We start from the raw sequence: 105,235 nt of genomic DNA, 5'->3' as shown, positions 1-105,235 counted from the left end.
GGCATTTCCACAACGACAACTCGTTGGCGGTTCTGCGCGACATTCCGGGGCTGATACTCGCTGTTCCGTCGAACGGGGCCGATGCCGCGAAAATGCTACGCGAATGTGTGCGACTCGCCCGCGAGGAACAGCGCCTGGTGGTGTTCGTCGAACCCATCGCCCTTTACCCGATGCGCGACCTTCTGGATGAGAAGGACGGCGGCTGGATGTGTGTCTATCCCGCCCCGGACGAACGCATTTCGCTGGGTGAAATAGGCCAACACGGCAGCGGCAAAGACCTTGCGATCGTGACCTATGGCAACGGCTATTATCTGTCCCGTCAGGCCGAGGTGGCACTGGCGGCGCGGGGCATCAAGGCACGGGTGATTGACATCCGCTGGCTGGCGCCGCTGCCCGAGGCCGCGATACTTGCCGCGACCGACGGCTGCGATCATGTGCTGATTGTCGATGAGTGCCGCCGCACCGGTAGCCAGTCAGAAGCACTGATGGCACTGATGACCGAGGCCGGGCAAAGCCCGATTGCGCGGGTGACTGCCGAAGATTGCTTTATTGCGACGGGGCCCGCCTATGCCGCAACGCTGCCTTCGGCCAAAAGCATCGAGGAGGCGGCCCTGCGGCTGATGCAGAAATGAGAGCAGTTGTTATTTGCCCCGGTCGCGGCACCTATACCAAGACCGAATTGGGCGTTCTGGGGCGTCATTTTACCGATGCGGCCCTGTTGGCGCGGTTTGACGCGGCGCGTGCGGCGGCAGGGCAGGAAACGCTATCGGCGCTGGATGGCACCAGCACCTATTCGGTGGCCAAACATACGCGAGGCGACAATGCGTCAGCACTGATCTATGCCGCGACGCTGGCCGACTTTCGGGCGCTGGACGGCGTCGAAGTGGTGGCGGTGACCGGCAATTCGATGGGCTGGTATTCAGCACTGGCCTGTGGCGGCGCACTTTCCCCCGAGGGCGGGTTCGAGGTGGTCAACACCATGGGCACCCTGATGCAAGAGGCGTTGATCGGCGGCCAGTTGATCTATCCGTTCATGGATGATGACTGGCTGCCCGACCCGGCACGCAAAGCCGCGCTATTGGCGCAGGTTGCCGAAATCGGCGGCCGCGCGGGGCATGTTCTGGGCCTGTCGATTGATCTGGGCGGCATGCTGGTACTGGCCGGAAATGACGCCGGGCTTGCGGCGTTTGAAGCCGCCGTGCCGCCGCTTCAGGGGCGCTTTCCAATGCGTCTGGCTAACCATGCGGCATTTCACACGGCCCTTCAGGAACCGGTGGCGCAGGCCGGACGGGCGCGGCTTTCGGCCGATCTGTTCCGCCAGCCCGCAATCCCGATGGTGGACGGGCGCGGTGCGATCTGGTGGCCGGGCGCTACCGATACCGCGCAACTGTGGGACTACACGCTTGGCCATCAGGTCATAGCACCGTATGATTTCACCCGCGCCATAACCACCGCTGCGCGGGAATTTGCGCCTGACGTGTTTATTGTCACCGGCCCCGGCACCACGCTGGGCGGGGCTGTGGCGCAATCCCTTATTCTGGCAGATTGGGCCGGAATAGGGTCTAAATCCGCCTTCCAGGCGCGCCAATCGTCTAACCCGGTTCTGGTTTCCATGGGGATGCCGGACCAGCGCGCCACCGTTACGCAACAAGGAGCCTAAGGCCATGACAAACGACGAAATCTTCAAGGCCCTCGGCCTGACCGGCGAAATCAGCGGCGGCTCGCTTGCCGTGCATTCGCCCATTGACGGCGCCGAGATCGCCCGGGTTAAGGAAACCACCACCGCCGATATGCCCGCCGTGATTGCCCGCTCGCAAGCCGCATTCAAGGAATGGCGGCAGGTGCCGGCCCCCCGCCGTGGCGAACTGATCCGCCTTTTGGGCGAGGAATTGCGCGCCGCCAAGGATGCGCTGGGTGCGCTGGTCACGCTTGAGGCCGGCAAGATCACCTCGGAAGGCCTGGGCGAAGTGCAAGAGATGATCGACATCTGCGACTTTGCCGTTGGCCTGTCGCGGCAACTTTACGGGCTGACCATCGCGTCTGAACGCCCCGGCCACCGGATGATGGAAACCTGGCAACCGATGGGCCCGGTGGGCGTTATCTCGGCGTTCAACTTCCCGGTTGCGGTCTGGTCATGGAACACGGCGTTGGCGTTGGTTTGTGGCAACCCGGTCATCTGGAAGCCGTCCGAGAAAACCCCGCTAACGGCGATGGGTTCGATGAAGATCATGGAGCGGGCGCTGGCCCGCTTTGGCGACGCCCCCGAGGGGTTGTGTCAGCTGATCATCGGCGGCCCGGATGTTGGCGAGGCGCTGGTTGCCTCTGAAGATGTGCCGATCATCTCGGCCACCGGGTCGACCCGAATGGGGCGGATCGTGGGGCCAAAGGTCGCGCAACGCTTTGGCCGCTCGATTCTGGAACTGGGCGGCAACAACGCGATGATCGTGGCGCCCTCGGCCGATATCGACATGGCCGTGCGCGCGATTGTCTTTTCTGCGGTTGGCACGGCGGGGCAGCGCTGCACGTCGCTTCGGCGCCTGATCGTGCATAACTCGATCCGCGAGGATCTGGTTTCGCGGCTGACCAAGGCTTACGGTAGCCTGCCCATCGGTGATCCGCGCAAGGAAACCACGCTGATCGGCCCGTTGGTTGACCACGGGGCGCGCGACCGGATGCTGGCGATGCTGGAACAGGCCAAGGCCGAAGGTGGCAGGGTCTATGGTGGCAAACCGGTTGCCAGCGGCGTGCCGCAGGGCGGTGCCTATGTAGAACCCGCCGTGGTCGATATGCCGGGCCAGACGGCATCGGTCTGCGAGGAAACCTTTGCGCCAATCCTTTACGTTATTGGCTATGAGACGCTGGATGAGGCGATTGCGCTTCAAAACGATGTCCCGCAGGGCCTGTCGTCGTGCATCTTCACGCTGAATTTGCGCGAGGCTGAAACCTTCCTGTCCGCCGTCGGGTCCGATTGCGGCATTGCTAACGTCAACATCGGCCCGTCAGGCGCCGAGATTGGCGGCGCGTTTGGCGGCGAAAAGGAAACCGGCGGTGGCCGCGAAAGCGGGTCGGACGCGTGGAAAGGCTATATGCGGCGCCAGACCAACACGATCAACTATTCGGCCCAGTTGCCGTTGGCGCAAGGCGTCAAGTTCGACATCTGATAAGGGTCAGGCGCGGGCAGCCCTTCTTGCCCGCGCCGCCAATTCGGCATTCACCGCGGCCCCCAGCAGCACCGAATAAGCCGAAAGATAGAGCCACATCAGCAGCACGATCACCGCCCCGATCGACCCGTAAATCCGGTTATAGCTGCCAAAATTCGCCAGATAATAGGAAAACCCAACCGAGGCCATGGCCCAGGCCAAAGCGGCCAATACCGCACCATAGGTCAACCAGGGATCACGATGCCCCTTGGTATTCGGCCCGTAGCGGTAAAGAATACCCAGCGCCGTCAGCACCAAAAGAAACATTGCCCCCCAGGGTAACCCAGATAGCAACCAGCCGTTCAACAGATCGAACGGCACAAAAGCCAGCACCAAAGGCACCGCTACAACCGTCGCCAGCGCCAAAAGCATCACCCCGACCAATGCCAGCGTCATCACATACCCCGCAATGATGGACCCGAAGGCGCCGCGTTGCTGGATGCCGTGAATAACGTTCAATCCCTGCACCAGCGCCCCCACCCCAGCCCGCGCCGAATAGAGCGCGATGGCCACCGAGACCGCCGTGGCCCAGCCAAGGCTGGCACGCGGGCCCGACAACAGCGCCATGATCTGATTGTTCAAAATAGCGTAGGCATCAGGGGGAATGAACTCGGCGGCGACTGTCAGATAGCTTTCGATCACCGCCGGGTCAGCGACCAGGCTCCAAATTGCTATGGTAGCGGTCAGGCCGGGAAAGACCGCAAACATTGCGTAAAATGCGACACCCGCGGCAATCAGACCAAGGTTGCTGTCGGCCACACGATTGGCCAGCGCACTTGCGAACCGCCAAAAACCAAATGCCATACGCTACATCCATCCCTCTTTTCCCCCAACATCGCTGATGTGGCGCGCGGGTGCAACTTGCACGCAGCCCCCCCTTGTGGTGTGATTAACCAAGCGTTACCGGAGGATGCCATGCGCTACGTTCCCGCCGAAGACCGCTATCAGCGGATGATCTATCGCCGTTGCGGCAAGTCAGGTTTGCAACTACCCGCCGTTGCACTGGGGCTATGGCATAACTTCGGCCATGATACACCGCATGCCACCAAACGCGCGATCTGTCGGGCCGCGTTTGACCACGGAATCACCCACTTTGACCTTGCCAATAACTACGGCCCACCCCCTGGCGCGGCGGAAACCGCCTTTGGAGAGATCCTCAGCACCGATTTTTCCAGCTACCGGGATGAGCTGATCATCTCCTCCAAGGCGGGCTATGATATGTGGCCCGGACCTTATGGCGAATGGGGCAGCCGGAAATATCTGATAGCATCGTGCGACCAATCGCTAAAGCGGATGGGGCTGGATTATGTCGATATTTTCTATTCGCACCGCTTTGACCCCGATACGCCACTAGAGGAAACAATGGGCGCGCTGGATCATATCGTGCGGTCGGGCCGCGCGCTTTATGTGGGAATTTCCAGCTATAACTCTGACCGGACCCGGCAGGCGGCGACGATCTTGAAAGACCTTGGCACGCCTTGCGTCATTCATCAGCCCAGCTACAACATGCTCAACCGCTGGGTGGAACATGATGGGTTGCGCGAAACACTGGCGGACCTTGGCATCGGTTCTATCGCGTTCACGCCGCTGGCGCAGGGGATGCTGACACGCAAGTATCTGGGCGGCATCCCCGACGGATCGCGCGCGGTGCAGGGTAAATCGCTTGATCCAAACGCGCTGACCCCTGCGGTAATTGACAATATCCGCGCCCTGAACGCCATTGCGGAGCGGCGCGGCCAAACGCTGGCACAGATGGCCATCGCCTGGGTGCTGCGCGAGGGGGGCATAACCACCGCGCTGATTGGGGCGTCAAAGCCCGAACAGGTCACCGATTGCTGCGGTGCCATCAACAACTTGTCGTTCACCACCGAAGAGTTGGCGGAAATTGACAGCCACGCACAGGACGAGGCGATCAACCTTTGGGCAAGATCCTCTGAGACGGCGGGGTGAGGACTGTCACTGGGCTGCGTCGGGGCGCTCAGGAATAAACCGGGCCTTGTCTTACCCATCCCATGATATTGGGATGAAGGGAAAATAATTCGCAACGACAGTGTTGCTGATGCCACTGATAAGGATATTCTGGCGATACGCATTCCCGACCAGAAACCAGAGGAGCGAGTGTCTAATGTACTTGGGGTTGGATCTTGGCACATCGGGGCTGAAAGGGGTGCTGATTGACGATGCGCAACGGGTTGTAGCCGAGGCATCAGCCCCCCTTTCGATCAGCCGCCCCGCGGAAGGCTGGGCCGAACAGTCGCCTGCGGACTGGATTGCCGCAGCCGAGGCCGTGCTGGGCCATCTTTCTGTGCATGGGCTGGCGTCGGTGCGCGGCATTGGGTTATCGGGTCAGATGCATGGGGCCGTGTTGTTGTCGGCCTCTGATGACGTTCTACGGCCCTGTATTTTATGGAACGACACGCGCGCCCATATCGAGGCTGCGGCGCTGGACGCGAAGCCCAAGTTTCGTGCGTTGACGGGAAATATCGTATTTCCCGGCTTTACCGCGCCAAAGTTGAAATGGGTAGCAAAGCATGAGCCACAGATTTTTGAAAATGTGGCCAAAGTATTGTTGCCTAAAGATTATCTTCGCCTCTGGTTGATCGGTGATCATGTAAGCGAAATGTCGGACGCCGCCGGGACAAGCTGGTTGGAATGTGGCGAAAGGGATTGGTCCGATTCACTGCTTGCCGCGACCGGGCTTAGCCGCGCGCAGATGCCGCGTCTGGTGGAGGGATCGGCCGTGTCGGGCGTCCTACGGCCCCTGTTGGCCGAACGATTCGGCATGGGGGCCGGCGTTGTTGTGGCCGGGGGGGCTGGTGATAATGCTGCCTCGGGGATCGGTGTTGGCGTGGTCAAATCGGGGCAGGCCTTTGTCTCACTAGGGACTTCGGGCGTGTTGTTTGCGGCACATGAAGGCTATAACCCCAATGCAGACAGTGCCGTACACACATTTTGCCACGCATTGCCGGGAACCTGGCATCAGATGGGTGTCATTCTTGCAGCGACGGACGCGCTGAACTGGTTTTCGCGGTTGGCAGCCGTTGACCCCGAGGTATTGACGGGTGCGCTAGGTAACCTGCAAGCCCCCGGAAAGACGCGGTTTCTGCCTTATCTGGGCGGTGAGAGAACACCCCTGAACGATGCTGCCATCCGGGGCGCCTTCATCGGGTTGGAACACGCAACTGACCGGCAGGGCGCGACCCGTGCCGTTCTTGAAGGGGTCACCTTTGCGTTGCGTGACTGTCGCGATGCACTGGCAAGCACTGGAACGCGATTTGACTCGCTGTTGGCCGTAGGTGGCGGATCCCGGTCGGATTATTGGCTGCAAGCGATTGCCACCGCGCTGAACATACCCGTGTCTTTGCCTGTCTCTGGTGACTTTGGCGGGGCATTTGGTGCCGCACGTCTGGGAATGATGGCTGACACTGGCGCAGGTGCGGAAATCGCGGCGCCACCAGCAATATCACGCGTGATAGAGCCGGTTCTGGCGTTGAAATCTGCATTCAATGACGGCCATGCCCGCTATCGCGCAGCCGCAAAAGCAATCCAGGGGCTGACATAAGCCGGCATCCATCACGCCTGCCCGCGTTATCACTAACGTTTCCATAGGGCATTCTCGCCCAGCTTGGCGACAAAGGCGTCGTGGGCGGCGGCCTCGGCCTCGGTTATGCGGGGAAGAAGGGGGGTCGGGCGGGGGCGCGGCCGCCAGGCGTTGACCAGATCGGCAGCGGTTTGCGGGGCAGCAACGCCAAGGCCAAAGTCGGGCTGACGCCCGCCGATCAGTTCCAGATAAACCTCGGCCAGAATCTCGCTGTCAAGCAATGCGCCGTGCTTTTCACGGCCCGAATTATCCACCCCAAAGCGGCGGCAAAGCGCGTCCAGCGTGGCCGGAGAGCCCGGAAATTTGCGCCGCGCAATGGCTAGCGTATCCAACGCGCGCTCCATCGGCAAAAGCGGCAGGCGCGCCCAGCCCAGTTCAGCGTTCAGAAATTTCATGTCGAACGCTGCGTTGTGAATGACCAGTTTGGCCTCAGGACCAATGAAATCAAGAAACGCCTGGGCGACAGCGGCGAACCGGGGTTTGTCACGCAAAAAATCATCCCCAAGGCCGTGAACCTCGAACGCGGCGACGGGCATCACCCGTTCGGGGTTGATGTATTGATGGTAGGTGCGGCCGGTGGGGACGTGATTGAATAGTTCGACCGCGCCAATTTCGACGATGCGGTCGCCTTCGGCAGGTTCAAATCCGGTCGTTTCGGTATCGAGGACGATCTCACGCATGGCGGGCCTTTAGGGTTTCGATCAGGTTTTGCACGGCAGCACGGGTACCGTCCAGCGTTTCGGTGGAAATGACATAGGTGGCGCGGGCGCGTTTTTCAGCGTCAGGCATCTGGCGCGACAGGATCAGCGCCAGTTGATCCGCAGTCACCCCGGGGCGGGCAAGGACGCGGTCGCGCTGAACCTGCGGCGGCGCGGTGACGACAAGGGTGGCATCCAACGCGGACTCGGCGCCGGTTTCAAACAAAAGCGGGATATCGAGCAGGATCAAGGGGGCGTCAGCGTGGGCGGCGACAAAGGCATCACGAGAGGCAGTAGTTAGCGGATGAACGATAGATTCGAGGCGGGATAGAGCCTGTTTGTCTGCTGCGATCAGTGCTTTCAGCACACCCCGATCCACCGCACCTGCGCTAACCGCCTGGGGGAAAACCGCAGCGATAGGGGCAACGGCAGCACCCCCCGGCGCGTAAAGCGCATGAACTGTAGCATCGGCATCCCAGACCGGCACGCCAAGATCCGTAAACATTGCGGCGGTGGTGGTTTTGCCCATACCGATGGACCCCGTGAGGCCAAGCAGAAACGGGCGGCTCATAGCCCCAGAACCACGCGGCGCAGGTCATCGGTGACTTCGGGGCGGTGGCCGAACCAACGTTCAAACCCCGGAACGGCCTGATGCAAAAGCATCCCCAGCCCATCGACAACGGTGCAGCCAATAGCCTCGGCCGCAAGCAGAAGGGGGGTCATCAGCGGGGTATAGACAAGGTCGGTCACGGTCGCCTCGGGCGAAAGCGCATCCAGGGGCACACGCAGTTCAGGCTTGCCGACCATGCCAAGGGATGAGCTGTTGACCACGGTCATCGCACCTTCAAGCATGTTTCCCGCCTGCGCCCAGTCATAAACCACGATCCGCGCCCCAAATTCTGTGCGCAGGATATCAGCACGGGCGCGGGTGCGGTTTGAAATACGGATTTCAGGCACCCCCACCTCTAACAGGGAGGCGACAACGGCGCGGGCAGCGCCGCCTGCGCCGATTACCGCAGCGGGGCCGGATTTGGGCGCCCAATCCGGGGCGTATTGCTGCATATTGGCGATGAACCCGTAACCGTCGGTATTATCTGCATAAATCTTGCCATCAGGGCGGAAGATCAGCGTATTGGCGGCACCTATCAGCGCGGCCCGGTCAGACACCACATCGGCCAAGGCCAGGACCGCCTCTTTATGCGGGATGGTGATATTACACCCGACAAATCCGGCGCGGGGTAGCGCGTGCAGCACTTGGGCCAGATCAGCGGCGGCAACCTCCATAGGGATATAATGACCACGAAGCCCATAGGTGCGAAGCCAGTAACTGTGCAAACTGGGCGAACGGGAATGCGCAATGGGCGCACCGATCACGCCTGCCAAGGGGATGGCAGCCGGGGGCGATGGAAGCGGCGGGGTAGTCATGTGGTCAGGTCTCCTCGGGCGCGCAGCCAGTTCAGGAACTCTATCAAGGGAAGGCCAAGGACGGCAAAATAATCGCCCTCGATCGCGGAAAAGAGGCGGGGGCCTTCTTCCTCAAGCTTGTAGCAACCGACAGCGTGGCGGATGCTGTCCCAGTTGCGGGCGATATAATCCGCGATGAAAGCGGGGCTGAGCGGATGCATCGTGAGGCGAACCTCGGACACATGACGCCACAGTGGCTGACCGTTTTGGCACACGACGAGGGCCGACAAAAGCCGGTGGGTGCGGCCGGAAAGCTGCGAAAGCTGCATATATGCGTCTTCGGGGGTGGCGGGTTTGGAAAGGATTTCCCCTTCCAGATCAAGAATTTGGTCTGCGCCCAAGGTCAGGCCTTCCGGGAATTCATGTGAAAGTTTCAACGCCTTACTTTCAGCCAGAGCATCAGCGATTTGGCGCGGCGTTACCCCTTTGTTGGTCAATGCGGCGCGGATAGCCTGCTCATCAATCCGGGCAGGCAATGCCTGAACCTCAAGACCCGCAGCGCGCAAAAGCTGAGCGCGAATTTCCGACGATGACGCTAGAAGGATGTGCATAGGGCTGTGGATAATGGGCCGTGGCTGATGAGGAGGAGCATGGGGCAAAATGAGGGCTTAGCACGGGGGGGTCAATACCAAGTCATCTTGCCCAGTGTCAGGATGGCTTGTCCACCTGTGGAAACGATGGTTCTGGGTGGGTGGGTAAATTTTCCATTCAGCAAGTTCCAAGACATACCCACAGGATGGGATATCTTTTATGACCTCATAAATATCTGTTCTAACGACATAAAATTGGATGTTCTTATCTTTTCAACGATATCATCCAATGTCGGGTGGCTGTGGTTGGATATGTTGATAAGACGTCAATCCACAACATCCACAGGGCCTACATCATCATCATCTTTTCTTTTAATCTTATTCTTATAAGTAAGAGGTAGAGCAGGAGCGGAAAAGAAATGAGTGATTTTCTGGCTGATTGGTACCTTTGGAGCAAAGCGCTGCACATCATGGCGGTGATTACCTGGATGGCTGGTATATTCTATCTGCCACGACTGTACGTATACCATGTTGAACAGGCAGGACAGGGAACCCCCGCCGATGCGATGCTGCAGGTGATGGAACGCAAACTGTTACGAGGGATCATGAACCCTTCACTGATCGCTACCTGGGTTTTTGGTTTGGCGCTGGTCTTTACCCCTGGAATCGTGGATTGGTCGATGGCATGGCCTTGGGCGAAAGCCGCGTCCGTGTTGGCAATGACGTGGTTTCACATGTGGCTAAGTGCGCGGCGAAAGGAATTCGTTGCAGGGGCCAATACGCGGCGGGGACGAACTTACCGGATGATGAACGAAGTGCCGACAGTTTTCATGGTTGTGATCGTGTTGAGCGTGATCCTGAAATACTGATGGGTGGGTTATTTTCAACCGATGAAAACATGAGGTTTGTTGACTTTTAGCATGGGCTGGCATACGGCGATAGCAGCCCGGCCATTCGGCCGTGAGGGTTTTCCCTGATATGAAGCTGCCGCGCCCCCGATGGCGCCCAAGAGAATGGTATAGCCGTGACCAAAGAGCGTTTGAACCTGTCTGATCTGAAAGCCAAAAGCCCGGCGGATCTGTTGGCTATGGCAGAGGAATGGGAAATTGAGAACGCCTCGACAATGCGCAAGGGGGAGATGATGTTCTCCATCCTGAAGGAGCATGCCGAAGACGATTTGGAGATCGGTGGGGATGGAGTCCTGGAGGTATTGCAGGACGGATTCGGATTTTTGCGCAGCCCCGAGGCCAATTATCTGCCGGGTCCGGATGATATTTATGTATCCCCAGACATGATTCGCCAGTATTCGCTGCGGACGGGCGACACCGTCGAAGGGGTGATGCGGGCACCGGGCGAGAATGAGCGATATTTCGCGTTGGCCACGGTTGAGCACATAAATTTCCAGGATCCTACGCGTGCGCGGCACAAAGTAGCGTTTGAAAACCTGACACCGCTTTACCCGACAGAGCGCCTGAAGATGGAAGTGGAAGACCCGACAATCCGAGACCGCTCGGCACGGATTATCGATCTGGTTTCACCGATCGGCAAGGGGCAAAGAAGCCTTATCGTTGCGCCGCCGCGAACTGGTAAGACCGTGCTTTTGCAGAATATTGCCAATTCGATCGAAAAAAACCATCCGGAAGTTTATCTGATCGTGTTACTGATAGATGAGCGGCCGGAAGAGGTGACGGACATGCAGCGCTCGGTTAAGGGCGAGGTCATTTCCTCGACCTTCGATGAGCCGGCAACGCGGCACGTGGCAGTCGCGGAAATGGTGATCGAAAAGGCCAAGCGGTTGGTGGAACACAAGCGCGACGTGGTGATATTGCTTGATAGTATCACACGACTGGGACGCGCTTTCAATACGGTGGTACCGTCAAGCGGCAAGGTGCTGACTGGCGGCGTGGATGCCAATGCTTTGCAGCGGCCAAAGCGGTTTTTTGGTGCGGCACGCAACATTGAAGAGGGTGGCAGCCTGACGATTATTGCCACGGCACTGATTGACACCGGTAGCCGGATGGATGAAGTAATCTTTGAAGAATTCAAAGGCACTGGCAACAGCGAGATCGTTCTGGACCGTAAAGTGGCCGACAAGCGAGTGTTTCCGGCCATGGATATTCTGAAATCCGGAACGCGGAAGGAAGAGCTGTTGGTTGAGCAGAAAGACCTGCAAAAGACCTATCTGCTACGTCGTATCTTGAACCCAATGGGGACGACGGATGCGATAGAATTCCTGATTTCAAAACTGAAACAGACCAAGACTAACAGCGAGTTCTTCGAGTCGATGAACGGATAACCGTTCAAAAACAGGGGGTTACGCAGTTGGATACAATTTTTGCGCTGGCCTCGGCCCGCGGAAAAGCGGGTGTGTCCGTGGTGCGACTATCGGGCGGATTGGCTTGGGCTACGGTTCGTGATCTGGCCGGAAAATTGCCTGAACCACGAGTGGCGGGGCTACGGCACCTGTATCACGGAAATGAACTCTTGGATGAGGCCTTGGTGATTTGCTTTCCAGAGGGTGCGAGCTTTACCGGGGAAGAAGTTGCAGAGTTACATTTGCACGGCGCCATCGCGACCATTTCCGCCGTGTTGCATGTGTTGGCGATGAAGCCAGGTCTGCGCCTTGCAGAGCCGGGCGAGTTTACACGACGGGCATTGGAAAATGGGCGGCTGGATCTGGCGCAGGTCGAAGGGCTTTCTGATCTTATCGAAGCGGAGACGGAGGCGCAAAGAAAGCAAGCACTACGGGTTCTGAGCGGTGCCGTGGGGCATATGGCGGACCGCTGGCGAGATAGTCTGGTGCGTGCGGCTGCATTGCTAGAAGCGACGATTGATTTTTCAGATGAGGATGTACCTGTTGATGTAGCACCGGAGGTCCTGGAACTGATCGCCGCGGTAAAAGGGGATGTCGCGGTAGAGTTGACAAAAGTTTCGGTTGCGGAACGAATTCGTGATGGATTCGAGGTCGCAATCGTGGGGCGGCCGAATGCCGGTAAGTCCACGCTTCTTAATGCGTTAGCCGGTAGAGAAGCCGCAATCACCTCGGAATTTGCAGGAACAACGCGCGATGTGATCGAAGTGCGAATGGATTTGGGCGGACTACCGGTAACAGTGCTGGATACGGCCGGATTGCGCGAAACCGACGATGTGGTAGAAGCGATTGGCATCGAGCGAGCGGTGGCCCGGGCGCGCGCAGCGGATTTGCGGGTGTTTTTGCTGGATGAGGGGGAAGTTTCGTTATTAAAGCCAGAGCGCGATGATCTTCTCGTCCGGGGGAAAGCTGATCTGAGCTCGGCTGAAGGACTGGCGGTATCCGGTAAGACGGGGGCAGGGATCGATACGCTGATTGAAAAGATTAGCGGAATTCTGGAAGGTCGGGCAGCGGGCGCTGGCGTTATAACCCGCGAGCGACATCGAACTGCGTTAACCGTTGCAATGGAAGCTATGGAATCAGCGCAAGATGAGGTAATACACGGGGCGGATCGAACCGAGCTAGCCGCGGAAGAGTTGCGCCGCGCTGTGCGAGCATTGGCGATGCTTGTCGGTAGAGTAGATGTAGAAGATTTATTAGACGAAATTTTCGCCAGTTTTTGCATCGGGAAATAGGGAGTGTTTCACGTGAAACATTTTGACGTCATTGTTGTGGGGGGCGGGCACGCTGGAACCGAGGCAGCCCACGCTGCGGCACGGATGGGCGTTCGCACGGCACTGGTGACGCTAAAGACAGGCGCAATTGGCGTTATGTCATGCAATCCAGCGATTGGCGGGTTGGGGAAAGGCCACCTAGTTCGCGAGATTGATGCGTTGGACGGTGTTATGGGCCGCGCCGCTGATCTTTCTGGAATACAGTTTCGACTGCTTAATCGGCGTAAGGGGCCAGCCGTGCACGGGCCGCGCACACAGGCCGACCGCAGAATTTACCGCGACGCAATGCAAAAGTTGACATTGGCGCAACCTAACCTAACGGTGATAGAAGGCGAGGTTGTCGACTTTCTGGGGGTAGCTAGCGAGATACGGGGAGTAATTCTGGCAGACGGCAGCGAAATCGCCGGGAAAGCGGTTGTGCTGACGTCCGGAACTTTTTTGCGTGGTGTCATTCATATTGGCCATTCCCAACATCCGGGTGGGCGCTTGGGGGATGCGCCGTCAGTCGCGCTAGCAAGACGCATGGAAGAGTTTGGCTTACCGGTGGGCAGACTGAAAACCGGCACCCCGCCGCGTCTGGATGGGCGTACGATTAATTGGGATATTCTTGAAACACAGCCGGGTGATGATACGCCCGTGATGCTGTCATTTCTGAACAAAAGCCCCAGTATCCGGCAAGTCGTCTGTGGCATTACACACACGAATGAGAACACTCATGATATCATACGCACGAACCTTGACCGCTCTGCGATGTATAGTGGAAAAATTGAAGGGGTAGGGCCGCGCTATTGCCCCTCGATAGAAGATAAGATCGTAAGGTTCGCGGATAAGGGATCGCATCAGATTTTTTTGGAGCCTGAGGGCTTAGACGACGACACGGTTTACCCGAACGGCATTTCGACCTCACTCCCTTTAGAGGTGCAGGAGGCCTATGTTCGCTCTATTGCTGGACTTGATAACGTTGTCATTCTTCAACCCGGCTATGCGATCGAATATGACTATGTCGACCCACGCGCATTACGACCGACATTAGCCCTGAAAGATGTTCCCGCACTCTTTCTTGCTGGACAAATAAACGGCACCACTGGCTATGAGGAAGCGGCAGCGCAAGGAATGGTTGCTGGATTGAACGCGGCACTTAGTATTCTTCAGCGGGATCCTGTGGTGTTTGACAGAACCAATAGCTACTTGGGTGTAATGATTGATGATCTGATTACACGCGGGGTGTCCGAGCCGTATAGAATGTTCACATCTAGGGCCGAGTTTAGATTGTCCTTACGTGCAGATAATGCGGATCAGCGCCTGACAAATCTGGGTGTGTCGGTGGGTTGTGTGGGTCCACGGCGGCGCCATGTGTTTACCGAGAAGATGGAGGCACTTGCGGCTGGTCGCGAAGCGATGGATCGCGCGATTCTTACGCCGAAGGAAGCCGCGGCACATGGTATCAGGGTAAATCAGGACGGCTCGCGGCGCAGCGCCTATCGTCTATTGTCGTTTCCGAATATTAATTTTGCAGCGTTGGCAGAAGCCCTGCCAGAGTTGGCGGAAATTCCCGAAGAGATCGCAGAGCAGCTCTCCAAAGAAGCACTCTATTCAAGTTATGTCGAACGCCAGCATTCGGATGCGGCTGCCATTCGGAGGGATGAGGCCTGGGTGATACCGGACGGCTTTGATTTCGCGCAGTTGGTTGGATTATCCAATGAGATCAAGGATAAGCTGATGCACGCACGACCGCAGACCCTGGGGCAGGCCGGGCGCATGGAAGGGGTGACGCCAGCGGCGCTCATGCTTATTTTAGCACGTTTGAAGCAAGAGAAACGGGCGCGGATCGCATGACCGGAGCCGAGGAGTTCGCCCGCCAGATCAATGTTTCACGTGAAACATTGGAAGGCCTAGGCCACTATGAAAACCTGCTGAAGCGGTGGAACCCGTCCGTCAATCTTGTCTCCTCAAGTTCCCTGCGCGAGGTGTGGAGCCGGCATTTCCTTGATTCTGCGCAACTTTTCTCGATAGCAGACATCGCTCAGGGGCATTGGGTCGACCTGGGCAGTGGCGCGGGATTTCCAGGCCTCATAATCGCCATCCTTACGAGGGATACCGGACCTCGGGTTACTCTGATCGAAAGTGACCAACGTAAGTGTGCTTTTCTGGCAACCGTCGTGCGCGAATTGGGGCTAGACGTCCAAATTCTGCCGAATCGGATAGAGAAGGTATCACCACAGCATGCCGATGTTCTTAGTGCTCGTGCGTTGGCCCCACTCTCCAAGCTGCTGGCCCATGCAGAACGCCACCTGTCCCCTACAGGAACCGCAGTTTTTCCGAAAGGGGAGAGATGGCAATCTGAGGTTTCTGATGCACGAAAGCACTGGACGTTTGACGCGGAAACCTGTCCAAGTCGTACCGAACCGGCAGCGGTTGTGCTGAAAATCAAGGGAGTCAGACGTGTCTGATCTTACGCGCCCGCCGGGGCCCAGAATCATCGCAATAGCAAACCAGAAGGGTGGCGTGGGTAAAACCACCACCGCCATAAACCTCGCGGCTGCGCTTGCGGAGGGTGGATGTCGTATTCTGCTTGTCGATCTTGATCCTCAGGGAAATGCGTCAACGGGATTGGGTGTTGAGCCTACGGATCGCCGGCTGACCACATATGATCTATTGATTGATGATGCGCCCCTTGCAGAGGTTATCGTCGCGACAACTGTGCCTGGTCTTTGGCTTTGCCCTGCAACGACTGATTTATCTTCGGCGGATATGGAGTTGGTCTCGAACGAAAAACGCAGTTTTCTTTTGCATGACGCACTTCGTCAGTTGGCGATTGACGAATTCGCGTTTGATATCGTGCTGATCGATTGCCCGCCTTCTCTTAGCTTGCTGACGGTGAATGCGATGGTCGCGGCGCATTCGGTATTGGTCCCGCTTCAGGCAGAGTTTTTTGCGCTCGAAGGGTTGTCGCAATTGATGCTGACAATCCGCGAGGTACGCCAAGGCGCTAATCCGAACCTTCGAATCGAGGGGGTGGTTATCACGATGTATGATGTGCGTAACAACTTATCACAACAGGTAGAGGCGGATGTTCGCGCCACCCTGGGAGAGATCGTGTTTCGGACAATGATCCCGCGGAACGTAAGAGTGTCAGAGGCACCGTCTTATGCGCTACCGGTGCTGAATTATGATAGCGCGTCGCGCGGGGCCGTGGCGTACCGTGCCCTGGCAAAAGAGCTTATGGCGCGTCATACCGCCAACAATCGGGAAAGGACCACCGCATGACCGAGAAAAAAATCGAGCGCCGTGGGCTAGGGCGCGGACTATCTGCGTTGATGGCCGACGTAAACCTCGTTTCGCCCTCGGCTGATGCACCGCTACGTCGGGTTGAACAGCGAATCCCTGTCGAGCAATTGGAACCAAACCCCGATCAGCCACGCCGCGATTTTGAACCAGACGCGCTTGAGGAACTGGCCGCGTCAATCCGCGAAAAAGGCGTTATTCAGCCGCTTATTGTGCGTAAGCACCCAAAAAAAAATGATTTTTTTGAAATCGTCGCAGGGGAACGGCGTTGGCGCGCGGCGCAGATTGCCCAACTTCATGATCTTCCCGTCGTCGTTCGAGACCTGGACGATATCGAGGTGCTGGAAGTCGCGATTATTGAAAACATTCAGCGGGCCGACCTGAATTCCATCGAGGAGGCCATGGGTTACCGCCAGCTGATGGAGCGATTCGGCCATACTCAGGAACGACTTGCCGAAGCGCTGTCAAAAAGCCGCAGTCATATTGCCAACTTGATGCGGCTGTTGCAGTTGCCCGATGAAGTCCAGATCTGGGTTCGTGAAGGACAGCTAAGCGCAGGCCACGCCCGCGCGCTGATTACCAATGAAAACCCGGTGAAATTAGCCCGTGAGGTTATCGCTAAAGGTCTATCGGTGCGCGAGACGGAACGATTGGCAAAGGCGGCGGGCGAACCCGCTGCCAAACGGGCCGGCGGTGGCGCCGGAAAGGCCGAGAAGGACGCCGATACGCGCGCCTTGGAACTCGACCTATCGGCTAACCTTGGTATGCGTGTCGTTATTGACCACAAGGGCTTGGATGGGGGTCATCTAACGATCACCTACAGATCGCTGGATCAACTGGATGAACTGTGCCAAGTCCTTAGTACGTCGCGCTGATCAGCTGTTGGGTCGTGTCCAAATGAAGACGGCGACACCCAGCAGTGTCGCGCCCTGAATCGCAAGAATCAGAGGCCGCAGCCCAAGCAATACTGAAATTCCAAATGTCCCCGCCATGGACACTGTTGCCAACCACTTCGCGGGCTTGGAAATGGCGCCGCGTTCGGACCAATTTGCGATTGGAGGACCAAACCGCGGATGGGTCAGCAGCCAGTGATGCAGCCTCTCGGATGAACGGCCAAAGCAAAAGGCGGCTAACAGCAGGAAGGGCACTGTTGGCATGATCGGCAGAAAAACTCCGATAAAGCCCAGGGCCAAGGACGCGACGCCCCCAACCAGCCAAAGCGCCCGCCTCATGGCATCAGTTCGCGGATTACTGCGTTCAAAACAGCGCGGCCGTTGCGGGTCGCACGCAGTCGTTGGCCGTCAATCTCAATCATCCCAATATCCTGCAGTTGTGTCAGCGTTCCGCGCCTGAATGGAATGCCTGACAGGTGGGTGTAACGGTCCATATCTAGTCCAGCTCGCAAACGCAGCCCCATCATCAGGTATTCAATGCTCTGGTCGGGTAGGCTGACCGCTTTGCGCAGCGACTCGCCGTTGCCGGCTTTTTCGACCTGTGTCAGCCAGCCAAGCGGCGATTTTGGGGTATCGGTCGCCAGTCTTTGGCCCTTCAACGTCAGGCGCCCGTGGGCGCCGGGGCCGATGCCTGCGTAATCGCCTGCGCGCCAATAGATCAGGTTGTGGCGGCTTTCAGCGCCGGGGTGTGCGTGGTTTGAAACCTCATAGGCAGGAAGGCCCGCCGCTTCGCAAATATCCTGCGTCATCAGATACATATCGGCTGCCAGATCGTCCTCGGGCAGGCCGCGTAGGCCGCCCGCGGCGTGGCGCGCGCCAAAGGCGGTGCCGTCCTCGATTGTTAGCTGGTAAAGGGAGAAATGGTCGATCGCCATGGCAAGCGCCTCGGTCAGTTCAGCCTTCCAATCGGCAAGGGTCTGATCTTGCCGTGCGTAGATCAGGTCAAAATTCACGCGCGCAAACACTGACCGGGCCGTTTCAAAGGCCGCACGGGCCTCGGCCACGCTATGCAGGCGGCCCAGACGCCGCAGGTCGGCGTCATTCAGCGCCTGAACGCCCATCGAAATCCGGTTGACGCCGGCATCGGCATAGCCGCGAAAGCGGCCCGCCTCGACCGAACTGGGGTTGGCCTCAAGCGTGATTTCGACGTCATTGGCCTGGGGCCATGTGGTGCGGATACGGTCGATAATGGCGTCGACCAGGGCCGGGTCCATCAGCGACGGCGTGCCGCCACCAAAGAACACCGTGTTGAGGATGCGGCCCTTGGTCTGCGCGCCAAGGCGGTCAATCTCGGTCAGGTAGGCTTTGCGCCAACGATCTTGGTCGATTTCGGTGGCAACGTGGCTGTTGAAATCACAGTAGGGACACTTCGATGTGCAGAACGGCCAGTGCAGATACACCCCGAAACCGCCATTTTGCCAGTCTTCCATCGGATCAGCCTTTAAGGGCGGTGACTTCAATCTCCACCTTCATTTCGGGGCGGATAAGGCCCGCAATAACCATCGTGGCCGCGGGGCGAATGTCGCCCAACGCCTCGCCCAAGGCGGGGATCAGCGCATCAACCAATGCAGCGTCGGTGACAGTGTATTGCACGCGCACCACATCTTCCATCGTAAAGCCGCCCTGCTTCAAAGCCCATGCAATGGTGGCAAAGCAGTTGCGCGCCTGATCCGCGATATTATCTGGCATGACCATCGTGGCATAATCATACCCGGTGACGCCGGACACAAAGCACCACGGCCCTTTCACGACGGCGCGGGAATAGCCCATGGCCGCCTCAAACGGGGAGCCGGTGGATATGCGTTGCATGTCAGGCCTCAAAACAGGTGACGAGTTTGCGAAAGGCGTCGGCGCGGTGGCTTATGGTGTTTTTCAGCGCGGGGTCCATTTCGGCAAAGGTGATGTCGTGGCCGTCAGGTTGGAACATCGGGTCATATCCGTGGCCCTGCTGGCCGCGCATCGGCCAGACGACCTGACCCTCTGCCTTGCCTTCAAACACCTCATCATGGCCATCGGGCCACGCTAGAACGAGGGTTGAGCGAAAGCGGGCGGTCCGGGGGAAGGCGGCGGAAACCGTCTCTAACTCGGCCCAAGTGCGGGTCATTGCCTGAACAAAGTCGCGCCCGTTCGGGGTTTCGGCCCAATCGGCGGTGTAAACGCCGGGCGCGCCATTCAGCCCGTCAACCTCTATCCCGCTATCGTCAGACAGGGCCGGAAGGCCGGTGGCCTTTGCGGCCGCGTGTGCCTTGATGCGCGCGTTGCCGACAAAGGTGGTTTCGGTTTCCGCCGGTTCGGGCAGGTTCATCGCGGCAGCGCCGACGCAGGTGATGCCGAAGGGCGCCAGCAATGCGCCGATTTCCTCAAGTTTGCCCGCGTTATGGGTCGCCACCAAAAGCGTTTTGCCCGAAAACTTTCTCATGCGATGGCGACCTTTTGCGCGGCGACAAGATCTTGAATCCCGGCCTCGGCCAGATCCAGCAATTGCCCCATTTCATCGCGCGAGAAGGTCGAGCCTTCGGCCGACATCTGCACCTCGATCAGGCGGCCGCGACCGGTCAGGATAAAGTTACCGTCGGTGCCGGCCTCTGAATCTTCGGCGTAGTCCAGATCCAGCAACGGCTGGCCCGCGTAGATGCCGCAGGAAACCGCAGCGACATGATCAACCAGCGGGTCCGAGGTGATCATTCCGGCCCTTAGCAGCCGGTTCACCGCGATCCGCAGCGCAACCCAGCCGCCGGTGATGGACGCGCAGCGGGTGCCGCCGTCGGCCTGTATCACATCGCAATCGACCACGATCTGGCGTTCGCCCAGGGCGCTACGGTCAACCCCCGCCCGCAGGGCGCGGCCGATAAGGCGTTGAATTTCCTGCGTACGGCCGGATTGCTTGCCGGCTGCCGCCTCGCGCCGGTTCCTGGTGTTGGTCGCACGGGGCAGCATGCCATATTCCGCCGTTACCCAGCCCAGACCACTGCCTTTCAGGAACGAGGGCGCCTTGTCCTCGATTGTGGCGGTGCACAGTACATGGGTGTCGCCCATCCGGATCAGGCATGATCCTTCGGCGTGTTTGGTTATGCCGGTTTCAATTGAAATCGGGCGCATTTCGCTTAGAGTCCGGCCTGAGGGGCGCATAAAATGTCCTTTCCTGAGTTTGGTTCAATTACAGGCCGCGCGCCTACCGATGCAACCCCGATTGACGCCCCGGCCCAAGCACCGTTAACTCGGGCAGGTATGGGAATTTGTGAATGACTGACGGTATCAAAGTCTTATCCGAACTGAACGACCGCTCGCGCGAAGTATTTCGGCGGGTGGTTGAGAGTTATCTGGATAGTGGTGATCCGGTTGGATCGCGCACCCTGACGCGCAGCATGAACGAAAAGGTTTCCGCCGCCACGATCCGCAACGTGATGCAGGATCTGGAGTATATGGGCCTGCTGGATAGCCCGCATGTTTCAGCCGGGCGAATCCCCACCCAGTTGGGGCTGCGGATGTTTGTTGATGGGCTGATGGAGGTAAGCGAGCTTGCCGCCGCTGACCGCGAACGGATTGATGCGACAATGGGCGGCAATGTGCCCGGTGTCGGCAATTTGCTGGACAGGGTGGGGGCAGCGCTGTCGGGCATTACCCAAGGGGCCAGCCTTGTGCTGACCCCCAAGCACGAAGCGCCGGTGCGCCACATTGAATTTGTCAGCCTTGCACCTGACCGCGCCCTGGTGGTGCTGGTTTTTGCGGATGGGCAGGTGGAAAACCGCGTATTCACCCCGCCCTTGGGTCAAACACCGTCTTCCATGCGTGAGGCGGGGAATTTTCTGAACGCGCTGGCCGAGGGGCGCACCCTGTCCGAGCTACAGGCGCATATCGCGCGCGAAATTGTCGTCCGTCGGCAAGAGCTGGATGTCTTGGCGCGAAATCTGGTCGAGAGCGGGCTGGCCTTGTGGGAAAATGAGGGAGAAAGCTATGAGCGCCTGATAGTGCGGGGCCAGTCGAACCTGATTGGCGGCGCCGAGCTGGATCTGGACCGGGTGCGGAGCCTCTTTGATGACCTCGAACGTAAGCGCGATATTGCCGAATTTCTGGATCTGACCGAGGCGGGCGAGGGTGTGCGCATTTTTATCGGCTCAGAGAACAAGCTTTTTTCACTTTCGGGTTCCTCTCTGGTGGTCTCTCCCTATATGAACGCTGATCGAAAGATCATCGGTGCGGTCGGGGTCATCGGGCCCACGCGGCTTAACTATGGCCGGATCGTGCCGATTGTGGATTATACGGCGCAGCTGGTCGGACGAATGCTGTCAGGCCGGGGCAAGGGGTAGACGATGAGCGAGATGAAGAAAGACGAGATTGCCGAAGATCAGGCGCAGATCAACGAAACCTTCGATGATGGTTTTGATGAGGTCGAGGCGCTGCGGGCCGAACGCGATGAACTTCGCGACCGCTTCATGCGGGCGCTGGCGGATTCGGAGAATATCCGCAAACGCGGCGAGCGTGACCGGCGCGAGGCCGAACAGTATGGCGGCAGCAAACTGGCCCGCGATCTGCTGCCGGTCTATGACGCGCTTCGCCGGGCGCTGGAAGCCGCGGGCGAGGAACAGCGCGCCGCAGCCGAAGGGCTGATCGAAGGGGTAGAGCTGACCCTGCGCGAACTGCTGCATGTGTTCACCAAGCACGGGGTAGAGCCAGTCGCGCCGCAGGTGGGCGATGCCTTTGACCCGCAGCATCACGAAGCGATGTTTGAGGCACCGGTGCCGGGCACGCGGGCAGGTGACATCATTCAGGTGATGAATGAGGGCTTTTTGTTGCATGATCGGCTGTTGCGGCCGGCGAAGGTGGGCGTTTCGTCCACACCAAAAAGCTGACGGCGCACCGGGGGCTACACGCCCCCGGATCCTGCTGCGGTTTTTGCCAGCGTGAAGGTCAGTGTGGGCCTGTCAGGGCCTTTAGCTCATAGAGCGCGGCAAGGGCCTCTTTCGGCGTCATTTCATCAGGATGCAGCGCGTTCAGGCAGTCTTCAATCTTTGATGATGCCTTGGGGGTGGGTGGCGGCGCTGCGGGGGCAGTGCGGAACAGGGGCAAATCGTCGATCATTGCCTGTTTGCGTGCCGACCCTTCGCGTTCGCCGGTCTCCAGCGCCTCAAGAACCGCGCGGGCGCGTTCGATGACCGAGGGCGGCAGCCCGGCAAGGCGCGCAACCTGAACGCCATAGCTGCGGTCTGCCGCGCCCTTTTTGACCTCATGCAGGAAAATCACCTCACCTTCCCATTCCTTGACGGTGACGGTTGCGTTTTCAACGCCGTCAAGCTTGGCGGAAAGGGCGGTCATCTCGTGGTAATGGGTCGCGAATAGCGCGCGGCAGCGATTAGCGGCATGCAGATGCTCCATCACGGCCCAGGCGATCGAGAGGCCATCATAGGTGGCGGTGCCGCGGCCGATCTCATCGAGGATGACCAAGGCACGGTCGTCGGCCTGATTTAGAATCGCGGCGGTTTCGACCATTTCCACCATAAAGGTGGAGCGCCCGCGGGCAAGGTCATCGGCGGCACCGACACGGCTGAAAAGCTGGCTGACAAGGCCGATATGGGCGCTGCGAGCGGGCACAAAGCTGCCCGCCTGCGCCAGAAGGGCGATCAGCGCGTTTTGCCGCAGGAAGGTGGATTTGCCGGCCATGTTCGGGCCGGTCAGCAGCCAGATTGCCGGGGTTTCGCCGCTGGTCAGGGCGCAATCGTTGGCGATGAAGGGCTCGCCGGTGCGTCTCAATGCGGCTTCCACAACGGGGTGGCGGCCGGCCTCGATCTGGAAGGCACGGCTGTTATCGACACGCGGCTCTACCCAGTCTTCGCCTGCCGCAAGATCGGCAAGGGCGGCGGCAAGGTCAATTTCAGCGAGCGCGCGGGCGGCATGGCCGATAGGGCCGGAATGGGCCAGTATCGCCTCTTTCAGGCTGGAATAGAGCCGCTTTTCAATTTCAAGCGCATGGTTCCCGGCGTTAAGGATACGGGTTTCCAACTCGGATAGGGGCAGGGTGGTAAAGCGCACCTGATTGGCGGTTGTCTGACGGTGGATGAAGGTTTCCGATAGAGGCGGGGCGAGCATCTTTTCGGCGTGGGTTGCGGTTGTTTCGATGAAATAGCCGAGCACGTTGTTATGCTTGATCTTCAGGCTGGGGATCCCGGTTTGGGCAATATAGTCGGCCTGCATTCCGGCGATGACACTGCGGCCCTCGTCCCGCAGGCGGCGGGTTTCATCCAGTTCGGCGTCGTAACCGGCCGCAATAAACCCACCGTCGCGCGCCAAAAGCGGCGGTTCGGCAATCAGGGCGGCGTCCAGAAGGGCAACCAAGGCGTCATGGCCGATAAGGGCGGTGGCAGCCGCGACCAGAACGGTAGGGGCGTCGCGTGCTGTCAGCCGCGCGGCGATGTGGCCCGCCTGTTCCAGCCCGTTGCGGATTGCGGCCATGTCACGCGGGCCGCCCCGGTCCAGGGCCAGCCGCGACAGGGCACGGTCCATATCGGGGCAGCGGCGCAGATCGGCGCGCAGATCTTCGGACAGGCGGGTTTCATCCAGCAAAAAGCGGATGGCTGCGTGGCGCGCGTGAATCTGGGTCAGATCGCGCGACGGGGCCGACAGGCGACGCTCCAGCAGCCGCGCACCGGGCGCGGTGACGGTGCGGTCAATCGCTGCCAGCAGCGAACCCTCACGCCCCCCCGAAAGCGCCTGCGTCAGTTCCAGGTTGCGCCGGGTTGCGGCGTCAATCTGCACGGCGGTGCCAGCGTCTTCGCGTTGCGGGGGGCGCAGCAGGGGCAGTTTGCCGCGCTGTGTCAGGTCAAGGTAATCCGCGATGGCGCCCATGGCCGAAAGTTCGGACCGGGAAAAGGTGCCGAACGCGTCCAACGCATCAACGTTGAACAACGCCTTCAGCCGTTTTTCCGCGCCTTGGCTGTCAAAGGCGGACCGTGCCAACGGTGTCAGGGCCGCGCGCGATTCAGACACTATTTCGGCCAGTTCAGCCTCTTTCGTGTCGCTGACCACGACTTCGCGCGGGGCCAGGCGGGCCAGCTCGGGGCCGAGGCGGGCCAGCGGGCAGGGCATCACGCGAAACTCGCCGGTTGAAATATCAACCCAGGCCAGCGCGGCATCGTCACGAACCTCGGCCCAAGCGGCAAGGAAATTGTGGCGACGCGCCTCAAGCAGCGATTCCTCGGTCAGGGTGCCGGGGGTAACAAGGCGAACCACATCGCGCGCGACGACGGATTTGGAGCCGCGCTTTTTTGCGTCGGCGGGGTCTTCCATCTGTTCAGCGATGGCCACACGAAAGCCTTTGCGGATCAGGGTCAGCAAATACCCTTCGGCGGAATGGACCGGAACGCCGCACATGGCGATGTCTTGCCCCAAGTGCCGCCCCCGTTTGGTCAGCGCAATATCGAGCGCCGCCGAGGCGGCGACGGCATCGTCAAAGAACATCTCGTAGAAATCGCCCATCCGGTAGAACAGCAAAGCGCCGGGATTAACGGCCTTGATGCCCAGATATTGCGCCATCATCGGTGTGACAGTGTCGTCAGCCAAACCCAATCCCCCATTTTGCCCGACCCTACAAAACCGTACCGCGCGGGAAAAGCGCCAAATCAACAGGGCTGGTCTGTCGTGGTCAGGGCAAAAGGAATTGCCCGGCTGTTCCAAGGGGTTGCAAAGCCAATCTGGGCCGTTTCAACGGCATCGGCTGCACGGGCATTTCGAACACGGTGGCGATTGCGGCGTGCAAATTGAGGTGGCGGCGTTAGTCTGGTGCGGGCGGGGCTTTGCGCTCGTATTTCTCTGAAATATCAGACCCGAGAAGGAAAGGCAGTTGGCGTGACGATCTATAACCTGGGGTCTATCAACATTGATCACTTCTATCGGGTGCCGCATCTGGTGCAGCCGGGCGAGACGTTGACAGCGAAAACCTATTCGATGGGGCTGGGCGGCAAAGGGGCTAACCAATCGGTGGCAGCGGCCCGCGCGGGGGCTGTGGTGCGCCATATTGGCGGCGCCGGGCCAGAGGGCTGGGCTGTTGCGCGGTTGGAGGCCTTGGGCGTCGATTGCCGATTTGTCGAGCAGGTATCGGCGCCGACCGGCCATGCCATCATCTCGGTAGATGATGCCGGCGAAAACACGATCATCCTTTACGCCGGCGCGAACCGTGAATTTGCCCTGTCAGGGGTTACGCTGGCGCTGGCAGGGGCTGGGGCGGGTGATACATTGCTGATCCAGAATGAGACCGCGCATCAGGTGGCCGCCGCCCGAATGGCGCGGGAACGTGGAATGAAGGTGATCTATTCGGCGGCACCGTTTGACGTGGTGGCGGTGCAGGACGTTTTGCCCTATGCCAGTCTGCTCGCGCTGAACGCGGTTGAGGCAGAGCAGCTTTCAGCAGCGTTAGGCACTGTTTTGGCCAACCTGCCGGTGCCCGAAGTTTTGGTAACGAGAGGCGCGCAGGGGGCAGAGTGGTGCGATTTACGCAGTGGTCGCAGCGTGGTTCACCCCGCGTTTCCGGTTGAAGTGATTGATACGACCGGGGCCGGCGATACGGTCGCGGGGTATTTCGCCGCCGCGCTGGATGAGGGCCTGACGGTGCAAGCCGCGTTGCGGTTGGCCACGGCGGCGGCTGCGCTAAAGGTAACGCGGGCCGGCACCGCAGACGCAATACCGACGCGTGCCGAGGTTGAAGCTTTCTTGAAAGGAATGGGCTGATGGGATGGATTTTTGAACCGGCGCAGACGATCGCTGTGCCGGTCGAGGGTGAAGTAGCACAGTTTCCGGTGCGTAGGGTGTTTTGCGTGGGGCGAAACTATGTTGAACACGCCCGCGAGATGGGCAATGAAGTGGACCGCGAAGCGCCGTTCTATTTTACCAAATCCGCCCAAGCGGTCGTGGCAACCGGTGCGACGGTGCCCTATCCACCCGGCACGTCGGACTATCACCATGAAATGGAGCTGGTGATCGCAATCGGCGCCCCGGCGTTCAAGGTTTCGGCTGGGCAGGCGCTGCGGTGCGTTTACGGCTATGCGGCCGGGCTGGATATGACGCGGCGCGATTTGCAGACGGCCTCCAAGAGCAAGCGGCGGCCGTGGGACACGGGTAAGGACTTTGAAAATTCTGCCGTAATCGCCCCAATCCGCCGGGCGGAAGAAGTCGGAGCCATTGGTCCGCAGCGAATTGCGCTTAGCGTGAATGGCCAAATGCGGCAAGATTCCGTGCTTTCTGATATGGTCTGGTCTGTGCCTGAAATCATCAGCCACCTGTCGACGCTGTATCACCTTATGCCGGGCGACCTGATTTATACTGGCACGCCTGCCGGTGTGGGGCCGGTGGGGCCGGGCGATGTGATTGAGGGTACTATTGACGGGCTGGCGCCGATACGGCTGATGGTGGGCGCGCCCGATTAGCGAGAGACACGTTCTGTCAGGCGGGTGGTTGGCTGGCTGATCTTTTCAGCGCGGCGGCAATCAGGGCGGGGACCGAGGGGTGTTCGCCAATGGCGTCCAGCAGGGGGCCGGCGAATCCGGCCTTGGCAAGCGCATCGGGGATATCGCCCTCAACGTGGCCCGCGCGCAGGGCGAAGAACGGCAGGCACAACGCCGGTGTCTGAAGTCGGGCAACATCGGCCAGAAAGGGGGGCTCCTCGATCAGGCCGACGCGGATATCGGCAAAAGGGGTCAGGTCGCGCAGGGTCTTGGCCATCGCATAGCTGCTGTCTTTAGATTTGCGCGCAACTTTGGAGCCATGCGCGGCAAGGATCAGCGTAGTAGAATTGGGGTCTATTCCACCATCTTTTGCCGCTTTTATGGTGGTCTGCGCAATTAGTGCGGGTAGATGGGGGTCCGTTCCGAATGGCCGTATTTGTGTGCTAAGGCCACCCCCCGCCAGTGCCACGCGACGGGGAAGCTCGCGCCCGGTGAACCAGCCTTCCGCCATGAAAAACGGATAGATCAGCGGCGCGGTCATGCCCTGAAGCGCTGCTTCAAGCGCACCGGGCTTGGCCAGCGTGGCGCCGCGGATCAGCCAATCCGGCAAGAGGGCGCCCACGGCTTTGGCAAGGGCAGCTACGGCATCATTCTGCGGATTGGGGTTGCTGGGTGCGCCGTGGGCGACGATCAGGGCTTGGGGCATTTCGCGCTCCTTTCACGGCCAAGCTAGGGGCTTTGGCGGTCAAGGCAATGCCTGAAATCGGGTGGCGTTGATGGTGTGGTCCGCGCTTGTTGGCCCCCGCGTTAACAAATGTTTAGTATAACACATTGAAACCACATCGAATTGTAGGAACTGTTTGCTTGTGGGGAATCATCCACCGCGCTAGAACGGTTGCACAGGCTAGGACGGCCAAGACCGAATAGTTTCACGTGTGGTGCGTAGGGGAGCACGTGGGGTGGTGAAGGGTCTTGGTAGGGGTGCCAGGACCCTTCATGTTTTGGGGGGCGTGCGCTATGGTTCCACCCCGCCTAGTTCGCAGATCATCCGCCATTCTTCCTCGGTCACGGGCTGCACGGACAGACGCATGGATTTGACCAAGGCCATTTCCTTCAGGCGCGGATCGTTCTTGACCTCGGCCAGAGTAACGGAGCGGGCCAACGGACGAACGGCACGAATATGCACGCAATCCCAACGCGGGTCATCGGTGGTGCTATCGGGGCGCGACTCGGCGCAGACCTCGACAATGCCTACAATTTCCTTGCCGATGTTGGAGTGGTAGAAAAACCCCTGATCGCCGATCTTCATCGCGCGCATGTTGTTGCGGGCAAGGTAGTTGCGCACGCCGTCCCATTCTTCGCCCGCATCACCCTTGGCGACCTGATGATCCCAACCCCAGACATCGGGTTCCGATTTGAAAAGCCACTTTGCCATTAGCCGATTACCTTTTTCCATTCGCTCACGCGGACGCTTTCAAACAGACCGGCGGCTTTGTAGGGGTCATTTGCGGCCCATGCCTCGGCCTCGGCAAGGCTGTCGGCCTCAACCACAACCAGCGATCCAGTCATCTGACCGTTTTCAATGAAAGGACCAGCAAGGCGCACGATACCAGTTTGGTCGATATAGGCCAGATGGGCGGCGCGGGTATCAAGCCGGGTTTGAAGCGCACCGGGTTTATCTTGGCAGATGATGGCGAAAAGCATTGTCACTCCTGTTTCAGGGGGCGAGAGAGAAGCGCCACGATTGCCTCGGCCACGGTGATCTTCTGGTCAACCAAAGCTGAAACCATCGTGGCAATCGGCATATCTATTGCGCGCGATTTGGCCAGAATAGACACTGCTTTGGCGGTTGCGGCACCTTCGACGGTGGTGCTGGCGTCAAAGCTTTCGTTCGCGCCAAGCGCATGGCCATAGCGGAAATTCCGCGACTGGGCAGAGGTGCAGGTCAGCACCAGATCGCCAAGGCCCGACAGCCCTGCAAGCGTTTCGGGCCGCGCCCCGAAAGCGGTGGCAAGGCGGTTCATTTCCGCAAAACCGCGCGTCATCAGTGCAGCGCGCGCCGAGTCACCTAGCCCCGCGCCAATCACCACCCCCGCCGCAATCGCCACCACGTTTTTCAATGCGCCACCCAGTTCGGCGCCAATCGTGTCGGTCGTACGGTAAAGCCGCAGGGTGGGTGTTGACATCTGCGTCTGCAACGCCTCGTTGTCGTCAGTGCAGGCAAGGGTCAGGGCGGTGGGCAGGCCCCGCGCGATATCAGCGGCAAAACTGGGGCCGGTCAGGATTGCAGCATTTGCCGCCGGGCAGGCGGCGCGGATCAGGGCGGTCGGCCCCTGCCCGGTGGCAAGGTCGATCCCCTTCGAGCAGGCAACAAGGGATTTCCCGTCCAACAGGGCAGCGTGCTGCGCCAGAAACCCGGCCATCTGCTGCATCGGAATGGCCAGCAAGACCACCTCGGCTACGCAGGCGGTAGCGATTTTTGCGGTCACGGTAATGTTTTCCGGCAGGGTTACGCCGGGCAAGCGGCGGGTATTCCTGCGGCTGGCGGTAAGGTCTGCGGCTTGGGCCGGATCGCGCGCCCATAGCGTGACGGGGCCGTTCTTTGCCAGCGCGACCGCAAGTGCGGTGCCAAACGCGCCAGCGCCAAGAACCGAAATGCTCATGCCTTCGCCCCCTTTTTACCAGCACCCAGCATTGCCGGGGCGTGTTGATCCAGTGGCCAGCGCGGCCGGGCTGAAAGGTCCATCCCGTCACGCGCGCCTGATTGAAACCGTTCGATCCCGGCCCAGGCGATCATCGCGGCGTTATCCGTGCAAAGCGCCAGCGGCGGCGCAAGAAAACGAACCTCGTTTTGCGCGGCGACGGTTTCTAACCGCGCGCGAATAAGCGAATTTGCGGCGACCCCACCGGCTACGGCAAAAACCGGGCTGGCGGGCGTCAGCGCCATATACTCGGCCAGCGCGCGGCGTGATTTTTCGGCCAGAACGTCTGCAACTGCCGCCTGAAAGCCTGCACATAGATCGGCGCGGGTCTGGCGCGGCAGACCGCCATGGATAGCCAAAACCCCATCGCGGGCGCGCAGCAATGCCGTTTTGAGACCCGAGAAAGACATGTCGCAACCGGGCCGGTCCAGCAGCGGGCGCGGAAGGGGAAAGTGTTTCGGGTTGCCCTGCTGCGCCTCGGCCTCGACCGCAGGCCCGCCGGGTTGCGGCAGGCCCAGTAGCTTGGCCGTTTTGTCAAATGCCTCGCCGGGGGCATCGTCGATAGTGCCGCCAAGACGGGTGAAATGGTCGACGCCATGCACAATCAGAAACTGACAATGGCCACCGGAAACCAGCAGCATCAGATAGGGAAAGGCCACTGCGTCGGTTAGCCGCGGGGTCAGCGCGTGACCCGCAAGGTGATTTACCCCAACCAGGGGCAGGCCAGATCCAGCCGCCAACCCTTTGGCGCACATCACCCCCGAAAGCACGCCGCCAATCAGCCCCGGACCCGCTGTTACGGCAATGCCGTCCAGCGCGGTCAGTGGCGTATCGGCCCGCAAAAGCGCTTCCTCGATGCATAGATCCAGCTTTTCGGCATGGGCGCGGGCGGCTAGCTCGGGCACTACGCCGCCATAGGCCGCATGCAGTTCTGTCTGACCCGCGACGACCGAGGAAAGGATCTGCGCGCGCCCGCCCTGCAAGCGAACGATAGCGGCGGCGGTATCGTCGCAGCTTGATTCAATTCCAAGAAAGGTCAGTATCTGTGTCATGGTCTGCCGGTTGCGCGAGGTCCATATCGCAGGTAACACCGGGGGGATGATCGCACAATCCCGAGGGTGCCAATGCCCGACCAGCGACCGACCCTGCTGCTGACTCGCCCCAAGCCGGAATCTGACCGGTTCGCGGAGGAATTTTGCAAGCGATTCGGCGTGGGCTGGCCGGTGGTCATCTCCCCTTTGATGAAAATTATAGCACTTCACGCCGAAATTCCGGCAGAAGCTGCTGATGCCTCGCTGGTGTTTACCTCAGCCAATGCCGTGGCGCCGTTTGTGGCGCTTTCACCGGCAGCGGGACGTCGGGCCTATTGCGTGGGCGACAGAACGGCACAGGTGGCAGCGGATATGGGGTTTGATGCCATCGCCGGGCCGGGTGATGCCGAGAGGCTAATTCCGCTGATCACTGCCCAAGCCACCGGCAAACTGATCCACGCCCGAGGACGCCATACCATTACCAATTTGGCCGAGCGCTTGAATTTGGCCGGCATAGAGACATACGAGGCATTGGTTTACGATCAACTGGAACAACGTCTGACTGGCGCTGCCCATAAGGCACTCATGGGTCCCCGTGCGGTCATTGTGCCAATTTTTTCACCGCGAACCGCGCGGATCTTTGTAGGACAATTTGACGGGGCCGCGCAGGTATTGCACTTTGCTGCGATCAGCGCAGCGGCGGCTCAGCCGTTGAACACGCTTTGCCCCGCCCGGTTGGAACTCGCGCCGACGCCGGATGCACCGGGAATTTGGCTCGCGCTGGCGCGGTTGCCAGGGGTTGGCGTGGCGGGTTGAGCCGGGCGCGCCATGTGACTAGATTATATGAGGCAGCGCAATTTCGCGCGGTATTTTTGGAGGGATTGACGTGGCTAAGCCGAAAACACCAAAAGCGGAGCTGGCCGAGCAACCCGATATCATCGTGACGCCTGAAACCAAAGCCCCCGATGAAACCATTACCGCCGATGACGTGAACACCTCTGATAAGGCGGATATTCCTGATGACACCATTGGTACCGATGAGGCCAACACCCCCGCTGATCCGCCAGTAACGTCAGAACCCGATCAGCCGGTGCAAAAAGCTGCTCCGCCCTCGCCTGCCCCTGAACCCGCGACACCACCCAAAATCACGGCCCCCGCCGCTCCACCTAGGCGCAGCGGATTTTTCTCGATGCTTTTGGGCGGCATTGCCGCCGCAGCGATTGGCGCTGGTGGCGTAATCTATGTACTGCCAAAGCTGCCGCAGGGATGGGTGCCGTTGCCGAAGGCAGCACAGGTGGATGAGGCCGCGTTGCGCGCCGCAATTTCCGAGAATACGGCGCAGGCTACCGCCTTGGCCAAAGACGTTTCCGCGTTGAAAGCCGCACCCGCGCCGCAGCAACCTGACCTTTCTGCGATCGAGGCGGCTTTGGCCGATGCCGCACAGCGCGCCGACACCTTGGCGCAGTCTGTTGCCGCCTTGGACGAACGGGTAAGCGTTTTGGAGAAACGCCCCGTTGCCGGTGGGGCGGCCTCGGATAGCGCGCTTGAGGCGTTCGGGCGCGAAATGGATGATATGCGCGCGCTTATCGCACAAAGCCAGGATAGCTCAGCCGCCGCCCAGGCACAGATTGCCGCCGCCGCCAAAGAGGCCGCCGCACGCATTACCGCAGCCGAATCAGAGGCGGCCGCAATGCGCGCCGAGGCCGAGGCATCCGCCAGCCGCACGATGGCGCAGGCCGCGCTGGCCCGGCTTGCCGCGGCGCTTGATAGCGGCGGGTCCGCGGAATCTGCGCTGACAGATCTGCGGGCAGCCAATGTCACTATCCCCGACGTGCTGACGGGCGATGTTCCCAGCCTGCCTGCGCTTCGCATCGCCTTCCCCGAGGCGGCGCGCACGGCGCTGATCGTATCTCGCAAGGTGACGGCGGGTGACGGAACGATGGATAAACTAGGCGCATTCTTAATGGCACAAACCGGTGCGCGTTCTTTGGAACCGCAAGTAGGTGACAGCCCCGACGCCGTCTTGTCGCGCGCCGAAGCGGCACTCGCCTCGGGCGATGTGGCCCAGGCCGTGGCCGAGATTTCGGCCCTGCCGCCCGAAGGGGGCGCCGCGATGGCCGATTGGCGCGCGATGGCCGAAAAACGCCTTTCCGCAACCACCGCTTTGGCCGATCTGGCCAAAAGCCTGAACTGAGGAGGCTCGTATGGTCTGGTCGTTCGTCAAGATCGCTCTGTTTTTGGTGGTTGTCGCGGGGTTGACGCTGGGTGCCGCGCATCTGGCTGAAAGCGGTGAGGGTATCCGAATTGCCGTTGCCGGAATGGAATTCACCCTGGGGCCGTTGCAGGCCGTCATTGCCGCGCTGGTTTTGTTTGCGGCGGTGTGGCTGGTGATCCGGGTGGTGGGGCTGCTGGTTGCGGTGCTGCGCTTTATCAACGGTGATGAAACCGCGATCAGCCGCTATTTTGACCGCAATCGCGAACGCAAGGGCTATGAGGCGCTGGCGGATGGCATGATGGCCGTTGCCTCGGGCGAGGGGCGGATTGCCTTGTCCAAGGCGGCGAGGGCAGAAAAGTTTCTGGGTCGGCCGGAACTGACAAACCTGTTGTCGGCACAGGCCGCCGAGGTGGCGGGCGATACGAACAAGGCGGCGAAAATCTATAAACGCCTTTTGGCCGATGACCGGACCCGGTTTGTCGGTGTTCAGGGCCTGATGAAGCAAAAATTGGCCGAGGGTGATACCGTCACGGCGATGAAGCTGGCGGAAAAGGCCTTTGCGCTGAAACCCAGACATGAAGGGGTTCAGGACGTTTTGCTGAAACTTCAGGCCGAAAGCGGCGACTGGAAGGGCGCGCGCGGCGTTTTGGGCAAAAAGCTGCGTCAAGGCCTGTTGCCGCGTGATGTGCATAAACGCCGCGATGCCGTTCTGGCCCTGCAAGAGGCCAAGGGCGTGCTGGATGAGGGCGCCTCGATCGAGGCGCGTGAGGCGGCGATTGCGGCCAACAAGGCCTCACCCGACCTGATCCCGGCGGCGGTGATGGCGGCGCACAGCTATATTGAAAAGGGCAGCGCAAAACACGCCGCACGGGTGTTGCACAAGGCGTGGGAGGCCCAACCCCATCCGGATCTGGCCGCCGCCTATGCCGCAATAGTCCCCGATGAGGCGCCCGCCGCCCGGTTGAAACGATTCGAGGCGTTGTTGAAACTACGCCCTGAGGATGCCGAAACCCGCCTTTTGCGGGCCGAGCTGAACATCGCTGCCGAAGATTTCCCCGCAGCCCGCCGCGCGCTGGGCGATTTGAACGAAACACATCCTACGGCGCGGTCGCTGACCATCATGGCGGCGGTTGAACGCGGTGAAGGGGCAGATGATGCGGTGGTCCGTGGCTGGTTGGCGCGGGCGCTGATTGCAAGCCGGGGGCCGCAATGGGTTTGCGACAAGTGCCAGAATATTCATTCGGATTGGGCACCGGTTTGCGATAATTGCGGCGGGTTTGACACGCTTTCCTGGCGCGAGCCGCCGCAGGGTGGCCGCCCTGCGCTAAACGGCGCAGAAATGCTGCCTTTGATTGTTGGCATCCCCGGCCGTGATCCCGCGCCCCAAGCGCACCCCAAAACCCAATTGCCAGAGACAATTGAAGAACCCAAGGCGCCCACACCAGAACCCGAAGCGTTTGTTGATCCGGTGGAATTGGCGCGCGACATGAAAACTTAGGTGTTTGATGCCCCTCTGTAGGGGTGCCAATCCCATTATCATCAGGCGGCGTGCATTTTGGCGCGCCGTAAAAACACTGCTCGGCCGTGGTGTTGTTTGATGCCCGCAAAAGTATTCACTGCCAGCCAATCAGACCGGTCCAATGTTCAATTGGCTAAATAAGCTGGAAGGCCGCTTCTAATAGCTGGGGGGGCTGATCGCCCAGATTATCACGGTCTCTACTTTGCCGGGGTTGCGGTATCGGTGCGGCTCGCGTGATGAAAAAGAGCAGCTATCGCCCGGCCCCAGCAAAAAGTGACGCTTGCCAACCCAGATCTCCAATGCGCCTTCCAGGACAAAGCCCACCTCGTCACCGTCGTGGCTATAGGCCTCGCTCGCTTCGGTCCCGGGGGGCATACGAGTGTAGATCATTTCGACCTGGAGGTTGAATTTCGGGGTCAGCAGTTCATCGACGACCCCGCGTTCGTATTGCACACGCAGCCGATTGCCTTTGCGTATGACGTAACCGCGTTCTGCCACGGGGGCTGTGTCTTCACCGGCAAAAAACCATTGCACCGTCACCTCAAGGTGGCGGGCAATCGCGACCAGCGCGTTGATTGACGGATAGGCAAGGCCGCGTTCCACCTGGCTGATATAGCCGACCGATAGCCCGCAACCCGCAGCCAGCTGCGCCAGCGTCAGCTTTCGCCGTTTACGCAACGCGCGGATACGGTCACCCAGAATGGGGCTGTCATGGTTGGGCGATTCGGCCATGGCCTGCCTTTCGTTAAGGGTGAACCCATTGGTGCGGCTATCCGGGTCTGGGCGTGCGGTAAATCAGAGATGTCCTGCTGCAACTTCGATCACAACATAGAATATGATCGCTAAATTCATCAATAGTAAAAAAAAATGATTGATTTTTACTGTCACTTGATCTTGAAGTTGGTTTGATCACCGCAATCTGGATGAACAGATCATGACCACAGCAGCCTTTCCAAACCTTTTTGCGCCCCTGAAGATCCGCGGCGTGACGCTAAAGAACCGCATCATGTCCACGGGTCACGACACAACGTTGCCAACCGATGGTACGGTGAACGATGCGTTGATTGCCTACCACGAGGCACGTGCAAAGGGTGGCGTGGGCCTGATCATTTCGCAGGTGGCGGGCGTGCACGAAACGGCGCGCTATACCTCGCATCTGCTGATGGCAACTGACGACGGCTGCATTGCCGGGTATCGCCGCCTTGCCGATGTGTGCCATTCGCATGGGACGGTAATTTTTTCGCAGTTGTTCCACCCCGGCCGTGAGATCATGGAAACCGCGAATGGGATGCTGGCGGTGGCCTACTCTGCCTCGGCCACCCCGAATGAGCGGTTCCATGTCATGCCGCGCGCGCTGAATCAGGCGATGATTGATGAGATCATTGCGGGCTACGCCGCGGCGGCGCGCCGGATGGCGGAAGCCGGTATGGATGGGGTCGAGTTCGTGGCCAGCCACGGGTATCTGCCCGCGCAATTCCTGAACCCGCGGGTGAATCGGCGCACCGATGTCTACGGGGGCAGCGATGAAAACCGGCTGCGCTTTTTGCGAGAGGTCTTGACACGAATCCGCGCTGAAACGAACGAGAATTTCGTGGTCGGAATGCGTATCAGTATGAATGAAAGCGACGAGCAGGGGCTTTCTGCGGATGAGGCGCTTGCAGCTTGCCGTGCGTTAGAGCCGCTTTTGGATTTTGTAAACCTGACCATCGGCACATCGGCCTCGGTCGGGGGGGCGGTTCATATTGCGCCGCCGATGGCCTACCCCAGCGGCTACACCGCCGCAGATTCGGCCACCTTCCACAAGGCGTTGCGCATCCCGGTTTTCATCGTTGGCCGGATCAACCAGCCGCAAGAGGCCGACGCAATTATCGCTAGTGGCAAGGCCGATGTTTGCGGCATGACCCGTGCGCTGATCTGCGATCCGATGATGCCGGTAAAGGCCGAAGATGGGCGGTTTGATGATATCCGCGCCTGCATTGCGTGCAATCAGGCCTGCATAGACCATTTCCATCGTGGCCTGCCTATTTCGTGTATTCAACACCCTGAATCGGGGCGCGAACTAACCTTTGGGCATCTTGCGCCTGCCGCGCCGCGGCGACGCATCATGGTGATTGGCGGGGGGCCAGGTGGGCTGAAAGCTGCCAGCATTGCCGCAAAGCGTGGCCATGATGTGACCCTGTTCGAGGCGACGGGTCAATTGGGCGGGCAGGCATTGATCGCGCAATTGGTGCCGCGACGGGCCGAGTTTGGCGGTATCGCCACCAACCTCGCGCGTGAGGTTGAATTGGCAGGCGTTACCGTCCGCAAGAATACCAGGGTCACGGCAGATGTTGTGCGTGAATTTGCACCTGATGCGATCATCATGGCCACCGGGGCTACGCCCTACCGCCCCGAGTTTGAAACCGACGGCGCAATGCAGGTTGTGACCGCGTGGGAGGTGCTGCGCCGCGAGGTGACAACCGGCGGCCGCGTGGTGATTGCCGACTGGCGTTGCGATTGGATCGGCCCCGGTCTGGCCGAGATGTTGGCCCTTGAGGGGCGGCAGGTTGATCTGGCGGTCAACGGGCTGCACGCCGGAGAGGTTTTGCCGCTCTATGTGCGTGACAACATCGCGGCCGAATTACACCGAAATGCCGTGCCGGTCACGCCTTACGCCCGCCTATACGGGACCGACGGTGATACCGTTTACATGCAGCATACCGCCAGCGACCTGCCGATAGTTTTTGAGGGTGTCGATACACTGGTGTTAAGCATGGGCCACCGCCCGGATGACGCGCTATTGGCTGAAATTGCGCCGCTCTGCCCTGAAATACACCAGATCGGGGATTGTCAGGCGCCGCGCACAGCCGAAGAGGCGGTTTATGAGGGGTTGATTGCGGGAACCCAGGTTTAAGGGTCTAAACCAGCCCTTCCTCGGTATAAAGGGGGCGCAAACAACTGCGCCCCCTGATGTTATTTCAGATGCTGACGAAGACCTTTTTAACCGTCTCAATGGTGCGCCAGGTGCCGCGAAAGTTTGGCCGCACCACGATGGTATCGCCCGCCTGATAGGTGGCGCTTTCGCCGCCCTCTTCGGTGATCTCGACCTTGCCTTGCAGCAAGGTGAACAACTCCCATGTCTGGTTGTCGCGGATCATCTTATGGGTGCCGGGGGTTGCTTGCCAGATGCCGGATTGCACGGCGCTATCCTCGATCATCCAGGTGGTGAAGACCGGATTGCCTTCTAGCAGGCGGTCGGGTGTGGGGTGCGATACGGTGCCTTCACCCAGGCCTTCGGGGTCGATACGTGTGATCAGGGACAAACCATTGCTCCATGCTTCTTAAGGGTCCGCCGCCCAGTGAAGGCGGCAGGAAAATTGAGGGCCGACCGATGTTAGCCGACCAGCGTGCAGCCGTCTGGCGTGAAAGAGATCGTCACGGATTCGCCATCGTCGAAAATACCCGAACGCGCCGCGCCGTAAGCCAGAAATTCGGGCGCACCCTCAACCGCGAGCGTATAAAGCGCGCGATCCCCCGAGTAGGTGGAATGCAGCACCCGTGCCGGCAGCCCGATTGCACCATGGGTTGCGGGTTCGCGGGTTACGGTCAGATCTTCGGGACGGATCAGAAGGTCGGCAGGGCCCCCTTTGCGGGCGCACCCCGGTAGCGCCAGTTCAACGCCATGGCCCCGAAATATCGCAACGGTCTCGGACCGGTCCAGAACGCCTTCCAGAATGTTCGATTTGCCAACGAAATCGGCCACGAAACGGCTTTTGGGTTGGCGGTATAGCTCAAACGCGGTGCCGAACTGCTCGATCCGGCCCTGATCCATGACCGCGATCCGGTCGGACATGTGCATTGCCTCTTCCTGATCGTGGGTCACGTTAATGAACGTCGTCCCTAAGGAGCGGTGAATATCGCGCAGCTCTTCTTGCAGATCGGTCCGCAGTTTCTTGTCCAATGCGGACATTGGTTCATCCAAAAGAAGCAGATCGGGCTTGAACACCAGCGCCCTGGCCAGCGCCACCCGCTGTTGCTGCCCGCCCGACAGCTCGTTTGGGCGCCGATTCACAAAGCGGCCCAGTTGCACCAGATCCAATATCGCGCTGACGCGTTCAGCAATCTCTGCGCGGCCTACGCGCCGCACCCGAAGCGGGTAGGCGATATTGTCGAACACGGTCATATGCGGAAACAGCGCATAACCCTGAAATACCAATCCAAAGTTGCGTGTTTCTGGCGAAAGCTTGGTCACATCCTGCCCATTGAGGGTGATTGCCCCCGCTGATACCGGCTCAAACCCCGCAAGAATTTTCAAAAGCGTGGTTTTCCCGGACCCCGAGGGGCCAAGAAGGGTCACGAACTCGCCGGTGCCAACCGATAGCGAAACATCGAAAAGGGCTTGGGTTGCGCCGTAAAACTTGTTGATGTTCTGGATCTCAAGAGCGGCCATGTATTCCTACCATCGAATTGCGTTGCGGGTACGCGGTGCCATGCCTTGCGGCAGCACTGCGCCTAGGGTTTGGCGGTATAGGCGCTGCGCTTTTGCAGCCAGCCCATCAGCGCGATGAATACCATCGAAACAACCGACAGCATCAGCGCCACCACGACGATTGTGGGCTCCAACCGATCGCGCAGGCTGGAAAACAGAACCTTGGGAAGTGTCATTGTTTCCGGCGAGGCCAGAAATAGCGCGACCACCACTTCGTCAAACGAGGTGATGAAGGCAAACAGCGCACCCGTCAAAAAGCTGGGAAGCGTAAGCTGCAATGTAACCGTGCGAAACCGATACCAACGCGACGCCCCCATTGAGGCACCGGCGCGGTCAAGCTCTGGGTTGAGGCCTTTTAACCCTGTCATTACAGACAAGAACACCAGCGGCGCCCCCAAAATGGAGTGGGCCAGTATCAACGAAATATAGGTGCCGCTAGCCCCGATCCGGGCGAAAGCGTAATACATCGCGACCCCGATCACGACCGATGGAATTACCAAGGGCGAGATGAACAAGACAGAAAGCACGATTTGTGTGGCTTTGCGGCTGGCCATCGTGCCCATTGCTGCCGTACCGCCAATGAGCAGCGCCAGAACCATCGCGCCCAGCGCCACCTTGAAACTGTTGCCCAGCGCAAAAAGCCATGGTGCGCGGGTCAGCACTTCGTGAAACCAATTCAGGGTAAAACCCTCCATCGGGTAGTTCAGAAAGGTGCTGTCGTTAAAGGCCAGCGGCAGCACGATCAGCAGCGGCAAGACCAGAAACAGCACGGCAAGGCTTGCGCTGACGGTATAGATGATTTTGGACATCACTTCGCCTCCGATCGCCAGCCAAGGGCGCGGCGTAGACCGGCACCCGCGACCAGCAGGACAATTACGCATGCCAGCAGCATGATTGACAGAACCGACGCCATGCCCCAGTTCAGGCCCCGCTGCACGAAATCAGCAATGTAGTAGGACAGCATCTGGTCACCCGGCCCGCCGGTCAGTGCCGGGGTGACGTAGAACCCCAACGCCAGAATGAACACCGTGCCGCCCCCAACGGCGACTCCGCGGAGTGTCTGGGGGAAATAGACCCTGAGAAATGTCTCGATCGGGCCTGCACCAAGGGACCGTGATGCATCGCCCTGCGATACCGGAATGGTGCGCATGACGTTCATCATCGGCAAAATTGCAAAAGGCAAAAGCACATGGGTCATTGCGACAACCGTGCCGAACCGGTTGAAGATCAGTTGTAAGGGCTCTGAGGTCAGCCCCAGCGTCATCAGAAATTTGTTAACAAGCCCGTTGGTCTGTAGCAAAACAACCCAAGCCGTCGTCCGCACCAGGATCGAGGTCCAGAAACTCAGCAGCACCGCGACCAACACAATCGCCCGCACGCGTGGGGTACCATTGGCTATTGCGTAGGCAATGGGAAAACCGATCAGCAATGTCAACAATGTGACCTGTGCGCCGATGGTCAATGTGCGAAGGGTGATCCAAAGGTAAATGTCATCACCCTCGGCAATGGCCATGTTCCCCTCGGCATCGGGCTTCAACCCGGTGGCGCGTTGAAAATGACGCATGGTGATAGGCTCGACGTTGCGCTTGAGGGTATCCCAATAGACCTGTTCGCCCCACCGCGGATCGACGGTTTTCAACCCGTCGAGCGTGGGATCGACGGTCTTGAGCGCCTTGCCGGTATCAATGATAAGCGAGCGAAACCCGCCAAGCTCTTGGTTAAGCAGGCGGCCGGATTCGGCACGATCCTGTTTGCTCATCGTGCCAAGGTCGGTGATCAGCGCCGCCGCCGCCTCATCGCTCATTTCAGCCGAACCGACTTCTGAGAAATAATTTGAAACGTGGCTGAAACGCTCGCTGAGGACCCCGTTGTCCACGCTCATGGCGCCAATCGACAAAAGCGGTGCCACATAAAGCGCCATATACACTGCCAAAGGCAGAACAAGTATCAGCAGCATCGCGGTGCGGCTGCCTTTTCCCTGTGTCATCGTATTCTTTCCGAGGTCTGGGGAAATGACGGATGCGAGGGGTTAGCCCTCGCATCCGGTGAAGTCAGTTCGGCGTTACTGGGTAACCCAGTTGTTCCAACGCTGCGCGATCTGATCGTTGTTGTCGATCCAGAAAGCGTCATCCAGCACGAAAGCATCTTTGACGTTGTCGCCCGCGGGAATGTTTGCGGCAACTTCGGGTGGCAGCATTGCTGCCACTTTCACGTTGGTCGGACCGTAGGGGTAAAGCGTGGAAAACTCGGCCTGAGGCTCTGCGGTGTTTGCAAATTGCAGGAATTCCATCGCCAGCTCCTTGTTCGGTGAGTTTGCGGGAATCGCCCATGTGTCGATGCTGTAACCGTTGTTCGTCCAGACGAACTTCAGTTTTTTGCCGTCGTCCTGTGCGCTGGTGATCCGGCCGTTATAAGACGAACTCATCACCACGTTACCAGCAGCAAGCCATTCCACAGGCTGTGCGCCCGCATCCCAGAACTGCAAGTCCTGCTTGATCGTGTCAAGTTTGGCAAAGGCACGGTCCAGCCCTTCGGGGGTTGCCATCAGATCATAGATTTCATCGGGCGCGGCACCATCCGCCAGCAGCGCAAATTCGAGGTTGTATTTGGGGCCCGCACGCAGGCCACGCTTGCCGGGCCATTTTTCCGTGTTGAAGAAGTCTGCCCAGTTTGCCGGCGCTTCGGTAACGCTGTCTGCATTGTAGGCCAGCCCGGTCGACACGACCATCGTGCCTGCGCCACACTCGCGCACCGCGGCGGGCAGCAGATCTTCTTTGCCGCCAAGCGTGTCCCAATCAATTTCCTCGAATAGCCCTTCGTCGCAGCCAACCTGAATATCGCCCGCCTCAACCGAGACCACGTCCCAGATGACGTTGCCGGTATCTGCCATGGTCTTGAACTCGGCCAAACCGCCCAGATAGGTGTCTTCAACAAAGGCAATCCCTTTGCTTTTGCTGAACGGTTCAAAGTAGGCAGCGCGCTGGGCGTCCTGATAGTTGCCGCCCCAGCTTGCAAATGTCAGATCGCGCGCCTGCGCAGTGCCTGCCGCCGCAATCGCCAGTAGCGACGTCGTCAGCAGTCCTATTGCCTTGTTCATTATTTAGACCCTCCACGGTTGTTCAGATGCAGGCAGTGATGCCCGCCATATACCAATGTCGTGTTTACGCGCCTGATCTCCTCGGTCAGGGGCATAAGCAGCAGCCGGATTCGGCTGCCTTACGCGCAATTAAGCCTTGATTGAAATGTTTTTCAATCTATTTCATTCTAGACGTAACATTAAAGAGGTGGCAACCTATGAATATGACCAATGTTGACACCCGGATTTGCCCACAAGACGACGGTAAGGTTCATGATATCGGTCAACGCTTGCGTCTGCGACGAAAACTTCGCGGGCTGTCGCTTAAGGATGTATCCGGGCGGGCAAGAGTATCTATCGGTTTGCTCAGTCAGGTTGAAAGAGGGCTGACCATGCCGTCGGTCAATTCCATGACGGCAATCTGTGCCGCATTGGAAATGCCGGTTAGCTGGTTATTTGACGCAATGCACGCCACAGCTGCCGAAGACGCCGATATTGTCGTGCGTCGATCCAACCGACGCGAGTTGACCTATGACGGCGGCAGGCTTCGCAAAGAGTTGCTGACCCCCGATAGCCAGCCCGAAATTCAGATGCTGCGTTTTATCATGCAGCCGGGGGGCAGTTGTGGGGAGCCCTACAACAGCCCACAGGGTGGTAAATGTGGTGTGGTGCTTCGTGGCACACTGGGGCTTGAACTTGATGATCGCAGCTTTCAAATCGAGGCGGGCGATAGTTTTGCTTTTCCCGCAACTGCGATGACGCGGTTCTGGACGATCGGGGAAGAGGTTTGCGAAGTGTTCTGGATTGTCGCCCCGGCGACCCTGTGACCATTGATGCCATGAATTACCGTATTGACTGAACAGGTTGCAGTTCAGCGTGCCAACGATTGCCCGGGCCCGATCCGTGGCGTTCAAAATGCGGGCAGCGCCTTCTTGCCTGCGACGACAGGCGTACTTGACTCATTTGCTCGACTCGCCCAAGCCATGATAGGGTCTGGCGCTCAGGTTTTACTGATCCGGATGAGCGACCTTGGCCCAGCAATGCTGTGATCCGTTTCTACTTACATCTCGATGGAGGATTTTACGATGCCGAAGTGGGACCTACCTCAAGTTGCGCCCGGTACCAAAGTATCATTTGGTCCAATGATGTCACCACAGGTGAACCGTTTTTTGCTGACACAGACCCTGCTTATGGACGAGGTTAAGAAGTTTTCGAGCAATTGGTACAAGCGTCGCCAGAATGTGGGTCAGGCGGCCATGCGCGCCGCAACCGTTGCGCGCGTCGCTGATCCTGCCGAAATGGTCAAGGCGATGGCCGAGTTTCAGGCGCATCAAGTTCAGTGCCTGACCGAAGATACCCGTGAGTGCATGGAAATGATGGCGCGTTGCGCGGGTCATATAGTTCTTGATGAACCGGAAACGGTAGAAGACATCACCGCCGAGGCTGGCAAAAGCGAAAACCACTATTCAGCAAAGGCAATCCCGGTCTAAGCCGCCCCGCCTTCAACAAGGGCGAAGGCCCTTGTATCGCATGGCAGCCGAGGCGGGTGCGACCAACCCTTGCAACCCGCCTGCCGAAAACCAGAGTATCCCGTTGCCAAATTGATATTGGTCTTTGCTAAGGGGGAAAAGTCAGATGGTCGAGATTAAATCAAAGATCGTAGCCGAGATCCCCAAGCAGAAAGACGGGCTGGATCTGCATGTCGTCGCCAACACCATTGACCGTTTGGCCCACGCCAATGTTGCCAAATACACCGGTGGTCTTTCGCCCATTGCCCTGGGTCAGGTCTGGTGGGACTGGGCGGCGCATTTGGCCACGTCGCCAGGGCGACAAATGGAATTGGCGGCCATCGCGGGGGTTAACGCCGCCAAGCTGTCTCAGGATCTGTGGCGCTGCAGCTGCGTCGAGGACGATGTGCGCTATAGCGACCCGGCATGGCGCGCCTGGCCGTTCAATGTGCTGGCCATGACCCATAAGGCGCAGGAAGATTGGTGGGCCGAGGCGACAACCGGCCTGTCAGGCGTGTCAGCTGCACATGAGCGTGTCGCCAGTTTCGTGGCACGGCAATTGTTGGATATGGCCGCCCCCACGAACAACCTGTTGACCAACCCCGAAGTGCAGCGTGAAACACTTCGGCAAGGTGGCCAGAACCTTGTTCGTGGCCTGCAGCATATGCGTGAAGATATGATGTTGTCCGCAACCGGGCAGCGCCCCGCCGGGATGGAAGAATTCAAGGTCGGAAGCACGCTTGCCGCAACGTCTGGAAAGGTGGTGTTTCGCAACCACCTGATGGAACTTATTCAATACGCGCCAACGACGGGCGCCGTACGCCCCGAGCCCGTCCTGATCGTGCCGGCATGGATCATGAAATACTATATTCTTGATCTGTCGCCCCATAACTCCATGATCAACTGGCTGGTGGGTCAGGGGTATACCGTCTTTTGCATCTCATGGCGCAATCCCGGCCCCAAAGACCGCGATTTGGGGATGGATGCCTATCTTGATATGGGTGTCATGGCGGCATTGCAGGCGGTGGGCGACATCTGCGGTGCCGCCAAAATACACGCCACGGGCTATTGTCTTGGCGGCACGCTTTTGACAATTGCAGCGGCTGCGATGGGGCGTGACGGCGATGACCGCCTGGCCTCGGTCAGCCTTTTGGCGGCACAGGCAGATTTTACCGAAGCGGGCGAACTGACGCTGTTCATCAGCGACAGCCAGCTGTCGCTTTTGGAAGACATGATGTGGCGGCAGGGCGTTCTTGAAGCCGATCAAATGGCCGGAACCTTTCAGATCCTCAGGTCCAATGACCTTATCTGGAGCCGGATGGTCCGCGAGTATCTTTTGGGACGGCGCGGCGAGCCGAACGATCTGATGGCGTGGAATGCCGATACAACGCGAATGCCATACCGGATGCATTCCGAGTATCTGCGGCGACTTTATCTGAATAACGATCTGGCAGAGGGGCGGCTGACAGTAAATGGCCGCGCAGTTTCGCTGACCGATATCAAAGAACCGATCTTTGCCGTGGGAACCGAACGGGACCACGTTGCCCCTTGGAAATCCGCTTACAAGATTCAGCGGCTGACTGAAACCGACACGGTGTTTGTGCTTGCCAGTGGCGGACATAACGGCGGGATAGTGTCGCAACCGGGCCGTCCACATCGCCATTACCGCATTCACGCGACACCGCATAACGCGCCCTATGTGGATGCTGATGACTGGGCAAATATCGCCAAACGCCGCGAGGGGTCGTGGTGGCCTGCATGGGTCGATTGGCTGGGCAAGCATTCAACCGATGCGGTGAAACCGCCAGCCATGGGCGCCCCAAAGGCCGGCTTGCCGCCGCTTTGCGATGCGCCGGGTGAATATATCTATCAGAAATGACCGCGGCGTAGCGGCGGGCGAACTCGGCCGCATCAGTATCAATGGGGTGCATCTGCTGCGCTGGGCTTAGCCTTGGCAGCCCTCAAAGCCCATGCTTTCCATCCAGTCTTCATACGCTTGGGCGACCGCTGCACCGGTCACCAGGGTTGCTGCCCAATCCTTTTTCTGGGGGGCCAGTACGAACATCCAGCCTTCACCATAACAATCCCGGTTGACCATCCCGGCCCGCGCCATGATGGCGGCGTTCAGCCCAATGATTTTGCCGTCAAACCCGGCCTTGACCGACCCCACCCATTTCGCACTTTCAATGGTGGCAATCGCCCGGCCCGTTGAAAAACTATGGTCGACGGGCTTTGGGGTAAAGATCAGCACCTCGCGCGCAAGTGCCACACCAACCGGCGTCACGCCTGCCCGCAGGGTACCGTCGGCCAGTAGTTGGTACCAGACATGGCGCGCAACATCAAAATACAATTCGTCCGGAAATTTGCAGCCGCGCACAGTGGCCATGCGGAACCCCCTTTTCTTTTTGCTCTAATAGGTCAGCACCCGGTACTCATCTTCCATCACGCCGCGCAGCATGGTGGCCGCACCCATCAGGCCGGAACATTCCCCAATCAGATCATCCTCGGTGACGTTGAAGAGGTCAAGATTGGCCGGGCAGGCCCAAAAACGCGCGCCATGGCCATGGGCTTCGCGGATCCAGTCGTGAACGGTCATCGGGTGACCGGGTTTGACGTGCAAGCCCTGCGCAATGCCCTTGATCATCAGCTTGCCAGCGGTTGCTGCGCAGACCACATCCACTTCATAATCCATCGCGGCGGCGACGGCGGCGTGATAGAACGGCGCACCCAATTCCTCGGGGTTGCGTGGATCGGTGTTCACCAGAACGATCAATAGGCGGCGGCTCATGCGGTCACCTCGGGCAGGGTGACGCCCCGTGCCAGTTCGGTTTCTGCTGCGGATAACGTTCCGGTAGCGATTTGCAGGCCAAGCGCATCCGCGATGGCGGCGGTAACGGCATCCGTGACGGCCCGCATGTCGGGCGTATTCCTCGCAGCCAAGGCCAGCGTAGTTACCGGCAAGCTATCAACCCCCAAAAGCACTGCCATTTCATCAAGGTCTGGCATCACCAAAAGACTGCCCTGGTGCAGCATTGAGGTCACGTCAAACAGCCCCGCAGTGCCGCCGATTTTCTGCCCGCCCGTCGTAATGTCACCCGGCGCCCGAAAGCTCGCCGTCGCGCCAAAAGGGGCCAGCGCGGCGGCAACGGCAGTGCAGATACCTGCGCTAACCTCTTCGGGGGCCATGGCCCGGGGCCGGGTGATCAGCAGATCCCACGCCAGAACACCGGGGCCCATGGCCACCGCGCCGCCCCCTGAAACGCGCCGCACGATCTGCGCGCCCAACCGGGCGCAAGCTGCCGCATCAATCTGGCTTTTCGGGGAATGCAGCCCTAGTAAGACCGCGCGGTGATAGCGGTGCAGGCGCAGCGTATCCCCGATTTGCCCGCGCTGGTGCAGGTCAGACAGCGCAGCCGTAACCGCCACATTCCAATCCGCACCTGCAAGGCCAGTGTCGATCACCCGAAGGGTCATTGCGCCGCAACCTCATCCACCCGCAACCGCCGCCCCTTACGGTCAAAGAAATGCCCGGCGTTCAGCAGGGTGCGATCCTCAATCAGGCTCTGCACATGGTCTTTCAGCGCGATTTTGGCGGCGCTGTCCGCAATCGGGCCGTTATCGTCGGGGTCGGTGCGGACCGAGAATAGAACACCGTCCCAATCCGCCCCCGCCTTATCGAAAAGCTGTGCCATGTCAGACCAGATCAGATCCGACCCCATCACATGAACATGGCTGGAGCGGAGCGGCCGCACGGTATGGTCTTCGATTTTCACCAGCACGATCAATGCGGTGAAGGCCCCGATGCGGGAAATTTCGTCACGGATCCAGTCGTCAAAAAGGCTAGGGCGGGGGGTCATCTTAAACCTCGACAAGCGGAAGTTCGGGAATGTCACGTTCCATCAGGCCCAGGAAGGGCGTCCCGCGGTCGGCCGCGTGCCAGGCTTCGAAATCGGCCAGAACGGGCAGCACGGCGTTGATTGTGCTTGGGTCGGCATCCTCGCGTGTGGCTTGCCAAACCGCCCTGGTGACGGGCGCGAAGCGGTCGGCCAGATCACGCTGCGCCTGTGTTGCGCCGTTGAGGCCCGCTTCGCGCAGCAGCGCCGTGCGGCCTGCGGCAAGGGCGGGCTCTTCTTCTGCCTCGGGGCGGACGGTTGCGGCAAGGCTGCGCAACAGGTTCAGCCGCCGCCACGCAAATTCGCGTGCCATGCGCAGTTCAGCCGTGCGGCGGGCGGCCTCTTGCTGATGCTGCGCTTCGGCACGGTTTGCGTCACGCGCCTGTGTTTCCAGCTGATCCAGACACTCTTTGAACGTGGTGGTCATGCGACATCTCCGTTTGATACTGGCGGAAGAGAGTGGGAGTCGAACCCACCAAGGACTGTCTCACAGCCCCTCCCGGATTTGAAGTCCGGACGCCCCACCGGGGACGCTTCTCCTCCTGACGGGGCGGGGGGTGCCCGGTCACTGTCGCGCGTAAACAGGTTGCGGCGACGTGGGTTTATTCGGCGTTGATCGCCCCGGCGGATGGTAACGCCGTGACGATCAAGGAATTCGAGTATTTCGATGGCAACTTTGCGCCCGTTGTCAACCCGGTCGCGAAAATCAGCGGCGCTGAACAGCGTCTTTTGCGCGTCAAGATCGGCGACAATCTCGACCATCTCGCCCAAGGTGTCGCGCAAGAAGAAGTGGTCGCGGCCAATCTCATGCACCCGACCCATGCGCGACAGGGATCTGAACAGATCACGGATGTCGGCATCGGATTCATGAAGATCATGGGCAATGTCGCGCACGCGGGGCGGGCGAAAGCGCGCCTCACCGGCCAGCATCGGCATGATGCGCTGCCAGATCGCCTCGGCCTTGGGGTCAAGACGCACCTCATGCGTGGCAAGGCGGACCCAAGCGCCGTCCAGCACCACCTGACCGGCCATGGGGGGGGCTTGCAAAAACGCGCGGAACAGGGCGGCAGGAAGCTGCGGGTCAGTCAGTTGGCGCAACCGCTCCAGCCCCATGCCCACGAAATGCGGATGCGCGGCGTGATAGGCCGCCAACGCCTCGTGTGCCTTCGCCATCAAGGTGGCAGCGCGGGTGTGCGACAGGGCCAATGTCCGCCCCTCGGCGCCGATCAATAGCGGCTCTGTTTCGGTTAAAAGCCCGTCCATTCGTGCGGGCGTAACGCCGCGGTCACGGGCAAAAATGGCGGGGTCCAGGTGCCCCGGCGGCAGGTCCAGCAGGGCCCGCAGCACTGTTGCATCGTCGCGGCTGTCTTGGGCGGCAATGCGGGCCAGCCGTTCGGGTGTGCGGCGGCGTCGTTCAGGCGCCCGCAGATCAATCAGCACGCCGCCACCCACCGTCCGCCGGGCGCTGGTATCGCGGATCACGAAACGGTCGCCGCTGATCGCGGCAATGGGGCGTTCGGGCACAATCTGCACCAGCCCCTCGCCACCCGGAGGAATTGGCTGGTCTGACAGCAAAACGATGCGCGCCGGTAGTTCTGCCGCGCCGTGGTGAAGGTGAACGGGCATCCATTGCGTGACCGGCGAAAGTTCCGTCGCAAGAACCCGAAGCCGCGCATCAATGCGGCCTGTGGGGGCGTGTAGGTGCGGCGCTAGGATCATGTCTCCCCGCGCAATCGCAGTGCGGTGAACGCCCGCCCCCGCAAGGTTAAGTGCACAGCGATCGCCGGTATTGCCTTGGCTCGCCTCGCGGTTCTGGGCATGTAGCCCGCGCACCCGGACAGGCAGCCCGCTGGGGCTGACGATCAACTCGTCACCCGGCTGGACATGGCCTGACAGCACCATACCCGTCACGACCGTGCCCGACCCGTGGATGGTAAAGCTGCGGTCGACAGCAAGGCGAAAAGGCGCCGTTGTTGGCCGTGTTCCGGTTTGCTGCGCCGCCCTGCAAAGCCGTTGGCGCAGACCGTCGATACCCGCGCCGGTGGCAGATGAAACCGGCACAATTTCCGCACCTTCCAGCGCCGTGCCAATCAGCAGGTTGGCAATCTGGTTTTGCGCGGCGGCAATCTGGTCTGGGTCGGCAAGATCGGTCTTGGTCAAGGCGACGATGCCGCGCGATATGCCCAGAAGGTTGAGAATGGCCAGATGTTCGCGCGTTTGCGGCATTACCCCATCATCTGCGGCCACAGCCAACAGCATCAGATCAATACCTGCCGCGCCCGCCAGCATGTTGCGGATCAACCGTTCATGGCCAGGCACATCGACAAAGCCGATCACCGTGTCATCCGGGGCGGGCATATAGGCAAAGCCCAGATCAACAGTGATGCCGCGGGCTTTTTCTTCTTTCAAGCGGTCGGTATCGGTGCCGGTCAGCGCCCGCACAAGCGAGGTTTTGCCGTGGTCGATATGCCCAGCGGTGCCGACGATCATGACACAACCCCGGGCGGCGTGGCGGCAAGGCGGCGGGCACGGCCCTGTTCTTCCAGCGACAATGCAGCGGCGGCGCGGGTCAGGAACGGATAGGCCAAGGGGCTGCCCGCCGCGTGGCCGCGCAGCAGCCAGACAAACGCCATGAACGGATCACACGCCACCCCGGCCCCGATCAGCATTGCCGCACCCAGCATCGCCTGCGCATCGCCATTGCCAAGGTCAGCTGCGCGTTGCCACCATTGGGCGGCAAGCGTTGGGTCACGGTCCACCCCAAGCGCGTTGTGGTGGATCATCCCCAGCCGTGTCATTGCCGCGGCATTACCCAGATCGGCGGCGGCTTTTGCAAGGTAGCGCGCCTGCGCGGGGTCGGGGGGCAGTATCTCGCCCTCGGTCAGCATCCAGCTAAGCATGTCCATCGCCTCGGCATCGCCCTGATCGGCGGCCCGGCGGTAAAGCTCGGCTGCGCGGGTGGGGTCTTCGGGGATGCCTTCGCCGCGAAAGCAGGCGTGGGCCAGTTGCCGCTGCCCTGCTGCGTCGCCCGCTTCGGCGGCCAGCATGAACCAGCGCGCGGCAATTGCCGGATCGCGATCTACGCCCAACCCGGCCGCAAAGCACAGGCCCACGCGGGTTTGCGCGCCTGCATGGCCCTGTTGCGCCAGCGGCCCCCAAAGGGCCAGTGCTGCATCGTAATCGCCCTGACGGGTGGCACTATCCGCCAGCCGCATCTTTTCCTCATCTGATGGCGTCGGCGCGAGACTTTGGCGCAGGCGGTCTATAAGCCCGGTCATGGCCGCTCAAACCCGGTCAGATTGGCGCGAAATGCAGCAGGATCCTCCAGACAGCGCAGATCAAGGATGAAGGTATCTTGGGCGATGCGCCCGATGACCGGCACCGGCAAGGCGCGAAATGCTGCCGCCAGCGCAATGACCCGCTGCCCGCTGGCCTTGGGGTTGGCTGCATGCAGGGCAAGCCCGGCGCTGGGGATCGTGTCGGTGGGTAGCGCGCCAGACCCGATCTGGCTGTGGCAATCGGTAACCGAAACGTCGAATTCGGGGCCAACGGCATTGGCCAGTGCTGCGTTTAGATCCTGGGCCAGTGTGGCGATGTCGGCCTGCGGGCGGGCAAGATGGCGCAGCGTGGGCAGACGTTCGGCAAGGCGGTCGGGATCTTGGTAAAGGCGCAGCGTTGCCTCAAGCGCGGCCAGCCGCAACTTATCCAGCCGTAACGCGCGCTTCATCGGGTTGCGGTTCAGCGCGGCTATCAGGTCGCGCCGCCCCAGAATGAACCCGGCCTGTGGGCCGCCCAACAGTTTATCACCGGAAAACGTCACCAGATCGGCGCCTTCGGCCAAGGCTTCGGCAACGGTGGGTTCATGTCGCAGGCCCCAACACGCCAGATCAACCAGCGTGCCCGACCCCAGATCATTGACCAGAGGAAGCCCCTTTTGCCGGGCAATCGCGGCCAACGTGGGGGCCGGAACCTCTTTGTGAAACCCCTCAACCCGGTAGTTTGAGGTATGGACCTTGAATAAAAGCGCGGTATCGGGCCCGATGGCCTGTTCGTAATCGGCAGGATGGGTGCGGTTGGTGGTGCCAACCTCGACGATCTGCGTGCCGGCGCGGGCCATGATGTCGGGCATCCGGAAACTGCCGCCAATCTCGATCAGCTCGCCGCGTGAAATAACGGTTTCGCGCCCGGCGGCAAAGGTGTTCAGCACCAGCAGCACCGCTGCGGCATTGTTGTTGACCACGGTCGCATCCTCGGCCCCGGTCAGCGCCACCAGAAGATCGCGCAAGATAGTGTCACGTTCGCCGCGCTTGCCGCTTTCAAGATCGTATTCCAGCGCAAGCGCGTTGCGCATCGCCAATGTGGCGGCGGCCACCGCTTCTTCGGCCAGAAGGGCGCGACCCAGATTGGTGTGAAGCACCGTACCGGTCAGATTGTAGACCGGCCGCAGCGGCGATTGGCACGCGGCTTGCAGCAGGGCGTCTGCTGCAAGGGCGACGGTTTCGGGGTCGGTCGGGGTGGATTGCGGCGCGGCCCTGATCTCGGTAAGGGTCTGGCGGATTGCGTTGACGGTCAGCGCATGGCCATGGCGCGACAGGGCGGCCACCCCCGCACCGCTGCGCAGCACCAGATCAACCGAGGGAAGCTGCCGGTATGCCGCCCGCCCTGTCATGCCGCTAATACCCTGTCAGAAATGGGTTTGCCGCACCGCGCCGTAGCCCCTGGTCTTTTAGCAAAAGATCAAGGGCCAATGTGGCCACATCATCAGCAATCGGGTCAAGCCCGGCGTCCAACCGCTGATAAAGCACTTTTACATAGCTGTTGCAGTCGCCGCAAACCTCGGCCTTGACGCTGCCGTTGCCGCCGTCCACCTCACGGAAACTGATTTTTCCGGTTGCGGCGCATTGCGTGCATTTTGCGCGGACATAGTGCCAAAGCGTGCTACAAAGCGCGCAGGAACAGTATCGGTTGCCTTCATATTTGGGCCACTCGACGATCAGGCTTGCAGAAGGGCCACCGCCGCAAGTGGGGCAGACACCATCGGCCACCGGGGCCAGGTCTTCGGCGGTCAATTGCGCCGCGCGCATCGCAAACCCGATCTGAAGGGCTGCGGCGATAAAGGCGTGCTCGGCGGCCTCTTCAAGGGGGATGGTGTCATCAAGCACATTGGCAATCAATGCGCGGCGTGTCTGATGATCGCAATTGCTGACGCGCGCCAAGGCCGCCTGTGCTTCGTCGGGCATGGCAATGTTCGCCATGCTTTCGACAATCCGGTCGATCAGTGTGAATGTTTGCGTATCGGGCACAAAGCTGGTGCGGTTCAGCGGTGGCATCGCGTGGCGATGCGCCTTGGTCAGCGCTGCGGTATCCGGCAGGTCGGGCTGCGGCGCAGTACGGGCTATAATGTCCTGCGCCGCCGCCAGCTCCGCCAGGAACTCCAGATAAGGGGCAAGCCCGTGACCTTTTGCCAGCGTATGCAGCCTTGCTGCGCGGCTGGCAAAAAGTGTCGCCGGATCTGGCAGACGGGCAAAAGGCGGCTTCGGGATCGTATGGATCACTGAGGGGTCGGGTTTCGGGTTTGATTTATCAGTCAATTCTTACCTCATGGGTCACACGGACCACACTAAATCCAAGGGGGCGCATCAATCCCCGGCCGCGCTGGTCTGTTACCGTTTGTTGGGGTTGCCTGACACCAGGTCACGCAGCCATTTTCGGTGGTGACGCCATGCCCAGCCGCCGGTTACCTGCCCGCGCGTCATCGCGTTAAGCGTACCACGAACCCAGATTGCAGCATAGACATGGACGATCCAGGCGCAGATCGCCCCGATTGCCGAGATCGAATGTATCAAGACCGCTATGCGCCGCTGCTCGATCGTGAAATAAGCGGCGAAATACTCCATCCAGATCACGCTACCGGTGAGGAACAAGATCAGGATCAGTATCGACATCACCCAGAAATAGACCTTTTGTCCGGCGTTGTACTTGCCTACTTCGGGCAGGGCCTCTTCATCGCCCGAGAGAACGGCACCGGGACTACCCAGCCAGCGGCTATCGGCCTTGCTCCATAGGTTGAGACGCCAGAATCGCAGGAACAAGCCGGCAAAGCTGACAAAGGTCACAACGCCAATCCAAGGGTGAATGAAGCGCGCAAAGGTTCCGCCGCCAAACAGGCCCGTCAGGAAGTAGAGCGACGGATGAAACAGAGCCAACCCCGAGAGGGCAAGCAAGATCAACCCCGCCGCAGTGACCCAATGGTTCAGCCGCGCGAGGCCAGAATAGCGGTCCACCATGACGGGGTTTCCGTCATGGATTACACGGCGACGGGTCGGGATATTGGAATCGGTTGTCATGCCCTGTCCCTTTCCACCAGTTTCTTGGCTTTTGCCTCGTCTTCAGGACTGACGCGGTTGGCGCCGGTCAGAAGGTGATGCACAAGCCCCGCTGCGGCAAAGACCCCTACTGCGGCAATGCCAACGTATTTTGTTGCGCCATTTTTCCAGGTCTCGACCAGGCCGCTGATTTTCGGTTCGGTCGGCAGGCCGGAATATAGCCCCGGCTTGTCGGCGTGATGCAGCACATACATCACATGTGTCCCGCTGACGCCGGGCGGGTCATAAAGCCCCGCTTTGTCATAGCCGCGTGATTTCAGATCTTCGATGCGGGTCTGGGCATATTCGGTCATCTCGTCCTTGGTGCCAAACACGATCGCCTGCGTGGGGCAGGCTTTGGCGCAGGCGGGCCCTTGCCCCACGGCAACACGGTCAACGCAAAGCGTGCATTTATAAACCTTGTTGTCGGCTTTCGACAGGCGCGGGATGTTGAACGGACAACCCTGAATGCAATAGCCGCAGCCGATGCATTTATCGTGGATGAAATCCACAATACCGTTGGAATACTGCACGATTGCGCCGGGGGCCGGACAGGCCTTCAGGCAGCCCGGGTCTTCGCAATGCATACAGCCGTCCTTGCGGATCAGCCATTCCAGATTGCCGGAGTCAGGGTTTTCGTATTCGGCAAAGCGCATCAGCGTCCATGAGTTTTCCGTAAGATCGTGCGGGTTTTCATAGACGCCGGTGTTGATGCCGATTTCTTCGACCTGTTCGTTCCATTCCAGACAGGCCACCTGACACGCCTTACAGCCGATGCATTTTGAAACATCGATCAGCTTGGCGACTTCGGTTTGGCGTTCGGCGGGCGGCGTCACGGTGGACGCCGACCGGCGCATCAGATCGCCCGGGCCGAATTTCAGGGCTACGGGTTCTGTGCCGGGGTTTGGGATCGGTGGAAACATCTCTCATCCTCCCTCATGCGACCGTGTCAGACAGTGGGGTAACATCCACCAGGAACGCCTTGAATTCCGGCGTCTGGGCGTTGGCATCCCCCACAGGCGGCGTCAGCGAGTTGATCGGAGAGGCCTTTTTCGCCTGCCCAATGAACCCCCAATGCAGCGGTAGCCCGACATAGTGCAGTGTCCTCCCATCCACTTGCAGCGGTTTCAGCCGCTTGGTGATCATCGCCTTGCCCTTGACCTCGCCCCGGTGGGACCGGACGCGAACCATCTGGCCCGGTTTGATGCCACGTTCTTGGGCAAGGGCCTCGGACATTTCCACGAAGAATTCGGGCTGCACCACGGCGTTCATGTGAACGGTCTTGGTCCAGTAGTGGAAATGTTCGGTCAGGCGGTAGGTTGTGGCAACGATGGGGAATTCGTCGGCACTGCCGAAAATTTCCATATCGTTGTCAAATACCCGTGCCACCGGGTTGCCCCGAATTGCCGGGAACAAGGGGTTCTTGATCGGTGATTCAAACGGCTCATAGTGCACCGGGAACGGGCCTTCGGCCATCATCGTGCGCGCAAACAGGCGCGACACGCCTTCTGTCGTCATGATGAAAGGGCCGGTCCCGCGTGACGGTGCGTTACCTGTGGGGAAGTCCGGCACATCGGCACCGCCCCAGCGCTGACCATCCCAGAAGACATATTTCTTGCCTTCGCTCCATGGCTTTCCGGATGGGTCGGCAGAGGCGCGGTTATAAAGGATGCGCCGGTTGGCAGGCCAGCAAAAGCCCCAGCTGCCATAGACATTCATCCCCGACGGGTCAGAGTTGTCACGCCGTTGCGACAGGTTTCCTTCCGGGCTGTAGACGCCGGTATAGATCCACTGCACGCCATCGGTTGACCCGTCATCGCGCATTTCACCAAAACTGGCCAGCTGTTCGCCTGCCTTGCGGGTCACCTTGCCTTCGGCATCGCGCAGATCTGTCAGCGCGCGGCCGTTCAACTCCCTCAGGATCTCATCCGAGGTTGGGGCCATCGGGTCGGCATAGCTCCAGTCGATCTTGGTGATCGGGTCGGGGGCGGTGCCGCCGTCTGCTTCGTACATATTGCGGATCCGCCAGAACAGATCTGCAAGGATGTCGATATCACGGCGCGAGTCGAAGTAGGGGTCCGCCGCCTGCCATTTCCATTGGATATTCCGGCTGGAGTTGGTCAGGCTGCCGTCTTCTTCCACGAAAGAGGTGACGGGCAGCATGAAGACTTCGGTCTGGATGCTGGCGGTATCGACGTTGTTGAACTCGCCGTGGTTTTGCCAGAAATAGGCGGTGTCGGTTTCGATCGGGTCCATGCTGACCAGGAATTTCAGCTTGGACAGGGCCGCTATCGTCTTGCCCGAATAGGCGATTGACATCAGCGGGTTGAACCCTTGGCACAACAGGCCCGTGGTTTTGCCCTGATGCATGACGTCAAACATTTTCAGCGCGTCATAGGCCACATCCAGCTTGGGCAGCCAGTTATAACCGAATTGGTTTTGGGGCGTCGCGTTCTTGCCGTACATCCCCTTCAGGAAGCTGACGTAGAACTTGCCGTAATTCTGCCAGTAGCTGATCTGGTTTTCCTGAAGCGGCGTAAACGTCCGCTTTGCCAGATGCGCCTCAAGCGTGGGTTCCTTATCGGTAGGCATTGCCAGATAGCCGGGCAAAGAGGCCGTAAGAGTGCCGATATCGGTGATGCCCTGCACGTTTGAATGGCCGCGCAACGCGTTGATGCCGCCCCCCGGAACGCCGATGTTGCCCAGCAAAAGCTGGATCATCGCCGCTGACCGGATGTTTTGCGATCCGTGCGAATGCTGGGTCCAGCCCAAGGCATACATGATGGTCATCGACCGCTCGCCATTGGCAGTAGAGGCTGCCAATTCGGCCACTTTCAGGAACTTTTCGGGCGGAGTGCCGGAAACACGCTGCACGACATCGGGCGTGTAGGTGGCAAAATGTGCCTTCATCAGTTGATAGACGCAGCGCGGGTGCTGCATCGTCATGTCGCGCGTCGCAAAGCCGTCGTCGCCCAGCACATATTCCCAGGACGAGCGGTCATAGACCCGTTTGTCCTCGTCATAGCCGGTGAACAGACCCTCGTTGAAGTCAAATTCATCCTTCACGATATAGGTGGCGTTGGTATAGTTGCGCACATATTCGGTATGGATTTTATCGTTCGACAACAAATAGTTGATGATGCCGGACAAAAAGGCGATATCGCTGCCGGAACGCAGCGGCGCGTAAAGATCGGCCACAGCCGCCGTCCGGGTAAAGCGTGGGTCACAGACCATCAGCTTGGCCCCGCGTGTGGCCTTTGCCTCAGTAACCCATTTGAAACCACAGGGATGCGCCTCGGCGGCATTACCCCCCATGACCCAGACAACATCGGCGTTACCGATATCCGTCCAGTTGTTTGTCATTGCACCGCGACCAAATGATGGGCCCAAACTGGACACCGTCGGTCCGTGTCAAATCCTTGCTTGATTCTCGATCTGGAGCATCCCCAGACCGCGCGCGACCTTCCAGGTGATCCAGCCGGTTTCGTTAGTGCATGAGCTGCCCGAGAGGAAGCCCATGGTTGGCCAGCGGTTCACCGCGATGCCGTCGCCGTTGGTTTCGATGAAGTTCGCGTCGCGATCCTCTTTCATCAGCGTGGCGATCCGCTCCATGGCGAAATCCCAGGTAACCTCTTCGAATTCGTTGGCACCTGCCTTGCGATACATCGGTGCCTTTACCCGTGCAGGTGACCGGATGTAGTCCAGCGCGCCGGCGCCTTTCGGGCAAAGCGTGCCGCGGTTTACCGGGTTGTCCACATCGCCTTCGATATGGACAACTTCCATCCGGCCGGCGTGGGTTTTGCTTTCGGCGGCAAACACCATCATCCCGCAGGCAACCGCGCAATAAGGGCAGGTGCTGCGTGCCTCGGTGGTTTTGACCAGCCGGAATTCCTTGATGTTTGCCGCATAGGCCGTCTCAACGCCCGCAAATCCGAACGCCCCCAGCGCGGTTCCCGCGACACCGGCGCCGACGCCTTTCAAAAAGGTTCGCCTTGATAGATCCATATTCATGAACTTCCTCCCTGAGACAGAAATCAGTCGCACGATACGTTTTGCAAACTTGTGGCAATTATCGTGCCGATTGCAGGCCTTCCCTTTGTTCAGCCTAACCCAAGGTGAATATAAATCAAGCCACTAGAACGCCCATTTTAATTCGACCTCAGGATCCCTACTTAAAATTACACCTGAAGATCGTGATCAGGCATGGCCATGGTCCCAGTCTTCCGGCTTGGGCAGTTGTTCGAATGTGTGTTCTGGTAGCGGGGTTGGTAAGGTCCATTCCAGGGTGTCGGCGTAGTCGTTCCAATAATTCGCGCGCGTTTCCCGCTGGCCGGCAAACAGGGCGTAAGAGGCAAGCCCGATAAACCACAGCAACGAGATAAATGACAAAATCGCCCCCCAGCTTGAAATTTCATTCCAGTAGGCAAATGCTTCGGGGTAGTCGATATAACGCCGGGGCATACCCTGACGGCCCAGAAAATGCTGCGGAAAGAAAGTGAGGTTGGCACCGATGAAGAACAGCCAGAAATGCACCTTTCCAGCCCATTCAGGATACTGCCGCCCCGACATTTTCGCGAACCAGTAATACAGCCCCGCGAACAACGCGAATACCGCCCCCAGACTCATGACATAGTGGAAATGCGCCACGACATAGTAGGTGTCGTGATAGGCGCGGTCGACGCTGGCCTGTGCCAGTACCACCCCGGTAACGCCGCCTACGGTGAACAGAAAGATGAAGCCAAAGGCAAACAGCATCGGTGTCTTGAACTCGATCGAGCCGCCCCACATCGTTGCCAGCCATGAGAAGATCTTGATACCGGTCGGCACTGCGATGGTTACTGATGCGACCTGGAAAAAACTTTGCTGCGTGATCGACATGCCGGTGGTGAACATGTGATGCGCCCAGACCACAAACCCAAGGCCGCCAATGGCGATCAGCGCGGCGACCATCGGCAGATATCCAAAGATTGGTTTTTTCGAGAATGTCGCAACCACATGGCTGATGATGCCAAAGCCGGGCAAGACAACAATATAGACCTCTGGATGGCCAAAAAACCAGAACAGATGTTGGTATAGCAGGGGGTCGCCACCGCCTGAGGGGTCAAAGAACGTTGTCCCGAAATTTCGATCTGTCAGCAGCATGGTGATTGCCCCCGCCAGCACCGGCATCGCCAACAAAAGCATCCAGGCGGTGACAAATATCGACCACGCAAACAGCGGCGCCTTGAAAAGGGTCATGCGTGGGGCGCGCATGTTAAGAAATGTGGTGATCATGTTGATGGCGCCCAGGATCGAGCTTGCGCCCGAGGCATGAATCGCAAAGATCGCCAGATCCATCGACATGCCCCCATCATGAACCGATAGCGGTGCGTAAAGTGTCCAGCCAACGCCGGCCCCATGCTGCCCATCACCACCCGGTGCAAAAAACGATGCCACAGCCATGCTGGCACCAGCAACAAACAGCCAGTAGCTAAGGTTGTTGAGCCGGGGAAAAGCCATATCCGGTGCGCCGATCATCAGCGGCATGAAATAGTTTCCAAAACCGCCGAACAGGGCCGGAATCACAACAAAGAACATCATCAGGACGCCGTGGTAGGTAACGATGGTGTTCCAGATATGCCCGTTGGGCGTGCACTCGGCGGCCGAGGGCCAAAAGCGAAATCCCTCGGCGCACATGTACTGCACGCCGGGCTCCATCAGTTCCAGCCGCATGAACACCGAAAGCAGCGCCGCGATCAGCCCGATAAAGGCCGCGGTAAAGATGTAAAGAACCCCGATATCCTTGTGGTTGGTGGACATGAACCATCGCGTAAAGAAGCCGCGCGTGCCGGGGTTGTGATCGACGGTGGCTTGGCTCATTGATCCTCTCCTCCTCGGGGCGTGGCGGCTAGAGCATAATGAACTAAGTGCTGCCCACACCAAAAGACCGCCAGACGAGCCGGGCTTCTCAGCGCTTTTTGCAGCGGAATCAATTGAGTAAATAGGCGTTTATTCAGCACCGCCTAATAGGCATTGTCAATACCTATTGGGCGACGGCGGGTTAAGCCATAGCACTTGCACGGCAACTCTTGAGGCCGGGCGCTTACGTCGCATTGTCTGCGTGCCGCCATTGATCTTTCTTGACGGGATGGTTCTTTTCTTTTCTAAAGTGCGGGAATCAATGTATGTTTTTAATATAGTGCCTTGCGGCAGCAGTTTTATGTGATCGATAAGCCCTTATTCGGAGCAGCAGTCATGATTCACCCTGTTATTCTTTGTGGCGGTTCTGGAACGCGGCTTTGGCCCAGTTCCCGATCTGCATTTCCCAAGCAGTTTGCCGCATTTCTGGGTGACCGAAGCCTCTACCAAGACACATTGCAGCGCGTATCAGGGCACGGTTACGCGGCGCCGATTGTCCTGACGAATGAGGTGTTTCGCTTTTTGGCGCAAGAGCAGGCAAATGATATCGGTGTGATGGATGCTGAGGTTATATTGGAGCCCACCATCCTCGATACCGGCCCCGCCATTTTGACAGCCGCGCTAAAGTTGGAAGGGGTGCCGGATGACCTGATGCTGGTCCTGCCTTCGGATCATCTTATCCGTTCAAACGAAGCCTTCGACGCTGCCGTGCAGGCGGGCGAAGTTGCTGCCAATGCGGGGATGCTGGTAGCCTTTGGCGTGACCCCGGATCGACCGGAAACGGGTTACGGCTATCTGGAGTTGACACAGCCCCCAATGCAGGGTTGCGCCACCCCGTTGGCCAGTTTTTCCGAAAAACCCGATCTCGACAGCGCCAAAGAGATGATAAAGTCCGAAAATTTCCTCTGGAATACGGGCATGTATCTGTTTCGCGTGGGTGATATTCTGGCCGCCTACCAAAGGCATGCGGCTGACTTGATCGCCCCCTGCCGTGCGGCTTTGGCCGCCGGAGAGCATGATCTGGGATTTTTCAGGTTAGGCGTAAAAGACTATGCGCAGGCCGAAGCCATCTCGATTGATTACGCCGTCATGGAAAAGGCCGATAATGTTGTTGCGGTGCCGTTCATGGCGGATTGGCTGGATCTTGGCAGTTGGGATACGCTGCACGCCTTTCTGGCGACGGGCACCGATCAGGTCGCGCGTAGCGGCAATGTCACCGCAATTGACTGCACCCGTACACTGCTGCGTTCGGAAGATGAGAACATGCACTTGGTCGGTATGGGGCTCGACAATATTGCGGCGGTAGCGATGCGTGATGCGGTCTTGGTCGTCAATATGGACCGTGCGCAGGACGTACGCCAAGTGGTGCAGGTGCTGAAACATGGCACGGTTGCGCAGGCATCCGAGTTTCCGCGCTGCTACCGCCCTTGGGGGTGGTATGAAACGCTGTGTCTGCGCGACCGGTTTCAGGTCAAACGGATCATGGTCAAGCCCGGCGGTGTGTTAAGTCTGCAAAGCCATGTCCATCGGGCCGAACACTGGGTCGTGGTCAGCGGCACAGCGCGTGTCACGGTGAATGACGATGTAAGCCTGCTGTCGGAAAATGAGTCAGCCTATATTCCGCTGGGTGCGATTCATCGTATGGAGAACCCCGGCAAGGTGCCGATGTATTTGATTGAGGTTCAGACAGGCGCTTATCTGGGCGAAGATGACATTGTGCGCTACGCTGATATTTATAACCGCGCCCCGGCGCAATGATCGTTTGCTGTTACGCGAAGGGCGCAGAGGGGGCCTGATGAATAATCACACCAAGGGCGAAGAAGGCCGCCGCATTCTGATCGTGGTTGAAAACCTGCCCGTGCCACTGGATCGACGGGTCTGGCTTGAGGCGACAACACTGGTGGCGCATGGCTATGAGGTCAGCGTGATTTGCCCCACCGGGCGCGGCTGGAACGCGCTTTATGAGGTGATCGAAGGCGTCCATATCTACCGCTATCCCGCCCCGATCGAGGCCCACGCCGGCGCCATTGCCTATGCGCGCGAATATCTGCACTTTTTGTGGCATATGTTCCGGCTGGCCCGGCGCGTGCGCCGCGAGCGTGGGTTTGACGTGATCCATGGCTGTAATCCGCCCGACCTCGTGTTTCTGTTGGCGCTGCGTTATCGGCTTTTTGGGGTGCGCTATCTATTTGACCATCACGATGTCTGCCCGGAATTGTTTGAGGCGAAGTTTGGCAAGAAGGGGTTGCTGTACCGGGTGATGCTGGTCTGGGAACGGCTGACGTTTGCCTGTGCCTCTGTGTCAATCGCGACGAATGAGAGCTTTCGCCAGATTGCCATTCGGCGCGGCAAGATGAACCCGGAAGACGTGTTTGTTGTACGCTCGGCGCCGCAGGTCGAAAAGTTTGAAATCCGCCCGCCAGACCCGGCGCTAAAGAAGGGCGCGGGCATAATGATGGGTTATGTCGGCGTGATCGGCCAGCAAGAGGGGATGGACCTTTTGGTGGCCGCCGCTGACCATCTGGTCAATGTCCTGGGGCATCGGGGCGTGCATTTTGCCATCGTCGGCTTTGGCCCGCATCTGGAGGAAGTGAAGCGTGACGTGCGCGCACATGGGCTGGATGACTGGTTCACCTTTACCGGCCCGCTCTATGGCGAAGAATTGTTGGCGGTGCTGAATACCGCAGATATCGGCGTTTCACCCGATCCGAAAAACGCGATGAACGACATCTCGACGATGAACAAGGTCATGGAATACATGACCTTGGAAAAACCGCTGGTGCAGTTTGATCTGACCGAGGGGCGGATGTCGGCGGAAGGGGCCTCGCTTTATGCCCGCGCCAATGATCCGGTGGATTTTGCGGAAAAACTGGCGGTGTTGATCGAAGACCCGGCCTTGCGGGAACGGATGGGCAAGATCGGCCGTGAAAGGGTGCTGGGGTGGCTTTCGTGGGATCACTCGATGCCCAAATTGCTGGACGCCTACGACCGGATCTTCAGCAAGATCGGTCAGCGCCGCGCCGCGCCGCAAACCAAAGCGCCCACGCCCAACCCGTCACAAACCCCCCAAGATGGGTCTGCCAGGCCAGTGACCCGTCGTTAGCTGCCCATAGGACCAGATTCAAAAGCGCCAGTGCCAGCACCCAAAGGGTGATTGGCCATTGCGCTGCGCCGGTGCGCCGCGCCGCTTGCCATTCAAACGCCTTCCAGGCGCCCGCAAGGCCAAACAGCGGCCCCGAAGCCCCGATCATCGGCTGCGGGCTGGCGGCCAAAAGGCCAAAGGCCAACCCGCCGCCAATCGCTGATAAAACCCATAACACCAGTACATCGCGTGCCCCAACCCCACGCGCCAATATCATCGGCCCCAACCCCGCGAGCGCCGCCATATTACCCGCAAGATGCCAAAATCCGGCGTGCAACACCGAATAGCTTAGAAACATCAGCACCGGCTGCGCGGCATAGTTGGGGCGCCAATCACGCAACAGCCCTGCCCAAAAGGCACCGTATTGCCATGCAAGCTGTCGCCACCGGGCAGATCCGATCAGGCCGTGATCGGCGGCTTGCAGCACGGCCTCAATGATAAGGCAGAGGGCGGCAACTGCCCAAAGCACCTTTGCGGCGTTGCTGCTGGCAGGGGGGGCGGTAAACGACATTCCGAAAAGCGGGCCTATTCCGGCACAAACCGGGGCATGCGCGCCAAGGCGAGGGCCATGAACCGCTGCATCCGGGCCTCGGCGTCGGACTCGGATTCGCCGGGGTTTATCGGCAGCGCAAAGCGCACCAGCGCGCCATCGGTACGACCCCGCGTCAGGCTGTCATAGACCACGCTGACCTTTGCCAGATAGTCATTTGTCATCCGCCGACCGCGTTGCTCAAACCAGTAATAGACCAGCTGTCTGTCCAGCCCCTTCTGAATGACCGCCCGGTTGACCATGAAATCACCGTAGACAGTGCCGGGAATGCTGACCTTATGCGGATCAAGCGAGAATATTTCCCATCCGCCGACGGGCAGGCAAACCTCGGGCGAGTGGATACCGGACCCCTCGGTCTGCTTGTCGTAATAGGCGACAAACAGGGTGACATATCCGGGTTCGCCCGCGCTGGCGTAGCTGGCATTGATATAATCATCGGCGCGCAGCACCTTTTCAACGGCGGGTTCAAGCGGCTCCAGCAGGCCAGACCACGGGCCAAGATTTCGCGGGAACAGCACAAAGGGGTCACGCTCGGGTACAACCCGCGCTGTCGGAGGAAACAGCAGGAAGGCTGCCGCCACCGCAACCGATAGCAGCGCCGCTGCGGCCAGCCCTTTTGACGCGCCAATCCCCAGTATGCGCGCGGCCTGTGCGCCAAAGCCCTCAAAATCCAGATCAATCGTTTCCGACAGGGATTTGGGGCTTGGCGTCAGCCGTTGCAAAACAATTGCCATGATGAACAAGATGCCGACACAGGCCAGAAAGATCACCCAGCCTTCAAAAAAGTGCAAAAACCCTTCGGCCTGTTCAATACCATAGCTATTGACCATGACCCCGATCACCCCGATGCGGATTGAGTTCATCAGCACCGTCAGCGGCGCTGCGGATAGCAAAAGCACAAGTTTATGCCAAAGCGGGCCGCGGTAGAGAATGGCGAACAGGTAGGAAAATGACAGGATCGGGAACAGATAGCGCAGCCCGGAACACGCCTCGGCCACCTGAAGCTTATAAATCCCGAGGTCGATAACGTTGCCTTCCAACAACACCGGCACACCCATCAGCGCCACGAACCAGACCCCGATTTCGGAGGAAACACCCTGCAAGAAAATCGACAGCTTCCAATAGACGAACTGCGGCAGTGGCAGCATGAACACCAGATGCACAACCGGCAAAAAGTGATACCGCCCCTGTGCCCAACCAAAACCCGTCAGCATGACCCCGCCAACCCACAGGATCAGCCCGTAGGTCACGATATCCGGGATACGCACAAGGTTGCCAAAAATACCAACCGCAAAAGCAATCAGCAGCAGCGCGATGCCGGGCAACCGGTTCACCGGGGTGCCCGTTGCTGCGGGGGGGCGGGCGCGCAATTCGCGCAAGAACAGGTAAAGTGAAATCAGCGGGATCAGGGGGCCATGACTATATTCCGGGGTAATCCATGCGCGCCCCAGCGAAATCAATCCGATCCAGTAAATCGGCACTGCGGCAAGAATCAGCAACGCAAACCACGCAAGACCCGGCAGGTTTACCCTGGCCGGAAAGATGGCGGAGATGTTGTTATCGGATAGCGACATAGACACACCCTTCGGGCCTGACGTGGATTTGGGGGGTGGCCTGACCCCCGCACATCCATTCATGCTACGATATTTATTGATCTTGCGCGACCTTTGGCGACCTTACCGCGTCCAGCTGAAATCGCGGCTGAGCGAGACGAAAACCTCTTCTGATGTTGCACGCCCGACAGTTTCTTCGTCGCGCATTTTCCAGGCAACGCCCAGATTCATGTCCCAATCCGGTGTCAGGGCTTGAATGTAACTGGCCGATACGTTTGCGCGGTCCACCTGATTGCCGGATGTCTTGTCAATCTGTGCGTAACTGACACCGAATTGGACGCCCGATACGGTCGTCAACTCGTGTCCATAATTCAGGATAAGCGCAGTTGATGTGGTCTGATCGCTATCGTCGCTATTTGCCTTGCGCTCGGCGCGGGCGGTGAATTGGCCGCGTGGCATATCGTGGCGCCAGTTCAGCGCACCAACCATAACCGCATCAAATTCCTCGCCTTTAGTGACCCCCAGTTCGGCAAAAACGGCACCTGTCGGCAGATCCAATGCGCGATTCACGGTGATTGTTGATCTGCGCCCATTCTGGTCGGTGATCGCGACAAAGTCCGCGCCCGCAGTGCCGTTGGGCATGTCAACATCAACCCCTAGACGTGCAGTCGGGCCTTCTTCTGTGGTTGTCACACCAGATTCACGCGTGTCGATATTTGCATACCCAAGCCCCGCCGTCCAACGCGTGCGTTCTGACATGGCGTAGGAAAGCCCTAGCTCAACAGTGTCGGTATCGCGACGGGTCTGGTCTGCATCTTCTTCGTCATAGCGTTCGTGCCCGAATGTCAGCATGCCCTCAGCAACGTCGGAAAGATGTGCGCGTACCGTGGCATCATAGTTCTGTCGGCGCTTGTCGGTCAACTCGGGGTCACTGGTGTCGGAATAGTTGGTGCCGGTAAATGCGGCGGACAGGATCAAGCCTAATGGCGCAGCGGCACCCACTTCTAGCTTGGCGTCGGCGCCGTAGCGATTACGCCAACCGGTTCCGTTCAGATCTGCCAGGTCTTCGGGCAGATCCAGTTCACCCTCATCATCAATGAAGTCATCCAGATCGCGCAGGAAATCGACCCTTTCGCGCCGGTAGTAGGTTCCGAACGCGATGTTGGCATTGGCGGATTCGCGTGAATAGCCAAGCTTTGCCGACGGGTTGGAAATCCCCGAATGGTCGCTGATGCCAGGGTCGTGGCCTGCTTCAAGACCCCCCGCTAAGTCAAAGGTGAAGGTTTGGGTGCGGGTCTGGGAAACCATGCCAAACGTCAGCATCGTCGTGGCCAGGGCGGTATTGCCCTCGGCAGGGGTTTCAAGCGCCAAGTTGCTGCCATATATCAGGCGTTCTTCGAGGCCAAGGTGAAACGTCATGCCGGCCTCTTGTGCGAAAGCCGGCATCACGCAATTCCCCATAACGGCCAGGATTGCCGCGCGCTTGATCAGTTTTTTGCTCACTGCCTGCCTCGTTTCGTTATTCAAACAGTCGCCTTTGCGGGATCACGATCACATCGCCTTCTATCAGCCGTGTGTTGGAAATCCCGACTTTGCCCTGCTCCATCGCCTTGTAGTCAAAGTTGTAGACCGCTGACCCTCGGCGCAACTGGATGCGCTTGGTCGCCGCAAATTTTGAAAACCCGCCCGTTGCTGCCAAGGCTTGCAAAAGCGTCGAGCCGCGCGTCAGGTCGTATTTGCCCGGCTTGGCTGCTTCGCCCATCACATAAATAGAAATCACCGGAACCGCGCGCGCTGTGCCTGTTTCTGCGCGTGGTTCGGCCAAACGGTCAACGCCGACATATACGTTGGGCGGAGTTGCAAAATTGGGGCCCAGTTTTGCTGCCAATGCATTTTGAACCTGCGCTACTGTCTGACCGCTCGCCTGCACCGTCCCCGCCATCGGCAGTGCGATGTTGCCATCGGGTAGCACCAGAACGTTACGATTGAGATTTGAATCTTCCAAAACCTCGACACGCAACAGATCCCCCGGTTTGATCCGGTATCCATCCTGGGCTGCGGCTGGCAGTGCTGCACAGACCAAAGCGGCCATTATAATAAAAACTCTTTTCATCATTCTACTCCGTCAGCCTTCACCAAAATGCGAAGTCGCCCCCAAGGTTAAATTCTATCGCCAATACCCCACCACGGAAAGGAAAAACACTTTTTACATGATTTCCGCGTCATGCGATGCGTTTCAATGTCGCGTGTGCAACACTTTGTCGGGTTCAGTTTGAGGCAGTGTCGGGTAGCTCGGCCAATATCTGACGTGCGCGCGCGAATTGTGGATCGGGGCTATCCTTGGCAAGGGCGATTGCAAGGGTAAGCGCGTTGCGCGCGGCGTCGATCTGTTTCAGTGCGACATAGGTCAGGCCCAGGTGCAGATGAACGACCGGATCGTCAGGCATGCCTTTGGCGGCGGGTTCAAGTTGTGCGGCGGCCTCATCAAAGTTGCCACGTCGGTATTCGATCCAACCCAATGTGTCCTGAAATGCGGGGTTGGCCAGCCCGCGCAGGCGGCGGCTGATAGTATAGGCGCGCGACAGGCTGGCCTCATCATCGCGGTGGTTTGCGATAAGGCTGGCCAGATTGTTGGCGATGATCACATTGGCGCTATTGCCCTCATAAAGCGTTTCATAGATTTCGATGGCGCCTTCAAAATTGCCCTTGGCTTCCAATGCTGCACTTTTGCGCAGCAATAAGGGCACCGAGTCGGGCTTTTCCCGTAGACCCGCTTCCAGGACTTGGTCTGCTTCTTCGGGCCTACCTGCTTTGCTCAGTAATCCGTAAAGCGCCTGAACAACGAGGTCGTCGCCCGGTCTCTCGGTCAATAGGGCCTGCAATTGGGTTTCGGCCTCGGCGGTGTTGCCAGAGGCCGCATCTACCTGCGCCCGCAGAAACCGAAGTTTCGGGTCTTGCGGGGCGGTGGCCAACAGCCCGTCAAGGTAGCTGGCGGCGCTGTCAGGTTTGCCGTCTTGCAGATAGGCGCTTGTGATTGTTGTAGGGGCATCCAGCGCGCCATCGCTGCTGCTATCCATCTGTTGCAATAGCGCAATACTATCCTCCACCCGTTGCTGCCTTAACAACAGCGCCACCTGAATGCGGTTTGCGGCAAACCGGGCCTCATCGGTGCCAATGGCCTGAAGCTGCTTTTCAATGCCATCAGCGCGCGGAAGATCAGGTATACGCAGGTAGATATCGCCCAGGGCCGAGAGCAGGTTGATGTCGGTCGGGGCACGGCGCAAGGCCTCGATCAGCACGCTTTCGGCGGTTGACAGGCGGTTATCTTGCAATAGAAATTCGGCATAGTTGCGTGATTCCTGACTGCCTTGCCCTGAAAGCTCGACCGCAACGGCAAGTCGCTCACCAGCCAGCTCGCGGCTGCCATCCCGCAGGTGTGCCTTGGCCATCAGGGTCAGGATTTCGGGGTCGCGGGGGTCTTGGTCCATGGCGCGGCGCAGCTCGGCAATTGCCTCGCCCGGGCGGTCATCGGTGATCAGCCATCCGGCGCGCATTTTCAACGCGGGCACGAAGGTGGGGTCGTCTGCCAGAACTTCTTCGATGCGGGCGCGGGCGCCGACGTGGTTGCCGGTCGCCTCAAGCATCCTTGCGAGCGTGGCTTTGTAGCCGTTGGTCTGGCTGCCCGGCGTGCTGTCTTTCAGCAGGGTCTCCATTGCGGAAATTGCGGTTGCCGTATCGCCGTTGTCAAAGTCGATCGAGGCCAGGAGGCTGCGATAGATACCGACGTTCGCATCCTCGGAGATTAGACGCACAAGCTCATTGCGGGCGGCGTCGGTGCCTTTGGCTTGGCGTAGAAACTGCACCAGGTTGATATGGGCCTGTTCGGCCTGTTCGGGCTTGGCGGTGGCTATCTGGCTGCGCAGAAACGTTTCTGCTCCATCGGGGTTGCCAGTTTGAACAAACCAGACGATCAGCGCATCCCGGATCGACGTGTTGTCGGGAAAGAGTTTTACCATCTCTTGCAGGTGTGTGCCCATGGCCGCGCTGTCGCGCAATATCGCCAGCACCTTCAGCTTGGCCTGGTGCATTGCCAGGTTGGTGGGGTCTCGCTCAAGGGCGGCATCAATCTGGGTGAGCGCCTCGGACAGCTTTTGATCCCGTAACAGCGCATCAATAATCACGCGTCTTGCGACCGCGTTGTCGGGGGCGCGTGTTTGCACCTCTTGCGCGACTGCAGCGGCGCGGGCGGCGGCGGCGGGGTCTTTGTCGACCAGCGCCTGCCGGTAATCCAGTGCTGCGTTCAGCGCGATTACCATCGTGTCATCGGGCGCAAGTTCGCGTGCCGCCCGGATATGGCGCGTTGCCTCTGGCCAATCCGACTTGTCCAGGGCCATTTCGCCCAAGGCGCTGCGACCTTCCAGATCATCAGGGTATTGTTCCACCAGTCGCAGATACTGGCTATACGCTTCGTCCAATACACCGCGCTCGCGTTGAATTCGGGCATAGGTTTCGCGTGCCAGCCGATGCTGGCCGTTCAGCTTGAAGACATTTCGGAATTCCAACAGGGCGCGATCTGTGTCACCATCGGCCAGCAGTGCCATCCCGGATTGAAAATGTGCCTCAGCCCGCTCTTCAGCGCTGTCACATCCGGAAAGTGCCATGGTTGCAGCCAGCACCAAAGCCAAAATAGAAACGCTACGCCGAATGGACATTACTGATTCCTCTGGTTCATAAAGTCGTGTCGCCAAGGCTACTTGTGTGATTCGACGCCGCCAAGTGACGATTGTGGGGTTGAAGCTGATTTTGATAATGCATTTGAACGACTGTACCCAATATCCGCATAGTTCATCGAAACCAACGGCTATTGTCTATAACGTGACTGCACAATGTGCTGGCATAGCCAGATCGTGACAGAAAGCCGCAAAGATTACATGTAGGGTATGCATTCTCGTGATTCGCTGGCACAAGCCGAAGTATGACGTTCTTGAACCTTGTGCGCGGTTCAATGTCACGATCGGGGGGCAGTCCCGGGTGTGTTAGGGCGTTGATTGAGGGGTGAGTTGTAATTGATGTGTCACAAGAGGTTAGCAAAAATCGCGCCAAGCGAAGCAATGCGATAATGCAGGCGGTTTTCTAGAGAAATGTCCAGTTATGTTGACATCTATACAGAGCATTTCGGGCTCTCGCAGCGCCCTTTTACATTGGTTCCCAATCCTGAATTTCTGTTTTGGTCCGGCGCGCATCGGCGGGCTTACACGATTTTGGAATATGGGCTGATTACCCATGCCCCGATCACGCTGATCACGGGCGAGGTAGGGGCGGGCAAAACGACCCTGCTGCACTATCTTTTGACCCATTTGGAGCGCGATGTGACGGTGGGCCTGATTTCGAACGCGCATGGTGATCGGGGTGAGTTGCTACGCTGGATTTTGCATGCATTATCGCAAAAGACCGAACCTGCGGCAACCTATGTAGATCTGTTCCATCAGTTTCAGGCATTTCTTGTCGAGGAATATGCTCAGGGGCGCCACACGGTGCTGATCTTTGACGAAGCGCAAAATCTTAGCCGTGAATCGCTTGAAGAATTGCGGATGTTCACCAATATCAACGCCAACAGCGACGAATTGTTGCAGCTTGTTTTGGTTGGCCAGCCCGAATTGCGCGATTTGGTGTTGCGTCCTGATCTGACCCAGTTCGCGCAGCGCGTTGCGGCCGCATTCCATTTGACCGCAATGGACGCACCGACGGTCGAGACCTATATCAGCCATCGATTGCGGGTTGCGGGCGCAACGACGCGTATTTTTGGGGTCAAGGCGTGTGCGCTGATCCACAAGGCCACGGGTGGTGTGCCGCGATTGGTGAACCAGTTATGCGATTTATCAATGGTCTATGCGTTCACGGCAAATCGCAAACGTGTGACAGAGTCCCTCGTTCAACAGGTGTTGGATGATGGCGTATTTTTTGCTAGTGGCGCCACAAATTTGCGAGAACAGACCGATGAGCATTGATCCGAAATTTCTTTTGTCGATTTTCGCGCGCCGACTGCCGTGGTTCTTGCTCGTGGCCGTTACCGTTTCGGTCATCGGCATAGCGGTGGCTGTTATTCTGCCAGAGAAATACCGGGCCAGCGCGCTGCTGTTGTTTGAAGACGCGCAAATTCCAAATGAACTGGCCCCTTCGACGGTGCGGACTGGCGCGGCGGAACAGCTCAAGATACTGGAGCAGCAGTTATTGACGCGCCCCAACCTGCTGGAACTTGCCAATAAATTCTCGATCTACAGCAGTACACCGAACATGAATGCAGCAGACATTGTCAGTGATATGCGAAACCGCGTAGAGATTGTCAGCCGCACCGGCAAGAATGACGTTCCAACGATCAGCATCGCCTTCAACGGGCGTACCGCAAACCAGGCGTTTCAGGTGGCCAACGAGCTGGTGAATATCCTCTTGCAACAAAACGTCTCGATGCGGACGGGGCGTGCGGCGCAAACGCTTGATTTTTTCCAGCAGGAAGTTAACCGGCTTGGCGCCGATCTGGATCGTCAGGAGGCTGTGCTTTTGGCATTTCGCACCCAAAATCAGGACAGCTTGCCCGACAGCCTGGAGTTTCGCCGGTCGCAACAATCTGCCCTGCAAGAGCGGCTGGTGCAGTTGCAACGCGAAGAAGCCGCGCAGACAGATCGACGCCGCCGTTTGGTTGATCTTTACGAACGCACGGGCCGGGTAGATGACCTTACTGCCCCGCAAACCCCCGAGCAGCGCCAGTTGCAGGCGATGAGAGCGCAGTTGGATAGTGCGCAGTTGGTCTATTCTGATCAAAACCCGCGGATCCGCGCCTTGAAGGCGCAGGTTGCCGCATTGGAAGCCGCCGTGGCCAGTAAATCCGGCGCTAGCTCTGACAGCGGCACCGGCCCGACGATCTATGATACCCAGATGGCCCAGGTTGATGGCGAACTCGCCTATATCTCTGATGAAAAGAAACAGGTAACGCAGCAAATCGCGCTACTTCAGGCGTCGATAGCGCAAACCCCTGCGAATGCGGCGCGCCTGTCAGAGTTGGAGCGGGAAAACAGTATTACGCGTGGTCAATACGCCGAGGCGGTTCAGCGTCTTGCGGCGGCCCAGACCGGTGAACGCATCGAGGCGCTGTCAAGAGGGCAGCGTATCAGTGTTGTCGAACAGCCCGTCCTGCCGATAGAACCTTTCAGCCCGAACCGTAAATTGATCGCGCTGGGCGGCGTGTTGGGGGGAAGCGTTCTTGGGCTGGGTTTGGTCGTTTTGCTGGAACTGATGAACCGTGCCATTCGCCGCCCTTCCGACATGGTGAAGGCTCTGACGATCACCCCGCTGGTGACCCTGCCTTATGTCAAGACTGACCACGAGACACGGAGCCGTCGTTCGACCCTGGTTTTCGTTGCCGTGGGCGCTGCGGTGGCGCTGTCACTGGCAATCTATGCGGTGCATATGTACTACCTGCCGCTGGATACTCTTTTCGAGCGGATTTTAGGCAAGATCGGACTCGGGTAATTTCTCGGTCCAGCGCGTAGCGGATGACCAAATTGAAGCAGATCTAATCAGCAGAGAATGCAGTAATGGAACGTTTACAATCCGCAATTGACAAGGCAAGGGCGCGTCGCAAAGATGACCGGCCCAAGGGACAGGCTGTCCCGATTGCCGCGCAGCCACACCAGTTGCCCGAGTCGCTGACCCTCGACGCTTGGGCGGGCATCCCAGAGTTTGTTCCCCAACCGGACGTCATGCGCCGTAACCGGGTGCTGACTTTTGCAGGTGGCGGTGAATCGACTCCGTTTGATATGTTGCGCACCAAGGTGTTGCAGCAAATGCGGGCCAATAATTGGCGTCGTCTGGCTGTCACTTCGCCGGGGGGCGCCTGTGGAAAGACCACGGTTTGCGCCAACTTGGCCTTCAGTCTGGCGCGACAATCTGACATCCGCACCCTTATGATTGATATGGATATGCGCCGCCCTGCTTTGGCCCGAACGCTGGGGATTGAACGGGAGGGGTTGCAATTTTCCAAGGCGCTGGAGGGCAGGGCAGACCCGTTGGTGCATATGCGACGGTATGGTTCAAACCTTGCCGTCGGCCTTTGTGAGGCGCCCATACGCGCGCCGTCCGAGTTACTTCAAAGCGACACCGCGCATGCTGTGCTGAATGATTTGGAACGCCGCCTTGATGTTTCGCTGACAATTTTCGACATGCCACCCATGTTGGCAACCGACGATGTCCTGGCCTTTGTCGGTAATGTTGATTGTGTGCTACTGGTTGCGGCCGCTGAGAGCACGACGACCAAGGAAGTGGATATATGTGAGCGGGATCTTGCCGCGCAAACAAACGTTCTGGGTGTTGTGCTAAACAAGTGTCGTTACCCGGAAAACGACCATAACTACGATTACTATGAATAGCTTTCGGTTGTTTTTAAGACGGATAAAACAACCAAAAGCTGTATTATGGATCGCAAACGAGAAGATAGCGATTCTATACACCCTTCGATTATCTATTAACAAAATAAGTCAATAAAGTGACTTTGCTCTCAGATAATTGTATTTTTGCAAGCTTTGCTGCGGGATAGATCGCGTCGGAATCAGTCCCAAAGGTATGGAATTTCATACCGGACCACCAAAAATCCTCATGGAAACAGATATTTAGCGCAATGTGACGCAACCCTGACCTTATGGTATAGTTTACTTTGGTTAGGCGCCCTTGCTACGATCAGGAACCGTGAAGGTTAACAATTTGAGTACGTTAAGTCGTTTTGAATTTGCCAGTAATATCTGCCGTAAAAAGGCGGACTAGATTGATTAGAAACCAGGTTATGAAACTCGAGGTGTGAGATGACCATACACTTGGACAGATTTGCCCACATGGAAAGCGTTGTCAGCACTTCTCATGACGACGTACGGGTGAAGCGCGGATTTTATCGCGTATACGGCAAGCGAGCATTTGACATCTTTTTCACGATCCTGATCGGTCCGGTGGCACTTTTGCTTATCGCCGGGGTTGCGTTGCTGATGGCGGCCAAGGGCATTTCACCCTTTTTCAGCCAGCCCAGGCTTGGAAAAAGCGGTGGTGTTTTTCAGCTGAAGAAGATCCGCACAATGGTGCCCGACGCTGACGCGAAACTGAAAGTGCATCTTGAGAAAAATCCCGAAGCCCGGATCGAGTGGGAAACCACCCAGAAACTGAAAGATGATCCACGGATCACCGCCTATGGTGCATTCTGCCGCAAATCGTCCCTGGACGAGCTGCCCCAGTTTTGGAACGTTCTGAAAGGCGAGATGTCAGTGATTGGCCCGCGCCCGATGTTGGTAGAGCAGCGTTCGATGTATCCGGGAAATGATTACTTTCGGTTGCGCCCCGGCATCACCGGCTCGTGGCAGGTGTCAGATCGCAACGCGTCTTCCTTTGCTTCCCGCGCCCGTTTTGACTCAGAGTATAATAAGAACCTGTCGTTCATGACTGACATGAAAATCCTGTTTCGGACCATACTAGTGATTTTTCGCTGCACCGGTTACTGAGTGGCCGGTGCCGCTGTTTCGAAACTCCGTGCCCAAGGCTGATGTTCAGTTGCGCGGGTTTTGGCGGCTTTTGTCAGCCACGCTTAAATCAGCCACCACGGTAGATCATGCGGCCTCCAGAACGGCGGATATCAGGGCGATTTCGCATCTGATCTGCCGGAATGCCTATGGATGCACGCAGCGTGCTGCGCGGTTGCGTTCTGATGCGGTCAAGTCCAGTCTGGTGGCTGATTGCTGCGCGAACAAGGCTTGCGTTAGTTCCAGCGTCTGGCGTGACGCGGTGCGATTTCACCTCGCCGGATTCGACTTGCCTGTTGATGGTAGTTTAGGTCGATATGCGCGTTAACTGATGATAAAACGCCAAAGCCGCTCCCCCGGACGCACTAAGTGCCGCGTCTTTCTGCCATCCAAACGCGTACCCTTGTTAATCCTGCTTAACGGGGTGTCTCAAGGCCAGAAATTCCCCGCAGAAGTACGCATCCAAAACCGGCGCCAGAAAAGCGTTCGCACAACGCCTGGCGAATATGTGCCGTTTCTGCCTTACTCTTGAATAGTAGCTAAAGCGCTGGCACTGGTTTCAGTCATCGCGAAAGGCGTGACGTAATTGGTCCGTCAGCGGTTTGGTGAGATAGCTGAGGATCGACCTCTCGCTTGCCTGAAGAAATGCCTCGACTGGCATGCCGGGAATCAAATCGACTGCGCCGAGTTTCGACAGCTCTTCTGGTGGAACGCTTAACCCGACACGGAAATATGCCTGCCCGGTGATCGGATCCGCCACCGTGCTGGGGGGGATCATTGCGAGGGTGCCGAAAATCTCGGGCGTGGTGCGCATATCGAATGCCGGGAATACAACCCGGGCACGCTGCCCGACGTAAACCTGATCAATTGATTTCGGATCGACACGGATTTCAAATTCCACACCCTCAGATACCGGCACGACCTGCATGATCGTGGCCTCGGGCGGGACAACGCCGCCGACCGTGGTAACCTGCATTTCGTGGATAATTCCGTCTGAAGGCGCTGTTATCTTGATCCGGGCAAGCTGCTTTTCGATTGAGACGATCTGAAGCACCATTTCTTCGCGTGTGGCGGTCGCTTCGCGTAGTTGGGTTACGACGTCTTCCTTGAATTGGCGTTCAGCCTGAAGAACCTCCATTTCTGCATCGCCAATCGAGTTCCTAATCCCAGACAGTTCAGCCTGGAGGCCCGACAATTCGCCCAGAAAGCCGGATTTGCTGCGTTCAAGCGCAAGAACCTGGCTTTCGCGGGCAAGCCCGCTTTCGTTCAGTTTTCGCGCGCTTTCCAATTCGCGTTCACTATAGCTAAGCTGGTCTTTGGTTGAATCGATCCGCCCCTGCATGCCCTCGATCTGGCTTTGAAGCTGAACGATCCGGTCGGCCAGCTGATCCCGCCGACCTTGCAAAAGGTCTTTGCGCGCGTCAAAAATCTCTTTCTGGCCGGCAAGGTGCCGGTCAAGTGACGCACCGCCAAGCTGCGGCACGGGTTTGGGGGTTTCGATGGTGTCAAGACCAAGATATTCGGCCTCAAGCCTGCCTTCGCGGGCCACGGCCTCGGCCAGACGGTTACGGAAGATATCAAGATTGACGCGCAGCAAAGTTGGGTCAAGCGAAAGCAAGATGTCACCTGCTTTTACAACGTCACCATCTTTGACATAAATCGCATCCACCACCCCGCCGTCCAGGCTTTGTACCACCTTGGGTTTGCCGCGCACCACGGCCTGACCGGGGGCAATGACCGCCCCTGAAATCATCGTGGTTTTCAGCAGGAAAATTACCACCGCCATCATGATGAGGCTAAGCACGGCGCCAAAACGCACAGATGCCGTCAGGTTTGTTTTTGGCGCGATCAATTGTCGAGTTGTTTCTGCCATTGCTTTCATCCGGCCTTCTGTGATGTCGGGCGCATGGCCTGGCGCATGATTTCGTCTTTCTCACCGAAGCGCGCCACTGCGCCCTTGTGCAGGATCATTACCTTGTTCACCGATGCAATCGCACTTGGCCGGTGGGCCATCACAATCACCACACAGCCACGATCACGCAACATCTTGATCGCCTCGGAAAGGGCGTCATCACCGTCACTGTCCAGATTCGAGTTCGGTTCATCCAGTACTACCAATCGCGGCATCCCGTAGATGGCCCGGGCAAGCCCGATCCGCTGGATTTGCCCGCCTGATAGCGGCTGATCGATGTTGCCAATGCGGGCGCCGTAACCCTCGGGCAGGGTCAGGATCATTTCGTGGATACCGGCGATTGTTGCCGCCTCGATGATGTCACGGTCTTTGGCCTTGGGGTCAAACCGGGCGATGTTTTCAGCAATGGTGCCTGGCAGCATTTCTACCGACTGTGGCAGATATCCGACGTGTCGGCCCAGATCCTCTGGGTGCCATTGATCAAGGGTGGCACCATCCAGGCGAACCTCGCCAAGGTCTGGTTTCCAGACACCGACCAACACCTTTGCAAGACTGGATTTACCTGCTGCACTGGTGCCGATCACGCCCAACCCATCACCCGGCTCAAGCGAGAAATTTATCCGATCAAGGATTTTTGTCCGCTCAGCACCACTCGCACGGGCGGGTGCCATCTTGGTTAGTCGAGACACCTGAAAGTCGCCCTTTGGTTCAGGAAGGCGCACAAGCGCGCGTTCAGCAGGTATCAGTGCAAAAGCCTCGCGCAGGCGGCGGTTTGCTTCGCGCGCGCGTCCGATCGAGCGCCAGTTACCGATTACCTGGTCTACAGGTGCCAACGCACGCCCGGCGATGATCGAGGTTGCGATGATTGCCCCTGGTGATACCTCTTGGCGGATGGCCAGGTATGCGCCCAACGTCAGCAGAGCGGATTGCAGCAACAGACGAAAAGCTTTGGAAAATGCCGATATTCCCTCGGATCTATCGCCACCCTGCTGAGATTTCCGTAACGCGAGAGAATGCAGCATGCGCCACCGGCTAACGACCTTGTCCTGCATCCCAAGGGCAAACACGGATTCGGCGTTGCGGCGGCTGCGCTCGATGAAGGCTCGTTCAGCAGAATCCATCGCCATGGATTCGGCAATGGGCTGGCGGGTAATGCGCTGGTTGATCAGTGCAACAACGGCCACCACACCCGCGCCCACGATGGTCAGGTATCCAAGCCATGGGTGGATAAAGAACACCACGCCCAGAAATAACGGGATCCAAGGCAGATCAAACAGGCCCAGAACTGCTGGGCTTGATAGAAAACCGCGCACCATATCAAGATCGCGCACCGGATTGTGCCCGTCGCGGTCGCGCACAACGCCCGTGCGAAGCCAGAAGTTGACGGCCTTGTCGCCCAGTGTTGCATCCAGCCGATACCCCGCGCGCGATAAAATCCGCGCGCGCAGAAATTCGTAGACCCCAAGAAAGATATAAAGAACAAAGGCAATGATGAACAACCCTTGCAGGGTTGCCACAGACCCGCTGGACAGGACGCGGTCATAGACCTGCAGCATGTATATTGGGCCGGTCAGCATCAACACGTTGATGATGGCGCTAAACACCCAGACCTGCGCAAAAGTCCAGTTCAACTGGTGCATTGCTTGGCCGTAAAGATTGCGATTCCGGTTCAGGGATTGCGGCATTGGTTTCCTGCTTTGGCTTCGTTTGATAGCCCGGAAGGCGCCCGCTCAGGCTAATGGTCTCCGGCACTAGTAATAATCTGCGATGACGATACAACAATCTGCACAATAGTGCAGCAATAGTCCCGAATGCTGATAGCGATGTCCTGATATTGTATCGCGCCCTCACCACAGTCCCGAAAACGATCTGTTCGCAATCTGGCCCAGCACTGTTTCAGGGAACTGACGGAATATGGCGCCACACCCGGGTTTGCACAAGTTCACGATACAGTGCCGGCAAAGAATTGCCGTAACCTAGACCGTAGAAAGGCTGATATTCACAGTTTGTGGTCGCATGGCGCATCACATCTACATATGGTTCTATTCTATAGAGCGCAGCCACTTTTTAGGCAGGTTTACGCCGCCGTGTGTTTCGTAAAACATGCGCTTCGGGTTGGATGAGGGCCGAGTGCGCAATGGGAACAGTTTATCGTTTTGTAGAAGGCTTTCTGCCGGCGCAGCAATTTGCCGGTGCAGTGGCAGTTCTTGAGTCGCAGTGCCCCGAAGAAATGCTGCAGGCGCGCCTAAGTAGCGAACGGGTGACCGTTCTGCTTCCTGCCGATAGCGGCCTTGTCCATACTGCGACCGCACTTGGTTATACCGGCAACCTGTCTTCCGAGGCGCTGCGCTATCTGATCGTGAAATCGGCCGAGCAACTGAAAATCTCGCTGATTCAGGCATTGCGGCAGATCGTCTTGGCGCATATCGCGCCCGCTGCCCACGAAGTACCGCAGGATGGGGAAGGTGGCTTGTTGCGAATGCTTTCCGGCGAGAACATGTGGTTGAATAAGTCAACGATCAAGCCGTCTACGGGCAAATGGATGAGCAATCTGATGGTTTCTGACCAGGCGTGCAGTAATGGCTTTGTGCATGTCATTTCGCACATCATCTTACCGGATGCGCTAAGAATGCCCCGGATCTCTTCTCACCCGGACGGGTCTTCTGCACCGCCGCAAGATGAGTTTCGGGCCCGCCACATAGAAATACCGGTTGTTCGTCCCGCGCCCGTGACTTCGCATATGCCGCAGCTTATTCTGGATACGGACGGCGATACCTTTCGCTTCAGCCTTGATGAGCCACGTCGCTGATCCGCCAGCCAAGTTTTGCATGGTCCTCGGTCTGGCGGTCCCCTTGATTCAATACATGGTTTTTCCTGAATAAATACTATGCGTGCGATCATACACCATTAGGATTAGTATTTTAGACAGCCAACTATTAGATGGATATATGCCCATCCAAGAAAATATACCTTTATAGTTGTTTTTCCGATATTAAAGCAGCGATAATTTTTTTCCTTACTACAATGGAATGTATTTGCCCTGATTGTTTTCCCCCCTGTAAACCCCGTAGCGATTTCGGGCTTATGGACTTTGATGAAAGGGTGACTCAGTGTATCCTTTTTAGAAGGCTACGGCTGAATAGGAATGGGTGGGGCAATCATGGCGGCTTCAGACGATTTTGCTGACGGCACGTTGGACGCAGTTTGGCGGATTGAGGGGCCATCTGGGGTGAGCTCTGGGTTGGGCGTCAATACCACGGATGCTTATCTTGCCCTGACCACGCCTGACGGATCTTACGACGTATGGGATGCCAATAACGGTGCCCGCGCGATGCAAGACACTGAGAACGCAGATTTTCAGATCGAAACACGGTTCCTTAGTCAACCTACTGAAAAGTATCAGATGCAAGGGCTTTTGGTTGAGCAGGACGCCGAAAACTGGCTTCGGTTTGACACATATTCAGACGGAAAAAGGCTTTATGCTTTTGCTGCAATCACGCTGGACGGGGTGTCGTCCAACGCCTTCAAGGTGGCGATCCCCGAGAATATTGCCCCTTATCTACAACTGACGCGGGCTGGCGATCAGTGGACGTTTGCCTATTCGCAGGATGGTGTTGTCTGGACGACAGCGGGCAGTTTTAGCTACGCTATGGATGTGACGTCTACCGGAGTGTTCGCTGGAAATACTGGTGCTGCGACCGGTTTCACGGCGCAGGTTGATTATTTTGAGAATACCGCGCAGCCGATTTTAGATGAAGACGGTATAATTCCGGTGATCAATATCGCGCCAGAGGCGTCTAATGATGCGTTGGGCACCCCTACCGATACTCCGCTGACGTTTACCGCAGCAGACTTGTTGAATAACGATAGCGATGGCAACGGCGATCCCTTGACGGTTGTTTCCGTTACCCAGCCTGGCCATGGCGCGTTGGTTGATAACGGTAATGGTTCATTTACCTACACGCCGGCTGTTGGGTTTGAGGGGGTGGATAGCTTTTCTTATACGGTGTCTGACGGCATCTTGACCGATTCTGCTGCGGTTCGGCTTACAATTGGTAATCCTGCTGGCGCGGTTTCGGATGACTTTTCGGGTGCCACGCTGGGCTCTGAATGGGAATTTTCGGGTATTGCGGGGTCTGCGGTACTGGGGGTTTCAGATACGGATGCATTTGTGTCCATCACCTCTCCGGCGGGGGTGCAGGTCAGTGCGTCAGATGTGTTGACGACGCCGCGTCTTTTGCAGGCCATGGCGGATACGGATTTTCAGATCAGTGCCGGGTTTTTGGATGAGCCGGGAACGAAGTTTCAAGAACATGGCCTGTTGGTCGTGCAAGACAGTGAAAACTGGATCCGCTTTGATCTGGCCTATAACGGCGGGTTGAAGTTGATCGTGGGGCTGATCGAAGATGGAGTCACGACCTATCCGCTATTTCAGAAAATTGGCTCGGGGTTGGTGTCAGACTTTCGGATCACTCGCAGCGGCGATACTTTCCAGTTTGAGTACAGCCAGGACGGCCAGAACTGGACCGTCGCACATACCCTGACCCGCGCGATGACGGTGGCCGAGGTCGGCGTGTTTGCGGGCAGTACACTGTTTGACGGGCCGCCGCCGGGTTATGTCACAAAGGTCGATTATTTTGAAAATTCCGCCACGCCGATCGTGAACGAAGACGGTAATGTAATACCACAAGCCCATGCGCCGGTAGCTGGTGATGATATGCTAAGCACCGCACTCGACACGACTCTAAGCTTTACTGCTACTGAGCTTTTGGCAAATGATACTGATGCCAACGGCGACACGCTAAGCATTTCGGCCATAACCCAACCCCTACATGGTGTGGTAAGCGATACCGGTAATGGCACCTATAGCTATACGCCGGCGTCCGGCTATTCCGGCCCAGACAGCTTTACCTACAGCGTAAGCGATGGGGCGCTTTTTGATATTGCTACCGTGACAGTCTCGGTTGCCGGTGCGCCACCGCCGGTCAGCGACCTTGCGTCGGATGATTTTTCCACAGGGGTGCTTGATCCCGTCTGGCAAATTGCCGGACCAGCCGGCGTTTCGGCGTCAGTTGCCGCCAACGCCACCGATGCCTATCTGGCGCTTGTATCGCCTGATGGCAGCAATGACGTCTGGAACACGAATAACGGCACCCGCGCAATGCAGGCGATTACCAACGATGATTTCCAGATTGAGACACGCTTCTTAAGCCAGCCTACCGCAAAATTCCAGATGCAGGGCCTTTTGGTTGAACAGGATGCGGGCAACTGGGTCCGCTTTGACACCTATTCTGACGGTAAAAACCTTTATGCGTTTGCAGCGGTCACGGTAAATGGCAAATCAACCGCGCAATTCAAGGTGACGGTGCCGGGTGGCGATGCCCCCTACCTGCAAGTGACCCGCGATGGCGATCAGTGGACGTTTGCCTATTCGACGGACGGCGAGACCTGGACAGCCGCAGGCAGCTTTAGTCACAGCCTCGTAGCCTCGTCGGCTGGGGTATTCGCGGCCAATACCGGGGCGGCGTCAGGTTTCACGGCGCTGGTCGATTATTTCGAAAACACCGCATCCCCGATCATGAACGAAGACGGGAATATCGTGCCCGTGAACGTGGCGCCCGTGGCGGGGGATGATGCATTTAGTACCGCACATGACAGCCCCCTCAATTTCAGTGCGGCTGATTTGTTGGCCAACGATACCGATGCCAATGGTGACGCGCTAACTGTTGCGGCAATCAATCAGCCCAGCCACGGCACGCTGATCAATCATGGTGATGGCACCTACACATATGCACCTGCGCCCGGCTATTCCGGCCCGGACAGTTTCACCTATACCGTGACCGATGGCACATTTGCCGATATTGGCGCTGTGGCCATTACCGTGACCGCAGAGGGGCAACCACCGACGGAGCTGACATCTGACGATTTTGCGGCGCCCGCTCTTAACCCCGTCTGGCAAATTGCCGGACCAGCCGGCGTTTCGGCGTCAGTTGCCGCCAACGCCACCGATGCCTATCTGGCGCTTGTATCGCCTGATGGCAGCAATGACGTCTGGAACACGAATAACGGCACCCGCGCAATGCAGGCGATTACCAACGATGATTTCCAGATTGAGACACGCTTCTTAAGCCAGCCTACCGCAAAATTCCAGATGCAGGGCCTTTTGGTTGAACAGGATGCGGGCAACTGGGTCCGCTTTGACACCTATTCTGACGGTAAAAACCTTTATGCGTTTGCAGCGGTCACGGTAAATGGCAAATCAACCGCGCAATTCAAGGTGACGGTGCCGGGTGGCGATGCCCCCTACCTGCAAGTGACCCGCGATGGCGATCAGTGGACGTTTGCCTATTCGACGGACGGCGAGACCTGGACAGCCGCAGGCAGCTTTAGTCACAGCCTCGTAGCCTCGTCGGCTGGGGTATTCGCGGCCAATACCGGGGCGGCGTCAGGTTTCACGGCGCTGGTCGATTATTTCGAAAACACCGCATCCCCGATCATGAACGAAGACGGGAATATCGTGCCCGTGAACGTGGCGCCCGTGGCGGGGGATGACCAGTTGTTGGTGGCGGTTGGAACGCTGTTGACCTTTGATGCTGCAACCTTGTTGGCAAATGACACGGATCTAAATGATGATGCGCTTGGCATCGTCTCTGTGACTCAGCCAGGCCACGGAACACTGACCGATAACGCGGATGGCACATTCAGCTATCTGCCTGTGGCGGGCTGGGAGGGTACTGATACGTTCACCTATACCGTGAGCGACGGAGATCTGACCGATACGGCCGAGGTCAGTATCGTGGTCGGGAACCCGGTCAATCTGTGGTATGGGCCCAACCAAAGCTTTGGTGCGCCGGGCGAGGGGCAAGAGTGGATCAATATCCTTGGTAATGTTGCCGGAGATGTCGCCTCGCTGAGTTATTCGCTGAACGGTGGACCGGCCAAGCCGCTGTCCTTGGGCGAAGATACGAGGCGCTTGCACAATCCCGGTGATTTCAACGTTGATATCGCCTATGGCGCGCTTGACGGATCGAATGTTGACGATGTGGTAACGATTACTGCGACCATGACGAACGGGCAGACCTACACCCGCACTGTCACCGTCGATTACGAAGCAGGTCATGACTGGGCGCCTGACTATGCGATCGACTGGGCAACCGTCACAGATATTCAGGATGTGGTGCAGGTGGCCGATGGCACCTGGGCTGTTACCTCTGATGGCGTGCGGCCTGTGGATACTGGCTATGATCGCCTTTTGGTTTTGGGGGATCAAAGCTGGGATAATTATGAATTGAACCTGACCATCACCATGCACGATCTTCACAGCGTTGATCCGCGCGGGCGCGATGGGGGCGGCTTTGCCATTGGAATGCTTTGGAACGGTCATAACGACAGCCGTTTTGGCAATATGCAGCCACATAGCGGCTATGAGCCGGGGGCCGCGTTCTTTTATACTGACCTGTTCAAAAGTCATAGCTACGACAAATTCTCGCAGGTGCTGGGCAAAACCAATTTCAGCCTGGACGAGGGGGTAACCTATAATTTCACGGTCCGGGTCGAACAGGTCGGGCTTTATGATCGGCAATACAGCCTCAAGGTCTGGGAGGAAGGCAGTTCCGAGCCGGTGGGATGGACGCTGCAAACCATTGAAACATTTACGATCAGCGAAGCCCCGGCAACGGGGTCGATCTACCTCAACGCCCATTATTACGACGTAACTTTTGGTGATATCCTGGTTAGTGAAATTACCGGGCGCGATATCATCCAGGGAACGGACGCCGATGAACGTTTGGCGGCCGTTGATCTTGGCACAGCTAACCCCGGTGCAGGCGAGATTGATGTGTTTGTTGGGGGCGGCGGTGCGGATACCTTTGTTTTCGGTGACGCGAACGGGGCCTATTACAACGACGGTGATCCAGCCTCCTCCGGGATCGAGGACTATGCCTTTGTGTGGGATTTCAACTCAGGCACCGATATCATTGAACTGGCGGGAACGGTGGCCGACTATACCTTGACCAGCGATGCGGCTGGCCTGCCCGATGGCACCGCAATCTGGCTGGCGGGACAGCCCGGAGAGGCAGATGAATTGATCGGAGTGTTGAACGGAGTTTACGGGCTTAACCTTTCGTCGGCCAATTTCCAATTTGTCGATCTGGCTATTTCCTAATGTTTTCTTGCCTTAAGAAGCTATCTACGGTTTCATTTGTTTATGATTCGGGCGTGCGTCAAGGGTCGCGCATTTCATCGCCCTGCCTCCCTTGCCGGAGTGCCAGCCGCAGAGGGTGATTTGTTTAGCCGTATCTTTCCAACCCCAAAACATCGGAGAAAAGTTTTATGAAAACTGCGATTCTCGCCGGTGGTAAAGGCACACGCCTTGCCGAGGAAACAAGTGTTCGCCCGAAACCGATGGTTGAAATTGGCGGTAAGCCGATCCTGTGGCACATCATGAAGATCTATTCACATTTCGGGTTCAACGATTTTTCCGTGGCGCTGGGCTATAAGGGTGACTTCATCAAGCGCTACTTTGTCGAATATGGCACGCTCGCGGGTAATCTTTCCATTGACATGGGTAGCCCGGATCCGGTTCAGCGCCATGAGCCAGACCCCTCGCAATGGAAAATTGACCTGATCGAGACCGGCGATGAAACTCTTACCGGTGGCCGTGTCAAACGGCTGAAACCCTATCTTGGCGATAAAACCTTCATGCTGACCTGGGGCGACGGCGTGTCGAACATCGACATCAAAAAGCTGATCGCGTTTCATAAATCGCACGGTAAGCTGGCGACCGTATCAGCGGTGCGGCCACAGGCGCGGTATGGTCACATGCGGTTTGACGGTGATCGGGTAACCGCGTTTGAAGAAAAACCGCAAACCGCTGAGGGCTGGATCAACGGCGCTTTCTTCGTGTTGGAGCCGCAGGTCTTTGACTATATCGAAGGTGATCAGGTGATGTTTGAACATGCACCGTTGGAAAACCTTGCGCGGGACGGGCAGCTGATGGCCTATCGCCACGAAGGTTTCTGGGCGGCGATGGATACGCTTCGTGACAAGCATGTGTTGCAAAAGCTCTGGGATTCCGGCGACCGCCCCTGGGCCGTGTGGGAGAAATAAGATGCGTGTAATGGTGACAGGCCACCGCGGCTATATCGGTACCGTGCTGACGCCGATGCTGAAAAGCGCGGGGCACGAGGTGATGGGTATTGACAGCGATCTTTATGAGCGCTGCACCTTTGCGCCGGGTGGCGAAATGCCCACGGTGCCGACGCTTCTCAAAGACATCCGCGATGTCGTTCCCGCCGATTTTCTGGGCTTTGACGCGGTGCTGCATCTGGCGGCGCTGTCAAATGACCCGCTGGGGGATTTTCGCCCCGAAACCACCTATGAGATCAACTACGAAGCCACAATGACCGTGGCCCGCGCCGCCAAGGCGGCCGGGGTGGCGCGGTTCGTGTTTTCCTCGTCGTGTTCAAACTACGGGGCAGGGGGCGCGGATTTCATCGACGAAAACGGCGCCTTCAACCCGGTCACGCCCTACGGTGAAAGCAAGGTGAAATCCGAACTGGGGTTGGCCAAGTTGGCGGACGACAGTTTTTGCCCAACGTTTTTGCGGTCCGCCACCGCTTATGGCGTCAGTCCGCGAATCCGGTTTGATCTGGTGTTGAACAACCTCGTGGCCTGGGCCGTGACGACCGGGCAGATCCATATGAAATCAGATGGCACCCCCTGGCGGCCCATCACCCATGTCGAAGATATCAGCCGCGCCTTCATGGCAACGCTGAACACGCCGGTAGAGCGTATCCGCAATGAGGCCTTCAATGTCGGGATCACGGCGCATAACTATCAGATCAAGGAATTGGCGCAGATCGTGGCAGATATCGTGCCGGGCTGCAAAGTGACATTTGCCGACGACGCGGGGCCCGACAAGCGGTCCTACCGCGTCAACTGCGACAAAATTCAGCGCGTGATGCCAGACTTTCAGCCGCAATGGGACGCCCGAAAAGGCGCGCAATCGCTGTATGAGGCGTATAACGCCCAACATCTGACGCTGGAGGAATTTGAAGGCCCGCGCTACCAACGCATCGGCCATATCAAGAAGCTGATCACCGATGGCATCATTGATACCGCCCTGCGCCACACGCCAAAGGCGCTGGCAGAACGTGCGGCTGATCCGCAAGACATCACCCCAGATTTTGCCTCTGATGCCGCACAGGTTTCGTGCATTTCCTGCGGGCACAAGGGCTTGCAGCCAATCCTCGACCTTGGGCTTATGCCGCGTTCGGATGGGCTGTTGGATGTGGCGGCGTTGGGGCGGCGCGAGTCATTGGTGCCGCTACGGTTGGGCTATTGCCCGGATTGCGCCTTGGTTCAGCTGTTGGAAACCCGCCCGGCTGAAGAAATGTTTGGCGATGATTATCTGTATTTTTCGTCCTTTTCGGAAGACTTGCTGAAACACAGCCGCGACAATGCGTTGGAGTTGATCCAGATGCGCGGCCTTGGCGCTGATAGTCTGGTGGTCGAGATTGCCTCGAACGATGGCTATATGCTGCAAAACTTCAAGGAAAAGGGAATTGGCGTTCTGGGTGTGGACCCCGCCAGACAACCCGCCAGTGCCGCGCAGGCCAAGGGCATTGACACTGTGGTCGATTTCTTTGGCACCCGCGTGGCCGATAGCCTGCGTGCCAAGGGGCGCCGCGCGGATGTGATCATTGCCAATAACGTTGTGGCGCATGTGGCGGACCAGAACGACCTTGTGGCCGGGTTTGCCGATTTGCTGGCAGATGATGGCATGGTGGTGGTCGAATTTCCCTATGTGCGCGATCTGATCGACTACATCGAGTTTGACACGATCTATCATGAACACCTGTGTTATTTTTCAGCCGGTTCCGCCAAGGCGCTGTTTGAACGCCACGGGCTCTATCTGAATGATGTGCGCCGTCTGCCTATTCATGGCGGCTCCTTGCGGCTCTATTTTGGTAAGGTGGCCGCGCCCTCTGCTGCGGTTGGCGCGATCCTGAAGGAAGAGGCTGATCTTGGCCTTGATCGTTATGACTATTACGCCAGCTTTGGTGCGCGGGTGCGTGATTTCCGCGACCGGGCACGGCAGTTGATTGGCAGCCTGAAAGCCGACGGCAAACGCATCGCGGCCTATGGTGCTGCGGCCAAGGGCACGATCATGCTGAACTTTCTCAACCTCAATGACCGCGCGATCGAATATGCGGTGGACAAGAACACCCATAAGCAGGGCAAATACATGCCCGGAGTTCGGGTGCGGATCGACGATCCGGCGCGGTTGGCCGAGGATCGGCCCGATTATGTGATGATTCTGCCATGGAATTTCCGCGATGAGATCATCCGCCAGCAGCAGGCGTTTTTGAAATCGGGCGGACGTTTCGTGGTGCCGATCCCCGACCTTGAAATCGTCAAAGGCTAAACCGCAGGAGGAACGCGTGACCAAAGCACCAACCCCTTGCCCTGCTTGCGGCAGCCACCATCTGACCCAGATCTACCGGTTGGATGCGATCCCGGTGCAAAGCTGTATCCTGCTGGATACCCCAGCCGAGGCGCGGGATTTTCCGCGCCGCCCGCTGGTGCTGATGTTCTGCGATGACTGCGGTTTCGTGTTCAACAGCGCCTTTGATCTGGCACAGGTGGACTACGCCTCGACCACCGAAGAAAGCCAGCATTTTTCAGGCACGTTCAACCGCTTCGCCCGTGATCTGGTGGCTGAAATTGCCAGCTTTTATGATTTGCGGGGCCTCAACACGCTGGAAATTGGGTGCGGCAAGGGCGATTTCCTGCAAGAGTTGGTGGCCCAGACCGGCACGCGGGCCTTGGGCGTGGACCCCGGTTTCATCCCGGAACGTTTGCCGGGTGCGGATGGGCAGGACATTGCCTTTCAGCGCGAATATTTCGACCCGGCAACCATTGCCACCCCACCAGATTTTATCGTCTGCCGCCATACGCTGGAGCATATTCCCGCCGTCGGCCAGTTCCTGGCCGATATCGCCACCGTTATCGGCGCGCGCAAGGATGTGGGCGTATTCTTTGAAACCCCCGACGTGCGCCGAGTGCTGGCCGAGGGGGCATTTTGGGACATTTATTACGAGCATTGCTCCTATTTCAGTCTTGGCAGCCATGCGCGGCTGTTTCGCCGCGCGGGGCTGGATGTGACGCGGCTATACGCGGCCTATGATGACCAATACATCATTCAATATGCTGAACCCGCCGCAGGCCGCCCGGTGTTGGCGGCAGAGGACGACCTTGCCGCAATGCGTGCGCTTGCCGTCGCTTTTCCTGCCAAGGTCGCACAGATCCGCGCCTTTTGGACCGATTATGTCCGCGCGCGCCATGCGGATGGAAAGCGCGTGGCGATCTGGGGGGGGGGATCCAAAGGCGTGTCATTTCTGACGACCAATGGGCTTGGCCCCGAGGTGGCGCAGGTGATTGATATCAACCCGTTCAAACAGGGTAAATACCTGCCCGGCACCGGCCACCTCGTCAGTGCCCCCGAAAGCCTGAAAGAGGCGCGGCCCGATACGGTGATCGTGATGAACCCGGTTTATCTGTCGGAAATCGGGGCGCAATTGGCCCTGATGGGGCTACATCCGGAATTGGTGGCGGTATGATGGCGCTTTCAAACCAATGCCCGGTGTGCGCAGGCAGCGATTTGCGGCCAGTGTTCAGTTTGGGCGACGTGCCGGTGATCTGCAATCAGCTTTGGCCCGACGCCAAGGCTGCGCAAGCCGCGCCTGCAGGCGACGTTGATCTGGTGCGCTGTGGTACCTGCGCGATGATCTGGAACGCGGCGTTTGATCCGGGCCGGATGGTCTATGCCCCCGGCTATGAAAACGCCTTGCACTTTTCCCCGCGGTTTCAGGAATTTGCCGAACGGCTGGCAGCGGGGCTGGTGGCGCGGCATGGGCTGGCGGGGAAACACATCGTCGAAATCGGCTGTGGCGATGGGCATATGCTGGACCTGATGGCGCAGAACGGCGTGGCAACCGCGACCGGGTTTGACCCGTCAATGCAGGGAAAACCCAGCCCGTTTACCGGGCGTAAGGGGGTTTCCATCGTGCCTGAATACTTCCGCTCGGATCAACTGAACCGGCCTTTTGACGCCATCCTCTGCCGCCATGTGCTGGAGCATCTTGATACCCCGATGGCCCTGATACGCGACATTCGCACAGCTATTGGCCCGCGCAATGTGCCGGTTTATTTTGAGGTGCCAAACGCGGGCTGGATGCTGGATGCGGTTTCGATGTGGGACGTGATCTATGAACACGTCGGCTATTGGACGGCGCCCGCCATAACCACGCTGTTTCGCCGCGCAGGGTTTCAGCCGCAGACGGTTAACGCCGGCTATGCAGATCAGTTTCTGATGGTCGAGGCTTTGGCCGCAGACCCGGCCCCCGACTTCGTTGCAGATGGCACTGCAACCACGGCGGCTTCGGCGGATGCCTTCGCCGCTGCTGCCAATGCAGAATTGGACAAATGGCGCGCCCGTCTGGGCCGGATGACTGGCCGCGCTGTGATCTGGGGGGCGGGATCCAAGGGTATTACCTTTGCCAATGCGTTGGGGCCGGATGCCGCTGCCCCCTTGGCCGCGCTGGTTGATCTTAACCCCCGCAAACACGGGCTTTACGCGCCCGGGGTGGCGCTGCCCGTTGTCGCACCCGACGCGCTCGCTGAAATGCGCCCGGATCTGGTTCTGATTTCCAATGCCGCCTACGAAGCCGAGATAAGGGCAAAAGTGGCTGCCTTGGGGTTGTCACCCGAATTTGACGTGATCGCGGGATAACGGGCCAAAAAGGCCGCAAACCGCCGTTGAACAGCAGGCTTTGGCGCCCTGGCAGGTTTGAACCTACATCGTGCCCACGGTCCTGCTTATGCCGCTTTTGTCTTGCAGATAACAAAAGGTGCGGTTTCTACTCTTCCACCCGCCCGCCGCCCAGCCCTATGCACAAGGCCACCGCCGGACACTGCACTTAAGGCTTGATCTATCGTTAGGCAGAGCGAAAATGCAGATTGGGACGCCTGGTGCCCGATCCTCGGATGTCGAAACGCAAAGGAGCGTATTTTTGGCCAGTACCTTGCCCATCAGCGTAATCGTGCCGCACCTGAATCAGTCAGAGGCGCTCGGTTGCTGCCTTAGGTCGTTGGCGGCGCAGACCGGGCTTTTCGATTTGGCTGAGGTGATCGTAGTGGATAACGGCTCTCACGTTTTACCACATGATGTTTGTGCCCGTTTTCCAGGGGTGAGGTTGCTGGCAGAGTTGACGCCGGGCCCCGGCCCCGCGCGCAATACTGGTGTTGGTGCGTCTTCGGGTGCGATCCTTGCTTTTGTCGATGCCGACTGCGTGGCCGATGCTGGCTGGTTGGCGGCTATTACGCGGATTTTTGCGTCAGACCCGCAGGTGGGGATACTTGGCGGGGCTGTGTTCATCCCGCGGGCCACTGAACGGCGGACTACGGCCCTTGAAGCATATGAAATGGTCTATGCTTACAGAATGGATAAATACATCTCTCAACAGGGCTTTACGGGGGCGGGTAATCTGGCCGTGCGGCGAGAGGTGTTTGAGGCGGTCGGTCCCTTCGGTGGCGTTGCCATTTCCGAAGACCGCGACTGGGGTTTGCGTGCCACGGGGTTAGGCCATGCTATCCGCTATGTGCCGGATATGGTGGTCTATCACCCTGCGCGCACCTCATTTGATGCGTTGCAACTGAAATGGGATCGGCATATCGCGCATGATTTCAACCGCCTGCGCGATAAATTCTTATGGCGCCCGCGGACCTTTCTACGCGCGATAGCTGTGGGGCTGTCACCCCTGGCCGAGATCCCAAAGCTATTGTTGACCTCTCGTCTGATCGGGCTTCGCGAACGTGGCCTTGCCTTTATGTGCCTGTTTCGTATCCGGTTGCACCGGGCGCGACGGATGATTGGGCTGATTGCCAGCGACTCTGAGGCGGAACTTCTATCACGCTGGAATCGAAATTAGGCGCGGCTTCCGGGGGCCAGACTGTTGCGGAATCGCCGCCAGATCACGCCACTGAATCCGTCTTTTCCGATAACGGACCGGGGATGTATCTTTAGCCCTGCCCGGATCAACCGCCACGCCATGCGCCTTTTACCCAGACGCACCAGCATCCGCGCCAGCTGTATCAGGTTTTTAGTATGCACATCCGGGTAGTGGGCAAAAGCGGCGCGGTTCTTTTTCAGAATGCGTAGCAGGCCCAAGGCTTTTTTACGGGTGTTGGTTGAAATACTGTCAGCGGAAATGAAAGCTAGAACGACGGGTTCGATATCCTCGTAGATCTTGGTATGCTGGGCAAGCCGAGCCGTAAATTCCCAATCGGCATTGGCCTTGGCGCAGGGATCGAACCAATTGTCACCCGGAAAGCACTCGCGCCGGAACAGTGTATTTTGCAGGCTGATCCGGTTACCTTCCAAAAACCGGCGCACCTGATCCTCTTCCAGCTTTAGTATTTGGCCGGGGGGGGGGGCACAGGTAACTTTGCCCGGGCCGTAATTATGTGCGCTATCGCGCCCATAGAGAATCTTGGAGCCGGTAACGACACCGACGCTGTCGGGTAAAGAGTTCATCAATTCCATCTGGCGTTCCAGCTTACCTGGCAGCCATAGATCGTCACTGTCCTGAAAGGCGATGAAACGTCCCGTTGCCGCAGCCAGCCCGGTATTGCGCGCACGCGATGCGCCGCCGTTTTGTGCATGGCGCAGATACCTCACGCGGTCGTCGCCCAAATCGTCGATCATGGCGCGCAAATTTTCGGTTGAGGCGTCATCAACCACGATCAACTCCAGATCGCGGTATGATTGGTTCAAGACACTTTCGCAGGCAACCTTTAGGCTGAGTAATCGGTTATAAGTCGGAAGAACTACCGATACGCTTACAGTCATATGTTTCCCTTGGATTAGTGGAGGCCTCGTTGTCAGGTTCGATGATGCGTCACGCGCATTTTCCAGATCATCTTAGCAAACTTCTGTGGAAAAAGCAGGTGCCATCTGTAAAAGGAGCCAATGATCGTTATGTCGTTGTTTGCTATCGCCGCATACCTTGGGAAAATGTTGTGATATACCGAAGAATAGAATTGGCCCTGCCAAGGAAAGCAGTCAAACGTGACAGATACCAGACAGGGAAAAGACACCGATTTTCAAGTGCCTGCGCGGGGCCAATCCGCTAGTGCCAACGTTGCGAGATGGCCGGTCAGGGTTTTTCTGGTTTCACTTACGGTGCCGTTCCTGTTCCATGTCGGGCCGATGTTGCTATCGGCCAACCGACTGGTTCTGCTGATCGCGGTGTTGCCGTGTGTCGGATTGTGGCTGAGTGGTCGCGCCGGGCGGGTACGCATTGCTGACATTGCACTCTTGTTGATGTGGGCCTGGATAAGCCTTGGCCTATTGGTGCTTGAAGGTATGGACGCCATGCTTATGCCGGGCGGAATCAGTTTCATTGAAACGATGGGCGCGTATTTGCTGGCGCGCTGTTTTGTCCGCGATGCTGACAGTTTTTACGCCATGGTCAAGTTTCTGTTCTGGGTGATTGCGGCGATGTTTCCTTTTACGATTTACGAAACCTTGACCGGTAACGACATTCTCATGCAAATGGCAAAAAGGCTGGGGTCAACCGATAATATCGTCTGGAAAGAACCTCGCTGGGGGCTGGATCGCGTTCAGGGGGTGTTTCCACACCCTATTCTTTTTGGCGTATTTTGTGGCGGCGCCACGGCACTGACATATTATGTTCTGGGCTATAAAACGTCAAAGCTGCGTCGATTGTTTCAAACTGCCCTGGTCACCCTATCTGTGATGTTGTCACTGTCATCCGGGCCGTTGACGGCGCTGATCGCCCAATTAGCGTTGATATTGTGGGATAGGGTCCTCAGCGGGTTTCGGCAGCGATGGGTTGTTCTGTCCAGTATGGTGGCGACGATGTATATTGCGCTTGAAATAGCGGCCAAACGTTCGGTGCCGGCAATTTTCATCGCCTATTTCGCCTTTGATCCCTGGACGGCATCGAACCGACTGAGGATCTGGAATTACGGCACAGAATCTGTGATGAATTACCCGTTTTTCGGGGTTGGTCTGGGTGAGTGGGCGCGGCCCTACTGGATGAGCTCCAGCATGGATATGTTCTGGCTGGTTTCGGCCGTGCAAAATGGCCTTCCGGCAGCTTTAATGCTGCAATTGGCCTTCTTCTCTCTTTTTCTGGGGATCATTTTCAAAACCGGGTTGTCGGAACGGGTGGCGCGGTATCGCACCGGTTATCTGGTGTGTATGGTCGGCTTTTTTCTGGGCGGCTGGACCGTGCATTACTGGAAGGTCATTTATGTGTTTTTCATGTTTTTGCTAGGCAGCGGTGCCTGGATCCTCGACTCGACCGACACGGACGACGCCCCGAACGGGGCCGAGAGGCAGCCCACCGCCCCGCCTCATGTTGGTTACACGCGCCCTCGCGAAAGCATTCCCCAAAATTACTCTCGCCGTCCGCCAGCCCCGTCAAGACGGCGTGAACGCTGATCTTGTTCTCAACTTTCTTAGGTCTTTATGTCAATTTCCCCTGAACTTTCCATTATCGTGGTCAGCTACAACACGGCTGACGTTACGCTGGAATGTCTGCGTTCGGTCTATCGTGAAACCTGCCAGACGTCGTTTGAACTTATCGTGGTTGACAACAACTCGCCTGACGGTTCTGCCAAGGCCATTGCCGCCGAGTTCCCGGATCTGACGCTGATCGCGCGCCCTGATAACCTGGGCTTTGGCGGGGCCAACAATCTGGCGGCCGGGCAAGCGTCTGGCGAATATCTGTTACTGCTGAATCCTGATACAGTTGTGTTGAGGGGTGCGATAGATACGCTGATGCGCTTTGCGCGCGAGACCCCCAAAGCCGGTATCTGGGGTGGGCGCACATTATTTGCGGATGGCAGCCTTAACGCCACATCGTGTTGGCGGGATATGTCGCTTTGGGGCACGTTTTGCTGGGCGGTGGGGTTGACCCGGCTTTGGCCACGCAGCCCGATTTTCAACTACGATGCCTATGGTGGCTGGCGACGCGATACCGTGCGAGAGGTGGATACGGTTACGGGTTGTTTCTTTTTGATCCGCCGGTCAGCCTGGCAGGCGTTGGGCGGGTTTGATCCGGCCTTTTTCATGTATGGCGAAGAGGCGGACCTGTGCGTGCGCGCCCGCAGGCGAGGCGCCCGCCCAATGGTGACGCCTGAGGCTGAGATAATTCATTATGGCGGGCTGTCTGACACTGTCCGTGCCGCCAAGATGCAGCGCTTGATCCGTGCTAAAATCACACTGGCGTCCCGGCACTGGGGACCGATCCGGCTTTGGTCGCTAAAGGTGCTGTTTCGTGGATTGGTTGCGCTTAGGATGTTGGGCTTTGGGTTGCAGGCGCGGCTGCTGGGTGGGCAGGGGCCAAAAGACAGGGCGGCCACATGGCGGCAGATCTGGTCGCATCGAAGGGATTGGTTGAATGGGTATGATGAGGCACAATGAATGCGCATTACCCATCGCATCGGCCAGCCCCCCCCTGCCCGCAGGGTGTCCGGCGCCCTATCTGCGTCTTAGCCAGGTAAAAGTACCGGCCCCGAAGTTCTGAACGATAGTGTCACCTCTTGCCCCGGTTGGAACGGGTCGGTCACATCCTCAAGCACCGCGAACACCGGGCCAAAGGGGGCGTTGACGGTATATTCCATCCGGCTGCCAACATAGGTAGCTTTTTCGATCACCGCCGGAACACCCTCGCCCGCGCCTTTAAGAACCCGCATCCTTGAGGGGCGCACGGCAAGCTGGGCGGGGCCGGGGGGCAGGCCGCGCGCGGGTAGTTTGTGAAGGTAGCCGCCGACCGAGATTTCGGCGGTATCGCCACTGACGGATACAATCGTGCAGGGGATCAGATTGGCCTCGCCGATGAAGTCGGCCACGAAGGCATCAGCGGGCGCTTCGTAAAGGTCGCGCGGGGTGCCGATCTGGGCGATGGCGGCGTTGCGCATCACCACGATCTCATCGGAAACCGCCAGCGCCTCTTCTTGATCATGGGTGACATAGACGACGGTCAGGCCAAGGTTTTGTTGAATCTCGCGGATTTCTTCGCGGACCTGGCGGCGCAATTTCGCATCGAGATTCGAGAGCGGCTCATCAAACAGCAGCACCTGCGGTTCCAGCACCAGCGCGCGGGCGACGGCAACGCGCTGCTGCTGGCCACCGGACAATTCGCTGGGCAGCCGGTCACCATAGTCCGTCAACCCGACAAGGCCAAGACCCGCCATCGCGCGGTCGCGGGTGTCGGCCTTGTTGAAGCCCGAGAACTTCAGCCCGTAACTGACGTTTTCAAGCACGGTCATATGCGGAAACAGCGCATAGCTTTGAAACACCATCGACACGTCGCGGTCGGTTGCGGGTAGCGTGGTTACGTCTTTATCACCGATGAAGATCTGGCCCCGCGTTACCATTTCCAGCCCCGCGATCATCCGCAGCGTGGTGGTCTTGCCGCACCCCGAGGGGCCCAGAAGCGTGACCAGTTTACCCGGTGCAATCTCCAGATCGACGTTATCGACCGCGACAACCTTGCGGCCGTAAACCTTGGACACGCTGCGGAAGCTGACCGAGGCGGCCTTGGCGTGCACACCGGCTTTCAGGGCTTCGGTCATGTCAGGCTCCTTTGGTGTCATGGCTGGTGCGGCGCCCGATCTTCGTGCGACCGACCAGAATTTGCAAAAGCCCGACCGCCGCCAGCATGACAAAGATCAGCGCGGTGGAATAGGCGATGGCAAGGCCGTAGTCGTTATTTTCAACCCGACCGATGATATAGCTGGTGGCCATGTCGTAGCGCGCCGACACAAGGAAAATCACTGCCGAAATGGCCGTCATCGCCCGCACGAAACTATAGACCAGTGCCGCAAGAATCGCTGGACGCAGCAGCGGCAGGATTATCCGGCGGAAGGTTTGCCACGAATTTGCCCCCAGCGTCAGCGAGGATTCGTCCAGCGATTTATCCAACTGCGACATCGAGGCGATACCCGCGCGCACCCCCACCGGCATATTGCGGAACACAAAGCTTACAATCAGGATCAACCCGGTACCGGTAATCTCGATCGGGGGGACGTTGAACGCCAGAATGTAGCTGACGCCGATTACCGTGCCGGGAATGGCGAAAGACAGCATCGTGCCAAACTCAAACGCCCGTTTTCCGGCGAATCGTTGCCGCGTCAGCAGATAGGCGGTGATCAGGCCAATGGCGGCAGTCAACGGCGCCGCGAGGGTCGAAATCACCAGCGTGGTAAAGAAACTGCCCCACGCCGAACCCGTCCAGCGGATGCCACTATCGTCAAGCGAGACCCTGAAGGCGGTGACATAGTGTTTGAGGGTGATCGTATTATTCACCCCCCAAAGCTGCACGACCGACCCGTAAAGGATCATCCCGTAAATCACCACGGTGAACGCAACCCATAGCGCCGCGATGACATAGACAGGGATCGCCAGCCCGGCGGGCATGGCCGGGTGCACCCCTGCATCGCCCTTGCCGGTGACGGTGGTATAGCTTTTGCGGCCCAGCCAGAACCGTTGCAGATAAAACGCGCCCAGCGTGAAGGTCAAAAGCACCATCGCCAGAATCGCCGCGCGGCTTTGGTCATATTGCGCGCCGACGATGGCAAAAAAGATCTCGGTCGAAAGCACGTCAAAGTTGCCGCCCAGCACCAGCGGGTTGCCAAAATCGGCCATGGATTCGATGAACCCCAGCAAGAAGGCATTGGCCAGGCCGGGGCGCATAAGCGGCAAGGATATGGTGCGGAAGGTCTGCCAGCGGTTGGCGCGAAGCGTCTGGGCGGCCTCCTCCATTGACGGGCTGACGCCTTCGACGACACCGATCAGCACCAGAAAGGCGATGGGGGTAAAGGCCAGAACCTGCGCGATCAGAATACCGGGCATACCGTAAACCCAGCGCGTGGGGCGGATACCGAACAGATCTGCAGTCCAGGTGGTAATGGCGCCCGAAAGGCCGAATAGCAGGATGATGGCCAGACCGATGACGAAGGGCGGGGTGATGATCGGCAGCACCGTCAGCGCCCGAAGTGCGCCTTTGTAGCGAAACCCCGACCGCGTCAGCACCAGCGCGAACACCAGCCCCAACAGCGTGGTCAGCACCCCCACCAGCACCGCCAGAAACAGCGAATTCCACGCCACACCGCAGCGCGTGCCGCTTAGGCAGCCCAGCCCCCAGATCCGTTCGGAAAACATCTTTCCGAAAAATTCGCTCAGCGAATAGCCACCGCCCTGAACCGCGAAAGCCGACATCATCATGATGAAAATCGGGTAGAATACAAAGATCGTGACCACCGCGATCACGCCGCCAATCGCGCCTGTGACAAACACATCGCCGCCGACCGCACCCCGCGCGGCAATGCCTTGGGTAAACAGAAACAAAAAGGCCGACGCGGTAATCAGCGCGCCGTAGCCCATGCCGAACTGACGGGTTCCCAGCGGGCCAAACAGCGCCTCTAGCCAAGGGGCGGTCCAGCCGTGCAAGCCAATGCCCAACCCCTGCGCCACCAGCCACGCAAAGCCAAAACCCCCGGCAAGGATCAGTACGCGGGCATAAAGGGGGTCGGTCTTGCGCCGCCCGATCACCATGAACGGCGCAGCCATCGCCAAAAGCATCGGCGCCAGCCACAGCTTTTGCCCCATCGCCACCAGAACCGCGGCGGGGGCATAGTCAGGGTCGGTTGGCCAGCCGCGCGACAGCCAGGCGAACCGCCAGAACGCTTCGACCCCATACCAAGGAAGAAGGGCGATACCGACCCACCCGGCGATGATCCAGAAGATCAGAACCGGGTAAGTGGTTTTTTCAGGGGCGAGGGTCCGCAAGGGGATTATTGCGGCAGGGTGGAGACTTCGTTATCCCACTTTTCCAGCAGGCGGCGGCGTTCATCGCTGGCGCCGTATTTCTTGAAGTCATAATCGATCAGCTTGATTGCCGACATATCCGGCGCAAATTCCGATTTCGCGGCGTTCACGTTTGACATCACCTGAAACGCATTGACCTGAAGCGCCAGATCCTGGGCCTCTTTGGTCAGCGCCCAGTCATAGAACTTTTTGGCCGCGTCCATGTTGCGTGCGCCCTTGATGATCGACATTGAACCAATCTCATACCCGGTGCCTTCGCAGGGGGCGACGCTGACAATCGGAAAACCCGCTACGGTTTGTGCGACCGCATCATGCAAAAACACGATGCCCACCGTGGTTTCGCCCTGTCCAGCAGCCTTGATCGGCGCGGAACCGGATTTGGTGTATTGGTTCACATTGGCATGAAGGCGCTTCATATAGTCAAAGCCCTTATCTTCGCCAAAAAGCTGCACCATAGTGGCCAGCATCGTATAGGCGGTGCCCGAGGAATTGGGGTTGGCAATCTGGATCTGGCCCTTGAATTCGGGCTTGGTCAGGTCTTCCCAGCATTTCGGTTCGGGCAGATTGTTGGCCGCCAGCAAGGTCGTGTTATAGCCAAAGCCCAACGCGCCGGAATAAACGCCGATGGTTTTATCATTCGCCGCTTTTGCCTGCGCAATGGCCCATGGGTGCAACTGGTCCCGCATCGGCGAGATATAGGGTTCGGTCAGGTCTTCTTCGGCGGCCTGCAGATGCGGATCCCCCGTGCCGCCCCACCAGATATCGCCTTTGGGGTTCGAGGATTCAGCTTTGATCTGGGCATAGGTCTCGCCCGAGGATTTGCGCGTCATGTCCACGGTGATGCCCGTCGTCTCTTCAAAGGTGCGGGCCATGATCTGGCACCACTCCTCTTGCGGCGAGCAATAAAGGCTTAGCCGTTCGGCCTGAGCCGCCTGCGCACCAAGCGCCAGAGCAAGCGCCGCTACGGAAACGCCAAGAGCGTTCTTTGTCATGGTATCCTCCCCAGGATGATGAAACATCTAAGTCGCGTGATTTTGTTACGCATTTCATGGAAGCCTATTGCCATCTGCGCATAACTGGCAACAGAATTCGACCAAATGACAGCAAAGTACGGGCATACGACAAAGCGTGCCCCAAGATAGAAGCAGGAAGACACCTTGGAGACAACCAGCCCCCTTTTGTTTGTATTGCATGTGGCTGGCGCCGCCGCCCTGCTGATCTGGGCGGTGCGGTTGGTGCGCACCGGGGTCGAGCGGGCATTTTCCGTGCAACTGCGGCGCTGGCTACGGCGGTCATCGGAAAGCCGGCTGATGGCGGCGGGAACCGGTGTCATCGCGGCGGTAATGTTACAAAGCTCAACCGCGGTGACGATACTGGTGGCAAATTTTGCCGCCAGCGGCACGATTGTGGCCTCTGCGGCGCTGGTGATGCTGTTGGGCGCAGATCTGGGGTCGGCAGTGGTGGCGCAGATCTTGCTGGTGCGGCAAAGCTGGCTGGTGCCGGTGCTGCTATTGCTGGGGGTTGTGTTGTTCTTGCGCGGGCAGGACCGCCGTATACGTCAGGTTGGCCGGATACTGATTGGCCTGTCGCTGATTTTCGTATCGCTGGACATGATCCGGGAGGCGACCGAACCGCTGCGCGACAGCCCCGGCATGGCAACCGCCATGGGGTATCTGGGGCGCGATCTGCTGACGGCGTTTGTGCTGGGGGCGCTGTTTGCCTGGGTGGTCCACAGTTCGGTTGCGGCGGTGCTGCTTTATGTGACGTTGGTGCTGCAAGGGGTGATGCCCGTGCCCGCGGCGGTGGCGATGGTCCTGGGTGCAAACCTGGGCGGATCGTTCATTGCCTATGTGTTGACCCTGGCGCAACCCTTGGAGGCGCGGCGGGTGGTGGTTGCCAATCTGGTGCTGCGCGGCGGTGGGGCTGCGCTGGTGCTGGGTTCGATCTTTGTGTTCAACCCGCCGTTGGACTGGCTGGGGGCAACCCCCGCACGGATAGTCATCAATCTGCATTTGGCGTTCAATCTGGTGCTGGCCCTGGCGTTGATACCGCTGGCCGGGCCTGTTACCCGCGCCGCCACCGCACTACTGCCGCCCAAACCTGACCCGGCAGCGGCGCTACAGCGGGTGTCGGCGCTGGATCCCGTTGCGCTGGACATACCCGACCGTGCAATCGCCTGCGCCGCCCGCGAAGTGTTGCGCATCGGAGAAGAGATCGAGGCGATGCTGCGCTCGGCCATCAATATGTATGACCATTGGGATGACGCCACCGCCGCCGCCATTGAGGCGCAACAAAAGGCCGTGGACCGGATGCATTTTGAAACCAAACTGTATCTGGCACAGATCAATCGGGCCAAGCTTGATGAAGAAACAGCGACACGAAGCATTGATCTGTCAACGATCGCCATCAACCTTGAGGCGGCAAGCGATGCGATTGCCCGCTCGATGCTGGGGCTTGCACGGCGGTTGCACCTGGGCGGGGTCGCGTTTTCTGATGCTGGCTGGCGTGAAATCCGCGATTTTCATGACCGAGTGCTATCCAATGTGCAACTGGCGCTGAACGTGCTGATGACGTTGGAGCCTGATGCCGCGCGCGAACTGGTGGCCGAGAAAGAGGCCGTCCGCGATATTGAGCAGGCGCTGCAGCGCTCGCATCTGGGGCGGCTGCAACAGGGGCTGGCAGAAAGTATCGAGACGTCGAACATCCATCAAGAAACGCTGCGCGCGCTGAAAACGGTGAACACGGCGTTTTCGATGGCGGCCTACCCTATTCTGGCGGAATCGGGGGATTTGCTGTCCAGCCGCCTGTCGGGGGCCGCCCGTTAGTCGGCGGCCAGCAGCGCGGCCAACCCGGTGCGGTAATCGGGGTAGCGCAGGGTCACGCCCAGTTCATCCTTGATCAGGGTATTTCGAACGCGCTTTGATTCAGCGTAAAAGCTGCGCGCCATCGGGCTCATCACGGCGGCGTCATAGGCTATGGCGGGGGGCAGCGGCAGGCCTAAAAGTGTGGCGGCATGGGCCAGCACATCCTCGGGGGGGGCCGGGTCATCATCGCAGACGTTATAGATCGCGCCGGGGCGGGGCCGCGCGATGCTGGCCGCCAGTGTCGCGGCGATGTCGTCGACATGGATCCGCGAGAACACCTGACCCGGTTTGATGATGCGGCGCGCGGTGCGATCGCGGACCTTTTCAAACGGGCCGCGACCGGGGCCGTAGATACCCGCCAGCCGGAAGATATGAAGCGGTAGCCCCGCGCTTTCGGCCAGCCTCTGCCAGGCGGATTCAGCCAACACACGGGCCCGGCCACGGTTGGTCGTGGGGGTCAGGGGCGTTGCCTCATCAACCCAGCCGCCCTGATGGTCGCCATAAACCCCGGTAGTTGACAGATAGCCCAGCCATTCCAGATGCGGTGCGGCGGCGGTGATGGCGGCAGACTCGGCCTCCAGCACCGGATCACCTGAGGGGCCGGGCGCAACCGAGGTCAGCACATGCGTCGCACGCGCCAGATGGGGGGCCAGCGGCGTGCCGGGCCAGATCACCGGCTGAACCCCGTCAGCGGCCAGCGCCTTGGCGCGGCCTTGCGTGCGGGTGGTGCCAATCACCTGCCAGCCCTGCGGCTGCAACACCCGCGCAAGTGCTGCCGCCGAATACCCATGGCCCAGTGAAAGAAGCGTTTTCATCGCGGCGCCTTTCTGCCCAATCCTGCCGCGTTGATAGCGCACGGGGTCTGTCATCACAACGTCACTTGAAAGGGGGGCGTCAAGGTGGCAGGTTTCGGCATGGAAACGATAAATTCTTTGAAATCCTGGGCCGAGGCCGCGCCGCAGCTTATTGCCGTCGCCATGGGCCGGGTGCCTGCCGATCTGGTGATCCGCGGCGGGCAATGGGTCAATGTTCACACGCGCGAGGTGCTGCCGGGCCATGATGTGGCGGTAGTGGCCGGGCGGTTCGCCTATATCGGGCCGGATGCGGGCCATTGCATCGGCCCCGACACCAAGGTGATCGAGGCCGAAGGCCGCTATATGATCCCCGGTCTGGTCGATGGGCATATGCATATCGAAAGCGGCATGCTGACCCCGGCAGAATTTGCCGCCGCCGTCATTCCGCATGGCACCACAACGATGTTCACCGACCCGCACGAAATTGCCAATGTGCTGGGCCTTTCCGGGGTGCGGATGATGCATGACGAGGCCGCATTGCAGCCCGTCAACATCTTTACCCAGATGCCTAGCTGCGCCCCCTCGGCGCCGGGGCTTGAGACGACGGGCTTTGAGATTTCCGCCGAGGATGTGGCCGAGGCAATGGGCTGGCCCGGCATCATCGGTCTGGGCGAGATGATGAACTTCCCCGGTGTGGTGGCGGGCGATGCCAAGATGCTGGCCGAAATGGCCGCCACGATGCGCGCGGGCAAAACCGTGGGCGGCCATTACGCCAGCCCCGATCTGGGCCACCGCTTTGCCGCCTATGTCGCGGGCGGCGCCGCCGACGACCACGAAGGCACCTGCGAGACCGATGCCATCGCGCGCGTGCGCCAGGGGATGCGGTCAATGATGCGGCTGGGGTCGGCGTGGTATGATGTGGAAACGCAGATCACGGCGGTGACGGAACGCGGCCTTGATCCGCGCAGCTTTATCTTGTGCACTGACGATTGCCACTCTGGCACGCTGGTGAATGAGGGACATATGAACCGCGTTTTGCGCCACGCAATCGCCTGCGGTTGCGACCCGCTGATCGCGCTTCAGATGTGCACGATCAACACCGCCACCCATTTCGGGCTTGAACGCGAATTGGGCAGTATCACGCCGGGGCGGCGGGCGGATATGATCCTGACCTCGGATCTGCGCACGCTGCCGATTGAGCAGGTGATCGCGCGCGGCGTGACTGTCGCAAAAGATGGGGTGCTGAAGGTGCCCTGCCCGCATTACGACTGGCCCGCAGCGGCGCGGCAAACGGTGAACCTTGGCAAGCGGCTGACGGCGGACGATTTTGCAATCCGCGCCCCCGGGGGCGCCAATACCGTTACCGCGCGGGTGATTGGCGTTGTTGAGAATCAAGCACCAACCAAGGCGCTGACCGCAGAGTTGGGCGTGGCCGAGGGGCTGGTATCCGCCGACCCCGCCATTGATATCGCCCAGATCGCGCTGGTGGAACGGCACCGGGGCACCGGCGGGGTGGTCAACGGGTTTGTGTCGGGCTTTGGCTATCAGGGGCGCATGGCGATGGGCTCTACCGTTGCGCATGACAGCCACCACATGATCGTGGTTGGGACCGACCGCGAAATGATGGCCGCCGCGGCGAACCGTCTGGGCGAGATGGGCGGAGGCATCACGGTCTGGAAGGACGGGGCGGAAATTGCCGCCGTGCCGCTGCCGATCGCCGGGCTGATGTCGGACGCCCCTGCCGCCAAGGTGGCCGCTGCCGCGCAGCGCATGGTGGCCGCGATGGCCGAATGCGGCTGCTCCCTGAACAATGCCTATATGCAGCACAGCCTGTTGGCGCTGGTAGTGATCCCTGAAATACGGATCTCGGATCTGGGGCTGGTCGATGTGACACGGTTTCAGCTGACCCCGCTGTTCAAAGAACCGGGCGAGGCATGACGCCCCGCCCCGCTGACGTTTCGGCCATGGAAGAAAATCAAATGAACACGACCGAACATCTGACAATAATGACCCCGCCCCCGGCCACCCCCGAGATTTTCACAGACCCCGCCGAGGCGGTTGCGCGGCTACAGATACTTTACCAACAAGCAACCGGGTTTTTGCTGGAAAAGTTCAATGAAACCCTGCGCTCTGGGCGGCCTTTGGCGCGGTTTCGGGCCTATTACCCCGAGGTTCGCTTAACGACGACTAGCCATGCCAAGTCTGACAACCGTCTGTCGTTTGGCCATGTTGCGGCACCGGGCACCTATGTGGCCACAATCACCCGGCCGGACCTGTTTCGCTACTATCTGGAACAGCAGTTGGGCCATCTGATGCATAATCACGGGGTGCCGGTACAGGTGGGTCTTTCGTCCACACCGATGCCGGTGCATTTTGCCGTTGCCGCCAAACCCGAAGTGAACGTGCCGCAAGAGGGGGTGCTGGACTTTCCGCTGCGCGACGTTTTCGACGTGCCGGACCTGACCACCACCAATGATGATATCGTCAACAGCACTGCCCTGCCAAACGAAGACGGGTCAGGCCATCTTGGCCCCTTCACCGCGCAGCGGATAGATTATTCACTGGCGCGGCTGGCGCATTACACCGCCACCAAGCCTGAGCATTTCCAGAACCATGTGCTGTTCACCAACTATCAGTTCTATGTCGAGGAATTCGAGACGGTGGCCCGGCGGATGCTGGCAGATCCGCACTCGGGCTATACGAAGTTTGTGGGGCCGGGCAATGCGGTAATCACCAGTGCCGATGAGCCGTTGGCCCATCCCGACAAGCTGCCGCAGATGCCCAGTTATCACCTCAAACGTCCGCATGGGCAGGGGATAACGCTGGTCAATATCGGCGTCGGCCCCAGTAACGCCAAAACCGCAACAGACCACATTGCGGTGTTGCGCCCCCATGCCTGGATGATGGTTGGCCATTGTGCCGGCCTGCGCAACAGCCAGCGGCTGGGTGATTTCGTGCTGGCCCATGCCTATCTGCGCGAAGATCATGTGCTGGATGATGATCTGCCAATCTGGGTGCCAATTCCGGCACTGGCCGAAATTCAGATCGCGCTGGAAGATGCGGTGAAAGAGGTGACCCAACTGGAGGGGTATGAGCTGAAGCGCATCATGCGCACCGGCACGGTTGCCACCATCGACAACCGCAACTGGGAGCTGCGCGACCAGTCCGGCCCGGTGCAACGGCTTAGCCAAAGCCGCGCCATCGCGCTGGATATGGAAAGCGCCACGATTGCTGCCAACGGTTTCCGGTTTCGGGTGCCCTACGGCACGCTTTTGTGCGTCTCCGACAAACCTTTGCACGGCGAACTGAAGCTGCCGGGCATGGCAACTGAATTTTACCGTTCCCAGGTGGCTAACCATTTGCTGATCGGCATAAGGGCGATGGAGAAGCTGCGCGAGATGCCGCTGGAGCGTATCCATAGCCGCAAGCTACGCAGTTTTGAGGAAACCGCCTTTCTTT

The 105,235-nt window shown here is 58.8% G+C and carries 87 protein-coding genes, 1 tRNA gene and 1 pseudogene; 41 read left to right on the top strand and 48 right to left on the bottom strand.

The window, feature by feature from the left end:
- The 3 genes from ACM62R_RS15105 to ACM62R_RS15095 form a co-directional block, all read left to right on the top strand.
- A partial coding sequence (locus tag ACM62R_RS15105; RefSeq protein ID WP_415184874.1) for a transketolase C-terminal domain-containing protein occupies positions 1-632 on the top strand: 632 nt, incomplete at its 5' end.
- Positions 629-1,660, top strand: coding sequence for an ACP S-malonyltransferase (locus ACM62R_RS15100; RefSeq protein WP_415184873.1), 1,032 nt, complete (start codon positions 629-631; stop codon positions 1,658-1,660). The genes ACM62R_RS15105 and ACM62R_RS15100, both read left to right, overlap by 4 nt.
- 4 nt (positions 1,661-1,664) lie before the next feature.
- A complete protein-coding gene (locus ACM62R_RS15095) occupies positions 1,665-3,161 on the top strand; it encodes an aldehyde dehydrogenase family protein (RefSeq protein WP_415184872.1) in 1,497 nt (498 codons plus the stop codon).
- Between the two features lie 6 nt (positions 3,162-3,167).
- Here the strand turns inward: ACM62R_RS15095 and ACM62R_RS15090 are convergent, their stop codons facing one another.
- On the bottom strand, positions 3,168-4,004 hold the full coding sequence (locus ACM62R_RS15090) for a YihY/virulence factor BrkB family protein (protein WP_415184871.1): 837 nt from the start codon (positions 4,002-4,004) through the stop codon (positions 3,168-3,170).
- 111 nt (positions 4,005-4,115) lie between these two features.
- On the opposite strand from ACM62R_RS15090, the gene mgrA reads away from it, so the two are divergent.
- Positions 4,116-5,150 (top strand): L-glyceraldehyde 3-phosphate reductase, encoded by a 1,035-nt coding sequence (gene mgrA, locus ACM62R_RS15085; protein WP_415184870.1) that lies wholly within the window; start codon positions 4,116-4,118, stop codon positions 5,148-5,150.
- Between the two features lie 175 nt (positions 5,151-5,325).
- The gene (gene xylB, locus ACM62R_RS15080) at positions 5,326-6,762 is read left to right on the top strand and encodes a xylulokinase (RefSeq protein WP_415184869.1); all 1,437 of its coding nucleotides are present in this window, start codon (positions 5,326-5,328) and stop codon (positions 6,760-6,762) included.
- Positions 6,763-6,794: 32 nt separating this feature from the next.
- Here xylB and dnaQ read toward each other — a convergent pair whose 3' ends face one another.
- The 4 genes from dnaQ to ACM62R_RS15060 are packed head-to-tail and all read right to left on the bottom strand — an operon-like array spanning position 6,795 to position 9,514.
- Positions 6,795-7,481 carry a DNA polymerase III subunit epsilon gene (gene dnaQ / locus ACM62R_RS15075; RefSeq protein WP_415184868.1) on the bottom strand — a complete coding sequence of 229 codons (687 nt, stop codon included), beginning with the start codon at positions 7,479-7,481 and terminating at the stop codon, positions 6,795-6,797.
- A complete protein-coding gene (gene coaE / locus ACM62R_RS15070) occupies positions 7,474-8,070 on the bottom strand; it encodes a dephospho-CoA kinase (protein WP_415184867.1) in 597 nt (198 codons plus the stop codon). Before coaE ends, dnaQ begins: the two co-directional genes overlap by 8 nt.
- Positions 8,067-8,924 (bottom strand): shikimate dehydrogenase, encoded by an 858-nt coding sequence (locus ACM62R_RS15065; protein WP_415184866.1) that lies wholly within the window; start codon positions 8,922-8,924, stop codon positions 8,067-8,069. The genes coaE and ACM62R_RS15065 overlap by 4 nt, the downstream gene beginning before the upstream one ends.
- Entirely contained in the window at positions 8,921-9,514 is a 594-nt protein-coding gene (locus ACM62R_RS15060; protein WP_415184865.1) for a Maf family protein, read from the bottom strand. Before ACM62R_RS15060 ends, ACM62R_RS15065 begins: the two co-directional genes overlap by 4 nt.
- A 398-nt stretch (positions 9,515-9,912) precedes the next feature.
- On the opposite strand from ACM62R_RS15060, the gene ACM62R_RS15055 reads away from it, so the two are divergent.
- From ACM62R_RS15055 to ACM62R_RS15025, 7 genes are all read left to right on the top strand, one after another.
- Positions 9,913-10,362 (top strand): CopD family protein, encoded by a 450-nt coding sequence (locus ACM62R_RS15055; RefSeq protein ID WP_415184864.1) that lies wholly within the window; start codon positions 9,913-9,915, stop codon positions 10,360-10,362.
- A gap of 155 nt (positions 10,363-10,517) precedes the next feature.
- Entirely contained in the window at positions 10,518-11,789 is a 1,272-nt protein-coding gene (gene rho / locus ACM62R_RS15050) for a transcription termination factor Rho (protein ID WP_415184863.1), read from the top strand.
- 26 nt (positions 11,790-11,815) lie between these two features.
- Complete coding sequence (gene mnmE, locus ACM62R_RS15045; protein ID WP_415184862.1) at positions 11,816-13,099, top strand: tRNA uridine-5-carboxymethylaminomethyl(34) synthesis GTPase MnmE; 1,284 nt, start codon at positions 11,816-11,818, stop codon at positions 13,097-13,099.
- A gap of 12 nt (positions 13,100-13,111) precedes the next feature.
- Positions 13,112-14,974, top strand: a complete 1,863-nt coding sequence (gene mnmG, locus ACM62R_RS15040; RefSeq protein ID WP_415184861.1) for a tRNA uridine-5-carboxymethylaminomethyl(34) synthesis enzyme MnmG — start codon at positions 13,112-13,114, stop codon at positions 14,972-14,974.
- Positions 14,971-15,588, top strand: coding sequence for a 16S rRNA (guanine(527)-N(7))-methyltransferase RsmG (gene rsmG / locus ACM62R_RS15035; protein WP_415184860.1), 618 nt, complete (start codon positions 14,971-14,973; stop codon positions 15,586-15,588). Before mnmG ends, rsmG begins: the two co-directional genes overlap by 4 nt.
- The gene (locus ACM62R_RS15030) at positions 15,581-16,405 is read left to right on the top strand and encodes a ParA family protein (RefSeq protein ID WP_415184859.1); all 825 of its coding nucleotides are present in this window, start codon (positions 15,581-15,583) and stop codon (positions 16,403-16,405) included. Before rsmG ends, ACM62R_RS15030 begins: the two co-directional genes overlap by 8 nt.
- Positions 16,402-17,298 (top strand): ParB/RepB/Spo0J family partition protein, encoded by an 897-nt coding sequence (locus tag ACM62R_RS15025; protein WP_415184858.1) that lies wholly within the window; start codon positions 16,402-16,404, stop codon positions 17,296-17,298. The genes ACM62R_RS15030 and ACM62R_RS15025 overlap by 4 nt, the downstream gene beginning before the upstream one ends.
- Here the strand turns inward: ACM62R_RS15025 and ACM62R_RS15020 are convergent, their stop codons facing one another.
- The 5 genes from ACM62R_RS15020 to rph are packed head-to-tail and all read right to left on the bottom strand — an operon-like array spanning position 17,299 to position 20,505.
- Positions 17,299-17,655: a YbaN family protein gene (locus tag ACM62R_RS15020; protein WP_415184857.1), complete on the bottom strand. Its 357-nt coding sequence runs from the start codon at positions 17,653-17,655 to the stop codon at positions 17,299-17,301.
- Positions 17,652-18,806 (bottom strand): radical SAM family heme chaperone HemW, encoded by a 1,155-nt coding sequence (gene hemW / locus ACM62R_RS15015; protein WP_415184856.1) that lies wholly within the window; start codon positions 18,804-18,806, stop codon positions 17,652-17,654. The genes ACM62R_RS15020 and hemW overlap by 4 nt, the downstream gene beginning before the upstream one ends.
- A gap of 4 nt (positions 18,807-18,810) precedes the next feature.
- Positions 18,811-19,185, bottom strand: a complete 375-nt coding sequence (locus tag ACM62R_RS15010; RefSeq protein WP_415184855.1) for a RidA family protein — start codon at positions 19,183-19,185, stop codon at positions 18,811-18,813.
- 1 nt (position 19,186) lies between these two features.
- Positions 19,187-19,795 (bottom strand): RdgB/HAM1 family non-canonical purine NTP pyrophosphatase, encoded by a 609-nt coding sequence (gene rdgB, locus ACM62R_RS15005; protein ID WP_415184854.1) that lies wholly within the window; start codon positions 19,793-19,795, stop codon positions 19,187-19,189.
- Positions 19,792-20,505 carry a ribonuclease PH gene (rph, locus tag ACM62R_RS15000; RefSeq protein WP_415184853.1) on the bottom strand — a complete coding sequence of 238 codons (714 nt, stop codon included), beginning with the start codon at positions 20,503-20,505 and terminating at the stop codon, positions 19,792-19,794. Before rph ends, rdgB begins: the two co-directional genes overlap by 4 nt.
- Before the next feature lie 113 nt (positions 20,506-20,618).
- Here rph and hrcA point away from each other — a divergent pair, with 113 nt between their 5' ends.
- The gene (hrcA, locus tag ACM62R_RS14995; RefSeq protein ID WP_415184852.1) at positions 20,619-21,683 is read left to right on the top strand and encodes a heat-inducible transcriptional repressor HrcA; all 1,065 of its coding nucleotides are present in this window, start codon (positions 20,619-20,621) and stop codon (positions 21,681-21,683) included.
- A 3-nt stretch (positions 21,684-21,686) separates the two neighbouring features.
- Positions 21,687-22,226, top strand: a complete 540-nt coding sequence (locus tag ACM62R_RS14990) for a nucleotide exchange factor GrpE (RefSeq protein WP_415184851.1) — start codon at positions 21,687-21,689, stop codon at positions 22,224-22,226.
- A gap of 58 nt (positions 22,227-22,284) precedes the next feature.
- Here the strand turns inward: ACM62R_RS14990 and mutS are convergent, their stop codons facing one another.
- A complete protein-coding gene (gene mutS, locus ACM62R_RS14985; protein ID WP_415184850.1) occupies positions 22,285-24,930 on the bottom strand; it encodes a DNA mismatch repair protein MutS in 2,646 nt (881 codons plus the stop codon).
- A 285-nt stretch (positions 24,931-25,215) separates the two neighbouring features.
- On the opposite strand from mutS, the gene ACM62R_RS14980 reads away from it, so the two are divergent.
- Positions 25,216-26,094 (top strand): PfkB family carbohydrate kinase, encoded by an 879-nt coding sequence (locus tag ACM62R_RS14980; RefSeq protein WP_415184849.1) that lies wholly within the window; start codon positions 25,216-25,218, stop codon positions 26,092-26,094.
- The gene (locus tag ACM62R_RS14975) at positions 26,094-26,789 is read left to right on the top strand and encodes a fumarylacetoacetate hydrolase family protein (protein WP_415184848.1); all 696 of its coding nucleotides are present in this window, start codon (positions 26,094-26,096) and stop codon (positions 26,787-26,789) included. Before ACM62R_RS14980 ends, ACM62R_RS14975 begins: the two co-directional genes overlap by 1 nt.
- A 16-nt stretch (positions 26,790-26,805) precedes the next feature.
- Here ACM62R_RS14975 and ACM62R_RS14970 read toward each other — a convergent pair whose 3' ends face one another.
- The 5 genes from ACM62R_RS14970 to tsaD form a co-directional block, all read right to left on the bottom strand.
- Positions 26,806-27,513 (bottom strand): CbiX/SirB N-terminal domain-containing protein, encoded by a 708-nt coding sequence (locus ACM62R_RS14970; RefSeq protein ID WP_415184847.1) that lies wholly within the window; start codon positions 27,511-27,513, stop codon positions 26,806-26,808.
- A gap of 309 nt (positions 27,514-27,822) precedes the next feature.
- Positions 27,823-28,242 (bottom strand): EVE domain-containing protein, encoded by a 420-nt coding sequence (locus ACM62R_RS14965; RefSeq protein WP_415184846.1) that lies wholly within the window; start codon positions 28,240-28,242, stop codon positions 27,823-27,825.
- Positions 28,242-28,511 (bottom strand): YciI family protein, encoded by a 270-nt coding sequence (locus tag ACM62R_RS14960; protein ID WP_415184845.1) that lies wholly within the window; start codon positions 28,509-28,511, stop codon positions 28,242-28,244. Before ACM62R_RS14960 ends, ACM62R_RS14965 begins: the two co-directional genes overlap by 1 nt.
- A 2-nt stretch (positions 28,512-28,513) precedes the next feature.
- Positions 28,514-29,470 (bottom strand): NAD(P)H-dependent glycerol-3-phosphate dehydrogenase, encoded by a 957-nt coding sequence (locus ACM62R_RS14955; RefSeq protein ID WP_415184844.1) that lies wholly within the window; start codon positions 29,468-29,470, stop codon positions 28,514-28,516.
- Positions 29,467-30,561, bottom strand: a complete 1,095-nt coding sequence (tsaD, locus tag ACM62R_RS14950; RefSeq protein WP_415184843.1) for a tRNA (adenosine(37)-N6)-threonylcarbamoyltransferase complex transferase subunit TsaD — start codon at positions 30,559-30,561, stop codon at positions 29,467-29,469. Before tsaD ends, ACM62R_RS14955 begins: the two co-directional genes overlap by 4 nt.
- 72 nt (positions 30,562-30,633) lie before the next feature.
- Here tsaD and ACM62R_RS14945 point away from each other — a divergent pair, with 72 nt between their 5' ends.
- From ACM62R_RS14945 to ACM62R_RS14935, 3 genes are all read left to right on the top strand, one after another.
- The gene (locus ACM62R_RS14945; RefSeq protein ID WP_415184842.1) at positions 30,634-31,356 is read left to right on the top strand and encodes a uroporphyrinogen-III synthase; all 723 of its coding nucleotides are present in this window, start codon (positions 30,634-30,636) and stop codon (positions 31,354-31,356) included.
- A 70-nt stretch (positions 31,357-31,426) separates the two neighbouring features.
- Positions 31,427-32,734: a COG4223 family protein gene (locus ACM62R_RS14940; protein WP_415184841.1), complete on the top strand. Its 1,308-nt coding sequence runs from the start codon at positions 31,427-31,429 to the stop codon at positions 32,732-32,734.
- A gap of 10 nt (positions 32,735-32,744) precedes the next feature.
- Entirely contained in the window at positions 32,745-34,253 is a 1,509-nt protein-coding gene (locus ACM62R_RS14935; protein WP_415184840.1) for a heme biosynthesis protein HemY, read from the top strand.
- Positions 34,254-34,430: 177 nt separating this feature from the next.
- On the opposite strand, the gene ACM62R_RS14930 is transcribed toward ACM62R_RS14935, so the two are convergent.
- Complete coding sequence (locus ACM62R_RS14930; protein WP_415184839.1) at positions 34,431-35,006, bottom strand: helix-turn-helix domain-containing protein; 576 nt, start codon at positions 35,004-35,006, stop codon at positions 34,431-34,433.
- A gap of 202 nt (positions 35,007-35,208) precedes the next feature.
- Here ACM62R_RS14930 and ACM62R_RS14925 point away from each other — a divergent pair, with 202 nt between their 5' ends.
- Complete coding sequence (locus ACM62R_RS14925; RefSeq protein WP_415184838.1) at positions 35,209-37,167, top strand: FAD-dependent oxidoreductase; 1,959 nt, start codon at positions 35,209-35,211, stop codon at positions 37,165-37,167.
- A gap of 64 nt (positions 37,168-37,231) precedes the next feature.
- Here the strand turns inward: ACM62R_RS14925 and ACM62R_RS14920 are convergent, their stop codons facing one another.
- The 5 genes from ACM62R_RS14920 to ACM62R_RS14900 all read right to left on the bottom strand — a co-directional run bounded on the left by ACM62R_RS14920 (position 37,232) and on the right by ACM62R_RS14900 (position 41,839).
- Positions 37,232-37,576 (bottom strand): cupin domain-containing protein, encoded by a 345-nt coding sequence (locus ACM62R_RS14920; RefSeq protein ID WP_415184837.1) that lies wholly within the window; start codon positions 37,574-37,576, stop codon positions 37,232-37,234.
- A gap of 71 nt (positions 37,577-37,647) precedes the next feature.
- Positions 37,648-38,703 (bottom strand): ABC transporter ATP-binding protein, encoded by a 1,056-nt coding sequence (locus ACM62R_RS14915; RefSeq protein ID WP_415184836.1) that lies wholly within the window; start codon positions 38,701-38,703, stop codon positions 37,648-37,650.
- Positions 38,704-38,765: 62 nt separating this feature from the next.
- Positions 38,766-39,551: an ABC transporter permease gene (locus ACM62R_RS14910; RefSeq protein ID WP_415184835.1), complete on the bottom strand. Its 786-nt coding sequence runs from the start codon at positions 39,549-39,551 to the stop codon at positions 38,766-38,768.
- A complete protein-coding gene (locus ACM62R_RS14905; protein ID WP_415184834.1) occupies positions 39,551-40,729 on the bottom strand; it encodes an ABC transporter permease in 1,179 nt (392 codons plus the stop codon). The genes ACM62R_RS14910 and ACM62R_RS14905 overlap by 1 nt, the downstream gene beginning before the upstream one ends.
- Before the next feature lie 75 nt (positions 40,730-40,804).
- On the bottom strand, positions 40,805-41,839 hold the full coding sequence (locus tag ACM62R_RS14900) for an ABC transporter substrate-binding protein (RefSeq protein ID WP_415184833.1): 1,035 nt from the start codon (positions 41,837-41,839) through the stop codon (positions 40,805-40,807).
- Between the two features lie 197 nt (positions 41,840-42,036).
- Here ACM62R_RS14900 and ACM62R_RS14895 point away from each other — a divergent pair, with 197 nt between their 5' ends.
- The 3 genes from ACM62R_RS14895 (at position 42,037) to ACM62R_RS14885 (ending at position 45,205) form a co-directional block, all read left to right on the top strand.
- Positions 42,037-42,645: a helix-turn-helix domain-containing protein gene (locus ACM62R_RS14895; protein ID WP_415184832.1), complete on the top strand. Its 609-nt coding sequence runs from the start codon at positions 42,037-42,039 to the stop codon at positions 42,643-42,645.
- A gap of 243 nt (positions 42,646-42,888) precedes the next feature.
- Positions 42,889-43,308 carry a hypothetical protein gene (locus ACM62R_RS14890; protein WP_415184831.1) on the top strand — a complete coding sequence of 140 codons (420 nt, stop codon included), beginning with the start codon at positions 42,889-42,891 and terminating at the stop codon, positions 43,306-43,308.
- 145 nt (positions 43,309-43,453) lie between these two features.
- Entirely contained in the window at positions 43,454-45,205 is a 1,752-nt protein-coding gene (locus tag ACM62R_RS14885; protein ID WP_415184830.1) for a PHA/PHB synthase family protein, read from the top strand.
- 66 nt (positions 45,206-45,271) lie between these two features.
- On the opposite strand, the gene ACM62R_RS14880 is transcribed toward ACM62R_RS14885, so the two are convergent.
- The 14 genes and pseudogenes from ACM62R_RS14880 to ctaD form a co-directional block, all read right to left on the bottom strand.
- Complete coding sequence (locus ACM62R_RS14880; RefSeq protein WP_415184829.1) at positions 45,272-45,712, bottom strand: glycine cleavage system protein H; 441 nt, start codon at positions 45,710-45,712, stop codon at positions 45,272-45,274.
- A 24-nt stretch (positions 45,713-45,736) separates the two neighbouring features.
- Positions 45,737-46,114 (bottom strand): DsrE family protein, encoded by a 378-nt coding sequence (locus tag ACM62R_RS14875; RefSeq protein ID WP_415184828.1) that lies wholly within the window; start codon positions 46,112-46,114, stop codon positions 45,737-45,739.
- Complete coding sequence (locus ACM62R_RS14870) at positions 46,111-46,800, bottom strand: biotin/lipoate A/B protein ligase family protein (RefSeq protein WP_415184827.1); 690 nt, start codon at positions 46,798-46,800, stop codon at positions 46,111-46,113. The genes ACM62R_RS14875 and ACM62R_RS14870 overlap by 4 nt, the downstream gene beginning before the upstream one ends.
- A complete protein-coding gene (locus ACM62R_RS14865) occupies positions 46,797-47,183 on the bottom strand; it encodes a hypothetical protein (protein ID WP_415184826.1) in 387 nt (128 codons plus the stop codon). Before ACM62R_RS14865 ends, ACM62R_RS14870 begins: the two co-directional genes overlap by 4 nt.
- Position 47,184: 1 nt before the next feature.
- Positions 47,185-47,646 (bottom strand): hypothetical protein, encoded by a 462-nt coding sequence (locus ACM62R_RS14860; RefSeq protein WP_415184825.1) that lies wholly within the window; start codon positions 47,644-47,646, stop codon positions 47,185-47,187.
- A 20-nt stretch (positions 47,647-47,666) separates the two neighbouring features.
- Positions 47,667-47,762 (bottom strand) — tRNA-Sec (locus ACM62R_RS14855).
- A gap of 117 nt (positions 47,763-47,879) precedes the next feature.
- Positions 47,880-49,709, bottom strand: a pseudogene (gene selB / locus ACM62R_RS14850) (selenocysteine-specific translation elongation factor); the annotation flags it as partial.
- Positions 49,706-50,497: a tetratricopeptide repeat protein gene (locus tag ACM62R_RS14845; protein WP_415184824.1), complete on the bottom strand. Its 792-nt coding sequence runs from the start codon at positions 50,495-50,497 to the stop codon at positions 49,706-49,708. The pseudogene selB and the gene ACM62R_RS14845, both read right to left, overlap by 4 nt.
- The gene (selA, locus tag ACM62R_RS14840) at positions 50,494-51,888 is read right to left on the bottom strand and encodes an L-seryl-tRNA(Sec) selenium transferase (RefSeq protein ID WP_415184823.1); all 1,395 of its coding nucleotides are present in this window, start codon (positions 51,886-51,888) and stop codon (positions 50,494-50,496) included. The genes ACM62R_RS14845 and selA overlap by 4 nt, the downstream gene beginning before the upstream one ends.
- A gap of 4 nt (positions 51,889-51,892) precedes the next feature.
- A complete protein-coding gene (gene fdhE, locus ACM62R_RS14835) occupies positions 51,893-52,810 on the bottom strand; it encodes a formate dehydrogenase accessory protein FdhE (RefSeq protein ID WP_415184822.1) in 918 nt (305 codons plus the stop codon).
- A gap of 72 nt (positions 52,811-52,882) precedes the next feature.
- Positions 52,883-53,566, bottom strand: coding sequence for a formate dehydrogenase subunit gamma (locus tag ACM62R_RS14830; RefSeq protein ID WP_415184821.1), 684 nt, complete (start codon positions 53,564-53,566; stop codon positions 52,883-52,885).
- Positions 53,563-54,507, bottom strand: a complete 945-nt coding sequence (fdxH, locus tag ACM62R_RS14825; RefSeq protein ID WP_415184820.1) for a formate dehydrogenase subunit beta — start codon at positions 54,505-54,507, stop codon at positions 53,563-53,565. The genes ACM62R_RS14830 and fdxH overlap by 4 nt, the downstream gene beginning before the upstream one ends.
- A 13-nt stretch (positions 54,508-54,520) precedes the next feature.
- Positions 54,521-57,595 (bottom strand): formate dehydrogenase-N subunit alpha, encoded by a 3,075-nt coding sequence (fdnG, locus tag ACM62R_RS14820; RefSeq protein WP_415184819.1) that lies wholly within the window; start codon positions 57,593-57,595, stop codon positions 54,521-54,523.
- A 186-nt stretch (positions 57,596-57,781) separates the two neighbouring features.
- Positions 57,782-59,443: a cytochrome c oxidase subunit I gene (gene ctaD, locus ACM62R_RS14815; RefSeq protein WP_415184818.1), complete on the bottom strand. Its 1,662-nt coding sequence runs from the start codon at positions 59,441-59,443 to the stop codon at positions 57,782-57,784.
- Between the two features lie 375 nt (positions 59,444-59,818).
- Between ctaD and ACM62R_RS14810 the strand changes: the two genes are divergently transcribed.
- Both ACM62R_RS14810 and ACM62R_RS14805 read left to right on the top strand, forming a co-directional pair.
- Positions 59,819-61,240 (top strand): mannose-1-phosphate guanylyltransferase/mannose-6-phosphate isomerase, encoded by a 1,422-nt coding sequence (locus ACM62R_RS14810; protein WP_415184817.1) that lies wholly within the window; start codon positions 59,819-59,821, stop codon positions 61,238-61,240.
- 37 nt (positions 61,241-61,277) lie between these two features.
- Positions 61,278-62,585: a glycosyltransferase family 4 protein gene (locus tag ACM62R_RS14805; RefSeq protein ID WP_415184816.1), complete on the top strand. Its 1,308-nt coding sequence runs from the start codon at positions 61,278-61,280 to the stop codon at positions 62,583-62,585.
- Here the strand turns inward: ACM62R_RS14805 and ACM62R_RS14800 are convergent.
- The 5 genes from ACM62R_RS14800 to ACM62R_RS14780 form a co-directional block, all read right to left on the bottom strand.
- Positions 62,479-63,135, bottom strand: a complete 657-nt coding sequence (locus ACM62R_RS14800) for a rhomboid family intramembrane serine protease (protein WP_415184815.1) — start codon at positions 63,133-63,135, stop codon at positions 62,479-62,481. The two genes, ACM62R_RS14805 and ACM62R_RS14800, sit on opposite strands and share 107 nt — an antisense overlap.
- A 14-nt stretch (positions 63,136-63,149) precedes the next feature.
- Complete coding sequence (gene xrtD / locus ACM62R_RS14795) at positions 63,150-64,748, bottom strand: VPLPA-CTERM-specific exosortase XrtD (RefSeq protein WP_415184814.1); 1,599 nt, start codon at positions 64,746-64,748, stop codon at positions 63,150-63,152.
- Positions 64,749-64,850: 102 nt separating this feature from the next.
- Positions 64,851-66,230, bottom strand: coding sequence for a hypothetical protein (locus ACM62R_RS14790; protein ID WP_415184813.1), 1,380 nt, complete (start codon positions 66,228-66,230; stop codon positions 64,851-64,853).
- A gap of 16 nt (positions 66,231-66,246) precedes the next feature.
- Positions 66,247-66,840 (bottom strand): polysaccharide biosynthesis/export family protein, encoded by a 594-nt coding sequence (locus ACM62R_RS14785; RefSeq protein WP_415184812.1) that lies wholly within the window; start codon positions 66,838-66,840, stop codon positions 66,247-66,249.
- Positions 66,841-66,994: 154 nt separating this feature from the next.
- Positions 66,995-69,439 (bottom strand): tetratricopeptide repeat protein, encoded by a 2,445-nt coding sequence (locus tag ACM62R_RS14780; RefSeq protein ID WP_415184811.1) that lies wholly within the window; start codon positions 69,437-69,439, stop codon positions 66,995-66,997.
- A gap of 429 nt (positions 69,440-69,868) precedes the next feature.
- Here ACM62R_RS14780 and ACM62R_RS14775 point away from each other — a divergent pair, with 429 nt between their 5' ends.
- The 4 genes from ACM62R_RS14775 (at position 69,869) to ACM62R_RS14760 (ending at position 74,263) form a co-directional block, all read left to right on the top strand.
- Positions 69,869-70,735: an ExeA family protein gene (locus tag ACM62R_RS14775; protein ID WP_415184810.1), complete on the top strand. Its 867-nt coding sequence runs from the start codon at positions 69,869-69,871 to the stop codon at positions 70,733-70,735.
- On the top strand, positions 70,725-72,254 hold the full coding sequence (locus ACM62R_RS14770; RefSeq protein ID WP_415184809.1) for a GumC family protein: 1,530 nt from the start codon (positions 70,725-70,727) through the stop codon (positions 72,252-72,254). Before ACM62R_RS14775 ends, ACM62R_RS14770 begins: the two co-directional genes overlap by 11 nt.
- A gap of 65 nt (positions 72,255-72,319) precedes the next feature.
- A complete protein-coding gene (locus ACM62R_RS14765) occupies positions 72,320-73,150 on the top strand; it encodes a CpsD/CapB family tyrosine-protein kinase (RefSeq protein WP_415184808.1) in 831 nt (276 codons plus the stop codon).
- A 459-nt stretch (positions 73,151-73,609) separates the two neighbouring features.
- On the top strand, positions 73,610-74,263 hold the full coding sequence (locus tag ACM62R_RS14760) for a sugar transferase (protein ID WP_415184807.1): 654 nt from the start codon (positions 73,610-73,612) through the stop codon (positions 74,261-74,263).
- A 577-nt stretch (positions 74,264-74,840) separates the two neighbouring features.
- Here ACM62R_RS14760 and ACM62R_RS14755 read toward each other — a convergent pair.
- Both ACM62R_RS14755 and ACM62R_RS14750 read right to left on the bottom strand, forming a co-directional pair.
- Positions 74,841-76,154, bottom strand: a complete 1,314-nt coding sequence (locus ACM62R_RS14755) for an HlyD family type I secretion periplasmic adaptor subunit (RefSeq protein ID WP_415184806.1) — start codon at positions 76,152-76,154, stop codon at positions 74,841-74,843.
- Positions 76,155-76,159: 5 nt separating this feature from the next.
- The gene (locus tag ACM62R_RS14750; RefSeq protein ID WP_415184805.1) at positions 76,160-77,878 is read right to left on the bottom strand and encodes a type I secretion system permease/ATPase; all 1,719 of its coding nucleotides are present in this window, start codon (positions 77,876-77,878) and stop codon (positions 76,160-76,162) included.
- Between the two features lie 404 nt (positions 77,879-78,282).
- On the opposite strand from ACM62R_RS14750, the gene ACM62R_RS14745 reads away from it, so the two are divergent.
- The 7 genes from ACM62R_RS14745 to ACM62R_RS14715 all read left to right on the top strand — a co-directional run bounded on the left by ACM62R_RS14745 (position 78,283) and on the right by ACM62R_RS14715 (position 91,186).
- Positions 78,283-79,002, top strand: a complete 720-nt coding sequence (locus tag ACM62R_RS14745; protein WP_415184804.1) for a fasciclin domain-containing protein — start codon at positions 78,283-78,285, stop codon at positions 79,000-79,002.
- Between the two features lie 351 nt (positions 79,003-79,353).
- Entirely contained in the window at positions 79,354-84,357 is a 5,004-nt protein-coding gene (locus ACM62R_RS14740; protein WP_415184803.1) for a cadherin-like domain-containing protein, read from the top strand.
- Positions 84,358-84,524: 167 nt separating this feature from the next.
- Positions 84,525-85,301 (top strand): glucose-1-phosphate cytidylyltransferase, encoded by a 777-nt coding sequence (rfbF, locus tag ACM62R_RS14735; protein WP_415184802.1) that lies wholly within the window; start codon positions 84,525-84,527, stop codon positions 85,299-85,301.
- A 1-nt stretch (position 85,302) separates the two neighbouring features.
- Positions 85,303-87,621, top strand: a complete 2,319-nt coding sequence (locus ACM62R_RS14730; RefSeq protein WP_415184801.1) for an NAD-dependent epimerase/dehydratase family protein — start codon at positions 85,303-85,305, stop codon at positions 87,619-87,621.
- Between the two features lie 16 nt (positions 87,622-87,637).
- Positions 87,638-88,816: a class I SAM-dependent methyltransferase gene (locus tag ACM62R_RS14725; protein WP_415184800.1), complete on the top strand. Its 1,179-nt coding sequence runs from the start codon at positions 87,638-87,640 to the stop codon at positions 88,814-88,816.
- Between the two features lie 50 nt (positions 88,817-88,866).
- Positions 88,867-89,988, top strand: a complete 1,122-nt coding sequence (locus tag ACM62R_RS14720; protein ID WP_415184799.1) for a class I SAM-dependent methyltransferase — start codon at positions 88,867-88,869, stop codon at positions 89,986-89,988.
- Between the two features lie 280 nt (positions 89,989-90,268).
- Complete coding sequence (locus tag ACM62R_RS14715) at positions 90,269-91,186, top strand: glycosyltransferase (RefSeq protein ID WP_415184798.1); 918 nt, start codon at positions 90,269-90,271, stop codon at positions 91,184-91,186.
- Here ACM62R_RS14715 and ACM62R_RS14710 read toward each other — a convergent pair.
- Positions 91,183-92,106 carry a glycosyltransferase family 2 protein gene (locus ACM62R_RS14710; protein ID WP_415184797.1) on the bottom strand — a complete coding sequence of 308 codons (924 nt, stop codon included), beginning with the start codon at positions 92,104-92,106 and terminating at the stop codon, positions 91,183-91,185. The genes ACM62R_RS14715 and ACM62R_RS14710 overlap by 4 nt on opposite strands.
- Positions 92,107-92,439: 333 nt before the next feature.
- Between ACM62R_RS14710 and ACM62R_RS14705 the strand changes: the two genes are divergently transcribed.
- Both ACM62R_RS14705 and ACM62R_RS14700 read left to right on the top strand, forming a co-directional pair.
- Positions 92,440-93,726 carry an O-antigen ligase family protein gene (locus ACM62R_RS14705; protein WP_415184796.1) on the top strand — a complete coding sequence of 429 codons (1,287 nt, stop codon included), beginning with the start codon at positions 92,440-92,442 and terminating at the stop codon, positions 93,724-93,726.
- A gap of 27 nt (positions 93,727-93,753) precedes the next feature.
- Positions 93,754-94,710, top strand: coding sequence for a glycosyltransferase family 2 protein (locus tag ACM62R_RS14700; RefSeq protein WP_415184795.1), 957 nt, complete (start codon positions 93,754-93,756; stop codon positions 94,708-94,710).
- A 68-nt stretch (positions 94,711-94,778) separates the two neighbouring features.
- On the opposite strand, the gene ACM62R_RS14695 is transcribed toward ACM62R_RS14700, so the two are convergent.
- From ACM62R_RS14695 to ACM62R_RS14685, 3 genes are read right to left on the bottom strand one after another with little or no spacing between them, the layout of a single operon-like run.
- Positions 94,779-95,864: an ABC transporter ATP-binding protein gene (locus ACM62R_RS14695; protein ID WP_415184794.1), complete on the bottom strand. Its 1,086-nt coding sequence runs from the start codon at positions 95,862-95,864 to the stop codon at positions 94,779-94,781.
- Position 95,865: 1 nt separating this feature from the next.
- The gene (locus tag ACM62R_RS14690; RefSeq protein WP_415184793.1) at positions 95,866-98,079 is read right to left on the bottom strand and encodes an ABC transporter permease; all 2,214 of its coding nucleotides are present in this window, start codon (positions 98,077-98,079) and stop codon (positions 95,866-95,868) included.
- Between the two features lie 5 nt (positions 98,080-98,084).
- Positions 98,085-99,110 carry an ABC transporter substrate-binding protein gene (locus ACM62R_RS14685; protein WP_415184792.1) on the bottom strand — a complete coding sequence of 342 codons (1,026 nt, stop codon included), beginning with the start codon at positions 99,108-99,110 and terminating at the stop codon, positions 98,085-98,087.
- Between the two features lie 165 nt (positions 99,111-99,275).
- On the opposite strand from ACM62R_RS14685, the gene ACM62R_RS14680 reads away from it, so the two are divergent.
- Positions 99,276-100,943: a Na/Pi cotransporter family protein gene (locus ACM62R_RS14680; protein WP_415184791.1), complete on the top strand. Its 1,668-nt coding sequence runs from the start codon at positions 99,276-99,278 to the stop codon at positions 100,941-100,943.
- Here ACM62R_RS14680 and ACM62R_RS14675 read toward each other — a convergent pair.
- A complete protein-coding gene (locus ACM62R_RS14675) occupies positions 100,940-101,797 on the bottom strand; it encodes an SDR family oxidoreductase (RefSeq protein WP_415184875.1) in 858 nt (285 codons plus the stop codon). The two genes, ACM62R_RS14680 and ACM62R_RS14675, sit on opposite strands and share 4 nt — an antisense overlap.
- Before the next feature lie 99 nt (positions 101,798-101,896).
- Between ACM62R_RS14675 and ade the strand changes: the two genes are divergently transcribed.
- The gene (gene ade, locus ACM62R_RS14670) at positions 101,897-103,714 is read left to right on the top strand and encodes an adenine deaminase (protein WP_415184790.1); all 1,818 of its coding nucleotides are present in this window, start codon (positions 101,897-101,899) and stop codon (positions 103,712-103,714) included.
- A gap of 41 nt (positions 103,715-103,755) precedes the next feature.
- A partial coding sequence (locus tag ACM62R_RS14665; protein WP_415184789.1) for an AMP nucleosidase occupies positions 103,756-105,235 on the top strand: 1,480 nt, incomplete at its 3' end.

Origin of the sequence: Phaeovulum sp., from assembly GCF_047638075.1 — a bacterium.
Taxonomy (GTDB): domain Bacteria; phylum Pseudomonadota; class Alphaproteobacteria; order Rhodobacterales; family Rhodobacteraceae; genus UBA6197.
Note: the sequence above shows the minus strand (reverse complement) of the source record. Positions and strands in the feature narration are given on the sequence as shown.

Coding starts and splice junctions, on each gene's coding strand:
- ACM62R_RS15100 (WP_415184873.1), top strand. CDS start 629: ATGAGAGCAGTTGTTATTTGCCCCGGTCGCGGCACCTATACCAAGACC.
- ACM62R_RS15095 (WP_415184872.1), top strand. CDS start 1,665: ATGACAAACGACGAAATCTTCAAGGCCCTCGGCCTGACCGGCGAAATC.
- ACM62R_RS15090 (WP_415184871.1), bottom strand. CDS start 4,004: ATGGCATTTGGTTTTTGGCGGTTCGCAAGTGCGCTGGCCAATCGTGTG.
- mgrA (WP_415184870.1), top strand. CDS start 4,116: ATGCGCTACGTTCCCGCCGAAGACCGCTATCAGCGGATGATCTATCGC.
- xylB (WP_415184869.1), top strand. CDS start 5,326: ATGTACTTGGGGTTGGATCTTGGCACATCGGGGCTGAAAGGGGTGCTG.
- dnaQ (WP_415184868.1), bottom strand. CDS start 7,481: ATGCGTGAGATCGTCCTCGATACCGAAACGACCGGATTTGAACCTGCC.
- coaE (WP_415184867.1), bottom strand. CDS start 8,070: ATGAGCCGCCCGTTTCTGCTTGGCCTCACGGGGTCCATCGGTATGGGC.
- ACM62R_RS15065 (WP_415184866.1), bottom strand. CDS start 8,924: ATGACTACCCCGCCGCTTCCATCGCCCCCGGCTGCCATCCCCTTGGCA.
- ACM62R_RS15060 (WP_415184865.1), bottom strand. CDS start 9,514: ATGCACATCCTTCTAGCGTCATCGTCGGAAATTCGCGCTCAGCTTTTG.
- ACM62R_RS15055 (WP_415184864.1), top strand. CDS start 9,913: ATGAGTGATTTTCTGGCTGATTGGTACCTTTGGAGCAAAGCGCTGCAC.
- rsmG (WP_415184860.1), top strand. CDS start 14,971: ATGACCGGAGCCGAGGAGTTCGCCCGCCAGATCAATGTTTCACGTGAA.
- ACM62R_RS15025 (WP_415184858.1), top strand. CDS start 16,402: ATGACCGAGAAAAAAATCGAGCGCCGTGGGCTAGGGCGCGGACTATCT.
- ACM62R_RS15020 (WP_415184857.1), bottom strand. CDS start 17,655: ATGAGGCGGGCGCTTTGGCTGGTTGGGGGCGTCGCGTCCTTGGCCCTG.
- hemW (WP_415184856.1), bottom strand. CDS start 18,806: ATGGAAGACTGGCAAAATGGCGGTTTCGGGGTGTATCTGCACTGGCCG.
- ACM62R_RS15010 (WP_415184855.1), bottom strand. CDS start 19,185: ATGCAACGCATATCCACCGGCTCCCCGTTTGAGGCGGCCATGGGCTAT.
- rdgB (WP_415184854.1), bottom strand. CDS start 19,795: ATGAGAAAGTTTTCGGGCAAAACGCTTTTGGTGGCGACCCATAACGCG.
- rph (WP_415184853.1), bottom strand. CDS start 20,505: ATGCGCCCCTCAGGCCGGACTCTAAGCGAAATGCGCCCGATTTCAATT.
- hrcA (WP_415184852.1), top strand. CDS start 20,619: ATGACTGACGGTATCAAAGTCTTATCCGAACTGAACGACCGCTCGCGC.
- ACM62R_RS14990 (WP_415184851.1), top strand. CDS start 21,687: ATGAGCGAGATGAAGAAAGACGAGATTGCCGAAGATCAGGCGCAGATC.
- ACM62R_RS14975 (WP_415184848.1), top strand. CDS start 26,094: ATGGGATGGATTTTTGAACCGGCGCAGACGATCGCTGTGCCGGTCGAG.
- ACM62R_RS14970 (WP_415184847.1), bottom strand. CDS start 27,513: ATGCCCCAAGCCCTGATCGTCGCCCACGGCGCACCCAGCAACCCCAAT.
- ACM62R_RS14965 (WP_415184846.1), bottom strand. CDS start 28,242: ATGGCAAAGTGGCTTTTCAAATCGGAACCCGATGTCTGGGGTTGGGAT.
- ACM62R_RS14960 (WP_415184845.1), bottom strand. CDS start 28,511: ATGCTTTTCGCCATCATCTGCCAAGATAAACCCGGTGCGCTTCAAACC.
- ACM62R_RS14955 (WP_415184844.1), bottom strand. CDS start 29,470: ATGAGCATTTCGGTTCTTGGCGCTGGCGCGTTTGGCACCGCACTTGCG.
- tsaD (WP_415184843.1), bottom strand. CDS start 30,561: ATGACACAGATACTGACCTTTCTTGGAATTGAATCAAGCTGCGACGAT.
- ACM62R_RS14945 (WP_415184842.1), top strand. CDS start 30,634: ATGCCCGACCAGCGACCGACCCTGCTGCTGACTCGCCCCAAGCCGGAA.
- ACM62R_RS14935 (WP_415184840.1), top strand. CDS start 32,745: ATGGTCTGGTCGTTCGTCAAGATCGCTCTGTTTTTGGTGGTTGTCGCG.
- ACM62R_RS14930 (WP_415184839.1), bottom strand. CDS start 35,006: ATGGCCGAATCGCCCAACCATGACAGCCCCATTCTGGGTGACCGTATC.
- ACM62R_RS14925 (WP_415184838.1), top strand. CDS start 35,209: ATGACCACAGCAGCCTTTCCAAACCTTTTTGCGCCCCTGAAGATCCGC.
- ACM62R_RS14915 (WP_415184836.1), bottom strand. CDS start 38,703: ATGGCCGCTCTTGAGATCCAGAACATCAACAAGTTTTACGGCGCAACC.
- ACM62R_RS14910 (WP_415184835.1), bottom strand. CDS start 39,551: ATGTCCAAAATCATCTATACCGTCAGCGCAAGCCTTGCCGTGCTGTTT.
- ACM62R_RS14905 (WP_415184834.1), bottom strand. CDS start 40,729: ATGACACAGGGAAAAGGCAGCCGCACCGCGATGCTGCTGATACTTGTT.
- ACM62R_RS14900 (WP_415184833.1), bottom strand. CDS start 41,839: ATGAACAAGGCAATAGGACTGCTGACGACGTCGCTACTGGCGATTGCG.
- ACM62R_RS14895 (WP_415184832.1), top strand. CDS start 42,037: ATGAATATGACCAATGTTGACACCCGGATTTGCCCACAAGACGACGGT.
- ACM62R_RS14890 (WP_415184831.1), top strand. CDS start 42,889: ATGGAGGATTTTACGATGCCGAAGTGGGACCTACCTCAAGTTGCGCCC.
- ACM62R_RS14885 (WP_415184830.1), top strand. CDS start 43,454: ATGGTCGAGATTAAATCAAAGATCGTAGCCGAGATCCCCAAGCAGAAA.
- ACM62R_RS14880 (WP_415184829.1), bottom strand. CDS start 45,712: ATGGCCACTGTGCGCGGCTGCAAATTTCCGGACGAATTGTATTTTGAT.
- ACM62R_RS14875 (WP_415184828.1), bottom strand. CDS start 46,114: ATGAGCCGCCGCCTATTGATCGTTCTGGTGAACACCGATCCACGCAAC.
- ACM62R_RS14870 (WP_415184827.1), bottom strand. CDS start 46,800: ATGACCCTTCGGGTGATCGACACTGGCCTTGCAGGTGCGGATTGGAAT.
- ACM62R_RS14865 (WP_415184826.1), bottom strand. CDS start 47,183: ATGACCCCCCGCCCTAGCCTTTTTGACGACTGGATCCGTGACGAAATT.
- ACM62R_RS14860 (WP_415184825.1), bottom strand. CDS start 47,646: ATGACCACCACGTTCAAAGAGTGTCTGGATCAGCTGGAAACACAGGCG.
- ACM62R_RS14845 (WP_415184824.1), bottom strand. CDS start 50,497: ATGACCGGGCTTATAGACCGCCTGCGCCAAAGTCTCGCGCCGACGCCA.
- selA (WP_415184823.1), bottom strand. CDS start 51,888: ATGACAGGGCGGGCGGCATACCGGCAGCTTCCCTCGGTTGATCTGGTG.
- ACM62R_RS14830 (WP_415184821.1), bottom strand. CDS start 53,566: ATGACAACCGATTCCAATATCCCGACCCGTCGCCGTGTAATCCATGAC.
- fdxH (WP_415184820.1), bottom strand. CDS start 54,507: ATGTTTCCACCGATCCCAAACCCCGGCACAGAACCCGTAGCCCTGAAA.
- ctaD (WP_415184818.1), bottom strand. CDS start 59,443: ATGAGCCAAGCCACCGTCGATCACAACCCCGGCACGCGCGGCTTCTTT.
- ACM62R_RS14810 (WP_415184817.1), top strand. CDS start 59,819: ATGATTCACCCTGTTATTCTTTGTGGCGGTTCTGGAACGCGGCTTTGG.
- ACM62R_RS14805 (WP_415184816.1), top strand. CDS start 61,278: ATGAATAATCACACCAAGGGCGAAGAAGGCCGCCGCATTCTGATCGTG.
- ACM62R_RS14800 (WP_415184815.1), bottom strand. CDS start 63,135: ATGTCGTTTACCGCCCCCCCTGCCAGCAGCAACGCCGCAAAGGTGCTT.
- xrtD (WP_415184814.1), bottom strand. CDS start 64,748: ATGTCGCTATCCGATAACAACATCTCCGCCATCTTTCCGGCCAGGGTA.
- ACM62R_RS14785 (WP_415184812.1), bottom strand. CDS start 66,840: ATGAAAAGAGTTTTTATTATAATGGCCGCTTTGGTCTGTGCAGCACTG.
- ACM62R_RS14780 (WP_415184811.1), bottom strand. CDS start 69,439: ATGTCCATTCGGCGTAGCGTTTCTATTTTGGCTTTGGTGCTGGCTGCA.
- ACM62R_RS14775 (WP_415184810.1), top strand. CDS start 69,869: ATGTCCAGTTATGTTGACATCTATACAGAGCATTTCGGGCTCTCGCAG.
- ACM62R_RS14770 (WP_415184809.1), top strand. CDS start 70,725: ATGAGCATTGATCCGAAATTTCTTTTGTCGATTTTCGCGCGCCGACTG.
- ACM62R_RS14765 (WP_415184808.1), top strand. CDS start 72,320: ATGGAACGTTTACAATCCGCAATTGACAAGGCAAGGGCGCGTCGCAAA.
- ACM62R_RS14760 (WP_415184807.1), top strand. CDS start 73,610: ATGGAAAGCGTTGTCAGCACTTCTCATGACGACGTACGGGTGAAGCGC.
- ACM62R_RS14755 (WP_415184806.1), bottom strand. CDS start 76,154: ATGGCAGAAACAACTCGACAATTGATCGCGCCAAAAACAAACCTGACG.
- ACM62R_RS14750 (WP_415184805.1), bottom strand. CDS start 77,878: ATGCCGCAATCCCTGAACCGGAATCGCAATCTTTACGGCCAAGCAATG.
- ACM62R_RS14740 (WP_415184803.1), top strand. CDS start 79,354: ATGGCGGCTTCAGACGATTTTGCTGACGGCACGTTGGACGCAGTTTGG.
- rfbF (WP_415184802.1), top strand. CDS start 84,525: ATGAAAACTGCGATTCTCGCCGGTGGTAAAGGCACACGCCTTGCCGAG.
- ACM62R_RS14730 (WP_415184801.1), top strand. CDS start 85,303: ATGCGTGTAATGGTGACAGGCCACCGCGGCTATATCGGTACCGTGCTG.
- ACM62R_RS14710 (WP_415184797.1), bottom strand. CDS start 92,106: ATGACTGTAAGCGTATCGGTAGTTCTTCCGACTTATAACCGATTACTC.
- ACM62R_RS14700 (WP_415184795.1), top strand. CDS start 93,754: ATGTCAATTTCCCCTGAACTTTCCATTATCGTGGTCAGCTACAACACG.
- ACM62R_RS14695 (WP_415184794.1), bottom strand. CDS start 95,864: ATGACCGAAGCCCTGAAAGCCGGTGTGCACGCCAAGGCCGCCTCGGTC.
- ACM62R_RS14685 (WP_415184792.1), bottom strand. CDS start 99,110: ATGACAAAGAACGCTCTTGGCGTTTCCGTAGCGGCGCTTGCTCTGGCG.
- ACM62R_RS14675 (WP_415184875.1), bottom strand. CDS start 101,797: ATGAAAACGCTTCTTTCACTGGGCCATGGGTATTCGGCGGCAGCACTT.
- ade (WP_415184790.1), top strand. CDS start 101,897: ATGGAAACGATAAATTCTTTGAAATCCTGGGCCGAGGCCGCGCCGCAG.